This is a genomic window from Luteimonas sp. 9C (assembly GCF_902506295.1).
Lineage (GTDB): Bacteria > Pseudomonadota > Gammaproteobacteria > Xanthomonadales > Xanthomonadaceae > Luteimonas.
This window is the reverse complement of sequence record NZ_LR733312.1, coordinates 2,708,641-2,818,239: the sequence shown is the minus strand read 5'-3', so window position 1 is coordinate 2,818,239 and position 109,599 is coordinate 2,708,641. Positions and strand designations below refer to the sequence as shown.

Below are 109,599 nucleotides of genomic sequence, written 5' to 3'. Positions count from 1 at the left end.
CCTTGCCGCGACCCGATGCGTCCTTCTCGTCGCGGAAGTACTCGGCCATCGTCAGACCGGTCAGCGCGACGCGCAGGCGGTTGCCCGGCGGCTCGTTCATCTGGCCGTAGACCATCGCCACCTTGTCGAGGACGTTGGAGTCCTTCATCTCGTGGTAGAAGTCGTTGCCCTCGCGGGTACGCTCGCCCACGCCGGCGAACACCGACAGGCCTTCGTGCGCCTTGGCGATGTTGTTGATCAGTTCCATCATGTTGACGGTCTTGCCGACGCCGGCGCCGCCGAACAGGCCGACCTTGCCACCCTTGGCGAAGGGACACATCAGGTCGATGACCTTGATGCCGGTTTCCAGCAGCTCCGTGGACGACGACTGGTCTTCGTACGACGGTGCCGAACGATGGATTTCCCAGTGGTCGGTGGCTTCGACCGGACCGGCTTCGTCGATCGGGCGGCCCAGCACGTCCATGATGCGTCCGAGCGTGCCCGGGCCGACCGGCACCGAGATGCCGCGATCGGTGTTGATCGCGACCAGGTTGCGCTTCAGGCCATCGGTGGAACCGAGCGCGATCGCGCGCACGATGCCGTCACCGAGCTGCTGCTGCACTTCCAGCGTGATCTCCGTGCCTTCGACCTTCAGTGCGTCGTAGACCCTCGGTACTTCGTTGCGCGCGAACTCGATGTCGACGACCGCGCCGATGATCTGAACGATCTTGCCCTGACTCATTGCTGCATTCCTCTAGAAGAATTCTGGTGCGCGTACGGATCAGACCGCTGCGGCGCCGCCGACGATCTCGGAGATTTCCTGGGTGATCGCTGCCTGGCGGGCCTTGTTGTAGACCAGCTTGAGCGTATCGATCAGCTTGGTGGCGTTGTCGCTCGCGGACTTCATCGCGACCATGCGCGCGGCATGTTCGGAAGCCACGTTCTCCATCACCGCCTGGTAGACGAGCGATTCGATGTAACGCGTCAGCACGTGGCCGAGCACCGATTCGGCGTCCGGCTCGTAGATGTAGTCCCAGTCGTGCTTGACCACCTGCGTCTCGGCGGCCGGCAGCGGCAGCAGCTGATCGAAGCTGGCCTTCTGGGTCATCGTGTTGACGAAGTGGTTGTAGGCCAGGAACACACGGTCGACGCGGCCGTCGGTGTAGCCGTCGAGCATCACCTTAATGATGCCGACCAGCTGCTCGACTTCCGGCGTGTCGCCGATATGGGTGACGCTGCCGACCATGTCCACCTTCAGGCGGCGGAAGAACACCGTCGCCTTCGTGCCAATGGTCACCACGTCGACCTGCACGCCCTTGTCCTGCCAGGCGCGGATCTCGCCCAGCAGCTTGCGGAACATGTTGTTGTTCAGACCGCCGGCCAGGCCGCGATCCGAGGACGCGACGATGTAGCCGACACGCTTGACCTCACGCTCGACCAGGTACGGATGCTGGAACTCGGAGCTGGCCTGGGCGAGATGCCCGATCAGCTGCTTCATCGCGTTCGCATACGGGCGCGATGCCTTCATCCGATCCTGCGCCTTGCGGATCTTCGACGCGGAGACCATCTCGAGCGCGCGCGTCACCTTGCGGGTGTTCTGCACGCTCTTGATCTTCGTCTTGATTTCTCTGCCGCCGGCCATCTCTTATCCCTGCTTGGGGCGGGTGCGAACCCGCCTTGGCTTACCTGTGCTCACCGCATCGGGCGGACGACACGTCCGCCCCGATGGCTTACCAGCTGCCGGTGGTCTTGAAGTCGGAGATGCCCTGCTTGAAGGCGCCTTCGATCTCGTCGTTCCAGCCGCCGGTCTGGTTGATCTTGCCGACCAGGTCGCCCGCGGTGTTGTCGAAGTGCGCATGCAGGCCTTCTTCGAACGCGAGCAGCTTGGCGACCGGCACGTCGTCGAGATACCCCTCGTTGACGGCGTAGATCGTCAGCGCCTGGTGCGCGATCGACATCGGCTTGTACTGCTTCTGCTTCATCAGCTCGGTGACGCGCTGACCGCGCTCGAGCTGCTTGCGGGTCGCTTCGTCGAGGTCGGACGCGAACTGGGCGAATGCCGCCAGTTCACGGTACTGCGCCAGCGAGATGCGGATGCCGCCCGAGAGCTTCTTGATGATCTTGGTCTGGGCCGAACCACCGACGCGCGACACCGAGATACCGGCGTTCACGGCCGGGCGGATGCCGGCGTTGAACAGGTCGGTTTCCAGGAAGATCTGGCCGTCGGTGATCGAGATCACGTTGGTCGGCACGAACGCCGAGACGTCGCCGGCCTGGGTTTCGATGATCGGCAGCGCGGTCAGCGAACCGGTCTTGCCCTTCACTTCGCCGTTGGTGAACTGCTCGACGTACTCCTCGGACACGCGCGCGGCGCGCTCGAGCAGACGGGAATGCAGATAGAACACGTCGCCCGGATAGGCTTCGCGGCCCGGCGGGCGCTTGAGCAGCAGCGAGATCTGGCGGTAGGCGACGGCCTGCTTGGACAGATCGTCGTACACGATCAACGCGTCTTCGCCGCGGTCCATGAAGTACTCGCCCATGGTGCAACCAGCGTAGGCCGAGATGTACTGCATCGCGGCCGATTCGGACGCGGTGGCGGCGACCACGACGGTGTGGGCGAGCGCGCCGTTCTCTTCGAGCTTGCGCACGATGTTGGCGACGGTCGAGGCCTTCTGGCCGATCGCCACGTAGACGCACTTGATACCGGTGGTCTTCTGGTTGATCACGGCGTCGATCGCCATCGCGGTCTTGCCGGTCTGGCGGTCGCCGATGAGCAGCTCGCGCTGGCCGCGGCCGATCGGGATCATCGCGTCGACCGACTTGTAGCCGGTCTGCACCGGCTGGTCGACCGACTTGCGCCAGATCACGCCGGGTGCGACGCGCTCGACCGGCGCGCTGAGCTTGGCGTCGATCGGACCCTTGCCGTCGATCGGCTCGCCGAGCGCGTTGACCACGCGGCCGAGCATTTCCGGGCCGACCGGCACTTCGAGGATGCGGCCGGTGGTCTTGGCCACGTCGCCTTCGCGCAGGTGCTCGTAGTCACCCAGCACCACGGCGCCGACCGAATCGCGCTCGAGGTTGAGGGCGAGCGCGTACGTGGCGGAACCGTCCGCGGCGAGCGGCAGTTCGATCATTTCGCCCTGCATCACGTCGGCCAGGCCGTGCAGACGCACGATACCGTCGGCGACCGAGGTCACGGTGCCTTCGTTGCGCGATTCAGCGCTCAGCTTGACCTTCTCGATGCGGGACTTGATCAGCTCGCTGATCTCGGAAGGATTGAGTTGCGTGGTAGCCATCGGGGGTTCCCTTGAGCCGGCGTTGCCGCCGACGTTGCAATTGAAAATCGTGTCAGTGCGTCAGCGCGGACTGGAGGCGCGCCAGCTTGCCCTTGAGCGAGCCGTCGATCACCACGTCCCCGGCCGAGATCACCGCGCCGCCGATCAGCGACGCGTCCACGGCCGTCTCGACCTGGACCTCGCGACCGAAACGACGCTGGAGCGCGGCGCGGATCTGTGCCACTTCCGCTTCGGGCAGCGCGGCGGCCGAGGTCACCGTCGCCAGCACGATGTGCTCGGCATCGGCCCGCAGGGCCTCGTACTGGCCGGCGATCTCCGGCAGCTGTGCGAGCCGGCCGTTGCTGGCCAACAGCGTGAGGAAGTCCGCGAACTTCGCGTCGGCACCGTCCGGCGCCAGCAGCGCGACGGCATCGTCGTGCGACAGGGCCGGATGCGCGAGCAGCGCGGCTGCCTGCGGATCGGCGGCGACGCGGGCCGAGAACGCGAGCGCGTCCGACCACGGCGCGAACTGGCCGCCGTCACGCGCGATCGCGAACGCGGCGCGGGCATACGGACGGGCGATCGTCATGGCCTGGCTCATCGGACTCAGATCTCCGCGGCGAGTTCGTCGAGCAGCGCCTTGTGGGCGTTGGCGTCGATCTCACGCTTGAGCAGACGCTCGGCGCCGGTCACCGCCAGGGTGGACACCTGGCGACGCAGTTCTTCGCGCGCACGCGTGGCCGAAGCCTGCATTTCCGCGTCGAACATCGCCTTCTGGCGCAGGCCCTCGGTGACCGCTTCGGCCTTGGCGGCCTCGACGATCTGGGTGCCGCGCTGGTGGGCCTGCTCGATGATCTCGTTGGCCTTCGCACGCGCGGCCTTGAGTTCCTCGTTGGCGGTTTCCTGCGCCTGCGCCAGCGCACGCTGGCTGTTGTCGGCCGCGGCCAGACCTTCGGCGATCTTCTTCTGGCGCTCCTCGATGGCGCTGAGCAGCGGCGGCCAGATCTTGGTCGCGATGATCCAGATCAGACCGGCGAACGCCAGTGCCTGGGCAATTAGGGTCAGACCGATATTCATGGGCTTGTGACTGCCTGTCGTGAAGGGTTGGGCGCGCACGCGCGCCCCCTGTCATCCACCGGTGCGGTCATGCGCGAAGCACGCACCGCACCGGAACGCCGGGCGGCTGGATCAGCCCGCGAGCTGCGCGGCGACCGGACCGATGAACGGCGAAGCGAACGCGAACAGCAGGCCGACGGCGACCGAGATGATGAACGCGGCGTCGATCAGGCCGGCGGTGATGAACATGCGGACCTGCAGCACCGGGATCAGCTCCGGCTGGCGCGCGGCCGACTCGAGGAACTTGCCGGCCATGATGGCCAGGCCCAGACCCGCACCCAGTGCAGCCAGGCCGATCATGATGCCGATGGCCAGAACGGTCGAAGCCTGGATCTGGGCGAACGAGGTCAGTGCGATTTCCATTGTTTTCTCCGGAGCGGATTGCTTGGTAAGGGTGGAACCAGGGATTGGGGTGTTACGAAAGCGGTGTCACGTGATGCCGACGATCAGTGATCGTCCTCGGCCAGGCTGAGGTAGACGATCGACAGCATCATGAAAATGAAGGCCTGCAGCGGAATGACCAGCAGGTGGAACAGCATCCAGCCCAGGCCGAGCACGCCGCCGCCGAAGACGCCCAGCAGGCTCGCGCCGCCGAGGACCCAGATCAGCAGGAACACGATCTCGCCGCCGAACATGTTGCCGAACAGTCGCATCGCCAGCGAAATCGGCTTGCTCAGCCACTCGACGATGTTGAGGATCAGGTTGAACGGGACCATCCACTTGCCGAACGGCGCGAACAGGAATTCCTTGGTCAGCCCACCCAGGCCCTTGGCACGCAGGGCGAAGAAGACGGTCAGGAAGAACACGCTGATCGACAGGCCGAGCGTCGCGTTGACGTCGGCGGTGGGCACCGGCTTCCAGTACGCCACGCCCAGCAGCTCGAGTGGCTTGGCGATGAAGTCCGCCGGAATCATCTTCAGCAGATTCATCAGCAGGATCCAGAAGAACAGCGTGATCGCGATCGGCGTCACGAGCTTGCTGGTGCCGTGATAGGTGTCACGGGCCTGCTTGTCGACGAACTCCAGGCAGATCTCCACGAATGCCTGCCACTTGCCCGGCACGCCGGCAGTCGCCTTGCGGGTCGCCAGCCAGAACATGAAGACCATCAGGCCGCCCATCAGCAGGGCCGTGATCAGCGTGTCCACGTGCAACGTCCAGAACCCGCCCTCGCCGGTCGACGCGGTCAGGTTCTGCAGATGGTGCTGGATGTAGCTGGTTGGGGTCAGTTCCGCATCAGCTGCCATAAGATCGAAAACCCTGCCTGTGATTGGTTCAGTGCCTGGCCAAAGGCCGGGACATTGCGAGCAACTGCGCGAAGAGCGCGACGATGACCCCGGCGAGCATTGGAACCGGCGACAAACCCGCCATTCCCACGCCCAGCAGCAGAACCGCCACCACCACGACCCACTTCAACGCCACCCCTGCCAGCAGCCGCGCGAGCGCGCCTGTCGACGGATTCACCCCACCCCCCAGCGCGATCACCGCCGACAGCCAGCCCCCGAGCGCGATCGCCGCACCGCCGAGACCCGCCGCCAGCGCCCAGTCGGCTCCCTTTGCGAGGAAGGCGAGCGCTGTCACTGCGACGGCCACCGCCTGCCAGGCGATTGCGCGCTGTGCCAGCCGCCGACCTACTGCGACGGACGTCAACACTTCAAAGGATTCCACTGGCTGGAGGACACGGGGGCGTCGAAACGGCCCCGTCGAGCCGCAAAAGTATAGCAGCGCCGCCATTTCCCCCACAACCGGCGGAGGTCCTGTTTCGTCGGATGACGCCGACAGACACTACCCCGGCGCTCAAGATGCCACGCATTCACAATTTTGTTCGCGGGTCGCCGCGTTTTCGAGGAACTTCCCCGCGCGGCGGCAGTCCTACATGCCGTGTCCGATCTGCCGTCCTTCCTCGTCGGTCCCGTCTGCAGATCGTCACCCCGAGCCCCGGCCCGCCGCCGGGGCTCTTTTTTGGGTGCCCGTTTGCGCCGGCGCCCATCGCGCCGCAATGACGGCGGAAGGTGACGCGCCTCCGCACGACGACTTCACGTAGAAAAGACCGGGACTTAACGAACATCGCCCGCCTCCCCACGACGACGCCCCCACGATGTCCCGACCTGCTTCCCGCCTCGCCCTTGCCTTGCTGTCCACCGCCATCCTCGCCTCGCTCGCCACGGCTGCGCAGGCCCAGAGCCGCGACGACCGCTTCGTCCTGCGTCTGAGCGCATTCAACCCCGAAGCCGAACTCGGCTTCTCCGGCAATGGTGTCGTCACCGATGGCACCGACGACGCCACGTTCGGCTTCGACGAAAGTTTCGACACCGGCCGCGAATGGCGCCCGCGCGGCGCGATCGGCTTCCGCATGAGCGAGCGCCAGTCGCTGGTCGGCAACTTCTACGACTACCGTCGTGACGAAACCTGGACCTATGGCGGCAACGTCCTCGATACCGGCACGATCATCCCGGGCGGCGAAGCCATCGAGATTCCGTCGGCGCGCATCGATGGCCGCCTGTCGTTCCGCCTCGCCAACCTCAATTACGAGTACGCCGTCGTCAAGAACGACAGCTTCCAGTGGGGCCTCGGCCTGGGCGTGACCTACGCCAAGCTCGAAGCCACGGCCAACGGCAGCTCCACCGGCACCGATCTTGTCGATCCGCAGTTCGAAACCGTGGGCTGGGAGCGCGACGGTTTCTCGCCGGGCCTGCACACGCGGCTGGTGTGGACGCCGGCCGAGCGCTGGACCGTCGGCCTCGAGGCGCAGTATCTCGACACGACCTGGGGCGACATCGTCGATGAGGACGGTCACTTCGAACGCGGTGGCCTGCTGGTCGAGTACATGGTCAGCGAGCGCGTCGGCCTGCACGTCGGCTACGACTGGTTCCGCCTCAAGCTCAAGGACCAGTACCGCGGCACCGCGCGTGCGCCGTCGGGTATCGACGCGGGCCCGTTCCCGTACTCGGGCGAGGTCACCGGCGACCTGAAGGTCCATGGCCCGATGGCCGGCGTGACGTTCCGCTTCTGATCCACCGCACCGACCCGCGCGTCCGGACACGGGCGCGCGGACATGAAAAAGCCCCGGCATGCCGGGGCTTTTTCGTGGGCGCGGACGTGCTGTTTCGCGCCCTTACTTCTTCTTCGGGATGTACAGGTCGGTGATCGTGCCGTCGAACACTTCCGCCGCCATCGCCACCGATTCGCTGAGCGTGGGATGCGGATGGATGGTGTGGCCGATGTCGGCGACTTCGGCGCCCATCTCGATCGCCAGGCCCGCCTCCGCGATCAGATCGCCCGCATGCACGCCGACGATGCCGGCGCCGACAATGCGGTGCGTGGCCTCGTCGAAGATCAGCTTGGTGAAGCCCTCGGTGCGGCCGATGCCAATCGCGCGACCGCTGGCCGCCCACGGGAACTTTCCGACGCCGACCTTCAGGCCCTTGGCCTTGGCTTCGGTCTCGGTGATGCCGACCCACGCGATTTCCGGATCGGTGTAGGCGACCGACGGAATCACCCGCGCCACCCACTCCTTCTTCTCGCCGGCGGCGACTTCGGCCGCGAGCTTGCCCTCGTGCGTGGCCTTGTGCGCCAGCATCGGCTGACCGACCAGATCGCCGATCGCGAAGATGTGCGGCACGTTAGTGCGCATCTGCGCATCGACGGCGATGAAGCCGCGCTCGGACACGCGCACGCCGGCGTTGCCCGCCGCGATCTTGCCGCCGTTCGGCGTGCGGCCCACGGCCACCAGCACACGATCGAAGGTCTTCGTGTCGGGAATGCTCTCGCCTTCGAACGTCACGTCGATGCCGGACTTCGCGGCCTTCGCCTCGACGACCTTGGTCTTGAGATGCGCGGACACGCCCTGCTTCTTCAGGCGATCGGCGAGCGGCTTCACCAGATCCTTGTCGGCGCCGGGCATCAGCTGGTCGGCGAGCTCGACGACGGTCACCTCCGAGCCGAGCGCGTGGTACACCGTCGCCATCTCGAGCCCGATGATGCCGCCGCCGACGACGAGCAGCTTCTTCGGGGTTTCCGCGAGTTCCAGCGCGTCGGTCGAATCCATGACGCGCGGGTCGTCCCACGGGAACCCGGGCAGCTTCAGCGCCTGCGAACCGGCGGCGATGATGCACTGCTCGAAGCGCACGAGCTGGGTCTTGCCGTCGCTGCCGGTGACTTCGATTTCGTTCGGCGACACGAACAGCCCTTCGCCGGTGACCACGCGCACCTTGCGCTGCTTGGCCATTCCGGTCAGGCCCTTGGTCAGCTGGCCGACCACTTTTTCTTTGTAGCCGCGCAGCTTGTCGAGGGCGATCGTCGGCGCGCCGAAATCCACGCCGTAGTCGCTGGCGTGCTTGGCCTGGTCGATGACCTCGGCCGCGTGCAGCAGCGCCTTCGACGGAATGCAGCCGACGTTGAGGCAGACGCCGCCGAGCGTGTCGTAGCGCTCGATCAGCACGGTATCGAGACCGAGATCGGCAGCGCGGAACGCGGCGGTGTAACCACCAGGCCCGGAGCCGAGCACGACGACGCGACATTCGACATCGGCCTGGCGGCCCGACGACGGCGCGGCCTTGACCGATTCCGGTTCGGCCGGCGCCGCGTGCGAGCGCGCGACCGGCGGATTGCTGCCCGGCGCTTCGCTCTTCTTCGCCGGCGCGTCGGCGTTCTTCTCTGGCGCAGCAGGCTTGGCGTCGGCGGCAGGCGCGTCTGCGCCCTCGCCTTCGGATTCGATCACCGCGACCACGCTGCCTTCCGACAGCGTGTCACCGACCTTGACCTTCAGCTCCTTGATGACGCCAGCCGCGGACGCCGGCACTTCCATCGTCGCCTTGTCCGATTCCAGCGTGACCAGGCTCTGGTCCTTGGCGACGGTGTCGCCGACCGCAACCAGCACCTCGATCACCGGCACGTCGTCGTACCCGCCGATGTCGGGGACTGTCACTTCCAGGGTCTTGGCCATCAGGGATTCTCCAGTGCGTGCAATGTCGTGGGGGTCGCCGGTGCAGGGCGGATCGTGCGGATGCGGGGTTTCATCGGCTGGCGGACGGCGGCGTATCGGGGTCATCGCCGGACGCGGCTGCGTCGACTTCGATGTCCTGGGCGATCTCGCGCTCCGCGTCACCTTGAGCGTCGTTCTTGGCCAGCGCGGCGCGCTCGGCTGCGGACAGCACGACTTCCGGCGCGCTGACGGTGCCGGAGGCCGCCAACGCCGTCGCGGCCTCACCGCGCAGCGCGGCAAAGGCCTGCGCGCCGTCGAGCCCGAACAGGCTGCGGACATGCAGATCGCGCTGCGGGAACGGAATCTCGATGCCGTAGCGCTTGAGCGCCGAATCCAGTTCCCACAGATACGCGGCCTTGATCGCCGCGTTGCGGCGCGCCGCTTCCTCGGTCAGCCAGACCGCCAGCATGAACTCGACGGCGTTGTCGCCGAAGTTCACCAGCCAGACCTGCGGCTTGCGGGTGTCGTCGCCGGTCAGCGTAAAGGGGACATGCTCCGCTGCCTCCAGCGCCGCCTTCTTCACCAGTTCCTTGTCGACGCCGTAGGCCACGCCGAACGGCACGCGAATACGCCGGTTGACGGAGCGGTGCGTCCAGTTGACGACGCGGCCGCTGACGAACTCCGCGTTCGGCACGATCACATCGATGTTGTCGTTGGTGGTGATCAGGGTGGCGCGGATGTTGATGGCCCGCACCGTGCCGCGCAGGTCCGCACCCAGCTCGACGAAATCGCCCACTTTGAGCGACCGGTCGAACAGCAGGATCAGGCCGGACACGAAATTGCTGAAAATCGCCTGCAGGCCGAAGCCCAGGCCCACGCCGAGCGCCCCGGCGAACACCGCAAACTTGCCGACCGGAATTCCGGTCATGTCGAGCGCCAGCAGCACGCCGACGATCAGTACCGTGTAGTGCGCCAGACGCGAGACGGTGTAGAGCGACGCCTGGTTGGCGTTGGGATGCCGGTCGCCGTAGCGGCGGATCACACGTCGTACCAGCACCGACGCCAGCCACGCGAGCAGCAGGGCCACGACCGCCGACAGCACACCCGCCGGGGTGACCGTGACGCCGCTCACCTGGAACAGCGGGTACTGCACGAGGCGCGCCACATCAGCCCCATCGACCAGCGCGGCCGCACTCACGGGCAGGCCGCACGATCGAGGCGACACCAGCCGCACATCGCAGCGGGCATCGACCGTGGATCAGGCACCGGAGGTTCCGCCGGCGGGGCCGCGCGGGCCCGGGCGACGCGCCCAGGTCAGCGCATACAGATCGTGGCGACGATCGTTGAGGTTCTGCACGGTGCCGTCGTTGCGCGCGACGACGAGATCGTTGAGACGCAGATCGGCGAAGGCGACCTGCTCGACGTTCGGCGTGGTGTCGGCGGCAATGCCGTCGCGCGCGAACGGAAAATCGCAAGGTGTCAGGATGCAGCTCTGCGCGTACTGGATGTCGAAGTTGTTGACGCCCGGCAGATTGCCGACGTTGCCCGACAGCACGACGTAGCACTGGTTCTCCACCGCGCGCGCCTGCGAGCAGTAGCGCACGCGCAGATAGCCTTCGCGGGTGTCGGTGCAGAAGGGCACGAACAGGATCATCGCGCCCTGGTCGACCAGGTGCCGGCCGAGCTCCGGGAACTCGCTGTCGTAGCAGATCATGACGCCGATCGGACCGCAGTCGGTCATGATCGCCCGCGCGCTGTCGCCGCCGCCGATACCCCACCAGGTGCGCTCGTTGGGCGTGGGATGCAGCTTGTCGCGCGTGTGCAGCGAACCGTCGCGCAGCGCGACGTAGCAGATGTTACGCACGCGCGGATCGGCCTCGTCGCCGGTGCGCGTGGGATGCGAGCCGCCGATGATGTTGATGTTGTGACGCACCGCGAGCTCGCTGAGCAGCAGCGAGAAGCGTTCGGTGTAACCGGTCAGCGCCAGCAGCGAATCCTGCGGCGACAGGGGCTTGTTCTCGACCGACAGCAGCTGCAGCGTGAACAGTTCGGGGAAGACGACGAAATCGGCGCGGTAGTCGGCGGCGATGTCGACGAAGTATTCGACCTGGGTCGCGAACTCCTCGAACGAGGCCACGCGGCGCTGCTGGTACTGCACGGTCGCCACGCGCACCGAGTCCGGCAGCGGACGCGCCGTGCCGGTGGTGCGCACGTTCGGGTCGATCTTGGGATTGCGCCAGACCAGGTGGGCCGCATACCCGCGCGATTCGCGATCGGCCGGCTGGTAGTTGCGCAGCAGGCCGATGAACTCGAAGCCGTTGCTGAGCTGGAAGCTCAGCGCGCGGTCGCGGATCCGGCCCGCACGCACGTCGGCGACGTAGGCATGCGCATCGTTGCCGTAGGCCTTCGCGCGGCGCGAGAACCCCGGCAGGCGGCCGCCGAACACGATGCCCTTGAGGCCGAGTTCCTGGCACAGCCGTTTGCGCAGTTCGTACAGGCGGCGGCCGATGCGCAGCCCGCGGTACGCGGGGTCCACGCAGACTTCCATGCCGTAGAGCCAGTCGCCGGTGGTCAGGTGCCGCGCACCGTAGCCGCCGCCCGAAATCTCGGTCCAGCGGTGCGGCGCCATCGCGCTCGCCTCGTCGATGCGGAATGTCGCGCAGTAGCCGACTGCCACATCCTCGTAGCAGGCGACGAACACGCCTTGCGGAAACTGCGCAATCTGCCCGGTGAGCATTTCGGCCGTGTAGCCGCCCTCCTCGCCATAGACCGTGTCCGACAACGCGACGATCGCCGGGATGTCGGCGACCGTCGCATGGCGAACGGTCAGCCGCGCTTTCTCACGCGTGGTGTCGCTGGTCACCGGCACGCTTACAGCAGCACGCGACGCATGTCGCCGAGCAACTGCGCCAGCGTCGCGGTGAAGCGCGCGGCCGCGGCGCCGTCGATGACGCGGTGGTCATAGGACAGCGACAGCGGCAGGACCAGACGCGGCTGGAACGCCTTGCCGTCCCAGACCGGCTTCATCGCCGACTTCGACACGCCGAGGATGGCGACTTCCGGCGCATTGACGATCGGGGTAAAGCTGGTGCCGCCGATGCCGCCGAGCGAGCTGATCGAGAAGCAACCGCCCTGCATGTCGGCCGGGCCGAGCTTGCCGTCGCGCGCCTTCTTCGCCAGCGCGGACATCTCCTGCGAGATTTCCATGACGCCCTTCTTGTCGGCGTCGCGGATCACCGGGACGACCAGGCCGTTCGGCGTGTCGGCGGCGAAGCCGATATGGAAGTACTTCTTGAGGGTGAGGTTCTCGCCCGCCGCGTCGAGCGAGCTGTTGAAGCGCGGGTACTGCTTGAGCACCGCGACCGAGGCCTTGATCAGGAACGCGAGCATGGTCAGCTTGACGCCGGCCTTCTCGTTCTCCTTGTTGAGCTGCACGCGCAGCGCTTCGAGATCGGTGATGTCGGCATCGTCGTGCTGGGTGACGTGCGGAATCATCGCCCAGTTGCGCGCGAGGTTGGCCGCCGAGATCTTCTGGATGCGGCCCAGTTCCTGGACTTCGATCTCGCCGAACTTGGCGAAATCGACCTTCGGCCACGGCAGCAGGTTGAGACCGCCGCCCGCTGCCGCAGGCGCGCCGGACGCGGCCTTCGCACCGCCGCCCTGCAACGCACTCTTGACGAAGGACTGCACGTCCTCGCGGAGGATGCGGCCGCCCTTGGCGCTGCCCTTGAGCTGGTTCAGGTCGACACCCAGCTCGCGTGCGAACAGGCGCACCGCGGGGCTGGCATACGGCACCTTGTCGGGGAAGATCGCATCGGCATCGAACCGCACCGGCGGATTGCCGCCGCCGGCGGCACGATGCTCGATCGACGCTTCGGCGATCTTGTCGGGCTTGGCCTGGGTCGCGACCGGCTCGACCTTGTTGTCGTCGGTGCCCTTGGCCGGCGCGGCGGGCTGCTCGGACGCTGCGGCAGGTGCATCGCCCGCGGCCTCGATGATCGCGACCACGGCGCCTTCCGACAGCGTGTCGCCGACCTTGACCTTCAGTTCCTTGATGACGCCGGCGACCGCGGCCGGCACTTCCATCGTGGCCTTGTCCGATTCCAGCGTGATCAGGCCCTGGTCCTTCTCGACCGTGTCGCCGACCGCGACCAGCACTTCGATCACCGGCACGTCGTCGTAGCCGCCGATGTCGGGCACCTTCGATTCCTGCGTCCCGCCACCGCCGGACGGCGCCTTCGGCGTCTCGGTCTTCGTGGCCGGGGCGGCTTTCTCGGCGACCGGCGTGTCGGCGGCCTTCGGGGCTTCGGTCTTCGCGGGCGCTTCGGCCTTCGCGGGCGCCTCGGCCTCGGCGTCGCCGCTCTCGGTTTCGATGATCGCGACCACGCCGCCTTCCGACAGCGCGTCGCCGACCTTGACCTTCAGTTCCTTGATCACGCCCGCGAACGGCGCCGGCACTTCCATCGTGGCCTTGTCCGATTCGAGCGTGACCAGCCCCTGGTCGACCGACACCGTATCGCCGACGGCGACCAGCACCTCGATCACCGGGACATCGTCAAACCCGCCAATGTCGGGAACGCGTGCTTCTTTCAGGTCGGCCATGCGGCCCTCCGGGCATCTCGTGACCGGCTATTGTGCGGCCCAGCAGGGTTCGCGCCAACTGTTGCATCGCGTACGGACGCGCATGGGCGCGCGTGCACATGCGCAGCGCGCGTGCATGCCCGACACCGAATGCGGAACGCTGCGTCGCAGCCGTGACATTCGACGACGGCACATGGATTTTTTGGCGCTTGCGTTGCGTGGATGTCGCATCGGCACGCCCTTGCAGATGAACTGCGCGAACGGGTTCCCGAAGACACGGTGAAGCGTTGCGAACGCTTCAGCTGGCGCAAATCGTCTATTCAGCTTCCGATTGCGAGCATGGCGCCGCCTTCCCGCAGAGGAAGGTCGCAGCGCCGCCCCCGCACGCTGCGACATGTCGCAACGCTGGACCCGCGACACGGTCCGGCCTTCAAGAAGGAGCACACCCCATGCTGAAGTCCAACAAGCGCGTTCTTGCGCTCGCCACCCTGGCCAGCTTCGCTGTTTCGTCGGTTGCCTTCGCCCAGGATGCGGGCGACACCGCGTCCGGCAAGCGCTTTTCGGTCGTCGGCGGCGCCACTCTGCTCGAGCCGACCAACCGCAGCGCCAACGATGGCGTCGAAGTCGACGGTGGCCCCGCACCGACCGCATCGGTCTCCTACAACTTCACCGACAACATCAGCGCCGAACTGTGGGGCGCCCTCGACAAGTTCGACCACCGCGTCCGCAACGACGCCGGCAAGGTCGGCACCGTCGAGCAGCAGCCGATCGCGCTGAGCGGCCAGTATCACTTTGGTCAGGCAGACAACACCTTCCGCCCGTTCGTGGGTCTGGGTTACCACCACTCCAACATCAGTGGTGAAGACCTCAATCCGGGCGGCGAGCACGTCAGCCTGTCGTCGCCGAAGGGCGCGATCGGCACTGTCGGTGTCGACATGAACATCACCCCCACCTGGTTTGCCCGTGCCGATGCGCGTTACCTGCGCAGCCGCGCCGACGTGAACCAGGCCGGCGTCTCCACCGGTCAGGAGCTCAAGCTCGACCCGTGGACCGTGGGCGTTGGTATCGGCGCACGCTTCTGACCTCTCTCCCAGAGTCGTGTGCCATGGAAGACCCGCTTCGGCGGGTCTTTTTTTTTGCGCCCGCCTGGCGACGCTCCGGGCGGGCCCGGGCAATCAGATCAGAGCCAGCGCCCCAGCCGCCATTGCAGCAGCACTGCATACATGGCGTGGTAACCGATGACGAGACCGGCGACCGCGAACAGGCCCGCCGGCTCCCCGAGCGGGCCCCAGGCCGCGAGCGCGGCGTAATCGCCACGCATGCGTTCCCAGGCCTGCCAGATACCCGCGAACACGCGGGCCACGACGACGAGCGTCAGCGCCAGCACCAGCCAGCGGTTCGGCGTGTACCAGACCTGGCCAGGCAGATGTTCGACGCGCGTCACCAGCCAGCCCAGCGCACCGAGCGCCAGGCCGGCGAGCACACCGAGCGCGGCATACGGAAATGCGTGGGCGACGAACCACTGGGCGATGCCCATGCCGCCGAGGAACACCAGCGCCGATGCGGGGATCAGCCAGGCATTGAGGCGCGTCAACCAACGCGGCGGACGTCGGCGCGAGGTGCCGACGCGATAGCGGTTCCACAGCGCCAGCGGCCATAGCAGAAGCAGCAACGCGAAGATGGCGAGCAGGACCACGGCGAGCAGCAGAAGAGGCATGGCGGTGTGGCGGATTCCGGCGAGTCGGAGGCGGCATGATCGGCGAAACAGCGCGCGACCACGATGAAGGTGTGCCGTCGCTTACGGCGGCGGCGTGCCGTCGAGTCGCTTGACGTCGCCGTCGACCTCGCCCGTCCCGGCCAACACCTTTTCGCGGCGGAACATGTAGAGACCGCTGGCGACGATGATGCCGGCGCCCAGCCAGGTCATGCCGTCGGGCAACACCTGCCAGACGAACAGGTCCAGCAGCACGACCCACAGCAGCGCGGTGTACTCGAGCGGCGCGACCTGGCTGGCCTCGCCGAGCCGGAACGCGTGCGTCAACCCGACCTGACCCAGCGCGCCGGTCACGCCGATCAGTGCCAGCACCCACCAATGGTCGCGCCGCAGCGGCTGCCAGTCCGGCCACGCCAGGACGCCGGCGAAGACCGCCATCAGCACCAAAAACCAGAACACCAGCGCCTCGGGGCTGTCGCGCTGCGCGAGCTTGCGCACGGTGATCGAGGCGATCGCGTAGCACAGCGCACCACCGACGACCGCGAGCCCCGCCAGCGTGGCCATGCCCTCGCCGGTCGGCCGCAGCACGACCAGCACACCAACGACGCCGAGCGCGATTGCGGTCCACCGCCGGGGGCCCACCTTCTCGCCAAGCAACGGCACCGCCAGCGCGGTCACCATCAGCGGCGAGACGAACACGATCGCGTACGCGGTCGACAGCGGCATCCGCGCCAGGCCGTAGACGAAGCCGGCGATCATGCCCACGCCCAATACTCCGCGCAGCAGGTGCAGGGGCCAGTGGATGCGCAGCAGGCTGCCCACGCGCCCGCGCAGCAGCAGCCAGCCGACGATCAGCGGCAATGTGGCCAGGCTGCGGAAGGTGGCGACCTGGAACGCCGAATAATCGTTGGCGATCCACTTCATGCCCGCGTCCATGCCGGCGAACGCGAGCACGGCGAACAGCATCCACAGCGCCGCGGCGCGGGCGTCGGTCCGGGGTGCGGCGGCGGGGCGGGACATGGGCGACTCGTCGGACGGGCCGCGCATCGTCGCATGGACGCGCGCGCCGGGCATCCGGCGCGCGGGACGTCGATCAGGCGGCGAGCGTCGCCGTATCGATGACGAAGCGGTAGCGCACGTCGCCCTTGAGCATCCGCTCATAGGCGGCGTTGATGTCGGCGATGCCGATCCGCTCTATGTCGGACACGATGCCGTGCTCGGCGCAGAAGTCGAGCATCTCCTGGGTCTCGCGGATGCCGCCGATCAGCGAACCGGTGAGGCGACGGCGCTGCATGATCAGCGCGCCGGCAGCGACCGGGGCCGGCTGATCGGGCACGCCGAGCAGGATCATCGTGCCGTCGACCTTCAGCAGCGACAGGTAGGCGTTGTAGTCGTGCGGCGCGGACACGCTGTCGACGATGAAGTCGAACGTCTTGGCCAGGGTATTGAACGTCTTCTCGTCACGCGTCGCGGCGAAATCGTGCGCGCCGAGCTTCAGTGCGTCGTCGCGCTTGGAGTCCGACGTGCTCAGCACGGTCACGCGCGCGCCCATCGCCACCGCGAACTTCACCGCCATGTGCCCCAGGCCGCCGAGACCCACGACCGCGACCGCGTCGCCTGCCTTGACGCCGAAATGGCGCAGCGGCGAATACGTGGTGATGCCGGCGCACAGCAGCGGCGCCGCGGCGTCGAGCGGCAGCGACTCCGGCACACGCAGCACGTAGTCCTGGTCGACCGTGATGCGGGTCGAGTAGCCGCCGTAGGTCGGCGCGCTGCCGTCGCGCTCCATCGCGTTGTAGGTGCCGGTCATGCCCTGCTCGCAGAACTGCTCCTCGCCCGCCTCGCATTGCGCGCAGGTGCGGCAGGAGTCGACGAAACAGCCGACACCCACCGCGTCGCCGATCTTGAACCGGGTGACGCCGGCGCCGACCTCGGCGACATGGCCGACGATCTCGTGACCGGGGACCATCGGAAAGATCGAACCGCCCCACTCGTCGCGGACCTGGTGCAGGTCCGAATGGCAGACGCCGCAGAAGGCGATGTCGATCAGGACTTCATTCGCGCGCGGCGCGCGGCGTTGGATGGTGGTCGGTGCCAGCGGGGAACTGGCGTCGGCGGCCGCATAGGCGGGAGTGTCGAGCATGGCGGATGCCTCGTCTTGAGCGATTGGGGGCCGCTCATTCTGCGCCCTGCCGCGCCGCGCCAGCGTGGCAGTGGCGGAACAGCCCATACCGCCCGTGCGGTAATCTGCGCGCTTTCGTCCCACCTGCAGGTGCCCCATGCCTTCCTTCGATATCGTCTCCGAAGTCGACACCCACGAGCTGACCAACGCCGTCGACCAGGCCAACCGCGAGCTGACCACGCGCTTCGACTTCAAGGGCGTCGAGGCGTCCTACGAACTCGACGGATCGACCATCAAGCAGACGGCGCCGAGCGACTTCCAGGTCCAGCAGATGACCGAGATCCTGCGTCAGCGCCTGGCGGCGCGGAAGATCGACGTGAAGTGCCTGGAGTTCGGGGACATTGAGACCAATCTGGCCGGCGCGCGGCAGACGGTGACCGTCAAGCAGGGCATCGAGCGCGATCTGGCCAAGAAGATCCAGAGCACGCTGAAAGAGGCCAAGCTCAAGGTCGACAGCCAGATCAACGGCGACAAGCTGCGCGTCAACGGCAAGAAGCGCGACGACCTGCAGGCGGCGATGGCGTTGCTGCGCGGCGCCGACTTCGAGCTGCCGCTGCAGTTCGACAACTTCCGCGACTGAATCCCATGGTGCGCACCGACGACCCGATCGCCGACACCCGCCTGTGGCTGGAGCGCGCGGTGATCGGACTCAACCTGTGCCCGTTCGCCAAGGCGGTCGTGGTCAAGGATCAGGTGCGTTTCGTGCTGAGCGATGCGGGCACACCCGAAGCGCTGCTCGAAGCGCTCGGCGAGGAGCTGCTGCGTCTGCGCGACACGGCGGCCGGCGAGATCGACACGACGCTGATCGTGCACCCGCAGGTGCTCGGCGATTTCCTCGAGTACAACGATTTTCTCGACGAGGCCGATGGCCTGGTCGAGGCGCTGGAACTCGACGGCGTGCTGCAGGTCGCGAGTTTCCACCCCGACTACCAGTTCGCCGGCACCGCCCCCGACGACATCGGCAACTACACCAATCGCGCCCCGTATCCGACCCTGCACCTGCTGCGCGAAGACAGCGTGGCGCGCGCGGTGGATGCGTATCCCGAGCCGGATCGCATCATCGACCGCAATCTCGCCACGCTGGAAACGCTGGGGCACGCCGGCTGGGCGCGGTTGTTCACCGAAGCGAGCTGACGCTGCGACGCGCCGATGCGTTGCACGCCGGACGTTCGCAAGCGGATCACGTCGTCAGCGCTGCATCAGTGCGGCCTGCTCGTGGGGACACTGCAGGTCCAGCGTTTGCGGGGTCTGCTGGGCTGCCGGTCCGGGCGTCTGCGTGAGCGCGTGATCGCGCGTGGCGAGTCGTGCCTGTCCGTCGGCCAGCCACGCCTGCGCTCCGGACGTTTCCATCAGTGCGGAGGACGCCCGTTTCGCGGCATCGGGATCGCCCGAGCGGACCGCCGAGAACAGGCGCTCCAGCGCGGTGCCAGTGTCGCCTGACAGCAGTGCGGACCGATTCTCCAGCATCGGTGCTTCAACCCGCCGTTCCTGTTCGCGCAGCATCTGCCGCGCGGCTGCTTCCTGTTCGGCGACATGGCGTTCCAGACTCGGCAGCACGGCCGACGCCATGCCGTGGCGCGCCACCGCCTCTGACAGCGCCGGGCCTGCTTCACGCGTCAGTTCGATCGCGCCGGACCAGTGCTGGAGGCCGCGCGGCGTGCGCGGATCGAATGCCAGCGCGCCGCCGACGACCACCCCGTTCAGGGCGCCGAAGCCTGCGCCGACCGTGGGCGCATGCGACGTCATCCGGGTGATCCGCGCGCCGGTGACCTCGAGCCCTGCATCGAGACGTTCGCCGACGTAGACCAGCTGCGTGCGCGCTTGGGTGCCGACCATGCCGGTGCCAGCCTGGACGCCGTCCGCGATGGCACCGGCCGCGTCGCGTCGCCCCTGCGCGACCGCGCGCCCCTGCTCGATCGCGGCAGCCGCCTCGCCGCGGCTGCGTTCCCGTGCGGCATCACCCGCCGCCTCGATGCGGTCCGCGCGCGCGTGCAGACCCTCGCGCCATGTGTTGGAAAACACGCCCGCCGCCTCTCCCGCATTGCGCAGGAGACCGCCACGCGCGCGTGCAACACCCGCGTGTGCCCAGCCTTGCGCCTCATCGATGGCCGCCGCGCCGTGCGCGCCCACCATCCGCGCCTGCGCGGCGAACTCCCCCATCGCGTGTGTGCCCTGTGCCAGCGCGACGCCGGCGCCTTGCCAGGTCCGGTCGACATGGGCGGCGGCAAGCGCCGTTCCGTTGCGTGCCACGTCACCGGCGTGCGCGAGTCCGTCGCCCAGCGCGCGGCCGCCGCTGGCGACCACCTCGCCCGCCTGCGCGCCGGCGTTCGCACCGCGCGCACCCATCGCCAGTACGGTCAGGAGCGGTCCGCCCAGCTGATGCAGCTCGGCCATGGAGTCACGCTCTTCGCGCGCGACGAGGGTCTGTTCCTGTTGCGTCATCGCCGCCAGCGGTGGCATGCGCTTGCCGGCAGCTTCGGGCATGTCCTGGATCATGGACGCGGCTTCGCCGCGCTCGAGCGCTTCGAGCAGGGCGCGCACGGCGGGATGCGACGATTCGGGGATGCTTGGGAGCAGCCGGTGCTCGAGGTAGTCACGGCCCGCCGGCGTGCTTTGCACAGCGGCGACGCCATTGGTGAGGACCGTTGCGAACCGCTCGCGCTGCAGATCACTCATGCCACGCATGTCCTGCTGCACGCCGTCGTTGAGGATTTCGCCTTGCACCTGCCAGGCGGTGACGGTTTCGCTGGTGTCGAAGAGCGACAGCCCGTCCTTTCCTTTCAAGAAAGTGGGCGCCGTTTCGGGATGCAGCCCGGCGGCATTGAAGGTGACCGCTCGCATGCCCGTTACCGCGGACGCCGCGGACGCCATACCGCCGCCCAGACTGTGGCCCGTGATATCGAAATCGAGACCTGCGCGCTCGAGTATTTCTGCCACTGCCATGGATCGGGTGTAGTAATCGGTTTCCAGTCCGATCGACTGCGGGAGGTTGTTGCCGACGAAATCCTCAAGCGAGGTGTCTCGCAGTTCGCCGTTCTCGAGGACATGGCCTCTCGAACCTTTGAAGACGAGCGTCGGCTTGAAGCCGGGCCCGAGTACAGCAGGGCCTGGAACATAGATCTCTGCGCGGAATCCGGATTTATCGGGTTGCAGCAGGTCCAGGATCTGCACGTCGTCCAGATCAAGTCCAGGGAGCATTTCGCGCAGGAGGGCAGGCGTCGCACTAACGCGCATCCAGCCCGCCGGTGGCTCACCGGCACCTTTGGCCGCGTCATAGCCATCATGGGACAGGCCGGCCATCTCCTGCGCGTGGTAAGTCGCCTCGAGCCTGTCCGCTTCGTCAGCTGCGTCGTTCGATCCACTAGACCGCATCGCATCCAGCAGACGCTGCCTTTCCGCATGTTGCGTCGTCATCTCTCACCTCCGTCGTCATCCATGTCGGGAAGGGGAATCTGATCCTCGCTATCAGGAAACCCGAACGTCACCCGCATCTTCCGGAAGTGCTCCGGCATCGGCGGACGCTCAAAGCCATTCGCCATCAACCAGCGCTGGCATTTGCGTTGCCAATCCGGATCACCCGGATTTCCGGGATGCCAGAAGATCGCTTCGATCGCATGTGAGTCGGCACGCTGCACCGGCCTGCTGAAGGAAAACTGCAATGAAGGATCAGCGCCGTGCTCCAAGAGCCAATGCGCCATTCGAAACCCGCCGAGACCGGTATAGGTTGCGAGAATCGTGCTGCCAGGTGAAGCCTGCACATTAATGTCCGCGCCTCGCTCCACAAGCAGTTGCACGTTCTGCCACTGATTGCCTTGCACGAAAGCCTGGAACAGCAGCGCTTCGCGGTTGGAATTGCGCGTGTCCGGATCTCCGCCATGTTCCAGCAGGGTCTGCAGATAGATGGGGTCCTTCTGTCGGGCCGCCCAGACCATCGCGTTGTTGTGGTGCCGGGTGCCGCGATCCTTCGTCTCGTAGGTCTTGAAGGCATTCGGATCCGCGCCGTTTTCCAGCATTGCGCGCAGACCGTCGGGATTGCCGCGATAGATCGGCCACGCGAGCATCGGGGTGCCGCTGTCGCGGCCCCAGAAGACGCCATCGGGATCGACGCCTTCGTCCCGCATCAGTCGGCGGACCGCGGCAGCATCGCCGCTCCCGGCTGCGGCTGCCAGCGCCTGCAGTTTTGGATCGTCGAAGGCGCGCGCGGCCGCGGCACGCTCGCCCGAGGTGTCGGCAGGTGGAACGGCCAGCACGCAGCCGGACAAGGCGACGAGCGACGCCGCCAGGCATAGCGCGATCAGCCATTGCGTGGGCAGGTCGCGCCATGGCGACGTGCGGGCGTGACGACCTGAAGGATCTGTCGTGTCCATTTCGACCTCGGCGCTTCCATACGCGATCGCTTGGAGGGTAACGCAGCCGCGGCAACGGTTCCTGCCCGCGTCGGTACAGGGAATTCCTGACCCGAACGCTGCACCGGCTGGGCCACTGGCCGGCAGACTATCAACACATAAAAATATGTTTATACAATAGCGTTCCGCCCGGCTCGCCCCGCTCCCCATGTCGCACGACCACGATCACACCCACGACCATGGCCACAGCCATGCGCCGTCGGTCTCCGCCGCCAACGAACGCGTGGTGCTGACCGGCTTCGCGTTGACCGCGGGCTTCATGCTGGTCGAGGTCGTCGGGGGCGTGCTGTCGGGCTCGCTGGCGCTGATCGCCGATGCCGGCCACATGCTCACCGATGCCGCCGCGTTGCTGCTGGCCTGGGTGGGGTTCCGCATCGGGCGGCGCGCCTCCGATGCCCGGCGCACCTTCGGCTACATGCGCTTCGAAGTACTGGCCGGTCTGGTCAACGCGGTCACGCTGTTCGCGTTGGTGGTCTGGATCGTCTGGGAAGCGATCCAGCGGCTGCGCAGTCCGGGCGAGGTGCTGGCCGGGCCGATGCTCGCGGTCGCGGTGGTGGGCCTGCTGGTGAACTGCCTGGTGTTCTGGATCCTGCATCGCGGCGACCAGTCGCACGTCAACATCCGGGGCGCGACGGTGCACGTGCTCGGCGATCTGCTCGGCTCGGTCGCGGCGATCATCGCCGCGCTGGTGATCCACTTCACCGGCTGGATGCCGATCGATCCGATCCTGTCGGTGCTGGTGTGTCTGCTGATCCTGCGAAGCGCCTGGGCCCTGCTGCGCAGCGCGTTCGACATCCTGATGGAAGCCGTGCCGCCGGATATCGACATCACGGTGCTGCGGGATCACGTGCGCGGCAGCGTGCCGGGTGTGGCCGAGGTGGATCACGTCCATGTGTGGTCGATCACCTCGGGCAAGGTACTGGCGACGCTGGAACTCACGTTGACCGCGGGCGCGCAGCCGGCGCAGGTGGTGCCCGCGGTCAAGCGCGCCCTCGCGCAACGGTTCGCGATCGGCCATGCCACGGTCGAAGTCGTGCACGCGCCGCAAGCGCAGTGCGCGCTGGAGCAGCCGCGCAGCAGCGGCACGCATGTGCACAATCACGGGCATCACCACGATCACGCTCACGACGGCGCCTACGACCATCCGCACGACACGACACACGCACCGGGACCGGCGCGATGACCGCCGTCGACGATGCGCGGCTGGCGCGCCTGGCCGAGACCTTCAAGCTGCTCGGCGACCCCACACGGCTGCGCGTGCTGCTGACCTGTCTCGACGGACCGGTCGCCGTCGGCGAGATCGCACGCCGCACCGGCGCTTCACAGCCACTGGTGAGCCACCACCTGCGGCTGTTGCGCGGCGCGCGGCTGGTGCGTGGCGCGCGAGAGGCGCGACAGGTGTTGTACGAAGCAGACGACGCCCACGTGCAGGACATGCTGCGCGACATGCTCGACCACACCGGCGAGCACGCCTGACCGGCGAACGAGCGCCTCCGGGTAATCGCTCGGTGGGACGCGGGCATGTGGGGACGTGACAGGCGTTCGCTTCGCGACGCATCCTCCGGTCGGACCGGGTGCGTTTCGTGGGGTGAAGTGCCAGCGACACCCCTCGTGCTGGACCGGTCAGCCTGCCGGCGCTGTCGACAACCACGGGGCGATCAGCGCCTGCGCCGCATCGAGCGATCCCACGATGCGATGCCCGAGTGCACGCACGTCGTCGTCCGGCGCCAGCAGATCCGGCACCTGCACCACGGTCATGCCGGCGGCGAGTGCGGCGCGTACGCCGGTCGGCGAGTCCTCCAGCACCAGGCACCGCGCCGGCGGCACGCCAAGGCGTTCGGCAGCGAGCAGGTAGACATCCGGCGCGGGCTTGGGCTGCGCGACATCGCTGCTGGTGCAGACCTCGTCGAAATACGTGAGCAGACCCGCCGCTGCGAGCTTGCGCTGGGCCAGCGGCGACCGCGTCGAAGTCGCGACCGCACGGGGCATGTCGTGGGCGACGAGCAACTCCAGCAAGGCCACGACGCCCGGCCGGTGCGGCACGCCGGCTTCTGCGACGGCGACGTAGCGCGCGTGGCCATCGGCGAGCAATGCCCCAGCGGCAGCGTGCCCGATGTGCGCACCAAGACGCGCGCGGCAGACGGCTTCGGTGTGTCCGATCAGACACAGCCACCAGTCCGGGTCGATGTCCACGCGATGGTCGAGCGCGGCAGCGCGCAGCGATTCGAGAATCGCGCGCTCGCTGTCGAGCATCAGCCCGTCCATGTCGAAGAGTACCGCCGCGGGCCGGAACGGCAGCGGCGCGACCTCAACCATCGGCGGTCATCAGCCGTGCGATATCGGCGGCATCGAGCGCACGCCATGCGCCTTCCGGCAGCGTATCGAGTGACAGCCCGCCGACGCGGCTGCGATGCAGTGCGATGACGTGGTTGCCGACCGCGGCGAACATGCGCCGCACCTGGTGGTAGCGGCCTTCTGTGATCGTCAGGCGCGCCTGCGTCGGCGACAGCACGTCGAGCACGGCGGGTTTGAGCGGCGTGTTGTCCGCCTCCAGCAGCATCGCGCCGCTGGCGAACAGCACGGCCTCGTTGCCGCGCAACGGCTCGGCGAGCGTGGCCTCGTAGACCTTCGGCAGCGCGGCCTTGGGCGAGATGATCCGGTGCAGCAGCTGGCCGTCGTCGGTGAACAGCAGCAGGCCGCTGGTCTCGCGATCGAGCCGGCCAACGCTCGACAGCACCGGCGATCGCAGCCTGAAACGCGGCGGCAGCAGGTCGTAGACCAGACGCCCGGTGTCCTTGGTCGAACAGGTGTAACCGGACGGCTTGTGCAGCAGCAGGGTCAGGCCCTGCGGCGGATCCAGCGCTTCGCCGTCGACGCGCACATCGGCATGGCCGACCTGATCGTCGGCGTAGAGCACCTCGCCGGCCGCATCGGTGACCCGGCCCTCCCGGAACATCCAGGCGACCTGCTTGCGGCTGCCGTAGCCGAGGTTGGCGAGCAGTTTGACCAGCTTCATGCGCGGTGCCTCGCCGGCGTGGTCCGGGCGCGCACCGCATGGATCACCTTGAACGCACCGCTGGAGGCGACCTCGTCGACCGCGCTGAAACGCCCGTCGAGCACCTGCTCGTAGGGCAGATGCCGGTTGGCCACCAGCCACAGTGCACCACCCGGTTTGAGCGCATCCGCCGCCGCGCCGATGAACGCCCGACCGATGTCGGGCCGGCCCTCGCGGTTGTGCGCATGGAACGGCGGATTGCTGACGATGAAGTCGTAGCCCGCTGGCACGCCGGTGGTGACGTCGTGCCAGTGATAGGCCAGCGTCGCGCCCGCGCCGAGCGCGTCGAGGTTCCGGCGCGCCAGCGTCAGCGCGCGGCCTTCGGCCTCGTACACGTCCAGCGCGGTGATCCCCTTGCACCGCTGCAGCAGTTCGGCGGACAGATAGCCGTAGCCGGCGCCGAGATCGGCGCCGCGCCCGGTCAGCGTCGTGGGCAGGTGCGAGGCCAGCAACGCGGACGCGGGATCGATGCGGTCCCAGGCGAACACGCCGGGGCGACTCTGGAAACGGCCACCGAGCACGGCGCGCGGCCGGTCCAGCCTGGCCCAGGTCTCGACCAGCGCGGTGTCCACGGTGTCGCCGGCCTGCGCCCAGAACACGCGGCACTTGTGCTTCGACAGCGCGCCGATGTTGCCGGCGAGCTTTGCGAGATCGTCCTGCGCGGACTTCGCGCCCTCGTCGTTCGACACGCTCGCCAGCACCCAGCCGCCCGGTGTCACCGTCTGCAGCGCGCGCGCCAGCACCGCGCGCGACTCGTCACGCTGTCGCGGTGGCAGCACCAGCACCAGCGGCCTGGGCGGCAATGCCGCATCGCCGTCGTCGCCGGGCAGCACGTCGAGACCGGCACGCTGCAAGGCGGCGTGCAGCGGCTTGAGGCTCTGTTCGCAAACCAGCCCCGGCCAGCGTACGCCGGTCGTGGGCACACCGGGCCGCGCGCGCAGGAACAGCGCGCCCGCGTCGGGCCACGGGATCTGGCGGCTTTCGAGCGGCAGGAACAGGGCGTCGAGGGCGGGATCGGACATCGGCTGGGACAGGACGGGACGGCCGTGGATTCTACCGGCCCCTCGCGTCACCGACCCCGCGACGGTCGCACACGCGCTGCAAACGCCAGATTGATGAAACCCCAACATCCACATCTGCACGATGGCCGCGCCCCCCACCAAGGAGATGCCCATGCCCATCCACGCCCTGTTCGTCGGCGGCACCATCGACAACAGCGAACTCGATCTCGACGGCACGGAGCCGCCGCATCGCTATCCGCCCGATACCGGTGGCGGCCAGTCGCGGTATCGCCTGCACGCGATCGGCAAGCGCGACGACGAGGTCGTCTACGCGGTCTACGGCGGGCCGGACATCGCACACGACGACGTGCAGCGGGTCAGCGAGGAGCGTGACTACGCGCGGCGCTTCGAGGCGACCGAGACTGTCGTCGGCTGAGTCCGAAGCGCGCCCGGCATCCGCTGCCGGGCGTGCCTGGTCTTCATTCCTGCAGCGCGCGCAGCGTCACCGACGGCGGCGCATCCAGGACCTTGCGCGTCGCCCACAGGCCGGCCAGCAGCGTCATCAGCACGCCGATGCCGCCGCCGACCGCAGCCAGCGTCCAGTTCGGCGTCCACGGCAGGTCGAACACCTGTACCGCGACCACGCCGGCCAGAACCGAGGCCGCGATCGACGCCACCAGTCCCGCCAGCAGACCGATCGCCGCGAACTCGGACGCCTGGGCGAGGCGCAGCTGCGCCCGCTTGCCGCCGAGCACGCGCATCACGCCGCCTTCGAGCAGGCGCTCGTCCTGGCTCGCGCTGACCGCCGCCAGCAGCACCAGCACACCGGCTGCGAGCGAGAACCAGAACACCACCTGCACCACCGTCGACACCTGGTCGGCGGTGCCGCGCACCTGGGTCAGCACTGCGTCGATGTCGACCACCGACAGGTTCGGGAACTGTTGCACCAGATCGGCGGTGAAGCGCGGCTTGTCGCTCGGGACGCGGACCGCGGTGATGTGGCTCGCCGGATAGGCATCCAGTGCGCCGGGTGAGGCGACCACGAAGAAGTTCGGCCGGAAGCTCTCCCACTCGATGCTACGGAAGCTGGTGATCGGCGCCTCGAAGCGCTGGCCGGCGATGTCGAACACGATGCGGTCGCCGATCTGCCAGCCGAGATCCTTGGCGAAATTCTCTTCCACCGAGATTTCAGGCGTCGCCGGCGCGGTGTCGCCCCAGAACGTGCCGGCGGTGACCTGGTTGTCGTCGCGCAGGTCGCGTTGCATCGACAGGTTGAACTCGCGTTCCGCACGGCGTTGCGCCTGACGGTCCTGCGCCTCGTCGCCGCTGCGGCCGGCATAGTCGTCGCCGCGCACCGGTTCACCGTTCCGCTCGATCAGACGCGCGCGGATCATCGGGAACAACACCGGCGCATCCACACCCTGGTCGGCAATGAACGCGCGCACCGGATCGAGCTGGTCGGGCTGCACATTGATGATGAAACGGTTCGGCGCGTCCTGGCCGATGGCGAGCTGCCAGCGGTCGAGCAGATCGGTGCGCACGAAGGTCAGCAGCAGCAGCGCCATCAGGCCGAGTCCGAGCGCGGTGACCTGGGCGACGCTGGTGCCCGCGCGCCGGCTCACGTTCGCTAGGCCATAACGCAGGCTGCCGCGCAGCCGCGATCGCAGCGCACGCACCAGGAGGATCAGACCCCAGGCCAGCAGCGCGAGCACGGCGAAGGTCGCGGCGATGCCGGCGAGCATCGCGCCACCGAGCGTCGCCGAGCCGGCCTTCCACCACAGCAGTGCGGCCAGGCCGACGAACCCGGCACCCCCCACCAGCCACGCGCTCGGCTCGAACCCACCGAGATCGCGCCGCAGCACGCGCAGCGCCGGCACGCGCCGCAGTGCGAGCACTGGCGGCGCACCGAAGGCCATCAGCACGACGAGGCCGACACCGTAACCCTGCAGCGCCGGCATCAGCCCGGCCGACGGAATCGACAGGCCCAGCAGCGATTCCAGCCAGCGGCCGATGCCCCACTGCAGGCCAAAGGCGATGACCACGCCCAGCGTGCAGGCGATCACGCCGAGCAGCAGCAGTTCGCCGACATGGATGCCGACCAGCGTGCGCTGCTGCGCGCCCATGCAGCGCATCACCGCGACGGACGTCAGATGCCTCGCCGAATGCTGGCGCGCGGCCATCGCGACGGCGACCGCGGCGAGGATCACCGAGACCAGCGCGGCGAGGCCGAGGAAGCGGCCGGCGCGATCGAGCGAAGAACGCACTTCGGGTCGCGCATCGCCGATGGTTTCGACGCGCTGTCCACGGCCGAGATTCGCGCGTGCAGCCGTGGCGAAACCATCGACCGCGTTCGCATCGCCGGCGATCACCAGGCGATAGCGGATGCGGCTGCCCGGTTGGATCAGGCCCGTGCCCTCGAGATCGGACAGGTGCAGGAACATCTTCGGTGCGACGTTGAAGTAATCGATCGACGCATCCGGTTCCTGCAGCACCAGCGCGGTCAGACGGAAGCTGCGGTCGCCGAGGAACACGGTGTCGCCGACCTTCGCGCGCAGCGTGTCGGCACCGGCGCGGCTCATCCATGCGGTACCGGATTCGGGCACCGCGTCCGCATCGCGTTCGACGCCATCGGCACCGGCGATGCGGAAACTGCCGCGCAGCGGAAACCCGTCGCCGAGCGCACGCACGTCACCCAGTTGCAGCGTCGCGGTGTCGCCCGCGCCGACGCGGATCATGCTGTCGAGTTCGACCGTGTCGACCGATTCAAGTCCCGGTGCCCTCGATGCCTCGCGGATCGCACCTTCGATCGGCGCGTCGCCGCGCACCACCGCATCGCCGCCGAGCAGACGGTTGGCCTCGATCGCCAGCGCGCGCTCGGCGCGATCGGTCACGAAGCCGACCGCGGTGACTGCCACGACCGCGAGCACCAGCGCGGCGAACAGGATGCGGATGTCGCCGGCCTTGAAATCGCGGCGCAACTGCCGCCACGCGAGCGCGGCGGTCCTCATGCGGGCATCGCCTCGTCGGCGACCAGACGACCGCTGTCGATGCGCAGGCGGCGCTTGCAGCGCTGCGCCAGATGATCGTCGTGGGTGACCAGCACCAGCGTGGTGCCGGCATCGGCATTGAGCGCGAACAGCAGGTCGATGATCGACTGGCCGGTCGCGGTGTCGAGGTTGCCGGTGGGCTCGTCGGCGAACAGCAGCGACGGCCGGGTCACGAACGCGCGTGCCAGCGCCACGCGTTGCTGCTCGCCACCGGACAGCTGGCGCGGGTAGTGGCCGAGGCGCTCACCCAGGCCCACGCGCGCGAGCACGTCGCGCGCCGGGCCTTCGACCTCTCGGTCGCCGCGCAGTTCCAGCGGCAGCATCACGTTCTCCAGCGCGGTCAGCGACGGCAGCAACTGGAAGCTCTGGAACACGAAACCGACCTTCTCGCCGCGCACCTTCGCGCGGCCGTCCTCGTCGAGGGTCGAGATCGGCGCGCCGTCGAGCACGACGGTCCCGGTGCTGGGCGTATCGAGGCCGGCGAGCAGCGACAGCAGCGTGCTCTTGCCCGACCCCGATGCGCCGACGATCGCCACCGTGTCGCCGTGACCGATGGAGAAACCCACGTCCTGCAGGATCGTCAGCGTGCCGGACGGCAGGTCGACGCGCTTGCCCAGTCCGGTGACATCGAGGGCATGGCCGACGACGCGTGCCGTTTCATCTTGCGTGGGGGTGCCGTCGTGCATAGATATCCTTCGATGTTTCGAACCAGCGCCGCGCGCGTCGCCAAGCAGCGGCAGCGTCGGACCGACCGGAGATGTGGGAATGACTGAGGGAACTGCGGCCGCGCGCCGCCGGATGCAAGCGCGCTGTGCGCGCTGGATGTTGGCGTGCCTGCTGGCCCTGCCCGTTCTAGCACAGGCGCAGTCGGCGTCGCCTGCACCCGCGCCTGGGGGCGACGCGAAGACCGTTCTGGTCATGGGTGATTCACTCTCCGCCGGTTACGGCATGTCGGCCAGCGAAGGCTGGGTGTCCCTGCTGCAGCAGCGCCTGCAGCGCGACGCGCCCGGCTGGCGGGTGGTCAATGCGAGCATCTCCGGCGAGACGAGCGCGGGTGGGGCGTCGCGGATCGCCAAGGCCGTGGTCCGCGAACAACCCGACATCGTGATCATCGCGCTGGGCGCCAATGACGGCCTGCGGGGTCTGCCCCTGGCCGATGCGCGCCGCAACCTCGCCCGGATGATCGGCGCGTCCCAGCATGTCGGCGCGCGGGTGCTGCTGGTCGGCATGCGCATGCCGCCGAATCTCGGCGCCGATTACACGCGCGGCTTCGAGGACAACTACCGCCTGCTTGCCAAGACGTTCGAGACCGCGCTGCTGCCGTTCCTGCTGGAGCCGATCGCCAGCGACCGCGCGAACTTCCAGGACGACAACCTGCATCCGACGGCGGCGGTGCAACCGCAGTTGCTCGACCACGTCTGGCCTGCGTTGCAACCGCTGCTGCGTTGAATGCGGACGCCGTTGTAATTGTGAGCGTCGCGTGATGCATCCAGTCGGCCCTGACGCTGCGTAGTGCATGTCGATCCTGCCGCAGATGCGGCAGGTCTCATCCCCGTCTCCGGACGACATCAAGAGAATCCGACATGAAGCGCAATCTGCTCGCCACGATGCTGCTCACCTCGATCGCCGCCCTGACCGCCTGTCAGCAGGACGCCGCCACCGACACCACCGCGGCTGCGACCGCGCCGGTGGAGGCACCTGCCACCGCGCCGCAGGACACCACGGCCATGGATCCGGCGATGTCCGCCGAAGCCGACGCCTCCGCGCAGACCGAGAACCCGATGGTCGGCGGCGCGCCGATGTTCGCCGATCGCGACATCGTGACCAACGCGTCCACCTCGCAGGACCACACCACCCTGGTCGCCGCGGTCCAGGCCGCCGGCCTCGTCGACACCCTGAAGGGCCCGGGCCCGTTCACCGTGTTCGCGCCGACCAACGCCGCGTTCGAGAAGCTGCCGGCCGGCACCGTTGACGGTCTGCTGAAGCCGGAAATGAAGGACGACCTGACCAAGGTGCTGACCTATCACGTGGTGCCGGGCAACGTCGACGCGGCTGCGCTGACGCAGCAGATCCAGGCCGGCGGCGGCAGCGCGATGCTCAAGACCGTGCAGGGCGAAGAGCTGACCGCCAAGGCCGACGGCGGCAAGGTCACGCTGACCGATGCCAAGGGCAATGTCGCGACGGTCACCACCGCCGACGTCCGCCAGAGCAACGGCGTGATCCACGTCATCGACACCGTGCTGATGCCGTAACGCGTCTGCTGGCAGCGCCCTCGCGGCGGTGCCGGCGTTCTGTGTCATCGACGCGGACTCCTCGTCTGGTCCGCGTGCACCAGGAAGGAGGCGGCCATCCGGTCGCCTCCTTTTTTTGTGCCTGCAGGGAGATAACCCGGGCTCGGCGGCCTGCGATCGGGATCGCCGATCAGCGGCGTACCGCATGCGCCGCGCGCTCAGCGCGCGGCGGGCGCCTCGGCGGCATTGCGCAGCAGCGGGTACGGATTGACCGGTGTGCCGGTCCACCACTGGCGCTCCGGCGTCAGCCGGAAGATCGCGAAATGCAGGTGCGGCGCTGCCGGATCCGCATTGCCGGTGCTGCCGACCGTGCCCAGCACGTCGCCGCGCCGGATCGTCGCGCCTTCGACCAGACCCGGCGCGTAGGCCTGCAGATGGGCGTAGTAGTACGCGAACTGCCCGCCCGGTTCGAACTGGTAGATCGTCAACCCGCCGCGGTCGCTGGTGAACAGCTTTTCGATCGTGCCATCCGCCACGGCGAGCACCGGCGTGCCGGTGGGCGCCATGATGTCCAGCGCCTCGTGCTGGCGCTCGCTGCCGCGGGCGTCGCCGAAGGTGTCCTGGAGCGCGCTGGCCGCGACGCCCTGCACCGGCACCAGCAGACCCGCGGGCGATGCCGCACCTGGCGCGGGTGCGGCGGCCGGCCGCGGGGGCGATGGTGCCGGCGCCGTCACGGGGGGCGCCGTAACGGGGGACCCGGCCGGCGCGGGACGTGAACTGGTGGAGGCCGCTGCGTCCGGCGTGGACGGTACAGGCGCGCCGCGTGTCGTGCGCGCCGCCTGGCTCGCGCCCCGCTCGAACAGCGGTCCGCCCTGCCAGAGAAACCACGCGACATTGGCCAGCAGCAGCACCGCAATCAACGCGATCCAGGTTCCCGGCCGTTTCATCGGCTAGTCCTCGAGCAGCGCGACGGTACCCGGCTTGACCACCTCGGCCACGCGGCGCGCGCTCCAGTTGGTCATGCGGATGCAGCCGTGCGACTGGGTCTTGCCGATGTTCTGCGGCTCGGGCGTGCCGTGGATGCCGTAATGCGGCTTCGACAGATCGATCCACACCGTGCCCACCGGATTGTTCGGACCGGCCGGCAGCGCGGCCTTCGCATGCGACGGGTCGGCATCCCAGAACAGGTCCGGGTTGTAGTGGAAGGTGGGATCCATCGCGACGCCTTCGATCTTCCATTCACCGATCGGGAGCGGGTCGCGCTCGGTCCCGGTCGAGGCCGGGAACTGCGCGTAGACCTTGCCCTGCGCATCGACCAGACGCACGACCTGGTCCGACTTGCTGACCACCACGCGCGCAGGCTCGGCGAGCGGCGCGGCCTCGGCGACGTTCGGCACGACGATGCGCGCCCCGGCCTCGAACGCGCTGCCCGGATTGAGCCGGCGCAGCAGCGCGGGCGAGGCATGGAAGCGTTCGCCGAGTGCTTCGACGACGGTCTCGAACCCCAGGGCGTCCTGCTTCGACTGCGCCATCATGTCGTCGGGCACCGCGTCGAACGGGCCGGCGACATCCTCGGCCGTCAGCGTATGGGTGCCCAGCGCCGGCGCGCCCTCCCCGGTCAGCGCGTCCCAGGTACGGACATCGAGTTCGCCGCTCGCCTCGATGCCGCGAAAGCGCTGGAACGCGGCGATCGCACGCGTGGTGTTGGTCCCGCCGCGCGCGTCGATTTCGCCCGGCGAGAAATGCATGCGGTCGAGCAGCACCTGCGTGCGCAGCATGGCCGCATCGCCGGCGTCCATCTCGGCCGCATTGACCGAGTCGGCGGTCAGCGTCGACGACGCATCGGCGCTGTGCGCGGCGGTCTCACCGCCGGGCGCGTCCTTCGCGAACGCGGGCGCGGCGACCAGCAGCATGGCGAATGCGCAGACGGGCGCGCGGGCGGTGCGGATCCAGTGGGCGGGCATGGCGTCGTTCCTTGGGCTTGAGACGCCGCATGCTCCCGGCGCGGGCGCGCCGGCCGCGTGAAGCCGCGCGTGTGACGTTCAGCGCGCCGGACAGCGCAGCAGCGTCGAGTCGCGGCGCCATGCCGGATCGTCGGCGTAGGCGAACAGCAGCTGGCCACCCTTGAGCGCGTCGATCACCACGCGCGCCACCTCGTCGCGAACCGCAGGACATCCCCAGCTGCGCCCGAGCCGTCCCTGTCGTTGCGCCTGCTCCGGGTCCACGTAGTCGGCGCCGTGCATGACGATCAGCCGTTCGCGCGCGCGCCCGTTGATCCCCGGCTCGAGGCCGTCCATGCGCAGCGAGTAGCCGTTCTGCCCGGTGTAGGTTTCCGCCGTCGCGAACAGGCCCAGGCTCGACTGGTAACTGCCTTCGACGTCGGAGAACACGGTGGGCAGGTTGCCGCCGCTGCCGCGTCCGTGCGCGACGTGTTCGGCGTGCAGCAGGCGCCCGGTCTGCAGATCGAAGATCCACATGCGGACTTCGGTCGACGGCACCGAGTAGTCGATGACTGCCAGCCGGTGTCCCACCTTTCGCGTGCGCGCCACGCAGCTGCGGGCGTCGAGTGCGAGCGACAGCACCTCGCGGTCGAGCGATGGTGCGGCGGCGGCGAGACTGTCGAGCGTGGCCTCGGCAGCGTGCAGGAGCGACGAGGCGGCGAGCAGCCCCAGGGCCAGACATGGACGGAGAACGGAGATGCGCATGCGGCCAAGCTTAGCGGCGCGCGCCCCTGCGCTTGGGGGTAAAGCGAACACCCGACTTGACAGTCCGCCATGTGTATTGTTGTATTGATACACATGGACGCAAGCCTGCTCTCGATCCAGCCCCATGCCGCCGAGCCGCTGTACCGGCAGATCACCGGTCAGATCCGGCGGCTGGTCGCGGGCGGCGTGCTGCGGCCCGGCGAAGCCCTGCCCTCGGTGCGCGATGTGGCCGGACTGCACGCGATCAATCCGATGACCGTGTCCAAGGCCTACAGCCAGCTCGAAGCCGAGGGCGTGCTGCTGCGGCTGCGCGGCAAGGGCATGGTCGTCGCCGATCTCGTCGCGCCGCCCGATCCCGCCGCGCGCTGGGCATTGATCGACCCTGCCCTCGACGCCCTGAAGCGGCAGGCGCGCGAACTCGAACTGCCGGCCGACGCGCTGCTCGACCGTCTCAAGACCCGACTCATGGAGGAACCGACATGAACGCGATGCTCGACCGCGACGTCTTCACCGTGTCCAGTCCCGCGACCGGCGCCCCTGCGCCGCTGTCCGTCGCCGGCCTGATCAAGCAGTACGACCATCAGAGTGTGCTCAAGGGTGTGTCGCTGGCCGTCGAGCCGGGCACCGTGCTCGGCCTCATCGGGCGCAACGGCGCCGGCAAGAGCACGCTGATCCGGGCGATGCTCGGACTGATCGAACCCGACGCCGGTCAGGCCCACGTCTGGGGCACGCCCGCGCTGCACCTGACCGATGCCATCAAGCAGCGACTGGGCTACGTGCCGCAGCAGCCCGAGGCGATGGCGTGGCTGGAGATCGGCGAGATGCTGGATTTCATCGGGCGCTTCTATCCCGGCTGGGATGCCGCCTACGTCGACGCGACGCTGGAACGCTGGCAGCTGCCACGCAACCGCGTGCTGGCCAGGCTGTCTCCGGGCGAACGGCAGCGCGTCGCGATCGTGCGTGCGCTCGCGCCGCGGCCGGACCTGCTGGTGCTCGACGAGCCCGCCTCGGCGCTCGACCCGGTCGGCCGCCGCGAACTGCTGCGCGAGATCGCGTCGCGCGCCGGCGAGTCCGGCACCACGGTGCTGTTCTCGACCCACATCGTCTCCGACCTCGAGCGCGTCGCCTCGCACGTCGCGTTCCTGCACGAGGGCCGCCTGCTGCTGCACAGCGAGCTCGACAGCCTCAAGGAACGCAACCTGCGCCTGCACGTGCCCGCGACCGTCGCCACGCAGTTGCGCGAGGACGTCCCCGGCGAAGTCTCGCGTCGACCGCACCCCTACGGCGGCCTGTCGATCACGGTATTGCGCGGCGAAGACGCGCCCTGGCCCGATCTGCTGCAGGTGCCCGGCGTCCGCGGCGAAGCGCTGCCGCTGGAGGATCTCTTCATCGAGGTGTCGGCATGAATGCTCTGACGATGTCTTCATCGCGCGGCCCGCTCGACCGCGCGGGCGCTGCACTTGGCGCCTCCACGGTGCGCCGGCAGCGGTTCTTCCTCACGGCGATCTACGCGTGCCTGATGCTTGCGGCAGTACTGCTGGGGGTGTTCGTGTCGGACACATCGGACGCCCGCCCGACAGGGTTGGGCTTCTTCGCTCTGATGGCCAACTTCTCGATCTGGGGCGGCTGGTTCGCACGCGTGCTGCTGCTGCAGGCGGCCTCCATGCGTCTTCGCATGCCGGACATGACGGGCACGACCGTGCGCGCCCTGTCGCTGGCAGCCCTGATCACGATCCCGCTGCCGGCCCTGGTTCTCTCCGGCCTCGGGGTCGAGGCACCGGTCGCGATCGGCGCGCCGCTGCTCGGCGCCCTGGCGGGCATCCTGTTCTCGGTCATGCCGTGGCCCGCCGCGTGCGCGCTTCTGGCGCTGCCCGGACTGGTCCAGATGCTTCCGTTCCGGATTTCGGACATGGGGGCGGTCCCGATTGTCGTGGCGTCCAGTGCGGTGCTTGCGCTCATGTACGTCGGCGTTCGCATGGTGGTGCGAACCGGCGATCCTGCCGGGGTTCCGACCTGGCGGCGTCCGGTCATGCTGTACGCGCCCAGCGGCATGGCCGCGTGGACCCAACCGGACGGGCGCGCCACGCCCGACGCGTCGCGCGAACGCGAGGGCTGGCTGTTCGCGATGCCGCGCCCGGCGCACGCCGGCCCGCACGCGCCGGGCGCGGCCATCGATACGCTGTTGGCCGGCGTGATGGGCTACGTGTCCCGCCGCGACGCTGTCAGGCAATGGGTCGCGCTGCTGCTGGCCGCGGCCGTCATCGCGGTGGTGCCGTTCCGGGGCGACACGCCGTTGATCCGCGACGCGCTGATGGTCGGCGCCTCCATCGGCCTGCTTGCAGGCGGCTGGACGCTGGCCATGCGACTGGAGCGACAGCGTCAACGCCCATCCGCGGAAGTCCCCGAGCTGGCCTTGCTGCCCGGCCTCGGCGCACCTCCACAGATGATCTCGGTGCTGCTGCACAGCGCAATGCGCCGGCTGGTGCACCTGATGCTCGCAGCCCTTGCAGCGCTGCTGTTCCTGGCTTGGCTCCGCGCGTCCGGGTGGGCCTATGCCGCATTGCTCGTCGGTGTGACGGTCGCGACTGCCGCAGCGAGCGCCTGGATGTGCACCCGCGCGCTCGGCCCCAGTCGCGTGCAGTCCTGGCACACGTTCGTCGCAATGCTGCCGCTGATCGTGACCGCGACCTGGGCGATGCTGGTGGTGATGATCGAACTGCCGGTGACCCCGCACGCCATCCTCTGGGCAGTGACGCTGATCGTGTTGATCCTCGGCTATCTGGCAGCGGCTCGACTGGAACGACGTCGCATGCGCGACCGGTCGCACGCGTTTCTGCTGGACTGAACCGCCGGGATACCTTGATGGCGGGTTAAGCCCGCCCGGCGCATGATCGGTGGCGTCATACGCGCCATGCCCGGCGCCTGCGCACCCTGGAGCAACCGCAATGCATCGCAGTTCCCTGTCCCTGCTGCTCGCCGCCGCGCTGAGCGCCCTCGCGATGCCGGCCCTTGCCGGCAAAGACGTCACCGATCCCGAGCTGCCGCGCAGCCTCACCGGCGACAGCCCGGTCGCGGTCGCGTGGACCGATCCCGAGGCGTTCTCCGACATCCGCCTCAGCGGCAACCGCTGGGAAGCGCGCCGGGGCGACTGGGTCGAGCAGATCGCCCGTTACGTGCGCCAGCGTGCGGAGCGCGAACTGCCCGCAGGCAGCACGCTGGACGTGACCATCCGCGACATCCGCCGCGCCGGCATGTACGAACCTTGGAACGGGCCGCGGTTCGACCACGTGCGCATCATCAAGGACCACTACCCGCCGCGGATCGATCTCGACTTCGTGCTGCGCGACCCCAACGGCGCCGTCATCGCCGAAGGCCCGCGCGAGCTGCGCGATCTGGGTTTCATGAGCCGCGCGGGCACCGCCACGGGCAGTGATGCGCTGCGCTACGAAAAGCAATTGATCGACGACTGGTTGCGACGCGACCTGCGGCCTGTGATCGCGCAGCGCTGACCGGCCGACCCGTCAAAGAAGCCGCGCGATTGCGCGGCTTTTTTTTGTGGCATTCGCGAAAGCGGGCCGGTTTGCTGCGGACGCAGACCACGTCCGTGCTTATGTGGCCGTCGCCCGCGACGCAGCGCCCACGACGCGCGCACGAAAAAGGCCACGTGCGGACACGTGGCCTTTCCGATCCGATCAGGCGACGCGTGATGTCACCGCGTCGCGTCTGCCCGCCGGCGCACTGCACCGGCGGGCGCGTCCATTCAACGCACGACGTTGAGGAAGTGCATGTGGCGCTGGTACTGGTCGAGCACGTCGTGGATCAGCTCGTCCTTGCGCCAGCCCATCACGTCGTAGTCCTGACCGCCTTCGCGCAGGTGCACTTCGGCGCGGTAGAACTTGTCGTCGTCGCTGCGCTTGCGGCGCGGGTCCTGCAGCACGAACGTCGGCGGCTCATAGGGAATCGGGCGCACCGAGTAGAAGAAATCCATTTCCACGCCGTGGCCCACTTCGACCCAGACGCGGCCGTCTTCGCCCGATTCGACGCGGACCTCGAGGTTCTGCTTGCGCAGTTCGGCGGCCACATCCTCGAGCGCCGGCTTCACCTGGCCCGACAGGAAGGCGAGCACTTCCTTGCGCGGCGGATTGTGCGACAGCGCGCGCAGGCGCACCTTCCAGTCGCCACCACCGCCGATGCCCACCGGTGCGATCCGCGCGTCGCGCATGCTGTTGCGCTTCACGACCTCGAGCCGCATCGCCCGCACCATGCCCCAGCACATCAGGATCATGACCACGGTGAACGGCAGGGCCGAGGCGATCGTGCCAGCCTGCAAGGCACTCAGTCCGCCTGCGATAAGCAACGCGATCGCGATCGCGCCGACCAGCAGGGCCCAGAAGATCCGCTGCCACACCGGCGATTCTTCCTCGCCCTTCGACGACAGCATGTCGATGACCAGCGCGCCGGAATCGGCGGAAGTCACGAAGAAGATCACCACCAGCAACGTCGCGACGCCCGAGGTCAGCGTGGACAGCGGGTAGTCCTCGAGGAACTGGAAGATCGCCACCGAACTGTCGGCCGACACCGCCGCGACCAGTTCGGTCGAGCCTTCGACCATGACCTGGTAGAGCGCGCTGTTGCCGTAGATGGTCATCCACAGGAACGTGAAGCCCAGCGGCACCAGCAGCACGCCGACGACGAACTCGCGGATCGTGCGGCCACGCGAGATGCGGGCGATGAACATGCCCACGAACGGCGACCAGGCGATCCACCAGCCCCAGTAGAACAGCGTCCAGCCGCCCAGCCAGGTCGGCTGCTGGTCGTAGGCATAGAGGTTGAACGTCATCGAGAACACGTTCGAGATGTACATGCCGGTGTTCTGCACGAACGCCTGCAGCAGGTAGACCGTCGGCCCCATGACCAGCACGAAGGCCAGCAGGCCGACCGCCATGATCATGTTGAATTCGGACAGCCGGCGCACGCCGCGGTCCAGCCCGGTGAACACCGAACCGGTGGCCACCAGCGTGATCACCGCGATCAGGATCACCTGCGTGGTCGTGCTGACGGTGACATCGAACAGGTAGTTCAGACCCGAGTTGATCTGGATCACGCCGAGGCCCAGCGAGGTCGCCAGACCGAAGATCGTGCCCAGCACCGCGAACGTGTCGACGGCATGGCCGATCGGTCCGTGGATGCGCTCGCCGATCAGCGGATACAGCGACGACCGGATGCGCAGCGGCAGGCCGTGGCGGTACGCGAAGTACGCCAGCGAGAGCGCGACGACCGCATAGATCGCCCAAGCGTGGATGCCCCAATGGAAGAAGGTGATGCGCATCGCCTGACGCGCCGCCATCACGGTTTCCGCATCGCCGACCGGCGGATCGGCGTAGTGCATGATCGGCTCGGCCACGCCGAAGAACATCAGGCCGATGCCCATGCCTGCGGCGAACAGCATCGCGAACCAGGTCACGTAGCTGTAATCGGGCGTGCTGTGGTCGGGACCCAGTTTCAGCCGGCCGAAGCTGCTGATCGCCATGCCGACGATGAAGACCAGGAAGCCGGCGACGGCGAGGATCGTGAACCAGCCGGCATCGATCGCCACCCAGGTCTTGGCCGCATTGAACGCCGATTCCGACGCTTCGGGCGCAATGAACGACAGGGCCACCAGCGCCAGGATGATCAGCGCGGAGGGATAGAAGACGGGGCCGAGAATGCGCGAGTGCCAGGACGCGGGCGCTCCCGGTTCGGGCGTTGCGCCTGCGCGCGGGTTGGGTTCGTTCATGCCTTTATCCTTGTAAAGGGGACGGGCGACGCCGCCCTGCAGACTGCCGCAGCGCGGTGGACATCCGGTGAAACGCGCCAGGGCCGGAGCGGTGGCGCGCGATACGCCGGGCACGGGGCCCGGCGGCCGTGGATCAGAAATAGAAGCCGACGTTGACGTTGAGTCGCGAATGCCAGCCGTCGTTGGACGGATCGCGCACGCCGATACCGGGACCACCGGCGAACCACATGTTCTTGCCCGCGATCCAGTCGACGTAGGTCAGCATCACGCCCTTGCCGAAACTGCAGCCGGTGACGTTCTGGATCGAATCACGCAGGCCGGGATCGCCGCCCACCGGCAGCGTCGCGCTGGCGTTGTTGTAGCAGGTGATGCTGTCGAACCAGCCGGTGCGCTGCACGTCATACGCGACGTTGAACGTCGGCACGTCGGCTTCGGAGGCGATCTCGAACGGAAACATGAAGGCCGACATCGCGATCCGCGGTTCCGGATTGTCGTAGCGGTAGCGCGCCCACTGGGCCTGCAACGTCAGTGGACCGCGGACCCATTGCCCGTGCACCGCGGCGCCGGTGTGGTCGTGCTTGTCGCCGTCGATGCGGTTCTCGATGCGCCCGACGAACGCCGATGCGCCCCAGGTCGTCTCCCAGCCGTCGGCTTCACTCGTGTGCTCGTAGCGCACGATGCCGCGTTCGCGCTCGCGATACGGCAGATCCTCGGTCGTCGCGACGTCGAACGAATAGCGGTCGAAATTCGCACCGGTGCCGTACTCGTCGCCGGCGAACACGCCCGCATGCCACTGGTGCGCACCGGACTGGCGCTGCCAGACCACACCGAGATCGTAGTCGTCCTCGAGACCCAGGTAATACCCCGAGCCGAACCAGAAACTATGCGAAGCGGTGGGCAGCAGTCCGAACGGCACCTGCTGGATACCGGCGCGGATGTCGGAGGTCGCGCCCTCGCTGCCGTCTTCGAGCTTCCAGCCCGCGTACGCGTGATGCACGGCATCGAATCCATCGTACCAGCGGTACTGCAGCGAGAAGAATGCCGGACCGGCATTGCCGCGCGCGTCGATGCGGGCGAGCTCGGGCTCGAACCCGCTGCTGGGCCCATAGTCGAGCCAGCCGTAATTGAAGCGGACCGCGCCGCCCAGTTCGAAACCGGGTGCGTCGTCGGCACTCTCCTGGGCCGACACGACGGGCGCCGAAGCGACGAACACACCACACAACAACCATTTGAAACCACGCGACATCACGACGGCTCGGCCCTCCTCGATTCACTCGTTAAATACAATGCAGACCGACCATCTTAACGATTTTTGCACGAACACCCAAACCCACGGAGTTTCAGACCTGCAGAAAACGCCTCGAAAACAGGGGTTTTCATGCACTCCTGAAAATGCAACGCGCACGCGCCGAGAATCTCCCGGGGGAAAACCTCGCGTTGGATACCAACGCGGAAATGCGTACGAAGCGGGCATGCCGGCGGTTGTGCGTGCGCGGCTGCAGACGGCCGCTATGATTCATGAACGGCGATGACGCCGATGTGCAGGCCTGTTCATGACCGTCTATGTCGACGACGCGGTGCATCCCTGGCGCGGCGAACGCTGGGCGCATCTGCTGGCCGACACGCTCGACGAGCTGCATGGATTCGCCGCCCGGCTCGGCATCCCACGGCGGGCCTTCCAGAACCGCACCAGCGGCGCGCATTACGACGTGACCGCAGCCCTGCGCGAGCGCGCGATCGCGCTGGGTGCGATGCCGATCTCGCGCCATCACGACCGGGCGCTCGTGCGTGCGGTCATCGCCCATGCGCGGCGGCAGGGACGCGGCGAAGCGCCGTAGGTGAAGCCTGCACGTGCGGGCGGTATCCTGCGCGCCATCTCCACACGCCACCTGACGCCATGACCGACGCCCCGCCCGACCACCTGTCCAATGATCCGCGCAGCCCGCACTACGACGAGGCGGCCATGAATCGCGGCATCGGCATCCGCTTCAACGGCAACGAGCGTCGCGACGTCGAGGAATACTGCGTGAGCGAAGGCTGGATCCGCGTGGCCGCCGGCCGTGCGCTCGATCGTCGCGGCCAGCCGCTCACGGTCAAGTTGCGCGGCAACGTTGAACCCTATTTCCATCTCGACGCCTGACCCGCCCATCCGAGGACGCGCCCGATGCAGTACCTGCTGCTGATCTACACCGACGACACCCTGCTCGACGGTCTGGCCGACGGCGAGTACGACACGATGATGCGGGGCTGCCTGCAGCACGCCGATGCGTTGCAGGCCGACGGCACGCTGCTCGGGTTCCAGCAACTCGAACATGCCAGCACCGCGAAGACCGTGCGCACGCGCGGCGGCCGCACGCAGGTCTTCGACGGCCCGTTCTCCGAGACCAAGGAAATGCTGGCCGGCTTCAACCTGATCGAAGCGGACAGCCCGGAAGAAGCCCTGCGTATCGCGGGCGAATTCCCGTGGGCACGCACCGGCAGCATCGAAGTGCGTCCGGTACGCGATGTCGGCATGGTGCGCACGCGCGTCGGCGCCTGAGCCGCCGACCTTGTGACCGTCTAGCCGCCGCGCGCCTCGGCGACGATCTGGTCGGTGATCGCCTGCACCTGCTTGACCGTCATCGGCGCGAAGATGCCCTGCCACGCACTCGACGTGGTGTCGTAGGTCCGGGTCGCCGCGACCCGGCCGCCCGGCACCTCGACGAACTGTGCGCTGGCCTTGATGTGCGCATTGCCGGTCATCACGCCGAGACCGTAACGCGCGCCCGTGGAGACGTAGCGGTAGTTGTCCACGCGTACGACCACGACCACGCCGGGCGGATCGAGCGCGGAGGGGCGGCTGTCGCGCACGCTGCCCTGAAGTTTGGCGGCGGTGGCCGAGGTGCGGATCGCATCGTTCCACAGCGCGCGGAATTCGGCCCAGTCGTCCTGCGCACGCGCGGTGTCGCTGCCCTCGACGACCAGCACGACCTGGCGCACGTCGCCATTGAGCGCAACCGGATCGACGGGCGCGGCAGTGGGCCGTTGCACCGTCGCCGCGCATGCGGACAGCAGCGCGGCGGCACCGAGCAGGACGAGCGAACGCAAGCGGCGCGGCAGACGCGCCGCGGACGGAGTCACAGGGGTGTGGATGTGCATGGCGGGGCCTCGTCGGATGGCTGGCATCGCGCACTCCCCGGATCACACCCCCTGCGCTGCGCCCGGTGCGCGCAGCCCGTTTCTAACGGGCATTCCATTCAGTGCGGGTGAAACACCCCGCGATACACGCCGCGATCGGGGACGACGCAGCCCCCCGGCACGATCGACTCACGGACGTGGGCTACAGCAATCCATCCCGCTTCACGGCGAGGTAGCGCTCCACCAGCGCCGACGGCAGCTCCGCGCCGGTGACGTCGAGCACGGTGATGCGATGGTTGCGCAGGGCATCGTGCGCGGCCTTGCGCTGGGCGAGATACCGGGCGGTGGCACCGGCGCGGACGGCGGCGTCGTGGTCGTGCACGTCCGTCGACAGCACCTCGTCAAGCGCGCGCTCGCGCAGGGACGCAACGACCACCAGGTGCCGCTTCTGCAGCATGCGCACCGCCGCCAGCACATCCTCGATGTCCTCGTCGCGCAGGTTGGTCACCAGCATCAGCAGGCCGCGACGGCGCTGCCGCAGCGACAGTTCCGTCGCCGCGGCGAGATAGTCGGTGGCGACCGCCTGCGGCTGCAGGTCGTGGCTGACGCGCAGCAGCGTGTCGACCGCGCCCATGCCGCGCTGCGGCGCCATCCACCGGCTTTCCCCGCCGGTCGCGAACAGCCCGACCGCGTCGCCCTGGCGCAGCGCGAGATAGGACACGACCAGCGCGGCATCGAGGGCGTGGTCGAAATGCGACAGCGCGCCGTCCTGCGCGAGCATGCGGCGACCGGTGTCGAGCACCACCACGAGCTGCTGGTTCTTCTCGTCCTGGTACTCGCGCGAGATCAGCTTGCGTGCGCGCGAACTCGCCTTCCAGTCGATCTGGCGCAGGCTGTCTCCGACGCGGTATTCGCGCATCTGGTGGAAATCGGTGCCTTCGCCGCGCCGGCGCTTGATGTGGGCGCCGACCAGTCGCGAGGCGCGGTCCGCGCTGAGCAGGGCGAACCGCGTCAGCGGTGCGAAATTCGGGAACACGCGCACCTGGTGCCGCGTGCCGGCATCGCGCCGTTGCCGCCACAGCGCGAGCGGCGAACGCAGCCGCAGCTGCACGCCCTCGAACACGGCCGCGCCGCGCATGTCGGGCTGCAGGGTGTAGTCGACGCGCGACACGGTGCCCGGCGCCAGCCGCAGGCGTCGCGGCAGGCCGTCGACGCGCCAGCCCGGCGGATGCAGATCGAAGACCTCGAGATGCTGGACCTGCGGACCGCCCTCGAGCTGCAGCGACACCGGCCGCGCGATGCCGATGGGCCACGCCTCGGCCATCGTGCGCACCACATCGGGCGTGGGGCGGCGCGCCAGCAGGGCGAGATCGAGGATCGACAGCAGCAGCAGCGCGGTGCCGAACATGTTCCAGGGCAGCACCGCCGCGGGCCACAGCGAGGCGGCGACGCCGCCCAGGCCCCAGACGACCAGCAGCGCGACGAGGGCCAGCGTCGGCCTCATGCGCGGCGGCTCGCGTGCGGGCGTCGCCACGGGCGTCGAACCTGCTCAAGGTCCGTTGCGAGCGCCGACAGATGGCGCGCGGTGGAGCGCAGAAAGCGCAGCGTACGCGTGGTACGTGAGCAGTTCGAGCACCGCACGCGCGCCAGCTGGTAAGCGCAGCAGGACATTGAGCAGGTGCTCACTTGCGCGGCGCTTCCACGCGCGCGAGCAGGGCCTGCAGCACCTGGTCGGCGTCCTGGCCTTCGATCTGCAGTTCCGGTGCCAGCGCGATGCGGTGGCGCAGCGCCGGCGTCGCGATCTCGCGGATGTCGTCGGGGGTGACGAAGTCGCGGCCCGAGAGCACGGCCTGCGCCCGCGCCGCGCGCACCAGCGCGAGGCTGCCGCGTGGGCCGGCGCCGAGGGCGATGCCCGGCCAGGTGCGGGTCGCCGCGGCAATCCGCACCGCGTAGTCGATCACCGCCGCATCGACCACCGTCGCCGCGGTGCCCTGCTGCAGCGCGACGATCTCGCCCGGCTGCAACACCGTCGCGAGTTGCGACAGATCGAAATCGGCGGCGACCTTGCCGCTGCTGATCGCGGTCACCATCGCGACCTCGTCGGCATGTTCGGGATAGTCGATCAGCACCTTGAGCAGGAAGCGGTCGAGCTGCGCTTCGGGCAGCGGATACGTCCCTTCCTGTTCGACCGGATTCTGCGTCGCCAGCGTCATGAACGGCGGCGGCAGCTCAAAGCTGTGGCCCTCGATCGTGACCTGCTGCTCCTGCATCGCCTCGAGCAGCGCGGACTGGGTCTTGGCGGGCGCGCGGTTGATCTCGTCGGCCAGCAGCAGATTGGTGAAGATCGCACCGCGGCGGACCACGAAGGTCTCGCTCTTGGTGTCCCACACCGCGTGGCCGCTGACGTCGCTGGGCATCAGGTCGGGCGTGAACTGCACGCGCGCGAAGTTGCAGCCGAGCACCGCCGACAGCGCGCGCACCAGCAGCGTCTTGCCGAGGCCGGGCAGGCCTTCGATCAGCACATGGCCACCGGCGAGCAGCGCGACCAGGATCTGGTCGAGCACCTCGGGCTGGCCGATGAAGGCCTTGGAGACCTCATCGCGCACTGCGGCGACGCGTGCGGCGAGGGCGTCGCCGGTGATCGGCGCGGACGGAGACGTGGGCAGCTCGGTCATAGTCGGTTTCTCATGTGGATCAGTCGGGCGATGCGCTGGCGGAACGCCGTCGCATCATCGGGGCGGGGCGGCTGCAGCGCGTCGCGGACGTCGCGTGGCGACAGGCCGGTGCGCGCGGCGATGGCTTCGATGCCGGCGTCGCCGTCGAGCGCGGCGGCCAGCGGATCGCGCCGGCGCAGGCGATCGCGGAATGCCGCGCGCACGGCGTCGTGGAGCAGCGGCGCGCGGCCGTAGCGCATCAGGTGTTCACCGCTCGCGGTGACGTGTTCGAGCAGGGCGCGGCGCGCGACCGGCGGCGCGGGCAGCACCGGGCCGAGCCGCTGCGTGCGCATCCACAACCACGCGAGCAGCGCCAGCAGCAGCGGTCCCCACGCCATCCAGCCGCGGGTGAGGATCTGGTACCACAGCGGCGGCACGCTGGCGGCATAGACCAGGTGCACGGTGCCCACGCCCCAGTTCGGCGCCAGTAGTTGGCGGGTCAGCAGCGCATGCGGCACCTCGCGCAGATCGCCGTTGCGCATGAAATCGAAGTCCGCCAGCACGTCGACGGTGCCCGCGCCGTGCGCCAGACGTGCGAACACCAGCCCGTCCTCGTCGCGGTCGCCCCATTCGAGCAGCGGTTCGGCGTCGACCATGAATCGCCGCCCGTTGCAGAACTCGACATGGCCGGCCTGTCCGTCCACCAGCAGCGGCGTGCAACGCGTGGCGTCGTCGCCGGTGCGCACGCCGAGCCGCTCGAGCAGGTCCCAGGCGCGCGCGGCATCGGCGCGGCGGCGCGGCAGTGGCGTGCGTACCAGCAGATGGCCGCCACCGTCGACCCAGCCGAGCAGCGCTTCGACCTCGGACGGCAGCAGCGTGCGGGGCTCGCTGTAGAGCAGCACGGTGTCGCGCGGGCCCAGCGGCACGCTGGCGAGTTGCAGGCGCTGGCGCGAACGCGCGTCCACACCATCGGCGCGCAGCGTCTCGCGCAATGCATAGAGCGGGTTGTAGGCGGCTTCGCCGCGCGGCGGCAGATCGACGGTGTCGGACACGCGTTCGTGCGTGTGCAGGAACCAGGCGACGCCAAGCGCGATGAGCAGCGCGCCGAGTGCGGCGATGCCGATGCGGGTGGACCAGCGCATCAGGCCGACCATCCGAAACGCGGTGCGAGACGCGCCAGCAGCGCGTCGAGATCGGCGTCGTCCGGCAGCCGCTGGCCGTAGGCGGCGCGCTGCCAGATGCGCACCATCTGCGCGAATGCATCGCGGTCCTCGGCCTCGGGCAGGCGCCGCGAGGCGCGCAGCACCTGCACTTCGGTCGCGCCCGGCACCAGGGTCACGCCGGCGCGCACGGTCATGGCGTCCACGCTGCCGCGATACAGCAGCGCGAGCGCACGCCGGTGCCGGCCCTCGGCCCACAGGCGACGCACCGCCGACACCAGATCCGCGGGCAGCGCCTCGGGCAATGGAGGCGCGGCCTCGACGACGATCTCGCTCGGTTCGCGCACCGGGCGCAGCGTGTCGCGCATCCACGGCCACCAGTGGCGCGCGGTCCAGGCCAGCAGGCCGACCAGGATCGCGAGCACGATCCACATGCCGTACTCGGCGATCAGCGCGAAGACCTGCGCGATCGCGGCCAGCAGACCGGTGTCCGGTGTCGGCCGCGTCTTCTCGTCTTCCTTCTTGTCGTCGGCGTCCTTGCGCTGCCAGCGCACGACCTCGCGGGTGTTGTCGAGCAGTGGATCGGCATAGACACGTTCAATCGCGCGACCGAACGACGCGCCATCCTCGACCTCGCCGAACACCTGCGGCAGCGTCGGCACCTGCGGCGCGTCGGGGTCGGTTGCGTCCTGCTTGTGCTCGCCGGGCCGCCAGGTCTTGGTCGGACTGATTTCGCGCGCGGCATCGTCGCCGGCGGTCGCCGGATCCTGCGCATGTCCGGACATGGGCGCCAGCATCAGGCCTGCCAGCAACAGCCCGACCACCAGCGTCGCCGCCGGCGCCAGGCGTGCGCGCAGACGCCGGAATGCGATCTCCAGATCCCAGGCTTCCAGCTGCGTGCGGCGGTTGAGGTACAGCCCGAAGCCGGCGCCGATGTAGAACGGCTCGACCAGCCCGATCGCCATCCAGAACGCGAGATTGCCCAGCACCTGCACCCAGCGCGGCGGCTGCTCGGAGACCAGCGCCCACATCGCGCGTGCCGATTCGGACAGCAGTTCGGTCGGCACGAACATCAGCACCAGCGTGCTCAGCGACAGCAACAGCGCGGTGACGAACAACTGGCAGATCACGGTCAGCAGCAGCGCGTGGCCGCCGATGCCGTCGGCGAGCAGACGGCGCCGCTGGGCGAGCGGCGCGCCGGACAGACCTTCGAGCAGATCCACCGGCAGCGTCGCCGCGCGCCAGGGACTGAAGCGGCGCCAGGTCAGATGGCCGAGCAGCGGCCGCCAGCCCCAGCGCCATTGCGCGTCGAGCGTGGCCCGCATGCCGGGCGCGGCGCCGAACACCGCGCGCGAGAGCACGAACAACGGCACGCGATCGAACACCGGCTTGAGCCACCACAGCGCGAGCGCGGCGAGCCACAGCTGGTCGATCGCCCAGCCCAGCGCGTTGAGCACGACGAACACCGGCAGGCCCAGCAGCAGCGACGGTCCCCAGATCGCGCGCGCGTGCCGGCGCACCAGCGCGTTGCCGAGCTCCATCGCCTCCCACGCGGTGCGCGGGCGCAGTTCCACCTGCACGGTCTCAACGCGCATCGGTCACCCCGCGTCCGCCGCGCCACAGCCACAGGCCGGTGAGCAGCCACAGGCCGCCACCGACACCGAACCGGACCGCATCGGGGATCGCACCCGTCGACGACCAGAACGCTTCGACGAACGCCGCGAACACCAGCATGACGAGAATGCCCAGACACAGCCGGCCGCCATCGCGCCCGGCCTGCACCAGCGCATCCACGCGCCGCAACTGGCCCGGCGCGATCAGCGCGAGGCCGAGCCGCAGACCGCCGGCGCCGGCGATGACGATCGCGGTGAGTTCCGGCGCCGAGTGGCCGACGACGAAACGCCAGAACGGGCCGCCGTGGCCGATCGCCTGCAGATGGCCCGCCACCGTGCCGATGAACACGCCGTTGAAGATCAGCACGAAGATCGTGCCGACGCCGGCGAGCAGGCCGCTGGCGAACGTGCGGAAGCCGATGCTGACGTTGTTCCAGATGTAGTAGCCGAACATCTCCATGTCGGTCTGGCGTGTCCGGGCGAAGCGCTCGGCCGCGCGCGCCGGGTCGTACATGCCTTCCATCTGCGCCAGCTGCTCGGGCGACATCACGCCGTAGGCGAGTTCCGGCCACTGCTGGATCAGCGCGAACATCAGCACCAGCGGCACCGCGAACAGCGCCAGTGACGCCCACAGGCAGCCGCGTTGCGCGCGCACCAGGCGCGGGAAATCCGCGAGCAGGAACCGCAGCGCGCGTCGCCACGGCGGCGGCGGCGGGCGATAGAGCACGTTGTGGCCGCGCTGCATCAGGGCCTGCAGCCGCGCGGTGACCTGCGGGCTGTAGCCGCGCCGGCGCGCGAGCGCCTGCTGCTGGCACAGGCGGCGGTAGCGCGAGGGCACGTCCTCGTCGACGAGCCCGTCCCAGTCGCGGCGGGTGCGGCGCGCGCGGCGCGGACTGCCTTCTCGCGCGTCGAGCCAGCGTTCGAAGGCGTCCCACTCGGACTGGTGTCGGGCGACGAAGGCGTCCTGCCTCATGCGCGCCGCCCCAGCAGCCAGTTGGCCACGCCCAGCAGCCGCAGCACGCCGGTCTCCCCGCGCGCACCGGTGACCGGCGTGGCGATGTCGGCCAGCTCCTGCTGGCGCTCGCCGGTCAGTGCGTGCGCGCGTTCGGCGAACGCGATCACCGCGCTCTGTTCGTGCGCCTGCAGCGGTGCCGCCGGCGCCTGCGGCGCGATCTGCAACGCGTCGATCTGCGTGCGCTCGCGCGGCGCGTGGATCACCAGCGTGCCGGCGACCATGTCACCCAGCCGGCGGCTCCAGGGATCGGCCAGGCTCGCGACCAGCCCCGCGCCGTAGCCGAACGGCAGCATGTCGACGGTGCGCATCAGGTTGCGCACGAAACTCGCCATCCAGCCGATCGGCGCGCCGTCGGCGGAGACCACCCGCAGCCCGAGTGCGCGCTTGCCCGGCGTCTGTCCGCCGTACAGCGCCTCGAACACCACCGGGTACCCCCAGAACACGACGAACAGCACGATCATGTAGAGGCCGGAGCCGAACTTGCCCAGCATGCCGAGCACGATCGAAAGCGCCATCAGCAGTGCGCCGCGGATGGCCAGGTCGATCAGCCACGCCACCGCGCGCGGCACCGGGCCGGCGGCCGGCAGGCGCAGCGCGACGCCCTCGGGCGTGTGGACCTCGCGGACCGTGTCGAGCATCAGGTGCCGCGGCTCCGTGCGGTCATGCGCGCGTGCGCGTCGTCCCTGTCGGTCATGTGGCGTCTGCGTCCCTGCCGTGCTCAGGCCGCCAGCGCGGCGAGGTATTCGTCCTTGAGCCGCACGTAATGCGCGGCGCTGTAATACAGGCCTTCGATCTGCGCGTCGTCGAGCCTGCGCACGCAGCGCGCCGGATTGCCGACCCACAGCTCGCACTCGCCGACGACCTTGCCCGGCGACACCACCGCGCCGGCCGCGACGAACGCGTGCCGCTTCACCACCGCGCCGTCGAGCACCAGCGCGCCCATGCCGATCAGCGCCGCGTCCTCGATCGTGCAGGCGTGGATCACCGCCTTGTGGCCGATGGTCACGTCGCTGCCGATCAGGGTCGGAAACCCGCCGCGCTTCGCGTGCGGGCCGGCGTGGCTGACATGGATCACGGTGCCGTCCTGCACGCTGGTGCGCGCGCCGATACGCACGTGGTTGACGTCGCCGCGGATCACCGTCGCCGGCCACACCGACACGTCGTCGCCCAGTTCGACGTCACCGATCACGGTCGCCGCAGGGTCCACGTAGACGCGTGCGCCGAGCGTCGGCGCGATGTTCCGGTACGGTCTCAAGTCCATCGCCGGAGTCTACCTCCGGCTCCGGCGGATTGCCGCGATGCCGGCGCTACACTGCGACGATGGACGCCGCCCAGCCCGACCCGCCACCCGCCGCGACTCCGGTCGCCGACCTGCAGCCGACGCTCGACGCGTTGCGCGCCGCCTGGCGCAGCCGGCGCCCCGATGCCGCGCAGCGCCGCGACGACCTCGCCCGGCTGCGCGCCGCGTTCGCGCGTCGTCTGCCGGAAATGGCCGACGCGATCTCGGCCGACTTCGGCCATCGCGCGCGCGCCGAATCGCTGATCGCCGACGGCATGACCGTGCTGTCGGAGATCGATGCGCTGCGCCGCCACCTGCGCGGCTGGATGCGCCCGCGCCGCGTCGGCGCCGGCTGGCGGCTGTGGCCGGCGCGCGCCGAAGTGCGGCCGGTGCCGCTGGGCGTGGTCGGTGTCATCGCGCCGTGGAACTACCCGGTGAATCTGGCACTGATTCCGCTGGCGACCGCGATCGCCGCCGGCAACCACGTCTATCTCAAGCCGTCCGAACACACGCCGCGCAGCAGCGCGTTCCTGCGCTCGCTGCTGGCCGAAGTATTTCCTGCCGACCGCGTCGCCGTCGCGCTGGGCGATGCCGACATCGGCGGCGCGTTCGCCGGCCTGCCGTTCGACCATCTGGTGTTCACCGGCTCCACTGCCGTGGGCCGCAAGGTCATGGCCGCCGCCGCGCCGAACCTCACCCCGCTGACGCTGGAACTGGGCGGCAAGTCGCCGGCGATCGTCTGCCCGGGCTATCCGCTCGACAAGGCCGCGTCCCGCCTGGTCACCGGCAAGCTGTTCAACGCCGGCCAGACCTGCATCGCGCCGGACTACGTGCTGATCGATGCCGCGCGTCGCGACGCGCTGCTCGAGGCGCTGCGGTTCGAGGTGCAGGCACGCTACGCCGATGCGGGTGCGCGGGCGGCGGATTACACCCACATCGTCAGCGACGCGCAGCACGCGCGACTGGCCGGTCTGCTCGACGATGCACGTGCCCGTGGCCTGACCGTGCTGCCGCTGCTCGACGTCGACGGCGCGCGTGCGCTCGCACCCACACTCGTCGTCGAGCCCGGCGACGACAGCGACGTGATGCGCGAGGAAATTTTCGGGCCGATCCTGCCGGTGATTTCCTACGACTCGCTCGACGACGCCATCGCCTTCGTCGAGACGCGCGACCGGCCGCTGGCGCTGTATCCCTTCGGCGATCGCGCACAGGCCGAAGCGATCCTCGCCCGCACCATCGCCGGTGGCGTCACCGTCAACGACACGCTGCTGCACTTCGCCGCGAACCGGTTGCCGTTCGGCGGCGTCGGTCCCAGCGGCATGGGCGCGTATCACGGCCGCGCGGGCTTCGACGCGATGACCAAGGCGCTGCCGGTGCTGTGGCAGTCGCGTGTCGCAGTGACCGACTGGTTGCGGCCACCGTATGCGCGCATCGCCAGGCTCGTGGAATTTCTGGCGCGCTGAGGCGCTTCGGCTCAGTCCGCTGCGGGAGGTTGCCAGAGTTCGACCGGATTGCCCTCCGGATCGTGGATGCGCGCGAAACGACCGGTCTGCGGCGTGTCCCAGTCGGCGTTGGTGATGACGTCGACTCCCGCTCCGCGCAGCCTGGACAGCAGCGCGTCGAGATCATCGACGCGCAGGTTCAGCATCCACTGCCGGTCGGCCGGGAAGTAGTCGCTGTCCTGGGGGAACGGCGCGAAGACGGTCGGGCCGGCCTGCTGCGGCCACAGCCAGGTCGTCCCGGTCGGCCCCACGCCGAGGTGCTCCGCGTACCACGCCGACAGCGCATCGGGATCGCGCGCGCGAAAGAACACACCGCCGATTCCGGTCACGCCCATCTGCCGACTCCTGGCCTGCGCCCGAGCATCGGGCCCGGGCCGCGGCCTACACTAGCGCCTTGTCCGTACCCGTGTCCGCCATGCGCATCGCCAGCTGGAACGTCAACTCGCTCAATGTCCGCCTGCCGCACCTCGAACAGTGGTTGCGCGACACGCAGCCCGACGTTGTCGGCATCCAGGAAACCAAGCTCGAGGACGCGCGGTTTCCCGACAGCGCCCTCGCCGCGCTCGGCTACCGCAGCGTGTTCGCCGGGCAGAAGACCTACAACGGCGTCGCGCTGCTCGCCCGCGCGCGCGCGCTCGACGACGTGCAGATCGGCATTCCCGGCTTCGAGGACGAGCAGAAGCGGGTGATCGCCGCCACCATCGACGGCGTGCGCGTGATCAACCTCTACGTGGTCAACGGTCAGGACGTGGGCACCGACAAGTACGCCTACAAGCTGCGCTGGCTCGAAGCGGTGCACGCCTGGGTGCAGCGCGAGCGCGCCGCGCATCCGAAACTCGTCGTCCTCGGCGATTTCAACATCGCCCCCGACGACCGCGACGTGCACGATCCCGCGGTCTGGAACGACAGCCACATCCTGACCTCGACCGCCGAGCGCGACGCCCTGCGCGGCCTGCTCGGCCTCGGGCTGCACGACGCGTTCCGGCTGCACAACGACGCGGGCGGCATCTTCAGCTGGTGGGACTACCGGCAGGCCGGTTTCCGGCGGGATCTGGGCCTGCGGATCGATCTGACGCTGGTGTCGGACGCCTTGCGCGATGCCGCCGTCGCCTCGGGCATCGATCGCGAACCCAGGACGTGGGAGCGGCCCAGCGATCATGCGCCGGCATGGGTGACGCTCTCGCTGTAGGACCCTTCGCGACCTGCGCCCGCGCGGGCAAGAAAAAGGCCCGGCAATGCCGGGCCTTCTGGTGCAGCGGTGCAGCCTGCGCGGTCAGCGCGCGCTGCCGCGGCGGATCAGGTTGACGATCGCCAGCAGGATGATCGCGCCGATCAGCGCGGTCAGCAGGAAGCCGATCCAGCCTGCACCGAACGAGACGCCCAGCATCGGCAGCAGCCAGCCACCGATGAAGCCACCGATGATGCCGACGACGATGTTCAGCAGGATGCCCTGCTGGCCGTTGGTGCGCATCAGGATGCTGGCCAGCCAGCCGGCGATGCCGCCGACGATGATGTAGATGAGGAAGTTCATACGAAATGCTCCAGTGCGAAACGCGGGACATCGGAATGTAGGGGCATGCAGGCCCGAACGCCGGCGCCAGCATCCGGCCGGGTCCGTGACGGAGACGTCAGTATTCAGGTAGCAGCGCCGCCGAACAGATCGTCGAGCGCGGCGCGCGTGAGCTTGCCGGTCTCGTTGCGCGGCAGCGCGTCGACGCGGCGGATGCGTCGCGGCAGGAAGACCGGATCCATGCCGGCCCGCAATGCGTCCAGCAGCGCGGCATCGTCGAGCGCAGGGCCCGCCACGACGGCGGCCATGATCCGGCGCACGCCGGTGGCATCGGGCGTCGCGCTCTGGCAGATCACGCCGTCGCGCACGCCCTCGATGGCGAGCAGGCGCCGGGTGAGATCGGCGAGCGAGGCCCGCTTGCCGGCGATCTCGATCATGTCGGCCTGACGGCCGCGCAGTTCGAAGCGGCCGTCCGCGTCGAGTTCGACGATGTCGGCGAGCAGGCGCGGCTCCGGCAGGTGCGGCGCATGCACGAAGGTGCCGTCGGGCACGGGCTGCAGGTGCACGCCGTCGAACGGCGTCCAGGCCTGTTCGTGCGCGGTGCGGCGCCGGGCGAAGATGCAGGTCTCGGTGGAACCGAACAGTTCGCGCACTTCGCAGCCGAAACGCGCTTCGGCGTCGGCGGCCAGCGCCTGCGACAGGGGCGCGGTGGCGGTGGCGATCGCGGCGAGCGGCGGCAGCGCGACACCGGATTCGACCAGCGAGCGCAGGTGTACCGGCGTGGTGACCAGCAGCGGCGGTCGCGGCGCATCGCGCAGTGCGGCGGCGATGTCCTCGGGGAAGAACGGACGCGCGCCATGCACGGCCACGTTGCCGAGCAGCGGCAGCAGCACCGACAGCTCCATGCCGTACATGTGCTGCGGCGGCACGGTGGCGACGACGGGCAGCGTGGCGTCGCCGTGCAGGTCGGCCAGCGCGGCGAGGTTCTGCATGGTGCACGTGTGGAACGTGCCCCAGGTCTTGGGATTGGCGCCGGGCACGCCGGTGCTGCCCGAGGTGAAGCCGATCGCGACCAGCGCATCGAGGGCGAGCGTGGGCACGTCGCCGTCGCGCATGGGCAACGTGTCCGGCAGGCGCACGTAATGCGGCGGCGCAGGCGTGTCCACGGCATCGCAGCCGCAGTCGTCGCGATCGCCGATGCAGTAGCTGTGCGGATGGCGGGCGCGGACATCGTCGATCGCACCGCGCGTGCGCGCCGGCGGCAGCAGCGTGGTCTGGCCGCGCAACGCGACCGCGCAGAATGCGACGAGAAAGCGGTAGCGGTCTTCGCAGAGATTCAGCGCGAACGGCGCGTCGGGCAGCAGCGCCGCGACGCCGCGCACATGGGCCAGAAAGGTCTGCGCCGTGACTGCGCCGTCGGCGCCGAAGGCGACCGCGCGTGACGGCACGCCTTCGACCATCGGTCGACGTCCGCCTGCGTCCTGCAGGTCCTCAATGCGCATCGCGCCCGGTTCCACACTCACTGCCGACATCGTGTTGCCACTCCGAAAAGTTGTTCCGTACGCCGTGTCCGGCCCGCGGAACAGCGGTTTTAGCTTACGCTGGACGCCCTGCGGGATGCCAAAACCGGATGTTCAGCAAGGGATGTTCAGCAAAACCTTGAGCCTGGCCGACGCGCCGGTGCGCTATGCCTGGCGCGAGTACCGCCGCGGCCAGTCCGCCGAACTCCTGGTGCGCCCTTGGCTGGCCGACGCCCTCGATCGCCCCGCATCCGATATCGGCCTCGCACGCGACGGCCGTGGCCGGCCACAGCTGCAGGTGCCCGGCCACCCGGGTCTGGACGCGAACTGGAGCCACAGCGGCGACGCGCTGCTGGTCGCGCTGGGCGACGGCGTGGCCGTGGGCGTGGACATCGAGTGGCAGCGTCCGCGTCCACAGGCGATGGCGCTGGCGCAGCGCTTCTTCACTGCGGGCGAAGCGACGGCGCTGGCGAAGCGCGCACCCGACGATGCGGAAGCCGCGTTCGTGCAGTTGTGGTGTGCGAAGGAAGCGGTTCTAAAGGCGCATGGACATGGGCTGTCGTTCGGGCTCGATCGCCTGGAGTTCGCCGCACGCGACGATGGCTGGGCGCTGGTCGCCTGCGATCCTGCGCTGGGGACACCGGCGGACTGGCATCTGCATGCGTTCGCGCCGTTGCCGGGCTATCTGGCGACGGTGGCCTGGCGACAGGAGGAGTGAGCGGGCGTTCGGGCGGTTGAGTCGCGCGAGTGGGGATTCGGTGGGCTGAGGCTGTGCCCCCACCCAACCCTCCACCCGTAAAGGGCGCAATGCCCCGCAAGCGGGGGAGGGCTTTGGAAAAGCCGAGGCCCAAGGCAGATCGCGAGAGACATAGCCCTCCCCGGCTAGCGGGGGAGGGTTGGGTGGGGGCGATCCATCCGATCCAGCTGCGCCACGGACCCTGCGCCGCGCCAGCTTCTACAATGCGCCCCATGGAACTCACCGACGACACCGCGCTGCGCGCCGAACTCGAAGCCGGATTGCGCACGCTGGGCCTCGCGCCGACGCTGGCCGATCCGCTGCTCGCCTATCTCGCGCTCCTTGTGCGCTGGAACAAGACCTACAACCTCACGGCCGTGCGCGATCCGCGCGAGATGGTCGTGCGGCATCTGCTCGACTCGCTGGCGATGGTGCCGCACGTCGATGGCCTCGCCACGCTCGCCGATCTCGGCACCGGCCCCGGCCTGCCGGGCATTCCGCTGGCGATCGCCCTGCCCGGTCTCCACGTCACCCTGGTGGAGTCGAACGGTAAGAAGGCGCGCTTCCTGCGCGAGGCCGTGCGCCAGCTGAAACTGCGCAATGCGGACGTCGCCGAGTCGCGCATCGAAGCCGTCGACCGGCCCGGCGCCTTCGATGCCATCACCGCGCGTGCGCTGGCCACGCTGCCCGACATCCTCGCCGTCGGTGGCCATCTGCCGAAGACCGGCGGCGGTCGCCTGCTGGCGATGAAGGGCGTACACCCGGTCGACGAGATCGCCGCGCTGCCGGCTGGCTGGCGGCTCGACACGGTGACGCCGCTCAAGGTGCCCGGTCTCGACGCCGAACGGCATCTGGTCGTCGTCGCCCGTACCTGAGCCGCTGTCCCGCGGCCCGCGCGCATCGCCGGTTCAGCTGCAGCCGCGCCGCGCCCGCCCTGTGGACGCCGGGTCGGTGCGGTGTCCCCAAGCGACGCTTGGGGGGCATAATCCCCGGTCCGGCCGCCGCCCGCGGTGGCCGGCTCCCTTCCTGAACCTCGCACGGAGCCCATGGCCCGCATCATCGCCATCGCCAACCAGAAAGGCGGCGTCGGAAAGACGACGACGGCCGTGAACCTGGCCGCGGCGCTCGCGCGCACCCCGCTGCGCGTACTGCTGGTCGACCTCGATTCGCAGGGCAACGCGACGATGGGCTGCGGCATCGACAAGGGCGCGGTGCCGGTCTCGACCTGCGACGTGCTGCTGGGCGAAGTGGAGGCCGGCGACGCGATCGTGCAGACCGAGGAAGAGGTCGACCTGATTCCCGGCAACACCGATCTTACCGCCGCCGAACTCGAACTGATGGGCGCCGACGCGCGCGAGCAGCGCCTCAAACGCGCGCTCGAACCGCTGCGCGCGCGCTACGACTACATCCTGATCGACTGCCCGCCGGCACTGTCGCTGCTGACGCTCAATGCGTTGACCGCCGCCGACTCGGTGCTGGTGCCGATGCAGTGCGAGTACTACGCACTCGAAGGTCTGACCGCACTGCTGCAGACGATCGAGGCGATCCGGCAGAACCTCAATCCCGACCTCGAGGTCGAGGGCGTGCTGCGCACGATGTTCGACGTGCGCAACAACCTCGCCAACGCGGTGTCGGGCGAGCTGACGAACCATTTCGGCGACAAGGTGTTCCGCACCATCGTGCCGCGCAACGTGCGCGTGGCGGAAGCACCGAGCCACGGCCAGAGCATCGTCGGTTACGACAAGGGATCGCGCGGCGCGATCGCCTATCTCGGTCTCGCCGGCGAAGTGATCCGCCGTCAGCGCGAACGCGACGCCAAGCGCAATCAGGACGCCACTGCCATGGAGACGCCGGCATGACCGCTGCGAAGACGCCCGCCAAGAAACGTGGCCTGGGCCGCGGCCTCGAAGCCCTGCTCGGCCCCAAGGCCGCGGCCGAGGCGCCGAGCCTGGAGGCGACCGAACTCGACACGCTGCGCGTGCTGCCGATCGATGCGCTGAGCGCCGGCAAGTACCAGCCGCGCAAGCACTGGGACGCCGACAAGCTCAGCGAGCTGGCCGAGTCGATCAAGGCGCAGGGCGTGATCCAGCCGCTGGTCGTGCGCGAGCGGCCCGACCGCACCTTCGAGATCATCGCCGGCGAACGCCGCTGGCGTGCGTCCAAGCAGGCCGGCCTGAGCGAAGTGCCGGCGGTCGTGCGCAACGTCGAGGACCGCACGGTCGTCGCGATGGCGCTGATCGAGAACATCCAGCGCGAAGACCTCAACCCGCTGGAAGAAGCGCAGGCGCTGCAGCGACTGATCGACGAATTCGATCTCACGCACGCACAGGCCGCCGAGGCCGTGGGCCGTTCGCGCGCCGCGGTGTCCAACCTGCTGCGCCTGCTGGAACTGCCGCCGGCGATCCGCATCCTGGTCGAATCCAAGCAGCTGGAAATGGGCCATGCCCGCGCGCTGCTGACGCTGTCGCCGGAGCTCGCCAGCAAGCTGGCCAGCGACGCCGTGGAACACGGCTGGTCCGTGCGCGAAGTCGAACACCGCGCGCAGCAGTTCGCCGCCGGCCGCGTGCCGGGTGGCGACACGCGCACCGTCGCGCGCAACAAGGCGCGGCCCCAGGCGGACATCGTCTCGCTGGAGAACGAACTGTCGGAAACCCTGGGCACGCGCGTGTCGATCGCCAACGGCCGCGGCAACAAGGGCCGGCTGGTGATCCACTACGGCAATCTCGAGGCCCTCGACGGCGTGCTGGAGCGGCTGCGCGCGGAACGCGGCTGAGCGACGGCACGCGCATGGGGCCTGAGCACCGGCGTCCTGTGCGATCCCCGTCCGCTGGAATTGTGTAACGCGCGGCGGAGCCACTACCCTGCCCGGATGTTCCGTCGCCACGTCCCCTCGTTCTGGTCGCGCCCGCTGATGCTGGCGCTGCTGGTGCTGGGCCTGGTCGTGGCGCCGGTGCTGGTCGCGATGGGCAATACCTACGAAGTCGCGCACGGTGAAACCGCCGAGCAGCACGACCACGCGCCCGAGGCGCACGAAGATGGCGGCGATCTGCTGCACGCCGTCGCACATTGCGCCACGTGCGGCGCGCACACGCCCGCGTTGCCGCCGGTGTCGTCCCTGTTGACGCCGCCGGCGCTAGTCCACCCCGCATTGCCCGCGTTCGATGCCGTGCCCGCGCGCGTGCCCGATTCCCTGTTGCGACCGCCGATTTCCGCATGACGCCCGCGCTGGCCTGAGGCCGGCTTTTCGTCATCCCGGAATTGGAGCGTTCCCATGTTGTTGCGATTGGCGGCCCTGGCCGCCCTCGCCGCTGCGCCGTGCCTTGCGGCCGCGCAGTCGGCGCCCATGTTCGTGCGCGCAAGTGCGCAGACCCTGACCCTCGATGACGCGTTCGCGCGCGTCGCCGATGCCCATCCCGATCTGCGCATGTTCGACGGCCAGCGCGCGGTGTTCGATGCCGAACGCGAGGTTGCTGCGCTGCGACCGCCGCTTGAGGCCGGCATCGGGATCGAGAATCTCGGTCCCGATGCACCCGCACGCACGCTCGAAACCACGCTGACGCTGGCCGGCGTGTTCGAACGCGGCGGCAAGCCGGATGCGCGCCGCGCGCTCGCGCAGACGCGCATCGATGCGCTCGCCCTGCAGCGGGAAACCGCGCGCGTCGATCTGCTGGCCGAAACCGCGCGCCGCCATCTCGCCATCGTCGTCGCGACGCGGCGCCTCGAAATCGCGCAGGCCGATGTCGCACATCGCACGCGCTTTGTGGCCGCAGCGCGTCAGCGTTTCGCCGCCGGCGCCTCGCCCGAAGCGGTCGTGCTCACCGCGCAGGCGGCGCAGGCGCAGGCCGAGCTGCAGGTGGCCAGCGCCCGGCTGGAGATCGACACCGCGCAGCGCAGCCTGTCGATGCTGTGGGGCGATCCGGAGGCCGGCTTCGCCATCGCCGACAGTGATCCGCTGGCGCTGCCCGACATCGCCGACTTCGACACGTTGCGCACCCTGCTTGCGCGATCGCCGGAACTGCTGCAGTTCAACGACAAGGCGCGCATCGCCGAGGCGCGACTGCAACTCGCGCGCAGTGATGCGACGCCCGACATCGGCTGGCAGGCCGGCATCCGCCATCAACGCGAGACCGGCGACACCTCGCTGGTCGGCGGCTTCGTCGTGCCGCTGGGCAGTCGCGCACGTGCGCAGCCCGCGATCCGCGCCGCCTCGGCGGAACTGGCCCTCGTCTCGATCGAACGCGACGCCGGCGATCGTGCGCTGCAGGCCACGCTGGCTGAAGCGCATGGCCGCTATCGCGTCGCGCAGTCAACCGTGTCGCTGCTCGCGCGCGACGTGCTGCCGCGGCTGGGCCGCGCTGCCGGCGCGATCGAGCGCGCATGGCGCGCAGGCGCGGTGTCGTATCTCGAATGGTCGCAACTGCAGGACGCACGCAGTGATGCGCTGCGCCAGCAACTCGACGCCGCCGAAGCCGCCCAGATCGCATTGATCGAACTGCAGCGCCTGACCGGCCAGCCCCTCGTCGTCGCGCACGCGACGCCAGCGCCGTTCGAAGGAGACGCCCGATGAGGACGTACCCCCGTGTCACTTCCGCATCGCTCGCGCTTGCCCTGCTGCTGACACTGTCCGCCTGCGGCGACGCATCGACCGACGCTGCAGATGGCGGCACCGCCGCTGCACCACACGACGACAATGCCGACCCCGATCATGCAGATGGCGAACACGCAGACGACGAACACGCCGACGACGCCGCGACCATCGCAGCCGATATCGCCGACGATGTCGGCATCCGCGTTGCGCCCGTCGCCGCCGGCACCATCGCCGACCAGCACGAGGTGCAGGGCCTGCTGACCACGCTGGAAACCGGCAACGCCCGCGTGACCGCACGTTTCCCCGGCCCGATCCGCCGCCTGCACGCCGAAGTCGGCGATCGCGTGCGCGCCGGCCAGGCGCTGGCGACGATCGAGAGCAACCTCAGCCTGTCGACATATACAGTCGCAGCCCCGATCAGCGGCACGGTGCTGGCGCGCAACGCGTCCGTCGGCCAGAGCGCCGGCGAGGGCGCGGTGCTGTACGAGATCGCCGACCTGTCGACGCTGTGGGTCGACCTGCATGTCTTCGGCCGCGATGCCGAGCATCTCGCCGCCGGTTCGCCGGTGACGATCCGCCGCCTCGGCGACGGCGCCACCGCCGACACACGCATCGATCGCGTGCTGCCCGGCACCGCCACCGCGAGCCAGAGCACGATCGCCCGCGCGACGCTCGACAACGCCGACGGCCAATGGCGCCCGGGTTCGGCCGTACGCGCGATGGTCACCGTGTCGACGCAGCCCGCGGATCTGGTGGTGCCGCTGACGGCCCTGCAACAGATGGACGGCCGCGACGTGGTGTTCGTGCGCGAGGGCGATCGCTATGAGAAACGTGTGGTCACGCTCGGTCGGCGCGATGCGCGGCAGGTGGAGATCGTCGACGGCGTGACCGTGGGCGAAGACGTGGTCATCGAGCAGAGCTACACGATCAAGGCCGATCTGGAGAAGGCGGGAGCGGGTCATGCGCATTGAGGAGAAAGCGCGCCTATCGCGCGGGCACCTGACAGATTCCGCGCCAACCAAGGCCCTTCATTCCCGCGATTTTCAACAGCCGGCTGACTGGTCAGGCGGGGCTCTCAACAGCCGAACGGCTGGTCATCCAGGGACTTCGCTCTATGCACTTCTTTCCGATCGTCCATCGTCACGCAAGCCACTGGATTTCCGCCTTCGCGGGAATAACGGTGAGGGACGTGCGGGCTATACGTCGGAATCGAACGCAACAGAACACGGTTTCGGGCATGCGTTGAATCGCGACGCGCGTATCACGCGTGCATACGCACGTGCAGAAGCGTTGAAGCACCACTCAGGCTTCCCAGGCATCGGAGCCCCCCATGCTTGAGTCCCTCATCCACGCCTCCATCCGCCATCGCTGGCTGGTCCTCGCAGCGACGTTGCTGCTGATTGCCGTCGGCGGCTGGAGCTTCACCAGACTCCCGATCGACGCCACACCCGACATCACCAACGTGCAGGTGCAGATCAACACGTCGGCGCCGGGCTACTCGCCGCTGGAGACCGAACAGCGGGTCACGTTTCTTGTCGAGACCGCGCTCGCCGGTCTGCCGCAGCTCGACCACACCCGCTCGCTGTCGGCCTACGGCTTGTCGCAGGTCACCGTGGTGTTCGAGGACGGCACCGATCTGTACTTCGCGCGACAGCAGGTTGCCGAGCGTGTGCAGCAGATCCGCGGCCAGCTGCCGGACGATGTCGATGCCTCGCTGGGGCCGGCTGCGACCGGCCTCGGCGAGATCTTCATGTACACCGTCGAAGCCGACGCGGACGCGCGCAAAGCCGATGGCACGGCGTATACCGCGACCGATCTGCGCACGCTGCAGGACTGGGTGCTGCGGCCGCAGCTGCGCAACGTGCCTGGCGTCACCGAGGTCAACACGGTCGGGGGCTTCGCGCGGCAGATCCACATCACGCCGGAACCGGCGCTGCTGGTCGCACTCGATTTCAAGTTCGAGGATGTCGTCACCGCCGTCGCCAACAACAACCGCAACGTCGGCGCCGGCTACATCGAACGCAACGGCCAGCAGTTGCTGGTGCGGGTGCCGGGCCAAGTCGCCGATATCGAGGCGATCGGCAACATCGTCCTCGCGCGGCGCGATGGCGTGCCGATCCACGTGCACGACGTGGCGAGCGTCGGCGAAGGGCGCGAACTGCGCACCGGCGCGGCCACCCAGGATGGCGAGGAAGTCGTGCTCGGCACGGTGTTCATGCTGGTCGGCGAGAACAGCCGCACGGTGGCGCAGGCCGCGGCTGCGCGCCTCGAGACCGCGAATGCAAGCCTGCCCGATGGTGTGCGCGCGGTCGCGGTCTACGACCGCACGGCGCTGGTCGACCGCACCGTCCGCACCGTGGCGAAGAACCTGATCGAGGGCGCGTTGCTGGTGATCGTGGTGTTGTTCCTGCTGCTGGGCAACGTGCGCGCGGCGTTGCTGACCGCGCTGGTGATTCCACTGACGATGCTGTTCACCATCATCGGCATGCGCCAGGGCGGCGTGTCCGGCAATCTGATGAGCATGGGCGCGCTGGATTTCGGGTTGATCGTCGACGGCGCGGTGATCATCGTCGAGAACTGCCTGCGCCGGTTCGGCGAGGCGCAGCGACGGCTCGGTCGCCTGCTCGACACGACCGAGCGTCATGCGCTGGCGGCTTCGGCCAGTGCCGAGGTGATCCGGCCCAGCCTGTTCGGCCTGGGCATCATCGCCGCGGTCTACCTGCCGGTGTTCGCGCTCGAGGGGGTGGAAGGCAAGATGTTCCACCCGATGGCGATCACCGTGGTGCTGGCATTGACCGGCGCGATGCTGCTGTCGCTGACGTTCGTGCCGGCAACCATCGCGCTGCTGCTGCGCGGCCGCGTCGCCGAGCACGACAACCGGGTCATGCGCGCCGCACGTCGCGGCTATGCGCCCGCGCTCGACTGGGCGCTGCGGCATGGGCGCTGGCTGGTCGGCGGTGCACTGGTGCTGGTGCTGGCCTGCGGCTGGCTGGCGACGCGGCTGGGCAGCGAGTTCATCCCCAGCCTCGACGAGGGCGACATCGCGCTGCATGCGATGCGCATTCCCGGCACCGGCATCGAACAGTCAGTGGCGATGCAACGCGTGCTGGAACGCCGCCTGCTGCAGGCGCCCGAGGTCGCCCACGTGTTCTCGCGCATCGGCACGCCCGAGGTCGCCAACGATCCGATGCCGCCCTCGGTCGCCGACACCTTCGTGATCCTGCATCCGCGTGCCGACTGGCCCGATCCGCGCAAGCCGCGTGCCGCACTGGTCGCCGAACTCGAAGCCATCGCCGCGGCACTGCCCGGCAACAACTACGAGTTCACCCAGCCCATCCAGATGCGTTTCAACGAGCTGATTTCCGGCGTGCGCAGCGACGTGGCGGTGAAGGTCAACGGCGACGATCTGGAACAGCTGCAGGCGGTCGCCGCCGAGGTTGAACGCGTGCTGCAGGGCATCGACGGCGCCGCCGACGTGCGGATCGAAGCCGTCGACGGCCTGCCGTTGCTGGAGATCGCCCCCGACTCGCGGGCGATGGCGCGTTACGGCCTCAATCCCGGTGATGTGCAGCGCGTGGTCGCCGCTGCAATCGGTGGCGAAACGGCGGGGCAACTGTTCGATGGCGACCGCCGGTTCGACATTGTGGTGCGCCTGCCCGAATCGCTGCGCGGCGATCCAGCCGCGCTCGCCGACCTGCCGATTCCGATCGCGGGCACGGCAGGCGACAGCGCCGACGAGTCCGACCGCACGGGCACCTGGGCCAGTGGCACGCCACGCACGGTGCCGCTGCGCGAGGTGGCGACCATCGGCACCCAGCTCGCGCCGAACCAGATCAACCGCGAGAACGGCAAGCGCCGCATCGTTGTCACCGCCAACGTGCGCGGGCGCGATCTCGGCAGCTTCGTCGGCGAACTGGAAGCCGCGGTGGCCGAAGACGTCACGCTGCCAACCGGCTACTGGATCGACTACGGCGGCACGTTCGAACAGCTGCAATCGGCCAGCCAGCGGTTGTCGCTCGTAGTGCCGCTGACACTGCTGCTGATCCTCGCGCTGTTGTTCATGGCGTTCGGCTCGCTGCGCGACGCACTGGTGGTCTTCAGCGGCGTGCCGCTGGCACTGACCGGAGGCGTACTGGCCTTGGCGGCGCGCGGCATTCCACTGTCGATCTCGGCCGGCGTCGGCTTCATCGCACTGTCGGGCGTCGCCGTGCTCAACGGCCTGGTCATGCTGACCTTCATCCGCAAACTGCGCGAGGACGGCATGGACCTGCACACCGCCATCGTCGACGGCGCGCTCGGGCGTTTGCGTCCCGTGTTGATGACCGCACTGGTCGCCTCGCTCGGCTTCGTGCCGATGGCGTTCAACGTCGGCGCGGGTGCGGAAGTGCAGCGGCCACTGGCGACGGTCGTCGTCGGCGGGATCATCTCGTCGACGCTGCTGACGCTGCTGGTGTTGCCGGTGTTGTACCGCTGGGTGCATCGCAAGCACGCGACTTGACCGAGCACTGGAACGGGGCCGCTTCGGCAGCGGCTCTCACTCCGACGTTCCGTCGTGAGACCGGATTGGAACCGTGTCTCAGCTGAGGCTTGAGTGCGCGAGGGCCCGCTCCTTCCCCCGCATGCGGGGCATTGCACCCTTTACGGGTGGAAGGCTGGGATGGGGGCGATCATCCAGTTCGCTGGGCCCGGGGACGCAGACAAAGCTGTCGATAGCGCCATCTCACCTTTGCGTGCCGCTGATCGATTGCCCCCACCCAACCCTCCCCCGCTTCGCGGGGGAGGGCTACAGNCAGAACTCGAACTACTCACCAGCATTTGCATGCTTTTGAATCTTTCTTGCTCTTTCTAGAACGTCTGCTAATGGACTAACACCACCAGCCAGACGTCCGCATAAGTATCCTGCGCACACTGTCAAAGATCTGCGGAAGCGGCCTCAGCGCCTGCTTCCCACTGCTTCGTCGTTTCCTCCGAAGCGAGCCGCCCATCTTAGCGCGGTTTTGGCTTTCGTCAACACCTCGTTGAGGGCTGGTTTCCGCCGTCTTCAGCGTCCGGCCCGAAGGCGTTTCGTTGAAGCGAGCCGCACATCTTACCGCGACTTTCGAGGCTGTCAACACCGCGTGAAGGCTGTTGTCGTTCTCGTCCCGCCTTGCCTGCTGCGCCGAAGTGCAGTCCGCCAAGCGGGGCGCGAATTATGCATAGATGAAATCGGTTTGGGAACCCTGCACGCGAGATTTTTTTCTTGACGCTCGGACGGCGCTTGCCGAAGGTGGATGCAGTCCATCCAGCCGGTACTTCCATGCGCGCTCTCCGTCTTCTTCTGCTCTCCCTGCTTGCGTCCTTTCTGCTGCCCGCGTGTGCGAGTGGCGGAGACTGGGTGGAACTCGCAGGCAACCGCTACACCGTCGAGATCGCGGCAACGGACGACGCGCGCGCACGCGGGCTGATGTTCCGCGACACCCTGGAAAACGGGCACGGCATGCTCTTCATCCATGACAGCGAAGCGCCGCAGGCCTACTGGATGAAGAACACGCGCATCGCGCTCGACATTCTCTATTTCGATGACGCCCGCAGGCTGGTCTCGCAGCAGCGCGACGTGCCGCCGTGCTCCGGCGGCAATCGCTGTCCGTCGTATCCCAGTGAGGGCGCCGCGCGCTATGTGCTCGAACTCAATGCCGGCGAAGCCCAGCGGATCGGCCTGAAGGACGGCGAGACACTGACACTCTCGCCGTCGATTCCGTCCCCCTGACCCATGACCGCGCGCCCGCACGTCGCCCGATCGCGCCGGACACCATGAAGACTGCATTGCAGTTGCCCGAGTGGTCGACGCTGGCGGGGACCCCGGACACGTCGATGCCGCTGTTCGCCTGCGCGCTGTTGATCGCGCGTGACGATTATCCCGCACTGGACATCGCACGTTGCGACGCAGCGCTGCAGACCCATGCGCATCACCTGCGGATCGAAGTCGATGCCATCGGCCCGACGCCGCTGAAGATGCAGGCGATCAACCGGCATCTCTTCGAGGAGATCGGCTACGCCGGCAACCACGACGCCTACTACGACCCCCGCAACAGCTACCTCAACCGGGTGATCGAGCGCCGGCTCGGCAATCCGATCATGCTCGCCGTGGTGCAGATGGAGGTCGCGCGCCGGTTGGGCGTGGCGCTGGACGGGATTTCCTTCCCGGGACACTTCCTGGTCCGGCTGCCCGTGGATGACGGCATGCTGGTGATGGACCCGTTCAACGGCGGCTTGCCGCTGGACCTCGAGGCGTTGCGGGCCCGCGCCGCGCCGCACGTCGAAGGCGGGCCGCCGGACGACGACACTCTGGCCCGTCTGCTGTACCCGGCAACGACGCGGACGATGCTGATGCGCATGCTGCGCAACCTGCACGGGAGCTACGCCCAGGCGGACGACTGGGTCCGCGCAGTGCGCTGCGCCGATCGGCTGCTGTCGCTGTCGCCCGATGCGCCCGATGCGCTGCGCGACCGCGGCCTCGGCTATCTGGCGCTGGGCCATGTGACCGGCGCCCGCGAAGACCTGGGACAGTACGTTGTGCGGTACCCGGATGCCGCCGACGCGGACGCGGTGCGGGAGCAGCTGGTCCGGATCGGACGCGCGCGCGATCGCGCGCATTAGCCGGTGCCCGTCGTGACACGGGACACGGATGCGGGGTCGACAGGCGACCCTGCGCTGCGCGTCAGAGCGCCATCATCTCGAAATCGTCCTTGGTGACGCCGCAGTCGGGGCAGGTCCAGGTCTCGGGCACGTCGGCCCAGCGCGTGCCCGCGGCAATGCCCTCGTCCGGAATGCCGACAGCCTCGTCGTAGATGAAACCGCAGACCACGCACATCCACGTCTGGTAGGCGCCCTGCGTCGTCGGTTCGTTCATCGGATAATGACCATATGCGGCATTGGAATCGGAGCCGCATTGTCCCATCGCGCTCCCCCCACCGGAACCCACGTCGATGAACGCCTCCCCGCCCGTGCCACGCGGCCTGTATCTGCTCACGCCCGACGGAGTCGAGACCGCGCAGCTGCTGGCCCAGGTCGCCTCGGTCCTGCCGCATGCCACGTGGCTGCAGTACCGCAACAAGCGCGCCGACGCCGCCCTACGCCGGGCGCAGGTGCAGGCCCTGCTGCCGCTGTGCCGGGCGACCGGTGTGCCGCTGATCGTCAACGACGACTGGCGGCTCGCCGCCGATCTCGGCGCCGACGGTGCGCATCTGGGCGAGGACGACGGCGCATTGATCGACGCACGTGCGGCGCTGGGCGACGAGGCGATCCTCGGCGCCTCCTGCTACGACGACATCATGCTGGCGCAGCGCGCGGTCGACGCCGGCGCGAGTTACGTCGCGTTCGGTGCGTTCTTCCCCTCGCCCACCAAGCCCGATGCCCGCGTCGCGCGCAAGTCCTTGCTGCGCGATGCGGAGCCGCTCGGCGTACCCCGGGTGGCGATCGGCGGCATCACGCCGGAGAATGCGCGCCAGCTCGCCGCCGCCGGCGCCGATCTCGTCGCCGTCATCAGCGGTGTCTTCGCCGCACGCCATCCGGCCGCCGCCGCACACGCCTACCGGGCCGCTTTCGGCCTGTGACCTTTCTGTCTTCTGGAGTTCCCATGGATACGTCCCGCTCGCATGCCCTGTTCGAACGCGCCCGGACGCTGTTGCCCGGCGGCGTCAATTCGCCGGTGCGCGCGTTCAAGTCGGTCGGCGGCGAACCCTTCTTCGTGCAGCGCGCGGACGGTCCCTACCTGTTCGACGTCGACGGCAACCGCTACATCGATTACGTGGGCTCGTGGGGCCCGATGATCGCCGGACACAATCACGCGGCCGTGCGCCAGGCGGTCAAGCGCGCGATCGGCGACGGCCTGTCCTTCGGCGCACCGTGCGAGGCCGAGGTCACGATGGCCGAGCGCATCACCGCGCTGGTGCCATCGATGGAGATGGTGCGCATGGTGAACTCCGGCACCGAGGCCACGCTGTCGGCGATCCGCCTGGCGCGCGGCGCGACCGGGCGCACCCGCATCGTCAAGTTCGAGGGCTGCTACCACGGCCACGGCGACTCGTTCCTGGTCAAGGCCGGCAGCGGCGCGCTCACCCTGGGCGTTCCGACCTCGCCGGGCGTGCCGAAGGCGCTGGCCGATCTGACGCTGACCCTGCCCTACAACGATTTCGACGCGGCGACCGCACTGTTCAACGATGTCGGCGCGGACATCGCCGGCCTGATCATCGAGCCTGTCGTCGGCAACGCCAACTGCCTGCCGCCGCGCGACGGGTATCTGCAGCACCTGCGCGATCTGTGCACGCGGCACGGCGCGCTGCTGATCTTCGACGAGGTGATGACCGGCTTCCGCGTCGCGCTGGGCGGCGCGCAGGCGCGCTATGGCGTGACGCCGGATCTCAGCACCTTCGGCAAGATCATCGGCGGCGGCATGCCGGTCGGCGCCTATGGCGGACGCCGCGCCCTGATGGAACAGATCGCGCCGGCCGGGCCGATCTACCAGGCCGGTACGCTGAGCGGCAATCCGGTGGCGATGGCCGCGGGTCTGGCGATGCTGGACCTGGTGTCCGAGCCGGGATTCCACGATGCGCTGGAAGCGGCGTCGAACGCGTTGTGCGACGGGCTCGAAGCCGCCGCGCGGGACGCGGGCGTGCCCTTCACCACCACGCGTGTCGGAGGCATGTTCGGCATGTTCTTCACCGATCAGACGTCCGTGGATACCTACGCGCAGGCGGTCGCCTGCGACAGCGGTGCGTTCAACCGCTTCTTCCACGCGATGCTGGCGCGCGGCGTCTATCTCGCGCCGTCGGCATTCGAGGCCGGCTTCATGTCGTCGGCGCATGATGCACCGGTGATCGAGGCGACCATCGCCGCAGCCCGCGGCGCGTTCGCGGAGGTCGCCGGCGCATGAACCGGCCCGGCGCCCGTCCGGAGGAGTTCGATCCGCAGGCCAGCGTGTTCGAACGCGATTTCCTGCCGGCGCGCCCGACCGGATTGCGCAACCGGTTCTATCGCCTGCTGTTCCACCACGAGACCGCCAGCGAACGCAATTTCGATCTGGCACTGATCGCGACGATCCTCGTCAGCGTGGTCGTCGTGTTGCTCGACAGCGAGCCGTCGATCAAGGCCCGCTGGCATCACGCGCTGCTGGTCGCGGAATGGGCGTTCACCATCCTGTTCACGATCGAATACGGCCTCCGGCTGTGGGCCGTGCGCCGGCCGCTGCGCTATGCCACCAGCTTCTTCGGCGTCATCGACCTGATGGCCATCCTGCCGAGCTACCTGTCGTTGATCTTCGCCGGCAGCCAGTACCTGTTGGTGATCCGCGTGCTGCGCCTGCTGCGCGTGTTCCGCGTGCTCAAGCTGGTGCAGTACTCCAGCGAGGCGGGCGTGCTGATCACCGCCCTGTCGCGGAGCCGGCGCAAGATCGCCGTCTTCGTCTGCACGCTGGTCACCATCGTGATCATCTTCGGCGCGCTGATGTACGTCATCGAGGGGCCCGAACACGGCTTCACCAGCATTCCCACCGGCATGTACTGGGCCGTGGTCACGATGGGCACGGTCGGCTTCGGGGACATCTCGCCGGGCACGCCGGTGGGGCGCTTCATCACCTCGATCCTGATCCTCATCGGCTACAGCATCATCGCCGTGCCCACCGGCATCTATACCGCCGAGCTCGCCAGCACGCTGCGCCCGAAGCGTCGCCACGTGCGCTGCCGCGAATGCGGCCTGCAGGACCACGAGCAGGAAGCCTGGCATTGCCGCCGCTGCGGCGCCGGCCTGCCCGCGGAAGACCCATCGCAGTGAGCACGACGCCGCCGGTGTTGCGGCTGGTGCTGTTCGACTTCGACGGCGTGCTGGCGCGCTATTCGCACCACGCACGGCTTGCGTCACTCGCGCGGGTGGCCGGCTGCACGCCGGCGCGCGTGTCGGCGGTGCTGTTCGAGTCGGGGCTGGAGCGCGCGTACGACAGCGGCGCGCTCGATACGGCGGCCTATCTGCAGCAGCTGGGTGCAGGCCTCGGGTGCACGATCGACGCGGACACGTGGCTCGATGCGCGCATTGCCGGCACCCGGGCGGAGCCGATCGCGCTGGACCTCGTCGCAGCGGTCGCGTCCAAGGTGCAGGTCGGCGTGCTGACCAACAACGGCGCGCTGATGCTGGATGCGATTGTCCGCATCGTCGCGCCGTTGTTTCCGATGCTCGACGGACGCGTGCTGTGCAGCGGTTCGCTGGGGGTGCGCAAGCCGGACCGCGCGATCTTCGAGCACGCGCTCGCGCATTTCGACGTCAGCGCGCGGGAGGCCCTGTTCGTCGACGACCTCTTCGTCAACGTCCAGGGCGCACGCGCCGCCGGCCTGCACGCCGACACGGTGGTCGACGCGCGATCGCTGCGGACGGTGCTGCGGCGTTACGGGCTGGTCTGAGCGCGCGCCACTGCGGCATGCAGGCCGGCGACTACCGGGCCGTCGTCGTTGGCGATGCGGAACGTGCGGGGGTCCGCGGCGACTCAGCCGGCAGCGAGGGCATCGGCGATCGCCGCACGCAGGCGCGCCAGGCCGTCGGCGATGTCGGCGTCGGTAATGTTCAGCGCGGGCACGAACCGCAGCACGTCGGGGCCGGCCTGCAGCATCAGCAGGCCGTGGCGCGCGGCGTGGTCGAGGATCGTCGCGGCTTTGCCGGCATGCTCGGGACGCAGCACAGCGCCGAGCATCAGGCCGCGGCCGCGGACTTCCGAGAACAGGCCGAACTCGGCATCGAGCGCGGCGAGGCCGTCGCGCAGTGCGCGTGACTGGCGTTGCACGTTCGCGGCGATCCCGGGCGACGCGAGCTTGCGCAGCGCGACCCGCGCGACCGCGGCGGCCAGCGGATTGCCGCCGAAGGTGGTGCCGTGATCGCCGAACTGCATCGCCTCGGCGACCTTCGGGCCGGCCAGCAACGCGCCGATCGGGAAGCCGCCGCCAAGCGCCTTGGCCAGGGTGACGATGTCGGGCACGACGCCATCCTGGGGATGCGCGAACAGCGTGCCGGTGCGGCCCATGCCGCACTGGATCTCGTCGAGCGCCAGCAGCGCGTCATGGCGATCGCACAGCGCGCGCACCGCGGCCAGATACCCATCGGCAGCGGGCATGACGCCGCCCTCGCCCTGCACCGGCTCGAGCATCACCGCCGCGACGTCGCCACTCGACATCGCGGCCTCTAGCTGGGCGATGTCGTTGAAATCGACGTAGCGGAAGCCGCCGGGCAGCGGCTCGTAGCCGGCCTGGTATTTCGGCTGCGCGGTCGCGGTGACCGCGGCCAGCGTGCGGCCGTGGAAGCTGCCGCGGGCGGTCACGATGACGCGGCAGTCCGGGCTGCGGCCCTGGGCAGTGGCCCACTTGCGCACGAGCTTGATCGCCGCCTCGTTGGCTTCGGCGCCCGAGTTGCACAGGAAGGCGCGCGTGGCGAAACCGCTGGCCTCGACCAGTTCGGCCGCCAGCCGCAGCGGCGGTTCGCTGAAGAAGACGTTGCTGGTGTGCCACAGCTTGCCGGCCTGGTCGACCAACGCGGCCACGAGATCGGGATCGTTGTGGCCGAGCCCGCAGACGGCGATGCCCGCCGACAGATCGACGTACTCGCGGCCTTCGCTGTCCCAGACGCGCGCGCCGTCGCCGCGCTCGAGCACCAGTTCGCGCGGACGGTAGACCGGCAGCACGTGACGCTGGGCAAGGGCGATGAGATCGGCGGCAGTGCCGGGCGGCGGCGGGGAAGCGGTCATGGGTGCAGGGGGTTCCATCGGAAAGCGCAGGCGGTCGCCGGCGCGGCCATTATCGGGCCGGGCAAGCGACACCGCCAACGCAGGCGCGCGCGCGGCGAACCCGCGCCCCTAGAATCGGCGCTCCCCCCGCATCACGCCCGGAGCGCTGCATGCCCCGCATCGAGACCCTCGCCGCCCGCGCCGGCAGCCGGCCCGACCCCACCAGCGGCGCCCTGTCGGTGCCGCTGCAGCTGGCCACAACCTTCGAACACACGCCCGACGGCCAGCTGCCGCAGGGCTGGCTGTACCAGCGCTACGACAATCCCACCCAGCACGAGACCGAGGTGGCGCTGGCCGCGCTCGACGGCGCCGCGCGGGCGTTGCTGTTTCCCACCGGCATGGCCGCCGGCGCGACGGCGCTGCAGGCCCTGCCGGCGGGCAGCCATGTCGTGCTGTGCGACGACAGCTACTTCTCGTTCCGGGCGCTGGCCGCGCAGCAGTTCCCGCGCTGGGGGCTGACCTGGAGCCTGGCGGATTTCAGCGATGCGGATGCGGTGCGCGCCGCGCTGCGCCCGGAGACCCGCCTGCTGTGGGCCGAGACGCCCTCCAACCCGTTGCTCAAGGTCTGTGACATCGCCGCGCTCGCCGACGTGGCGCATGCCGCCGGCGCGCAGCTGCTGGTCGACGGCACCTTCGCCCCGCCGGTGCTGCAGCAGCCGCTGGCGCTGGGCGCCGACATCGTCCTGCACTCGGCCACCAAATACCTCGGCGGCCATGGCGACGTGATGGGCGGCGTGCTGGCGTTCCGCGAAGACGGCGCGCACGCGGCCGACTGCCACGGCCTGCGCCTGCTGGCCGGCGCCACCGCGTCGCCGTTCGCGGCCTGGATGATCCTGCGCGGCGTGCGCACGCTGCCCGCGCGGATGGCCTGGCACTGCGCCAACGCGAAGCAACTCGCGACGGCCCTGCAGGCACATCCGCGCGTCGCCCGGGTGCACTACCCCGGCCTTGCCGACCATCCGCAGCACGCGGTGGCCGCGGCGCAGATGCGCGACTTCGGCGGCATGCTGTCGTTCGAGGTGGACGGCGGCGAAACGGCGGCCCTGGCCGTGGCCGGTCGACTGCAGCTGTTCACCAATGCGACCTCGCTGGGCTCGACCGAATCGCTGGTCGAGCACCGGGCCTCGATCGAAGGCCCGGCGTCGACGACCCCGCGCGGCCTGCTGCGGCTGTCGGTGGGCCTGGAACATGCGCAGGACCTGCTCGACGATCTGGCACAGGCGCTCGACGCCGCCTGATGCGGGTCGGACGGGCCGGCCGCTCAGTCGAGGAACAGATCCGGCAACAGCGGTTGCGACGGGTCGATCGCGTAGCGGTCGAGGTCGGTGATGCCGGCCTCCGCCAGGACTTCATCGTCGATCAGGAAGCGGCCGTGGAAACCCGCGGCCTCGCGGATCAGCACCGCGTGCGCGGCGTCGCCCATGATCGTCGAGTTGCGGCCGTTGCCGCGCTCGACGCCGGGAATCATGTTCAGCGCGTCGGTGCCGATCAGCGTGCGCGGCCACAGCGCGTTGACCGCGACGCCTTGCGGCCCGAACTCGGCGGCGAGCCCCAGGGTGACGAAGCTCATGCCCATCTTCGCCAGCGTGTAACCGGTATGCGGCGCCCACCACTTGGGATCGAGCGACGGCGGCGGACACAGGGTGAGGATGTGCGGGTTCGACGCCTTCAACAGGTGCGGCAGGCAGATCTGCGCGCACAGGAAGCTGCCGCGGGAATTGACCTGCTGCATCAGGTCGAAGCGCTTCATCGGCGTGTCCAGCGTGCCGCGCAACCAGATCGCGCTGGCGTTGTTGACCAGGATGTCGATGCCGCCGAAGGCCTCGACGGTCGCCGCGACCGCGGCGCGCACCTGGTCTTCCTCGCGGATGTCGCACTTCAGCGCCAGCGCACGGCCGCCAGCCGCCTCGACGCTGCGCGCGGCGCTGTGGATGGTGCCGGGCAGCTTGGGATTGGCGACTTCCGACTTGGCGGCGATCGCCACGTTCGCGCCATCGCGCGCGGCGCGTTCGGCGATCGCCAGGCCGATACCGCGCGAGGCGCCGGTGATGAAAAGGGTCTTGCCGGCGAGCGTCGACATGCGGCGGGCCTGTCCTGCGATGGAGTCGTCGCCATTATGCGCGCGGGGTCTCCAACCCGTTCAGCGCGCAGGGCGATACTGGCGGCTCTCCCCCGCAGGATCCGCCGATGCGCCACGTTGCCGCCCTCGCGTTGTTCTCGCTCACGCTCGCCGCATGCGATGCCGCGCCGACGGCCGCCGCGCCCGTCGCGCCCGTGCCGGCCGTCGACACCCGGGCGCCTGCACCCGCCGAGACGCCGCCTTCTGCGGCGGCCGCCCACGATCTCGCGGCCGCGGCCGACGGCGACGTGGTGGTCTCCGCGCAGTCGGTGTGGCAGGGCGATCCCGCGGCGTGCCGGACGGGCACTGCGGCCGTCGACGACTGCCTGCTGTCGGCCATGCGCGCCGGCGGGGCTTCGCCCGATGCACTGGCGGCGAGTTCGCGGCTGATCGCGCTGGGCAATCCCGGTTACGTCAGCGCCTGGCGCGAGATCGAGGGCGTGGGCCACGCCGAAATCACCTATCCGTTCCGCGCCAATACCAACCAGGGGTTGTGGCTGGTCGATGGCGACGGGCGCGCGGTGGACGTGGACGAGAACGTGCTGCCCGCGGGCGCGGTGCGACTGCGGGGCGAGCTCAAGCCGTTTCTCGATGCGCATCCCGATGCGATGCCGTTCGCGCCGGCGCAGGCGGTCGGCAGCGAAGCATTGCCCGAGGGCGGCGTGCGCCTGCGCTTCGACGTGCCGATGCGCACCTGCCATGCCTGCGCCGACGTCGGCGTGCTCGAACTCGGTTACGACTTCAGCGCGGACCGCCGCTTCGAGGGCCGCAGCGTGATCGCGCTGCGCGAGGCCGACTGAGGCGTAGAACCTGTTCAAGGTCCGTCGCGAGCGCCGCCAGATGGCGCGTGGTGGAGCGCGGGAAGCGCAGCGTACGTGTGGTACGTGAGCATTCCGAGCACCGCACGCGCGCCAGCTGACAAGCGCAGCAGGACATTGAACAGGTTCTCAGGGCTTCGGCCCCTGCCCCTCGTTGTCTTCCCATTTGAGGATCTTCCGCGTCACCACGCGGTAGACCGGCTTGCCGGTGCGGAACCAGACATCGCGCAGCCATGACGTGCGCTTGAGCACCCGCTTCTCCACCGGCGTCAGCGACGCGCGACAGTACATGCGCTTGTGCTTGAGCAGATGCCGCAGGTCCTCGCGCGCCAGCAGGCGCATCCACCGCGAGCGCGGATCGCCGCGCACCGCGAGCTGGAAATCGATGATCGCCGGACGTCCGTCGTCGAGCACCAGCCAGTTGGCTTCCTTCGCCAGATCGTTATGGGCGAGGCCGCGGCGATGCAGGCCCTGCAACAGCCGGCGCGCGCGGCGGAAGTAGATCAGATCGCCATGCGGCGGGCGCTGGTACATCGCATCGCCGGGCATGTAACTGCGATCGAGCTGACGCCCGTTCCACTGGATCAGCTGCGGCACATCCTGCATGCCGGCCACGGCCGCCAGACCGCGTGCCTCGCGCCGCGCCAGCCACCACGCCGGCAGGCGCAGCCACAGCGGCACGTGACACAGGTCGCGCCGCACGAACAGCCCGCCGTCGCCGCCCCGCATCAGCGAGATGCGGCCGAAACTGTCGGACTTCAGCGCTTTCGTTTCGGTGGCCCCGGAGGCCTTGGCGTCGGATGCGGACATCGCGCCATTGTACGGAGCGATCCGTCCGCCAGCGGGTCTACCGCGCGCGGTCATCCCGTCGCCCCGGGGCCTGCACGAGCACGCGCCCACCTGCGCGCGATGGCGGCAATGCGGCCCCGCACATCGTTGCCGGACGGCGGCAACGCAAGCCCCGGCGCGGCGGGCCGGTCCGGAGACGGTCATCGGCGACTGTCATAATCGATCGATGCTCACTGATTTCTTCAACAGCCTGGTGACGTGGGTGGGCAACCACCCGGTCGCAGCCGGCCTCGTGATCTTCCTCATCGCATTCTGCGACTCGGTGATCATCCTCGGCGCGATCGTCCCGGCGCTGCCGATCCTGTTCGCGATCGGCGTGTTGATCGGTCTGGGCGAGATCTCCGGCCCCTATGCCGTGGCCTGCGCCGCGCTCGGCGCGCTGGCCGGCGACGGGGTGAGTTACTGGGTGGGACGTCGCTGGGGCCACGGCCTGCGCACGGTGTGGCCGTTCAGCAAGTACCCGCAGCTGCTCGACCGCAGCGAGCTGGTGTTCCGGCGCAATGCGATCAAGAGCATCCTGGTCGCACGCTACGTCGGGCCGATCCGCCCGTTCGTGCCGGCCATCGCCGGCATCGCGCACATGCCGATGCGCCAGTACCTGCCGATCAGCTTCGCGGCCTGCGTGTCCTGGGGCGTGCTGTTCCTCGCGCCGGGCTGGCTGTTCGGCGCGTCCTACGACGCGGTGGCCGCAGTGGCCGATCGCCTGGCGCTGGTGCTCGGTGCGCTGCTGGCGGTCCTGGCCCTGGCCTGGGCCATCGTCATCTACAGCTACCGCTGGTTCGACGCGCATGCCAACTCGCTGCTCGCGCGGCTGCTGGCGTGGTCGCGGGCGCATCCGTGGTTCGGCCGCTACGCGATCGCGCTGGTCGATCCCAAACGGCCGGAATCGGCGTCGCTGGCGATTCTCGCGGCCTGCCTGCTGGCGATCGGCTGGGCCTGCTTCGCGCTGCTGGCGACGGTGATCATGCGCGGCGAGCCGTTGCTGATCGACCAGACCGTCTTCCAGTTCATGTACGAACTGCGCAACCCGCTGGCCGATCGCCTGATGGCCGCGCTGGCGTCGATCGGCGACGTCCACGTGCTGGGCCCCGCGGTCGCCCTGACCCTGGCGTGGCTGATCTGGCGGCGCCGCTGGCTGGGCGCTGCGCACTGGCTGGCCGCGCTGGCCTTCGGCATGGCGCTGACCGCGCTGCTGGGCGCGGTGATCGACATGCCCAAGCCGCCCACCGTGCACGGCGGCTTCGGCTTCCCGGCGGTCGAGATCACCCTGTGCACGATCGTGTTCGGCTTCTTCGCCGTGCTGATCGCCCGCGAGCTGCCGGGGCGCACCCGGGTCTGGCCGTATCTGGTGTCGGGCGTGGTGGTGGCGGTGCTGGGTTTCGCGCGGCTGTATCTCGGCGCCCACTGGCTCAGCGACATCGTCGGCGGGATGCTGCTGGGCATCGTCTGGCTGCTGGTGCTGGGCATCGCCTACCGCCGCCACGTCGAGCGTTCGTTCTGGATGCGTCCGGTCGCGGCGATCTTCTACATCACCTTCGCCGTCGCCGCGCTGTGGCATGCGCCGCGCGCGGTGGATCCGCTGCTCGCGAAGTTCGCACCGAAAACGTCCACGGTCACGCTGTCGGCGCAGGCATGGTGGTCGTCGGACTGGGTGCAGTTGCCCGGCCAGTTGCGCGAGCGCGATCCGGCCCATCGCTGGCCGCTGGATCTGCAGATCGCCGGCCCGCTGGCGCCGCTGCAATCACAGCTCGAAGCGGAGGGCTGGCGGGTGCAGCCGCAGGCCGGCTGGATGCGCGTGATCAACCTGCTCGACGAAAGCGTGCCGCAGGCCGAGCAGCCGGTGCTGCCGGCGACGCTGGACACGCTTGCAGAAACGCTGCTGATGCGCCGCGACAGCGACGCCGACCGGACCGAGGTGCTGCGTTTGTGGCGTGCGCCGGCGGTGCTCGATGACGGCACCGACCTGTGGCTCGGCACCAGCCAGTCGATGCTCTACACCCGGCCGTTCGGCGCGTTCGGACTGTGGCAGCCGCAGGCCGATGCGCACGGCGTGCACCGGGGCCTGCGCGACGTGCTGGAGGCGTTCCCGTCGCGCGAGGCGGTCCATCCGCAGTCGGGCGTGCCGACGTTGCGCGTGCGCACCGCCGAGGCGTCAGTCGTCGTCGACGACGTCGACCAGCCGTAGCAGCGTTTCCAGCCGCTCGTCCGGATCGTCGAGCTGCAACAGCTGCTGGCGATGCGGCTGTTCGAGCGGCAGCAGTTCGGCCAGCCGCCAGCCCACCCACGCCGCATCGTCGAAGTGCGGCTCCGGGAACGCCTGGTCGGCGCCGTCGATGTGTTCGAGGATCTTGCGCAGCACGACGCCGAGCAGCGCGTGTTCGGGTTGCAGATCGATCACCGGATCGGCGGCGCACCAGTCGACGTCGGCGATGATCAGGCCGCTGTCGCGCACCCGGGTCCGGCGCACGTGGAAGCGGCGCGCGCCGCGCACGCGCAGCGTCAGCAGGCCATCGGCGCCGGTGTCGAAGTCCTCGATGCGCGCTTCGGTTCCGATGCCGGCGGGTGTCGCGGGCGCGCCGGCCTCGTCGCCGTCGAGGATCAGGCAGATGCCGAATCCGCTGCCCCGCCGGCCGCATTCGCGGACGAGATCGAGGTAGCGCGGCTCGAACACGCGCAGGCCCAGCGCGGCGCCGGGCACCAGCACGGTGCGCAGCGGAAACAGCGGAATCGAAGTGTCGTCTGCCATGCGCCCAGTGTACGCAGGCCGATGCGAAACCTCAGTCGTGGAGGCTCAGCGCAAAGCGCCGCGGCGCCCCGTCGAAACCGCCATTGGACATGAAGACCACATGGTCGCCCGGCCGCACGCGGGCGGCGAGTTCGGCCAGCAGCGCGTCGACATCGGCCACCGCGTGCGCCTCGCCGCGCACGGCGCTCACCACCGCGCCGGCATCCCAGGCCAGTTCCGGGCGATGCAGGAATACGACGGCATCGGCGAGATCGAGCGACGGCGCCAGCGCATCGGCATGTGCGCCCAGGCGCATCGAATTGCTGCGTGGCTCCATCGCCACGACGATGCGCGCATCGCCGACCCTCGCCCGCAGGCCGGCGAGGGTGGTGGCGATCGCGGTCGGGTGGTGGGCGAAGTCGTCGTAGACGGTGATGTCGCGCGCGGTGCCCAGCACTTCCATGCGCCGCTTGACGCTGCGGAACGCCGCGAGCGCAGGCAGCAGCGACCCGATGTCGACACCGACCGCGGCGCAGGCCGCCAGCGCGGCGAGCGCGTTGAGCACGTTGTGGTCGCCGAGCAGCGGCCATTCGACCGTGCCGATCGACGCGCCGTTGCGCAAAACCTCGAACAGGCTGCCGTCGTCGCTGCGCTTCACCGCGCACCACTCGAACGCGGCATCGAAGCCGAAGCGCTCGACCGGCGTCCAGCAGCCCATCGCCAGGACTTCGGCCAGACGCGCGTCATGCCCGTTGACGATCAAGCGCCCACGCGCCGGCACCGTGCGCACCAGATGGTGGAACTGGCGCTGGATCGCAGCGACATCAGGAAAGATGTCGGCGTGGTCGAATTCGAGGTTGTTGAGGATCGCGACCGTCGGGCGGTAGTGGACGAACTTGCTGCGCTTGTCGAAGAACGCGGTGTCGTACTCGTCCGCCTCGACGACGAATTCGCGTCCGCTGCCGATACGTGCCGACACACCGAAATCCTCGGCGACGCCGCCGATCAGGAAGCCCGGCGCGCGGCCCGCGGCCTCGAGCAGATACGACAGGATCGTCGTGGTCGTGGTCTTGCCGTGGGTGCCGGCCACGGCGAGCACTTCGCGGCCCGGCAGCACGTGGTCGCGCAGCCATTCGGCGCCGGAGGTGTAGGCGCGTCCGGCATCGAGCACCGCTTCCACCGCGGGATTGCCTCGCGAGAGCGCGTTGCCGACCACCACCTGGTCGACGTCGTCGCCGATGTGCGCGGGGTCGTAGCCCTGGTGCAGGGTGATGCCCAGCGTCTCGAGCTGGGTCGACATCGGCGGATACACCGCCTGGTCGCTGCCTTCGACCGCGTGGCCGAGTTCGCGCGCGAGCGCGGCGACGCCGCCCATGAAGGTGCCGGCGATACCCAGGATATGAAGTTTCACGAAGCCGATTCCTAGACGATCAGAAGACAGGCGGTGAAGTCGTGCATGCCCGGCACCTTCGCCCCGCTCCCCCAGGAAGCGGAGATGGGGTGAGGGACGCGGTCGGCTCGCTCGCAGGGCCAGCCTGGGCCATGCCGCCGATGCGCGGCGATCAGGCGGCCGCCTGCTCCCGACCGATCGCCTTGACGATGCGGTCGAACACCGCGTCGAGCGAGCCGACGCCATCGACGACGGTCAGCTGGTCGTGCTCGCGGTAGAACGCGATCACCGGCGCGGTCTGCTGGTCGTAGACGTTGAGGCGGTGGCGCACCGATTCCGGGCTGTCGTCGGCGCGGCCTTCGGCCTGCGCGCGGCCGGCGAGGCGCGCGATGATCTGTTCGTTGTCCACTTCCAGCTGCACGGCGGCATCGAACGGCGTGCCGAGCTTCACCAGCAGCGCATCGAGCGCGGCCGCCTGGGCGAGGTTGCGCGGATAGCCGTCGAGGATGAAGCCCGAGGCAGTGTCGGCGCGCGAGAAGCGGTCTTCCAGCATGCCGAGCAGGATCTCGTCGGAGACCAGGTCGCCACGCGCCATGACCGCCTTGGCCTCGAGGCCCAGCGGCGTGCCGGCCGCCACTTCGGCGCGCAGCAGGTCACCGGTGGAGATGTGCGGCACCCGCAGATGGTCCTTCAACCGCGCCGCCTGCGTGCCCTTGCCCGAACCGGGCGCACCGAGAAGAACCAAACGCATCGAACGCTCCTGCAACTGTGGGGAATCGCGCCACCGCACCGACGTACACTCGGACCACACGGCGGCAGACGGCCGCGCCAGCTTACCGTATCCCGCCACGGCCCATCGAAAGGACACGTGCAATGACGTCCGGAACCCTGCTCTACGCCCAGTCCGGCGGTGTCACCGCCGTCATCAACGCCACCGCGTCGGCGGTGCTGCAGGAAGCGCGCAGCCGGCGCGTCAAGGTGCTCGCCGCGCGCAACGGCATTCTCGGCGCGCTGCGCGAGGATCTGGTCGATGCGTCGAAGATTCCGCTCCCGACCGTGCGCGCACTCGCGCACACGCCGGGCGGCGCGTTCGGGTCCTGCCGCTACAAGCTGAAATCCATCGAGGCCGACCGCGCGAAGTACGAACGCCTGATCGAGGTGCTGCGTGCGCACGACGTGCGCTGGTTCCTCTACAACGGCGGCAACGATTCGGCCGATACCGCGCTCAAGGTCTCGCAGCTCGCCGCGCAGTTCGACTACCCGCTAACCTGCATCGGCGTGCCGAAGACGATCGACAACGATCTGGCCGTCACCGACTGCTGCCCGGGGTTCGGCTCGGCGGCGAAATACACCGCGGTCTCGGTGCGCGAGGCCGCGCTCGACGTCGCGGCGATGGCCGATACCTCGACCAAGGTCTTCGTCTACGAGGCCATGGGCCGGCATGCGGGCTGGCTGGCCGCGGCCGCCGGCCTGGCCGGGCAAGGCCCCGACGATGCGCCGCAGATCATCCTGTTCCCGGAACGCGACTACGACGAGGCCGCCTTCCTCGCCCAGGTGCAGCGCGTCGTCGAGCGCGTGGGCTGGTGCGTCGTCGTGGCCAGCGAAGGCATCCGCGACAAGGACGGGCGTTTCGTCGCCGATGCCGGCGGCGGCCGGGACGCGTTCGGCCACACCCAGCTCGGTGGCGTGGCCTCGCATCTGGCCGGCCGGGTCAAGGACATGTTGGGCTACAAGGTGCACTGGACGCTGCCCGATTACCTGCAGCGCTCGGCGCGGCACGTCGCGTCGAAAACCGATGTCGAGCAGGCGATGGCGGTCGGTCGCGCGGCCGTGCAGTTCGCACTCGCCGGCCGCAACGCGACGATGCCGTCGATCAGGCGCACGTCGGAATCGCCGTACCGGTGGACCATCGAGGCCGCGCCGCTGGAGAAGGTCGCCAACCACGAGAAGATCATGCCGGCCGGCTTCATCCGCCGCGACGGTTATGGCATCACCGCGGCCGCACGCCGCTATCTCGAACCGCTGATCCGCGGCGAGGCGCCGCCGCCGTACGGCCGCGACGGGCTGCCGAAGTACGTGACGGTCGATGCGCCCGCCGTGCCCCGTCGCCTGCCGGCGTGGACCGGCTGACGCCTTTGCGCACGGCGTTCAGCCCGGTGCATTGAAACCGGCCGCGCGCACCCGATACAGACGCTTCCCCGCACGCCGCCGGTCCCGATGCCCGAACTGCCCGAAGTCGAAACCACCCGCGCCGGCCTCTCGCCGCACGTGCTCGGTCGCACCATCGAACGCATCGTGCTGCGGCGGCCGGACCTGCGCTGGCCGATTGCCGGCGAGGTCTCGACCCTGCTGCCGGGTCAGCGCGTCGAGGCGATCCGCCGGCGCGCGAAATATCTGCTGCTCGACACCGCGGCCGGCAGCGCACTGCTGCATCTGGGCATGTCCGGCAGTCTGCGCGTGCTCGACCCGGACGTGCCGGTGCGCACGCACGACCACGTCGACATGGCCCTCGATTCCGGCCAGGTGCTGCGCTTCAACGATCCGCGCCGGTTCGGCTGCCTGCTGTGGCAGCCGCCCGGCGACACGCATGATCTTCTGCGCGATCTCGGACCGGAACCGCTCGACGACGCGTTCGACGGCGACCATCTGTTCTTCGCCAGCCGCGGCCGCCGCGCGCCGGTGAAGACCTTCCTGATGGACCAGCGCATCGTGGTCGGCGTGGGCAACATCTACGCGGCCGAAGCGTTGTTCGCCGCCGGCATCTCGCCGCTGCGCGACGCGGGGCGCATCTCGCGCGAACGCTACGCGCGCCTGGCTGACGAAGTGAAGCGGATCCTGGCGTACGCGATCGCGCGTGGCGGCACCACGCTGCGCGATTTCATCAGCCCCGACGGCGCGCCCGGCTACTTCGAACAGGAGCTCTCCGCCTACGGTCGCGGTGGGCTGCCGTGCCCCGCATGCGGCACCCCGCTCCGGCAGGCCCTGGTGGGCCAGCGCGCGACCGTCTGGTGCCCGCGCTGCCAGCGCTGAGGCGCCGCGTCGCCCCTGGCGGATAAGCGCTATAGTCGCGACGCGGGACGAGGGCGGGGATCATGCGCGAGGCTCAGGTTGCCGAGATCACCCAGTGGCTGGATGCCGCGCGTGGCGGAGATCGCGACGCGCTCGATCGCGTGCTCGCCACGCTCTACCAGGAACTGCACCAGATGGCCCGGCGCCAGCTCGTCGGCCAGCACGGGCACACGCTCGATGCCACCGCGCTGGTGCACGAGGCCTACCTCAAGCTGATCGGTCGCCACGAGGCCCGCTTCGACGATCGCGCGCATTTCTTCGCCTACGCCGCCTCCGCGATGCGCAGCGTCGTCGTCGACTACGCCCGCCAACGGCTGGCGCAGAAGCGCGGCGGCGACCTGCACCGCGTGACCGAGCTGCCGGACAACATCGAGAGCGGCCTGCGGCTGGACGAGGACACGCTGGCGCTCGACATCGCGCTCACCCGCCTGGCCGCGGTCGACAAGCGCCTGGCCCAGGTGGTGGAACTGCGGTATTTCGCGGGGTTGTCGGAACTGGAGATCGCCGCGCTGCTGGAGCGGTCGGAGCGCAGCATCCGGCGCGACTGGCAGAAGGCGCGGATGTACCTGCTGGCGTCGTTGCGGGAAGACTGAGGCACGGGTATGGACGGCGCGCGCTGGCAGCGGCTGTCCCCGGCCCTCGACGCGCTGCTCGAACTCGAGCCCGATGCGCGTGCGACGGCACTGGCGGCGTATCGCGACGACGATCCGGATTTCGCGGACGAACTCCACGCATTGCTCGCACTCGATGCCGAACGTGCGGATTTCCTCGCCGAGCCGATCGTGGCCGGGCTGTCGAACATGCTGCCCGGCCGCCACATCGGGCCTTACGAACTCGAACGCCTGCTCGGCGAGGGCGGCATGGGCCAGGTGTGGCTTGCGCGCCGGGCGGACGGCCTCTACGAGCGCCGCGTCGCACTGAAACTGCTGCGTCCCGGCCTCGCCGATCCCGACCTGCGCCTGCGTTTCACCCGCGAGCGACAGATTCTCGCGCGGCTGGAACATCCGCACATCGCACGCCTGCTCGACGCCGGCATCAGCGCCGACCAGCAGCCCTATCTGGCACTGGACTACATCGACGGCGAGCCCGTCACCGACTGGTGCCGGCGGCACCAGCCGGGCGTCGCGGACCGGATCCGCCTGTTCCTGCAGGTCTGCGAAGCGGTCAGTCACGCGCACACCAACCTGATCGTCCATCGCGACCTCAAGCCCTCGAACATCCTCGTCACCGCGCTCGACGACGTGCGGCTGCTGGACTTCGGCATCGCCAAACTGCTCGACACGGCCGGCCAGGCGCCCGAGCACACGCGTACCGGCCTGCGGGCGTTCACGCTGCACTACGCGGCGCCCGAACAGATCCGCGGCGAGCCGGTCACGACGATGACCGACGTGTATTCGCTCGGGGTCGTGCTCTACGAACTGCTGTCGGGTCGCAAGCCCTACCAGCCCACGCTCGCCAGCGACGCGCAGTGGGAGCAGGCGATCCTGGAGGTCGATCCCCCCCGACCGTCGCAGGCGTTGCTGCGCAGCGCGGACGACGGGGTGGAGCCGCTGCAGCGTCGCCGCATGGCCCGCGCGATCGCCGGCGACCTGGACACCATCGTGCTGCGGTCGCTGGAGAAGGCGCCCACGGACCGCTACGCCTCGGTCGAAGCGTTCGCGCTCGATCTGCGCCGGTGGAGCGAAGGCAGGCCGATCCTCGCGCGCCCGCAACGGCTCAGCTACCGGGCGGGCAAGTACCTGCGGCGGCATCGCTGGGCGATCTCGAGCGCGGCGCTGGTGGCGCTCACCCTCGTCGCCTCGATGGTGGCGGTGACCTGGCAGGCGAACCAGGCCATCGAGGAGTCCGCGCGCGCGCAGGCGATGCAGGACTTCGTCGTCGGCCTGTTCGAGCAGGCGGGCGCGTCGGCAGGCGGCGCACCGCTCGACATCCGCCAGCTGCTCGAGGTCGGCGTGCAGCGCGGTGATGCGGAGCTGGCCCACCAGCCGGTCGCCCGCGCCGAACTCTACGGCGTGATCGCGCGCCTGCGCCTGGGTCTGGGTGATTACGACCGGGCGCTGGCGCTGCTCGAACGCCAGTCGACCGTGGTGGGTGGCATGGCCGACGCGCCGCCGAGCCTGCGCCTGCAGTCGGCCAGCGATCACGGCCGCACGCTGCGCCTGCTGGGCCGGCCGCGCGACGCGATCGCCTGGATGCAGCCGCTGCAATCGCTGGCGCTGCAGCGCGAACAGGTGCTGCCGCGACAGGCGGCCGAGTTCTACACCCACCTGGGCCGCAGCCGCCGTGACATCGGCGAACTCGACAGCGCGCGCCTGCTGTTCCGGCGCGCCCTCGCCCTGCGCCGCGACAGCGCCGTCCCCGACGAAGCCGGCACCATCGAAAGCCTCGCCGATCTCGCCTCGCTGCACAGCGCCGCCGGCGAACTCAGACAGGCGCTGACCGGCACCGATGCGGCGCTCGCGCGGTTGCGCCAGCGCCTCGATCCGCGCCACCCGCTGGCGATCGAACTGCTGCGCAGCCGCTGCGCCCTGTTGCGTGCGAACGGTCGTACGCGCCCGGCCGAAGCGAGCTGCCGCGAGGCGCTGGCGCTGGCGCTGGACCTGCACGGCGCGCGCCATCCGGCCACACTCGACGCCCGCCGGCAACTGGCCGCCCTGCATGTCGACCAGGGCCGTTTCGCCGAAGCGGATGCGGAATTCCGCGACGCCCTGGTCTGGACCGTCGCCCGCCTCGGCGCGCGCCATGCCGACGTCGCGCGCATCCACAACAGCCTGGGGATCGTGGCCTGGGAGCGAGGCGACACCGACGCGGCGCTCGACGCGCTGGCGCGCACCGTCGACATCTGGCGCCAGACCAGTCCCAACGCGATGCTCGCCGACGGCCTGTTCAACCACGCGATGGTGCTGCACGACGCAGGTCGGAATGCGGAGGCGCGCGCACTGCTGCGCGAAGCGCTCGCGCTCCGGCAGGCCCGCTTCGGGGCCCGTCACGGACTGGTCGGCGATACGCTGCGCCTGCTCGGCGAGGTGGAATCGGCACTCGAACCCAGTGCCGGCACGCGGCACCTCGAGGAGGCGGCGACCATCACCGCGGTGGCCTACGGCCCCGACCATCCCAACGCGCTGCGCGCGGCGCTGTCGCGCGACCGGGCCGCGGCCGCTGCGGGCGATGCCGAGGCGATCGCCGGCCTCGACCGTCTGGCGCGCACGCCGGCAGACGACAGTGAACTGCGCAAGATCGCCTGGATCGCCCGCGCCGCCGCCGCCGCCCTGCGCTGTGCCGCGCCCGGCGCCATGAACGCGCGCCACGACCTCGCCGTGCTCATCACCCAGGTCCGCGCGGCGCAGCCGGAGGGCGGCGCGGTCAGCCGTGAGATCGACGATGCCCGGCGCCGCTGCGGCGCGCTGATCGCGCGGCGCTGACCCGCAGCCGGCTCAGACCAGCGGCAACTGCGGCTGCACCGGCTCGATCCGGCCCTCGCCCCGCACGATGCGCTTGAACTCCGCGCGGCTCACCGAGACGTAACGCTCGTTGCCGCCGATCTCCACCTGCGGCCCGTCCTGCACCGCATAGCCCTGTTCGTCGACGCGCACGGTCATCGTGGCCTTCTTGCCGGTGTGGCAGATGGTCTTGATCTCCGTCAGCTCGTCGGCCCAGGCCAGCAGGTAACGGCTGCCTTCGAACAGCTCACCGCGGAAGTCCGTGCGCAGGCCATAGCACAGCACCGGAATCCGCAGCGCGTCGACGACCTCCGACAGCTGCCACACCTGCGCCTGCGACAGGAACTGCGCTTCGTCGACCAGCACGCAGTGCAGGCTGCCATCGCCATCGACCAGCGCGCGGATCCGGCCGAGCAGATCGTCATTGCGGTCGAACGCGATCGCGTCCGACGACAGGCCGATTCGCGACGCCACCCGGCCCACGCCCGCGCGGTGGTCGAGCCGCGGCGTCAGCAGCGCCACGCGCATGCCGCGCTCGCGGTAGTTGTGCGCGCTCTGCAGCAGCGTGGTGGTCTTTCCGGCGTTCATCGCCGAGTAGTAGAAGTACAGCTTGGCCATGGCGGCATTCTACCGGCGCGCTTCAGGCCCGGCGGAGGCCCGACCGCTACAATGCGCGTCGCTGACTCGCGTGGTGCCGATGCACGGTCTCAACCCCCAACAAGCCCAGGCGCTCGGCCATGTCGAGGGTCCGTTGCTGGTGCTCGCCGGCGCGGGCAGCGGCAAGACGCGCGTGATCGTGGAGAAGATCGCGCATCTGATCCAGTCGGGCCGCTACCCGGCCAAGCGCATCGCGGCGATCACGTTCACCAACAAGTCCGCCAAGGAGATGCGCGAGCGCATCGCCAAGCGCATCCGCGGCGATGCGGCGGACGGCCTGACGATCTGCACCTTCCATGCGCTCGGCCTGAAGATGCTGCAGATCGACCACGCCAAGCTGGGTCTGCGGCGCGGCTTCTCGATCTTCGACGCCGACGACAGCGCCTCGCAGATCAAGGACCTGCTGCCGGGCGTCAAGCCGGACATGATCCAGCTGCTGCAGGGCCTGGTATCGAAGGCCAAAAATGCCGGCCTGTCGCCGGAGCAGGCGCACGCCGTCGCGATCAGCGCGCGCGAGTTCGAAGCGGCCGCGCTGTATGCGCGCTACCAGGAACGCCTGACCGCGTTCAACGCGGTCGACTTCGACGATCTGATCCGTCTGCCGGTGCAGTTGCTCGAATCCGACGACGACGCGCGCGACGCGTGGCGCGAGCGGATCGGCTATCTGCTGGTCGACGAGTGCCAGGACACCAACGACGCGCAGTACCGCCTGCTCAAGGCGATCGCCGGGCCGAAGGGCAACTTCACCTGCGTGGGTGACGACGACCAGAGCATCTATGCCTGGCGCGGCGCGAATCCGGAGAACCTGACCGCGCTGGGCACGGATTATCCGACCCTGCGCATCGTCAAGCTCGAACAGAACTACCGCTGCAGCAATCGCGTGCTGCGCGCGGCGAATGCGCTCATCGCCAACAATCCGCACGAGCACCCCAAGACGCTGTGGAGCGCGCAGGCCGACGGCGAGCGCATCCGCATCTGGGAGTGCCGCGACAGCGCGCACGAAGCCGAGAAGGTGGCTGGCGAGATCCAGTTCCTGCAGTCCTCGCGCCAGTTGGAATGGAGCGAGTTCTGCATCCTGTTCCGCAGCAACCATCTCTCGCGCCCGCTGGAAAAAGCGCTGCAGCTGCTGCGCGTGCCGTATCACCTGAGCGGCGGCACGGCGTTCCTGGATCGCGGCGAGGTCAAGGACGCGATGTCCTGGCTGCGCATGCTGGCCAATCCCGACGACGATTCGGCCTTCCTGCGCGCGGTGCAGTCACCGGCGCGCGGCGTCGGCCAGACCTCGCTGGCGCGGCTGTCGGAACTGGCGCGCGCGGCCGACATGCCGATGTCGCGCGCGATCGAATCGATGGGCCTGCTCAAGCAGTTGCCGCCGCGCGCGGCGAATGCGCTCAGCGAGTTCGGCGACATCCTGCGCGGACTGCGCGAGGACGCCCGCCGCTTGCCGGCCGGCGAACTGGTGCGCGAACTCAACGAACGCTCCGGGCTGATCGCGATGGTCAGGGCCCAGTGCAAGACCGACGAGCTGTTCCGGATCCGCTCGGGCAACCTCAACGAACTGGCCGACTGGTTCGAAGGCGCGCGCGGGGCCGGGCCCGGCGAACTGGCTTCGCAACTCGCGTTGCTGAGTCATGCGGACAAGGGCGACGCCGGCAACCAGGTGCGACTGATGAGCATGCACGCCGCCAAGGGACTGGAGTTCCGCTACGTCTTCATCATCGGCATGGACGACAACACGCTGCCGCACGAGTCGAGCATCGACGAGGGTCGCATCGACGAGGAGCGGCGCCTGCTCTACGTGGGCATCACCCGCGCGAAGGAACAGCTGTGGCTGAGCCATCCGCGCGAGACCCAGCGTTGGGGGCAGAAGCTGCGGCTCACGCCGAGCCGGTTCTTCGAGGAACTGCCGGCCGCCGAGGTGCAGCGCGACGGCGCGGATCCGGTGGCCGATGCGGCCCGCAAGCGCGAGCGTGCCGATCACGGATTCGCGGCGATCCGGGCGTTGCTCGACAGCTGACCTCCAGGCGCGGCCTTGGCAGCGCCTGGAGGAATCCAGCAGTCAAACCGGCACGCGTGCCGTCAGCGCGTCCAGCGCTTCTCGCAGCGCAAGGACCTCGGCCTCCAGGGCTTCGACCCGGGCTGCCAGGCCCGCATCTCCGGCCGATTCACGCGCGGGGCCTGCTGCGGCAATGGCGGCCACATCGACCGGCCCGCACAGCAGATGCGCATAGCGGTCCTCGCGGCGGCCCGCCAACGGCGGAATGCGCACCGCCAGCCCTTTGCCGGCCAGACGCTCGAGATGATGGCGCGCGTCGTCGGCATCGGCGAAGGGATGCATGCGTTCGCTGCGCGTCACCAGCTCGGCGAGCGTCTGCGCGCCGCGCAGCATCAGCAGCGCGAGCAGCACGACCTGCGGCTGCGGGACATCCAGCGCCGTGCCCAGCACATGCTCATGGCGCTCGGCGCGCGAGGAGAACGACTGCCGTGCGAACCGGTGGCCTTCCAGTTGTCGCAGCGCGTGCTGCACGTCGCCGAACGAGGCCGACATCACCGGCTCGCGCGCGGTCTTCTGGTTGGCCGCCGACTGCGCCGCGTTGACGGTCAGCGGATACACGTCCGGCGTGGTCGCCTGCTTCTCCACCAGACAGCCGAGCACGCGTGCCTCGATCGGGGTGAGCCGGGGCCAGCGGTCCTGGTCCTGCGTCTGCGCGTCCATGGAAATTCCAGCCTCGAAAGGGGCGACAGGATGCGCCCCGCATGCCGGGCTGTCATGTTCGGGGCGATCGCGGCCGTTAAACTCGCGTGTTCACACGATGACGACGGACCCGCCCATGCGCCTGACCGCACCCGCCCTCACCCTGCTCGCCGGCGCCCTGCTGCTGGCCGCCTGCAAGCCGACGACGCCGGACACCGCGCCCACCGACGCTGCTGCCGACACGGCGCCTGCCGCATCCGCGTCGCCGGCGCCGGCTGCGACCGATCCCAGCGACAACCTCAACGCGGTGCTGTGGATCCAGCGATCGGAGGAGTACCGCGCCAACAGCCTGTCGATCTTCCGCGCCGCGGCCGATCACCTCGACGACGCGCTGGCCGAGACGAACTGGGATGCGCTGGTGCCCGAGGAACGCGAGCTGATCGGCGATGCGACCGCGTTGCCGCCGGCGGTGATCATGGACATCGACGAAACCGTGCTCGACAACTCGCCCTACCAGGCGCGTTTGATCCAGAACGGCCTGGAATACGACGAGGTCACCTGGGCGCAGTGGGTCGCCGAGAAGAAGGCCAAGCCGGTGCCGGGCGTGCTCGAGTTCGCCAAGGCGGCCGAGGCCAAGGGCGTGACCATCCTGTACCTGTCCAACCGCGCCCAGCATCTGCAGGAGGCGACGCTGGCGAATCTCCGTGCCGAAGGGCTGCCGGTGAAGGACGAAAGTGTGTTTCTCGGCCTGGGCACGTTCGTCGAGAACTGCGAGCAGCACGGTACCGAGAAGACCTGCCGGCGGCGTCTGGCGGGTCGCGACTACCGCGTGCTGATGCAGTTCGGTGATCAGCTGGGCGACTTCGTCGACATCGTCGCCAACACGTCCGACGCCCGCGGGGAACTGCTCGACACCTACGGCGATTGGTTCGGCGAGCGCTGGTGGATGCTGGCCAATCCGAGCTACGGCGGCTGGGAGCCGGCCCAGTTCAACAACGCCTGGGACCAGCCTGCGGGCGACCGTCGCGCGTCGAAGCGCAATGCCCTGGAACTGGCCGACTAATCGAATCAGTCACTTGCAACGCCTTATCTCAAGTGTTGCATCAGGTATCCGGACGCGGTAGCCTGCGTCCGCCACACCATAGTCCTCCGGCTTTGCCGGCTTGAAGGGAGACGAAAGTCTCCCTTTTTTTATGCTGCGACCGCGGTCGCAGAACGACGCACGCTAGGGTCGACCCCAGGGTGTGGCGGTGCCTTAGGGCGCCTACCCTCGGGGCAAGCCGCCGTCGAGTGGCCCCCGCGCGCCCCTTCTGCCTGCCATCCAGCCCCCGGAGGCAACGGTGTCCCTACAGCCACCAGGCCTTCCCGGCTTGCCGAAGCTGCCGCCTCTGCCCGGACTCGGACGTGGCGGCGGCGCTGGGGGCATGTCGCTGTCACAGCAGTTCGGCGGCTTCATGCAGGCGCTGCCGGGGCGTCTGCTCCCGAACATCTTTCCGGGCACGGGCGCAGGCGGCGCTCCGGCATCGACTGCGGCGCCGCAATCCACTGCGAGCATGCCCACTGCGAATGCGACGCCCACGCCGTCGGCGCCGACCGGGCTACCGACGTTCAACCTCCCGGGTGGCGTGTCGCTTCCGCCGCCGCCGATGCCCTTCAGCGCGCCGCCCGCGAATACGCCCGTCGCGAACGGCATGGCGACCGCGCCGCAGATGGGAGGCGGGCTGATCAACACGGCCGGAAATCTGGTCAATTCCGTCACCACGACACTCCGCAACATTCTGGTTCCGCCGGGTCCCGCGCCCAGCCTGTCGACACCCGTGTCCCCCGGTGGCGGCCCTGTAACGGCACCGGTGCCCGGCAATGTCCCCGGGGCCGCACAGGGTCTCGGCAATCTGCCCGGCAATGTCGTGCAGACCGCTGCGAACGTGGTGCGCACGGTCGCCAATGCGCTGCCCGGCGCCCCAGCGTCGATTCCACAGGCGGCGAATCCGGTACCGACCCAGCCTCTGTCGGCCCAGCAAGCGAGTGGGCCGATGCAGGCCGCGCCCGCGCAGACGCCGATGCAGACCCAAGCGGTTCCCGCACAGTCGGCCGCGACCTCGGCGCAGGCCATGGGGCAAGCGCCACCGGCGCAACCCACGCAGGTGCAGCCGCAGGCCACGAACACGTTGGCGCAGCAGGCGACCTCAGCGCCGGTTCCGCAGCAGATGCAGCCCGCGCGCACGGACGCCCCCTTTGCAGCTGCCGGCAATCCCGCTGCCGATCGTGCGGCGGTTCCGCAGCAGGCACAGCCGCCTGTGCAGCCCAATCTCTCCAGCGCACTGCAGGGCGCGGCACTGCTCGCTGCCGTGCCCCTCGCCACGACCGTGGCGCAGGCACCGGTCGCACAACAGCTTGCCGGCAACCCGCAAGCGCAGGCGTCCGGCAATCCGATTGCCGGTACGGCCTCGCTCGACGCCGGTGGCCCGGTCCGCGCCGAGCTGACCGGCGCCGGCACCTACACCCTGGATGGACCCGGCCTGCGTCGACGCGGTCGCCTGAAGGTCGGCGCGCAGGAACTGGGCCAGTGGATGCTCGCCGCCGCGCAGGGCCGCTTGCACGTGATGCGGCCCCACGACGACGACACACCGCGCCAGATCGCCAAGGTCTTCCAGCAGATGTTCTGGGTGCTGGCGATCGTGGCGTATGGATGCCTGGGCCTCGTCCTCGTCAGCTTCCTGTTGAGCCTCGGCGAACTTCCTGCCGCGCCGACGCTGCGGCGCTGGACGGGCGAGTTCGCGTGGGCGGGTCTGCTGGCCGCCCTCGGCGCATGGTGGCTCGGGCGCCAGCTCATGCGCGCGCAGCGACCACCGCCTGATCCGATGCGTCGCTAACGCTTGCCCCAAACGAACGGGCGCCGCATGCGGCGCCCCTTCTCTGTCTCGACCTGGTGCTTCTCAGCGCGTGACCAGACCGCCATCGCCGAGCGAGACACGCTGCAGATCCACACCATTGCCCTGCAGACCCTGACGCACGCTCGCCGACAGCGCGCGCAAAGCTTCCCGATTGCCCTGCTGCTTCAGCAACTGGTAGGTCAGCGCCGAGACCATCGTCAGATAGGCGGTCCGCTCGGCCTGCGCCTGTTTCGCCGCGTCCGACATCGCCGCCACCTCCGGCACCGCCGCAAGCGGCCCGATCAACTGCCGTCGCACCGCGCGCTGACCGTCCGGCGACTGGCGCGAATCGCGATCGTTGACGACCTCCCACGAGATCAGCAGATGCGCGGCCAGCACATCGCCGAGATTGGTCGGGTCGTAGCCGTAGCGACGCAGGATCTTGTCGAACTCGCGCAGCATATCGCCTGAGCCTATGACTTCTTCCAGTTCCGCGATCTGCCCAGGGTTTCGACCCAGCGCCTGGATCGTCTCCTGCTCAACGCGTGCGCTGACTGCAGCATCTCGGCGGAAGGACAGCGTATCTACCGCGCGCGCATCCACCTCTACAGGCGCGGGCTGCGAAACGGCCTGCAGGAGCGCGCGCTGAACAGCTGCATCACCATCCGCGCCCCATGCACTGGGCACTGCCAGCGCCAGTACACACGCGAGCAAACCATCGAGTACCAAACCGAGCGGCGCCGCTTGCTTTTTCGATGTACGCAGATTCATGCGCTCTCCTGATATCAATATCGAACCGCACAAATGGAAAAGGCGAGCCGAAGCCCGCCTCTCCCCAAACCGCCGAGGGCGATCCTTTACTGCTTACGCGCCATACCGGCGTTGGCTTCACCAAGCGACTTGATCACGGTGCTAGCGTTGTTCATGAACATCTGGAACATCTGGCTCATGCCGCTGAGCTCGGTGGTCTCGGCGGCGGTCGGCTTATCGCCAAGCTTTTCGGCGAACTTCTGCAGATCCTTGGCCATTTCGTCGAGCTTCTCACCGAGAACCTGTGCAATCTGCATCAGGAAGCCGCCGTACTTGTTCGCCAGCGTGCCGGCCTGACCACCGGCACGGGCTTCATGCGTACCTTGCGAGGAATCCAGGATTCCACGCAGCGTGTCGGCCGAGAACTGGGCGGAAAAATTGATATCGGTCATCTTATTGATCTCCGTACTTGGGTGAGGAATTTGCCGTTGAATTCTTCGAGAAGCGCCGCTGGGCCATGCGTCGGAACCCGGTCCAGCTATTTCGTGATGGCTCTTCTGCTTACGGGATGATTCTCTCGAGCGCACAGGCCGTGCGTAAGCTAGGGCGTACCCTAAGGGCTATTCAAATTCAACCCGCGTTACGTTCTGGACTCTTCGACTGGCTGGCCCACCATTCCTGAGCCTTCTCTGGACCATAGGTCTCGACGTAGCGCGAAAACTCAAGCGCCTTCTGGACAGCCGGATTCATGAGCGGCTTCTCGAGTACCCCGCGCAGACGTCCGGAGTCCGCATCAGACAGCCCGAACTGGACCTGGAGTTGCCCCACGAGTTCCTGCCACTGCTGCATCAGTTCCGGTGCAGTTGCGGCAGTCGGATCCAGCTTGGCGTCGTTGAGACCTTCTTCGAACTTGGCCATCATTGTTTCTCGCCCGGCAGCATCTATCTCCGGCTGCTCAAACAGGAACTTCTCATACTGCTGGATCATCGCGGCACGATCTTCAGCACTCAGTAGCGATTTCGTATTTTGCGACATGACTGCACCTGGTGAATGACGCACTGGCGCCGGAGGGAACACGGCCGAAACGGCGTGCTCTAAATATGGGTATAGGAACAGGTTCAATTGCGACGGGCAAACCCGCGATCAGTGAGGACAACGGCTTGTAGATCGACACCACTCATCCGTTTCGCCAGCATCAATGTACCCAGCCGCAGCGCTTCGCGCTCATCCGGTTCGCGGGTATTCCGCCAAGCCGCGAGTGTCAACATGTTGATGATCCCGAACATCTCCGCAACCTGCTGACGCGACGCTTCGGGCGCAACGATTTCAGAATTCCGCATCGCGCGTTGAAGCCCCCGGTACGATCCGTCGTGCGCGTTCTGGCGATCATCGTGGACGACGCGCCAAGCCGTGACCAGATAGGCATTGAGCACTTCTACCGGATCGTTTGCCGCGTAATCGCGCTTGTCTAGAAGTTCCGAAAGCCGTGACTGCAAGATGCCCCGGTCGAGATTGCGTTCGATGTCCTCTGCATCCTGCCCGATCTGCCGGGCAAGCATCGTGCGGTAGCCCGGATGCTGGTCAAACACTGCCTGGACGTTCGCGGATTCCGCGATATCGTTGCGCGGTGTTTTGCCTGCGAGCAACTGCGACAGCGTGCGGTTGAGTTCGCGCGACACTTGCGCGGATGCTTCGTACTTCCGCTTGGTCTTCTCTTCGCCGCGCGCGTCGTCTTCATCGCCACGATACCGGTGCAGCTGATGATGGGCGTAGGGCGTCACCGCATCGATGTAATTACCGTCCTGCGCGGCGACCGGGGCGCTTGTGAGGAAAACGCTTGCCGACAGCACCACCAGAAGGCTGGACACTGCAACGCGGGATCGGGTGTTCATTCGCTGAAGCCTCCGTTCATCATCGATCGGTTCCAACGCAGCCGAGGGTAGTCCGCCTGCATGTAGCGATGATGCGAACAGGGATGAATCCAGGAAAAGAAGCTGCCCGCGGGTGCACAGGCAACCACGGGCAGCATCTGACAGTACGACACACTCAGGCAGCGGCGTCTTTCACGGATGACAACGACTCCACCATGCGACGGGCGTCGGCGCCTTCGCGCTCTCCCATTTCCCTTGCCCGCTGGCCGATCCACACATCCGCAGCCTCCTGACCGTCCGACTCGACCCGTTCGTTATACTCGGGCACGAGTCCAGTCAGTTCCTGCTGCACGGCATCCAGTCGCTCGTCCATATGCCGGATCAGCGTGGTCTCATCGTCGACTGTAATGGCGCCCTGCTCACGCAGCTGGGCCAATCCCTCGATCCACGCTTGCCGCTGCGACTGCTGGTCGTACTGCATCGGTCACTTGCCGCCGACGTTGAAGTTGAAGTTAAAGCCTGAAGAGAAACCCTCGCTGATCGCGTCTTGGGCACCCTGGGGCAGACCCAGCGAAGAGAAAAGGCCGTCGAACGCCGAGGTGAACACATTCCCGATCAGATCACCCAGAAAGTTGCCGATGATGCCTCCGAGGGGGCCACCGATGGCGCTGCCGATCAGAGAACCGATGCCGGAGAAGACGTCGCTGGACATGATGAAACTCCTGTTGGATAGATACGGATAACAAACTTCTTGAACCTTTCGAACCTTTGCGCGCTGGCACCCGAACTGACTGCACCGGCGTGACTACAGGATTAGTGTCTTCCCAATCGACTGCCTTAACAGCTAGGTCGTGCCCCATCTAGGGTCCGCCCTAGCTCCATTGTTTTCGACGCGATCGCAATCGGCCGCGCTATAACGGCACGATGCAGGAAAAGTCGCCCTTGTCCGCTCGCGCAGCAGATTCCACGCCGCCAAAATTTTCTCGTGACGACCTTCCCGCGGAAGGCCGTGACTATCCAACGGACGAACAGCTGCGTTCACGACGTCTACGCCTGCACGGGTTCGCGTTCCGGCACGCGCTCGACCTGCTGCAACTGGGTCGCGAGGAGCGCGTGACCCGGATGCTGCTCGATGATCCGATTGCCACGCTCGACGATGCGATGGGCCTGGTCGTCTGGGCCAACAAGCTCTATCGCGAACGGCCGGGCCTGGGGCTGTGGCATACACGCGATCGCGCGGGTCGCTTCATCGGACTGTTCTCCCTGACGCCCAGCGGCACAGCAGACGACGTCGCGATCGGCGTGCGGTTGCTGCCGTCGGCCTGGGGCCGCGGCTACGCGATCGAAGGCGGTGCGGCCCTGTGCACGCATGCGTTCGAGACGCTGCAACTGCCTGCGCTGATCGCGCAATGCGTGCCGGAGAATCGGTCGGTGCCGCCGCTGTTGCAGCGTCTGGGCTTCGACGAGATCGAAGCGGGCGAGCAGTTCGGCAATCCGGCGCGCCGGTTCCGCCTGGCGCGGAAAGATTGGCACGGCCTGCGGCCGCGACGGGCCGGGCCGCGCGATGCGGGACCCGCGCACGACTGAGGCGTATCGGACCCACTGCGGACCCGCCCGCATGGAGGCGAAGCAGAGGCCGATACGTCAGCCGTGGTAGTGCGGATCGATCGTCAGCGTGCCGAGATTCTGCTCGGCGAAACGCTTCGCCAGCTGCGGGCCCGCCTCGCGGATCGCATCGAAGCTCTCGCGCGAGCGGCTGTCGGCGCGCAGCACCCAGCCATCGGCGCTCTTGCTCAGCAGCAGATCGGTGCCGGGCAACGTGGCGTCGGACATGCGCAGCAGCACCTGTCCATCGCCGCCCGGATCGCGGGCATCGTGCACCGCCATCTGGCGCACGTGCTTTTCCATCATGTCGAACAGCTGTCCGGCATTCGAGGCCGCAGCGGCCGGTGCGGCCGCGGGCGCGCCGTCGCGCAGCGCCATCTGCGCCTGGAGCATCGCGGCCGATTCCATGCCCTGCGACTGCATGCCGAAGCCGGTGTCGTGCTGCTGACGGAAGGTGCGCGCATCGACGACATCCGACAGCGACTGCCGCGATTTAAATGCTTCCTGCTGGCTGGCCAGCTCCGCCATCTCGCCTTCCTGCAGCTCGCCGTCGCCCTGCAGCAGGCCGCCGCCCGCGAGTTCGGACTCACCCTGCAGACCCTGCATGTCGCCGCGGGCCTGCTGCATCATCGAGCGGAACTGGTCGACACGCTCACGCGGCGGCGTGTCCTTGGCGTCGGCCTTGGCTTCGCGGTCGACCTGCCGGTTGCGCGCGGCCTGGTCCGGCGGCCGGGATGCGGAATCGTTGCGCTGCACGCTCATCGTCGTCTCCTCGTATCCGTGCCTACTGCTGCCGCGCGGCCATGTAGCGCGCCTGCAGCAAATCTTCGTTAGTCGCCTCTTCCTGTCGCTCGAACAGCCCACGCTGTTCGCGCTTCCACAGATCGCGGCGCTTCTCCAATGCGTCCTGTCGGCCCTTGGCGCGGAAGAACGCATCGCGCGCTTCCTGCAGCGCGGCTTCGGCCTGTCGCACGGTCTCTTGTGCCTTCGACAGGCGCTGCTGCGCGCCGACGATCTGCTCGCCGAGGAGATCGATGTGCGCCTCGCGCTGCGTCAGCGCGGCCGGCCAGGGCACGCCGGGCGGCGGTGGATCGAGCAGACGCGTGCGGTGTCCGCTGCGGTCGCGCTCCAGCCTCGTCAGTTCGCCCTGCACTCGCGTGCAGGCCTCGATGCACTGCTGCAGCGCGCGCTGCTTCTCCAGCACCACCAGACGCGCCGCTTCGGTGCGGTGTTCGCGCAACTGCAGCAGGGTCTGGAGCGGATAGCGTTTCATCCGAACAGCTTCCGCAGCGCGCCGGACGAGGTGTCGAACGGCACGAGTTCGTGTTCGGACTGCTGCAGCAGGTTGCGGATCGGCCCGATCTTCTCGATCGCGATGTCGGCATCGGGATCGGTGCCGCGCTTGTACTCACCCAGCTGCAGCAACAGCTCGATGTCCTGGTGCTTGGCCAGATACTTGCGCAGCTGCCCGGCCGCGCGCAGATGTGGCGTGTCGACCACACGCGGCATCGTGCGGCTGAGACTCGTCAGCACGTCGATCGCCGGGTAGTGATAGGCGGCGGCGAGCTTGCGCGACAGCACGATGTGGCCATCGAGGATCGAGCGCACTTCCTCGACGATCGGATCGCCGCCATCCTCGTCTTCGGCCAGCACGGTGTAGAACGCGGTGATCGAGCCCTTGTCATTGTTGCCGGCGCGTTCGAACAGCTTCGGCATTTCGCTGAAGACCGACGGCGGGAACCCGCGCCGCGCCGGTGGCTCGCCGATCGCCAAGCCCACGTCGCGCAGCGCGCGCGCGAAACGTGTGACCGAGTCGACCAGCAGCAGCACGCGCTTGCCCTGGTCGCGGAAATGCTCGGCGATCGCGGTGCCCACCCAGGCCGCGCGGCTGCGCTCGAGCGCGGGCCGGTCGGAGGTGGCGACGACGACGACCGACTTCGCCAGGCCTTCGGCGCCGAGGTTGTCGCTGATAAATTCATTGACCTCGCGGCCACGTTCGCCGACCAGCACGATGACGTTGACGTCGGCATCGCCGCCGCGGGCCAGCATGCCCAGCAGGGTGCTCTTGCCGCCGCCGGCAACGGCGAAGATGCCGATGCGCTGGCCTTCGCCGGCGGTCATCACCGCATCGATCGCGCGCACGCCGGTCGAGAACGGACGGTCGATCAGCTTGCGCGACAGCGGATTGGGCGACGCTGCGTAGATCGGCGCATCGACAGTGGCGCCCAACGCACCCTTGCCGTCGATCGGCGCGCCATGTGCATCGAGCACACGCCCGAGCAGTCCGTCGCCGACCGGGACCGACGCCTGCTTGCCGGTCGCATAGACCTCGGTGGTCGAGGCGATGCCGTCGAGCGGGCCGAGCGGCGTCAGCAGCGTGTGCTGCCGCGCGACGCCGACCACTTCGGCCGCCAGTTCGAAATGGGTATCGCCGGGATTGCGCAGGTAGCAGAGCTCGCCGATGGCTGCGCGCAGACCGGTCGCCTTGATCAGGGTGCCGTAGGCCTCGCTGACGCGGCCCACGCGCTCGATCGCCTGGACCTGACCCAGCGCGTGCAGCAACGGATCACTGGCGACGGCGCTGGCGCCAAGGCCATCGAGCAGCGACAGGGCCGGTTCCGGCGTCATGCGCTCGCCACCGCACTCGCCTGCGCCAGTGCTGCGCGGATCGCTTCGATCTGCTGGCTGACGCCGGCGCGCACTTCACCCGCTTCGGAGACCACCACGCAGCTCAACGGGTCGAGACTCTCGTCATCGACGAGTTCGATGACGCCCACACCCGGATGGGCCTGGCGCACGGCGCCCAGCCCGTGTTCGACACCCTCGCGTGCATCGGGGTGCACACGGATCATCAGGAACTGTTCGGCTTGCGCCGATTCCACCGCGCGCATCACCAGCGCCGGCACGACCTTCGCAGCGTCGAAATCGGGCGCGATGCGCGCGACGATCGCGCACGCGAGATCGCCGATCCGGCCGACCGCGTCACCCAGCACGCGCGCACGGCGCTCGTTGAGTGATGCGAGCTGCTCGGTCATCTGCTGCTTCACGCGCTCCAGGCCTTCGGCGAATCCGTCCGCATACCCCTGCTCACGCGCTTTCTGCACGTCGGACTGTGCCTCATCGTATAGGGCGTTGACCCGCGCCAGCAGGGTGTCGAGTTCGGCCAGCGACTGCCACTCCGCCGCGCGGACGATCGGTGCCGAGACGCCGCGACGGAACTCGCGCCGTTCAAAGACGACGGCGGCACCGGGTGGCCGGCGAACGGGAGAAGCGGATGCGGCGTCAGGGGTCGGCATGCGGGCTCCGGAACAGAGGGGGATCAGGCCGCGACGGCGCGATTCTGGTGATGCGTGTGGACGACAAGCAGGGGCTTCTCGGGCAGGTGCGCCGGTGGCAGCGCACCCGGCGGATACACCAGCCGCGCCCAGTCCGCGAGCGCGGGCTCTCGCTGGCAGGCCCAGGCCTGCAGTTCGGCGCGTCCCTGGTGTTCCAGGACGTCGGACAGTTGCGTCGCGAACGCATCGCCTGCGGCCAAAGTGGTGGCCAGCGTCGAGGACAGCCGACCCTGCAGGGTGGGATCGACCTTGGCATCCCAGACACTGCGGTCGAGGGCGAGCAGATAGCTGCTGGCCAGCGCCGCCTTGAGGCGCTTCACGGCGTCACGCCCGACTTCCGCCCGGATGGCCGGTGCATAGGCCAGCACGCCGAGATCGCGATGCAACGCCGCAAGACGCGTGCGGCTCCAGCGCGCGACCAGCGCGGCGGGGCCGTCGGGAGACGGTGCCAACAGATGCGACGCCGGACCGTCGGCAAGGGCGCCGACCAGCAATCTGCGACCAAGGCGGCTGCGACGGGCGCGATGCAGCAGCGCCTCGTCCAGGCCCTCGCCGTCGGCCGCGTGCCAACGGGGGTCCACCTCGGCGAGCAGCGCATCCAGCGACATGGATCAACCCTGCCAGCGTGCCGGCGGTGCCTTCTCCGCAGTCGCGGGCTTGCGTGCCTTCAGGCGCCCGGCGAACGCGAATGCGACCGCGAGCAGCGCGACGACCAACGCCGCGATGACGATCGCCATCGGGCTCACGGCCGACAGCGCCATCGCGGTGCCGCCCGACGCGGACGCCTCGGGCGGCGCCGGCATGGCGACGAACTTCACCGATACTTGGTTGATGTCCGTCAGGCCTTCGACGCCGTCCTTGACCACGATCTTGATGTCCGCCTCGCGGTCGCGGACGTTGGCGCCGGGTTGTTCGAAGATCCACACCGCCGCCGAGGTCTTGCCGTTCGAGCCCCCGAGCGGATCGCGCTCGGGCAACGCGAGATGCACGCGCGCCTGGGCCACGCCGGGCAGCATCGACAGCGTCTGGGTGATCTCCTGCTGCAGCGCATGCAGGTAGCGGCCACGCTCGTCGGTGGCCGACGAGGCGAAGCCTTCCTTCTTGAAGATGTCGCCGAGGTTCTGGTAGTTCTGCCTCGGCAGGCCGCGCGAACCGAGCACGGCCATCGCCTGCGGGATGTCGCCCTCGGAGACGAAGACATCCCAACCCACCTTGGTCGCGGACGGCTTCTTCTGCGCCTGGATACCGGAGCCGATGAGCGCGCCCATCATCTCGTTGGCTTGCCGCTCGTCCACCGAACTGTAGAGCGCGGTGCCGCCGCACCCGGCGAGCAGCAGGCAGGCGAGCAGCATGCCCATCCACGCGGACCATCGCTTGGTGACGCAGGGTTGTGAATCGCGCATGCCGATCACCTCTCGATCAGGACTGCTGACGGAACAGCTGCGAGATGCCGTCGGACGTCCGGTTCGCGACGTTCGAGGTCATTTCGCACTGGAACAGGAAGTGATGCGACTTCATCGTCATTTCGATGACCTGCCCCGGCGTAAGCTCACCGGTGTTCTGGGTCATCGTCTTGGCGAGGTCCTGGATGCTCGATGCCCCCCCGTTGAGATTGTCCATCGCGGACATCAGCATGCGGACGCCATCGGACGGCTCCGACGCCCCCACGCTGGCCACGCCCTCGGGCGCATTGGCAGCCGCCGACGAGCTGGTGCCCGCGCGGTCCATTGCCTGGGCGAACTGCCCGACCTCGTACGCGGAGGCCACCGGCTGGTTGGCGCCTGCCCCCGATGCTCCCTGTGCCGCGGCTTCGAGCCCAACGGCCTGGATCGCGTCGACCATGATCTTCTCCTTGCTGCTGTGGTCTGCGGGCGTCGCTTACTGCTTGCGGCCCAGCGTTTCGAGCGCCTGGCCGACGCTGTTCTGCGAGGTCGAGGCGTTGTTGGACAGGAACTGCATCTTCAGGCTTTCGGCAGTCAGCTTGACCACATTCGACGGCTGGTCGCCGCCCTGCCCGATGACAGCGGACAGGTCCGTGATGCGGGTCGCCTGCTGGTCGAGCGTCTGGCCCCATGCGCGTGACATCGCTTCGTACCAGCTCGACGAACTGGCGCTGCCGCCTGCCTTGCGCACGCCGGTGTCACCCTGCATCGAAGCGCGGCCGATGAAGCTGCCGATCTGATCGTTGGAAATCGTGGTCATGGAAGTACTCCTTGCGACGGTTTGAAAGTGGATACGACGTTGGATGCGAACTGCGAACTGCGAAGAGCGACCTCAGTGGTTCGTCGATGCGGATGCGCGCGCCGGAACGGTCACCGGCGCCTGCACCACCGCGGTGCCGGCCTTGACGTTGGCCACCACTGCGGCGAAACGGGGATCACCCGACGCTGCGCCCTGGGCGCCCGCCTGGGCGGTCGCCGTGCCCGGCGCATCGTCGGGGGTCGGCGCGGGGCCGGGAATGATCTTGATCGTCGTGCCGTCGGGCGCCAGCACGTGCGCCGATTCACCGATGGCCACGAGCGTGCCCTTGCCCGGAATCTCCTCACCGGTCACGAAGCGCCGGCCGTCGGACGACAGCAAATGCGGATTCTCGCCACGCACGATCTGCACGATGTGGGCCGTCGGCGGCGCCTGCGGCTGTTCGGCCTCGCCGGGCGACAGCAGACCGGACGGCGTCCGCGGCAGGATGCGCTGCACGCCGGGGATGTCGGAGACCGCACGCGACTGCGCGAGGCGTTCGATCTCGGCGCCGTCCTTGAATTCGCCGACGACTTCGACATCACCATTACCGACGTAACGCGCCTGCACGGGAATCGACTGGCCGCGGAACATCTCCGCGACGTCGCTGGCGATGTGTTCGCCCGTGCGGATCTGCAAGGTCGCGTCGAGATTCTCCGCGCGCACCTGGTTGCGCAGCCGCTCGAGCGTGGCGCTGTCGTCGACTGCGCCGGTGACAGTCGCGCCACCCTTCACGCCGTCGGTGATCTGCACGTTCGCGACGCGATGCTCCGCCAGCAATGCGGTCAGGCGTTCGCGCTGGTCCGGCCCCTGGTCGGGCGCGGGCAGCACGGCGGCGAAGATCGCCAGCGAGGCCAGCGAGAGCGCCGCAATACCACCGATCCACGGCAGTTTGCGCACGAAGCCGCTGCGCGGCGCCTGCGCCTCGTCATTCGGGGCGAAGACGGTGACGAACTCGTCCCACGCGGGATCGTTCTCGCGGCCGAATGCGATCACGGCCTCGCCGATCCGCACCTGTTGCACCGCGGAGAGTTCGACCGGATCGCCGGGATGGATGTCCTGGGCGCCGACCTTCACCGGCGCGTCGAGTGCGCGGACGAGGAAGCGCCCGCCCACGAGGCTGATCAGCGCGTGGTGCGCGGCGACGGCGTCGTCGGCCAGCACGATGTCGCAGTCTTCGCCGCTGCCGACGAGGATCATCTCCTCATCCGCCAGCACGCGACTGGCGCCTGCATGCAGGCCGTCGACGATGCGCAGCACGTTGTGCGCCTGGATGTGCGTGTGTTCGGTCATGTCAGTCCTCCCATCGTCTGCGCGCCGATTCCCGCCGGAATGCCGGCGACGACGGCACGCATGCCCCGTAATGATGCGACCCGGTCATGCATTGATCTGTCCCGCCTGCACGATGCGCAGATCCGGCGCCAGTTCCTGGTACGACAGCACCGGCAGGTCGAAGAAATCGACCTCCATCAGCTTGCGCAGATGCCGGCGTACGTCGAGCGAGCACAGCAGCACCGGCTTGACGCCCGGCCCCTGGCGGCCCAGATGTGCCCGCACCTCGTTGCCCAGACGTCCCGCCAGTTCGGGCGAGATGGCGAGCTGGCTGGCGCCGCCCGCAACGCGCACCGACTGCCGCAGCTTGTCCTCGAGTTCCGGGTGGATCAACAGCACGTGCAGTGTGCGTTCGTCGTCCGAATAGCGGTCGGCGATCTCGCGCTTGAGTGCCACGCGCACGTATTCGGTCAGCAGCACGACATCCTTTTCGCGGCCGCCGACGTCGGTGATCGCCTCGAACGCATCACGCAGGTTGCGCACCGGCACACCTTCTTCCGACAGGCGCCGCAGGACGTCGGCCACGCGCTGCGGTGCGACGACGCGCAGCATCTCCTTGACCAGGTCCGGGTAGTCGCGCTGCATCTTCGCGAACAGGTTCGACGTTTCCTGGATGCCGAGGAACCCGCCCATGCGGCGACGGATCGCCGCCGTCATATGACCGCCGAGCACCTCGAGCGGCGCCTGCGTACCTTCGCCGCCCTGCACCCATTCGCCCGCGACGACCGCAGGATAGAAGCCCGGCAGCTTGTTCGCATTCGCGGCCGTCGCAGGCTGCGGCTGCAACACCGCATCGCTGCGCAGGCGACCGGTCGCGATACGCGCACCGAATGCGGTCAGGCGGTATTCGTCCTCGGCGAACGTCGACACGATGCGCAGCGACGGCACCGGCACCGGCACGCCGTATTCCTCGCGCAGGCGCTGCGCGATGTCGACCGCGCGCGCTTCGAGATTGTGTGCGCCCAGCGTCTGCGCGAGCAGAGGCGAGACCTGCAACTGCAGCGGCGCGGGCGGCGCGAGATCGTCATGGTCGACCGAGGCATGGACGTCGGCCAGCACCTGCTCGTCGGTCACCCGGAATGCGCGACGCAGCAGTTCGAACTGGTAGCGGTAGTGGTAGGCGCTGAAAGTCAGCAGGCCCAGGCCCAGCACCAGGAACACCAGCCATGGGAAGCCCGGCACCAAGGTCATCAACAACGCCAGGATGCCGGTGATGAGCACCACGCGCGGCTGGTTCGAGACCTGGCGCGTGATCGCGTCGCCCAGATGGCGGTCGTCGATTTCGCCGGTCGTGCGCGTGACCACGAGACCGGCGGCGATCGTCGCCAGGATGGCCGGGATCTGCGACACCAAGCCGTCGCCGATGGTCAGGATGCTGTAGACATGCGTCGCTTCGGCCAGCGGCATGCCGCGCTGGAGCACGCCGATCGCCAGACCGCCGAGCAGGTTGATCAGGATGATGACGATGCCGGCGATGGCGTCGCCCTTGACGAACTTCATCGCGCCGTCGAGCGAGCCGTGCAGCTGGCTTTCAGTCTCGAGCAGGCGACGCTTGCGGCGCGCCTCGTCCTTGTCGATCAGCCCGGCGCGCAGGTCGGAGTCGATCGACAACTGCTTGCCGGGCATCGCGTCCAGGGTGAAGCGGGCGGCGACCTCGGCCACGCGCTCCGCGCCCTTGGCGATCACGATGAACTGGACGACGGTGATGATCAGGAACACCACCATGCCGACGACCAGATTGCCGCCGGCCACGAGCGTGCCGAAGGTCTCGACGATGTGGCCGCCCTCGGCGTGCAACAGGATCGAACGCGTGATCGCGATCGAGATCGCAAGCCGGAACAGGGTGGTCAGCAGCAGCACGCTGGGGAAACTGGAGAACGCCACGGGCGTGGGTATATAGATGCCCAGCAGCAGCAGACCGAAGCCGATCGAGATGTTCACCGCCACCAGCGTGTCGATGATCACCAGCGGCAGCGGCAGGATCATCACGCTGATGATCGTGACCGCGGCGAACGCCAAAATGATGTCGCTGTAGCCCAGCTTGGCGCGGGGCGCAGCGCCAGCAGGCGCGTCGGTCAACGTGGCGAGGAACGCCCTCATCGGGTCACCGCCACCGGGCTACCGAACAGACCCGCGCCGCGTTGCGGACGGACGCCGGGGCGCACGCCGGAAACGGCGGATCCACACACTCTGGTGTCCATTCGGCGCATAAGCCCCTGCCCTCGTGCGTCACATTGTGCCCTTGTACGATAGTCTGCCTATGTTATGTGCAGGTCAAATCGATGTTGCAGGGAGGTTCCAGTCCGCGCGTGGACCGCGCGTGAAATCGGTTACGCAGGCGCCGCGCCGGAGAAAAACCCAAGCGTCACAGTGACTTAACGATCCTCGACGATATTGGCCGGTGAATGGGACGGCCCGGTATCGGCGTCCGTCGCTGATGAATGGAGATCTTCAGTGTCGAGATCTGTAATGAACGTCACAGATTGGGCGCCCACCCCGATCGCGAACACCCGACCGGCGCGAGACTTGACCAGTACCAGACGCTCGCGAGGCCCCACCGGCAGGATCTGCACCACCGACAGCGGGGCGTCACTGCCCGACAACCCGTAACGCCGCCGCACCACCCTGAGCAGGAACACCAGGCCCGCGATGATCAGAACCAGCGGAATCATGATGGCGAGCAGTTCCCCGACGAACGAGTCGCTGGGCGCCGGTGCCGGCGTGGTGGCATGTACGGTCGCAGCCGCGATGGACAGGATGGCGGGAACGATGCGGGCGGAACGGAGGCGGGCAGCGCGGATCATGGGGTCTCGCGGAATGGGCACCCTGCTGGTGCGCGGCCACGGTAGCAGTCAACCGATGTCGCGCATCGCATGACGCCGCGGACCGGAACCCCAGGCGGCGGAGTCCCGCGCGCGCGCCATACGGGCGGCGACGCAGACGCGGACGCATTGGCCGGAGTGCTCGATGCAGTGCCTTTCGCCTGCGCGGCCTTCGACCGCGACACCGGCGTCCGCATCGCTGCCAACTGCCGGTTCGAAGGCGACCTGGGCACCCTGCCGGGCCATGCGCAGCGCGATGCGCTGCTGGCCACGCTCTACGGCGACGTCACCGGCGAGGCGCGCGGCGAGGAAGTCCGTGCGCCCGACAGCGGACGCTGGTACGCGCTGCACTGGCGCGACCTCGACTGCGGTGGACGGGCCCTGTCGCTGCTGACCGCGGTCGACATCAGCGAACGCATCGAGACGCTCGATTCGCACAAGTCCCAGCAGGAAAAACTGCTGTTCACCTCGCGGATGATGTCGGTGGGGGAGATGGCGGCCACGCTGGCGCACGAACTCAACCAGCCGCTCGCCGCGATCGTGAACTACCTCAACGGCAGCCTGCGTCTGGTCGACCAGGCCGGCGGCCCGGTCCAGGTCGAGCGCGCCCTGCAGGCCGCGCGCACCCAGGCCGAGCACGCCAGCGCGGTGATCGCGCGCGTCCGCGAGTTCGTCCGGGCTCGCGAGCCGCGGCGCGACGCGCAGGATCTGCCGCTGATCGTCGATACCGTGCTCGAGTTGCTGCGGCTGGAAGCCGAACGCCTGCAGTTGCGTGTCGAGCTGGCACTGGCGCCCCGGCTGCCGCAGGTCTACGCCGACCGGGTGATGGTCGAGCAGGTGCTGCTGAATCTGGTCAAGAACGCGATCGAAGCGATGCGCGAAATGCCCGCCGCGCAACGCGGCCTGCGTATCGAAGCCCGGGTGAATCTGGACGGCGACGTCGAGGTCCGCGTCTGTGACCGCGGACCGGGCCTGAGCCAGGCGGAAAGCGAACAGCTCTTTTCGCCCTTCTACACCACCAAGTCGGACGGGCTGGGCATCGGCCTGGCCATCTGCCGTTCGATCATCGAATACCACGAGGGCCGTCTGTTTTTCGAGGCCAGGGATGGCGGCGGCAGCGTGTTCGGATTCACGCTGCCGACCCCGGACAGGAGGATCTGACGCGTGACCGGCATCTGTGTCTATCTCGTCGACGACAACGACGGCTTCCGCGACTCGACCGCCTGGCTGCTGGAGACCGCGGGATTCGAGGTGCGGGCGTTCGCCTCCGGTGCGGCCTTCCTGACCGTCTTCGACAGTACCCGCCACGGCGACGGCGAGGTCCTGGTCTCGGACATCCGCATGCCCGGGATGAGCGGCCTGCAGTTGCAGGACGAACTGCTGCGTCGCGGGTCGACGCTGCCGCTGGTGTTCGTGACCGCGCACGGCGACGTGCCGCTGGCGGTCGAGGCGATGCGCAAGGGCGCATCGAACTTCCTGGAAAAACCGTTCAGCGACGCGGCGATTGTCGAAGCCATCCATACCGCGCTCACGCGCGAACGCACCCAGGCCGGCTCGCCGCAGGGCGCCGCACTCGCCAAACTGAGTCCGCGCGAGCGGCAGGTCCTGGACCTCGTGGTCGCCAGCAAACCCAACAAGATCATTGCCGACATCCTCGGCATCAGCATCAAGACCGTCGAACTGCATCGGGCCAACATGATGAGCAAACTCGGAGTGCGTTCCCTCCCCGAACTGATGAAGGTGGCGCTGGGCCATGGCTGACGCGACCGCTGTCCCCGCAGCGCGCGCGGCATCGCCGGTGTCGCTGCGCGAGCGCCTGCCGCGGCTGTCGCCCGTCCAGGCCGAGACGCTGCGCGGCCTGCATGCGCGCGCCCGGCACTGGACGACGCCGGCCGGCGTGCTGCGGCTGCGCGGCGGCCGCGCGCCCGAGGTCGCGACGATCGACGGCGGTGTCTTCGAACTCGATGCCGACGGCACGCGTCTCGCGCTGCAGCTCGCATCGCCGCCACGCGTGGACGACGACGGCCTGCACTGGCAGGACCGGCGTGGCCGCGCCCGGGTCCTTGCATGGAGCCTGGCGCACGAATCCACGCTGGTCCAGATCAGCGAAGCGCTCGGCACCTCGCTGTTGCCCTTGCCCGACGCGCCGCTGGTCGCACCTGCGAGCGATGCGGTCTGGCTGGCGCTCGATTACGTGCCCGCCGACGGCAGCGCTGCGGCCAGTGGTGTGCTGCGCGCGCCGGCGACATGGCTGCAGGCGCTGCTCGCGCGCACGGACGCTGCGCCGCGTCCGCCGATGGATCCCGGCCACTGGCGCCAGTGGCCGACCCTCGCGACGATCGCCATCCCGGCACCGCCGCTGACGCGCGACGACGTCCGCAGCCTGCGACCCGGTGACGTGATCGTCGTCGGCCACGTCAAGATGCCGCCGCTGCATGCCAGCGCCGCCGGCCTGCGCTGGCCGGTCCGGTCGGGACCGGACGGCTGGCGCATCGACGGCCCCCCCACCCCACGCCCCCGCCACCAGGAGA

At 68.9% G+C, this 109,599-nt stretch carries 110 protein-coding genes (1 of these 110 only partly in view); 46 read left to right on the top strand and 64 right to left on the bottom strand.

The features are described 5' to 3' along the window. From atpD to CURTO8I2_RS12900, 8 genes are all read right to left on the bottom strand, one after another. Nucleotides 1–721 carry the 5' portion of a F0F1 ATP synthase subunit beta gene (gene atpD, locus CURTO8I2_RS12935; protein ID WP_159681460.1) on the bottom strand. It extends 680 nt beyond the left edge of the window, so only the first 721 of its 1,401 coding nucleotides appear in the window; it begins with the start codon at nt 719–721; its stop codon lies beyond the left edge, outside the window. 39 nt (nt 722–760) lie between these two features. Beyond that, nucleotides 761–1,621, bottom strand: coding sequence for a F0F1 ATP synthase subunit gamma (gene atpG, locus CURTO8I2_RS12930; protein ID WP_159681459.1), 861 nt, complete (start codon nt 1,619–1,621; stop codon nt 761–763). 88 nt (nt 1,622–1,709) lie between these two features. Beyond that, complete coding sequence (gene atpA, locus CURTO8I2_RS12925) at nt 1,710–3,275, bottom strand: F0F1 ATP synthase subunit alpha (protein WP_159681458.1); 1,566 nt, start codon at nt 3,273–3,275, stop codon at nt 1,710–1,712. A gap of 52 nt (nt 3,276–3,327) precedes the next feature. Then, nucleotides 3,328–3,855 (bottom strand): F0F1 ATP synthase subunit delta, encoded by a 528-nt coding sequence (locus CURTO8I2_RS12920; protein ID WP_159681457.1) that lies wholly within the window; start codon nt 3,853–3,855, stop codon nt 3,328–3,330. A gap of 5 nt (nt 3,856–3,860) precedes the next feature. Continuing rightward, complete coding sequence (locus CURTO8I2_RS12915) at nt 3,861–4,331, bottom strand: F0F1 ATP synthase subunit B (RefSeq protein WP_159681456.1); 471 nt, start codon at nt 4,329–4,331, stop codon at nt 3,861–3,863. 111 nt (nt 4,332–4,442) lie between these two features. Then, the gene (gene atpE / locus CURTO8I2_RS12910) at nt 4,443–4,733 is read right to left on the bottom strand and encodes a F0F1 ATP synthase subunit C (protein WP_159681455.1); all 291 of its coding nucleotides are present in this window, start codon (nt 4,731–4,733) and stop codon (nt 4,443–4,445) included. 83 nt (nt 4,734–4,816) lie between these two features. Beyond that, nucleotides 4,817–5,614, bottom strand: a complete 798-nt coding sequence (atpB, locus tag CURTO8I2_RS12905; RefSeq protein ID WP_159681454.1) for a F0F1 ATP synthase subunit A — start codon at nt 5,612–5,614, stop codon at nt 4,817–4,819. A 28-nt stretch (nt 5,615–5,642) separates the two neighbouring features. Beyond that, nucleotides 5,643–6,020, bottom strand: a complete 378-nt coding sequence (locus CURTO8I2_RS12900; RefSeq protein WP_159681453.1) for an ATP synthase subunit I — start codon at nt 6,018–6,020, stop codon at nt 5,643–5,645. 445 nt (nt 6,021–6,465) lie between these two features. On the opposite strand from CURTO8I2_RS12900, the gene CURTO8I2_RS12895 reads away from it, so the two are divergent. After that, nucleotides 6,466–7,380, top strand: a complete 915-nt coding sequence (locus tag CURTO8I2_RS12895) for a hypothetical protein (protein WP_159681452.1) — start codon at nt 6,466–6,468, stop codon at nt 7,378–7,380. Nucleotides 7,381–7,482: 102 nt separating this feature from the next. Here the strand turns inward: CURTO8I2_RS12895 and lpdA are convergent, their stop codons facing one another. From lpdA to aceF, 4 genes are all read right to left on the bottom strand, one after another. Further along, nucleotides 7,483–9,312: a dihydrolipoyl dehydrogenase gene (lpdA, locus tag CURTO8I2_RS12890; protein WP_159681451.1), complete on the bottom strand. Its 1,830-nt coding sequence runs from the start codon at nt 9,310–9,312 to the stop codon at nt 7,483–7,485. Between the two features lie 70 nt (nt 9,313–9,382). Next, complete coding sequence (locus CURTO8I2_RS12885; RefSeq protein ID WP_236551102.1) at nt 9,383–10,489, bottom strand: mechanosensitive ion channel domain-containing protein; 1,107 nt, start codon at nt 10,487–10,489, stop codon at nt 9,383–9,385. A gap of 60 nt (nt 10,490–10,549) precedes the next feature. Then, nucleotides 10,550–12,154, bottom strand: a complete 1,605-nt coding sequence (locus CURTO8I2_RS12880; protein WP_159681449.1) for a bifunctional GNAT family N-acetyltransferase/carbon-nitrogen hydrolase family protein — start codon at nt 12,152–12,154, stop codon at nt 10,550–10,552. Between the two features lie 8 nt (nt 12,155–12,162). Further along, entirely contained in the window at nt 12,163–13,893 is a 1,731-nt protein-coding gene (gene aceF, locus CURTO8I2_RS12875; protein ID WP_159681448.1) for a dihydrolipoyllysine-residue acetyltransferase, read from the bottom strand. Nucleotides 13,894–14,321: 428 nt separating this feature from the next. On the opposite strand from aceF, the gene CURTO8I2_RS12870 reads away from it, so the two are divergent. Beyond that, nucleotides 14,322–14,954: an OmpW family outer membrane protein gene (locus CURTO8I2_RS12870; protein WP_159681447.1), complete on the top strand. Its 633-nt coding sequence runs from the start codon at nt 14,322–14,324 to the stop codon at nt 14,952–14,954. Nucleotides 14,955–15,052: 98 nt separating this feature from the next. On the opposite strand, the gene CURTO8I2_RS12865 is transcribed toward CURTO8I2_RS12870, so the two are convergent. From CURTO8I2_RS12865 to CURTO8I2_RS12855, 3 genes are all read right to left on the bottom strand, one after another. Beyond that, nucleotides 15,053–15,589 (bottom strand): DUF1453 domain-containing protein, encoded by a 537-nt coding sequence (locus tag CURTO8I2_RS12865; RefSeq protein WP_159681446.1) that lies wholly within the window; start codon nt 15,587–15,589, stop codon nt 15,053–15,055. Between the two features lie 81 nt (nt 15,590–15,670). Then, entirely contained in the window at nt 15,671–16,606 is a 936-nt protein-coding gene (locus CURTO8I2_RS12860; protein ID WP_159681445.1) for a DMT family transporter, read from the bottom strand. A gap of 73 nt (nt 16,607–16,679) precedes the next feature. Continuing rightward, the gene (locus CURTO8I2_RS12855; protein WP_159681444.1) at nt 16,680–17,729 is read right to left on the bottom strand and encodes an NAD(P)-dependent alcohol dehydrogenase; all 1,050 of its coding nucleotides are present in this window, start codon (nt 17,727–17,729) and stop codon (nt 16,680–16,682) included. Nucleotides 17,730–17,865: 136 nt separating this feature from the next. On the opposite strand from CURTO8I2_RS12855, the gene CURTO8I2_RS12850 reads away from it, so the two are divergent. Further along, nucleotides 17,866–18,348, top strand: coding sequence for a YajQ family cyclic di-GMP-binding protein (locus tag CURTO8I2_RS12850; RefSeq protein ID WP_159681443.1), 483 nt, complete (start codon nt 17,866–17,868; stop codon nt 18,346–18,348). A 5-nt stretch (nt 18,349–18,353) separates the two neighbouring features. Continuing rightward, nucleotides 18,354–18,902, top strand: coding sequence for a DUF1415 domain-containing protein (locus tag CURTO8I2_RS12845; protein ID WP_159681442.1), 549 nt, complete (start codon nt 18,354–18,356; stop codon nt 18,900–18,902). A gap of 54 nt (nt 18,903–18,956) precedes the next feature. Here the strand turns inward: CURTO8I2_RS12845 and CURTO8I2_RS12840 are convergent, their stop codons facing one another. Then, nucleotides 18,957–21,182 (bottom strand): hypothetical protein, encoded by a 2,226-nt coding sequence (locus CURTO8I2_RS12840; RefSeq protein WP_159681441.1) that lies wholly within the window; start codon nt 21,180–21,182, stop codon nt 18,957–18,959. Continuing rightward, nucleotides 21,179–22,135, bottom strand: coding sequence for an ankyrin repeat domain-containing protein (locus CURTO8I2_RS12835; protein WP_236551101.1), 957 nt, complete (start codon nt 22,133–22,135; stop codon nt 21,179–21,181). Before CURTO8I2_RS12835 ends, CURTO8I2_RS12840 begins: the two co-directional genes overlap by 4 nt. A gap of 187 nt (nt 22,136–22,322) precedes the next feature. On the opposite strand from CURTO8I2_RS12835, the gene CURTO8I2_RS12830 reads away from it, so the two are divergent. Together CURTO8I2_RS12830 and CURTO8I2_RS12825 are read left to right on the top strand one after the other, a co-directional pair. Next, nucleotides 22,323–23,357, top strand: a complete 1,035-nt coding sequence (locus CURTO8I2_RS12830) for a cation diffusion facilitator family transporter (RefSeq protein WP_159681440.1) — start codon at nt 22,323–22,325, stop codon at nt 23,355–23,357. Beyond that, nucleotides 23,354–23,650, top strand: coding sequence for a metalloregulator ArsR/SmtB family transcription factor (locus tag CURTO8I2_RS12825; RefSeq protein WP_159681439.1), 297 nt, complete (start codon nt 23,354–23,356; stop codon nt 23,648–23,650). The genes CURTO8I2_RS12830 and CURTO8I2_RS12825 overlap by 4 nt, the downstream gene beginning before the upstream one ends. A 147-nt stretch (nt 23,651–23,797) precedes the next feature. On the opposite strand, the gene CURTO8I2_RS12820 is transcribed toward CURTO8I2_RS12825, so the two are convergent. The 3 genes from CURTO8I2_RS12820 to CURTO8I2_RS12810 are packed head-to-tail and all read right to left on the bottom strand — an operon-like array spanning nt 23,798 to nt 26,251. Then, entirely contained in the window at nt 23,798–24,490 is a 693-nt protein-coding gene (locus CURTO8I2_RS12820) for an HAD family phosphatase (RefSeq protein ID WP_159681438.1), read from the bottom strand. Then, a complete protein-coding gene (locus tag CURTO8I2_RS12815) occupies nt 24,483–25,190 on the bottom strand; it encodes a pseudouridine synthase (RefSeq protein ID WP_159681437.1) in 708 nt (235 codons plus the stop codon). Before CURTO8I2_RS12815 ends, CURTO8I2_RS12820 begins: the two co-directional genes overlap by 8 nt. Further along, nucleotides 25,187–26,251, bottom strand: coding sequence for a class I SAM-dependent methyltransferase (locus tag CURTO8I2_RS12810; protein WP_159681436.1), 1,065 nt, complete (start codon nt 26,249–26,251; stop codon nt 25,187–25,189). The genes CURTO8I2_RS12815 and CURTO8I2_RS12810 overlap by 4 nt, the downstream gene beginning before the upstream one ends. Before the next feature lie 157 nt (nt 26,252–26,408). On the opposite strand from CURTO8I2_RS12810, the gene CURTO8I2_RS12805 reads away from it, so the two are divergent. Further along, nucleotides 26,409–26,666 carry a hypothetical protein gene (locus tag CURTO8I2_RS12805; protein ID WP_159681698.1) on the top strand — a complete coding sequence of 86 codons (258 nt, stop codon included), beginning with the start codon at nt 26,409–26,411 and terminating at the stop codon, nt 26,664–26,666. Nucleotides 26,667–26,709: 43 nt separating this feature from the next. Here the strand turns inward: CURTO8I2_RS12805 and CURTO8I2_RS12800 are convergent, their stop codons facing one another. Both CURTO8I2_RS12800 and CURTO8I2_RS12795 read right to left on the bottom strand, forming a co-directional pair. Then, the gene (locus CURTO8I2_RS12800) at nt 26,710–29,238 is read right to left on the bottom strand and encodes an FtsX-like permease family protein (RefSeq protein ID WP_159681435.1); all 2,529 of its coding nucleotides are present in this window, start codon (nt 29,236–29,238) and stop codon (nt 26,710–26,712) included. After that, nucleotides 29,235–29,963 carry an ABC transporter ATP-binding protein gene (locus CURTO8I2_RS12795; protein ID WP_159681434.1) on the bottom strand — a complete coding sequence of 243 codons (729 nt, stop codon included), beginning with the start codon at nt 29,961–29,963 and terminating at the stop codon, nt 29,235–29,237. Before CURTO8I2_RS12795 ends, CURTO8I2_RS12800 begins: the two co-directional genes overlap by 4 nt. Before the next feature lie 232 nt (nt 29,964–30,195). On the opposite strand from CURTO8I2_RS12795, the gene CURTO8I2_RS12790 reads away from it, so the two are divergent. Both CURTO8I2_RS12790 and CURTO8I2_RS12785 read left to right on the top strand, forming a co-directional pair. Continuing rightward, entirely contained in the window at nt 30,196–30,726 is a 531-nt protein-coding gene (locus CURTO8I2_RS12790; RefSeq protein ID WP_343161353.1) for an arylesterase, read from the top strand. A 278-nt stretch (nt 30,727–31,004) separates the two neighbouring features. Next, complete coding sequence (locus tag CURTO8I2_RS12785) at nt 31,005–31,529, top strand: fasciclin domain-containing protein (RefSeq protein WP_236551149.1); 525 nt, start codon at nt 31,005–31,007, stop codon at nt 31,527–31,529. Between the two features lie 197 nt (nt 31,530–31,726). Here CURTO8I2_RS12785 and CURTO8I2_RS12780 read toward each other — a convergent pair whose 3' ends face one another. The 3 genes from CURTO8I2_RS12780 to CURTO8I2_RS12770 form a co-directional block, all read right to left on the bottom strand. Continuing rightward, nucleotides 31,727–32,455, bottom strand: coding sequence for a M23 family metallopeptidase (locus CURTO8I2_RS12780; RefSeq protein ID WP_159681433.1), 729 nt, complete (start codon nt 32,453–32,455; stop codon nt 31,727–31,729). A 3-nt stretch (nt 32,456–32,458) separates the two neighbouring features. Further along, nucleotides 32,459–33,472: a L,D-transpeptidase family protein gene (locus tag CURTO8I2_RS12775; RefSeq protein WP_236551100.1), complete on the bottom strand. Its 1,014-nt coding sequence runs from the start codon at nt 33,470–33,472 to the stop codon at nt 32,459–32,461. A 78-nt stretch (nt 33,473–33,550) separates the two neighbouring features. After that, nucleotides 33,551–34,213 carry a murein L,D-transpeptidase catalytic domain family protein gene (locus CURTO8I2_RS12770; RefSeq protein ID WP_159681432.1) on the bottom strand — a complete coding sequence of 221 codons (663 nt, stop codon included), beginning with the start codon at nt 34,211–34,213 and terminating at the stop codon, nt 33,551–33,553. 93 nt (nt 34,214–34,306) lie between these two features. Here CURTO8I2_RS12770 and CURTO8I2_RS12765 point away from each other — a divergent pair, with 93 nt between their 5' ends. From CURTO8I2_RS12765 to CURTO8I2_RS12750, 4 genes are all read left to right on the top strand, one after another. Continuing rightward, complete coding sequence (locus CURTO8I2_RS12765) at nt 34,307–34,696, top strand: GntR family transcriptional regulator (protein ID WP_159681431.1); 390 nt, start codon at nt 34,307–34,309, stop codon at nt 34,694–34,696. Beyond that, the gene (locus CURTO8I2_RS12760; protein WP_343161352.1) at nt 34,693–35,619 is read left to right on the top strand and encodes an ABC transporter ATP-binding protein; all 927 of its coding nucleotides are present in this window, start codon (nt 34,693–34,695) and stop codon (nt 35,617–35,619) included. Before CURTO8I2_RS12765 ends, CURTO8I2_RS12760 begins: the two co-directional genes overlap by 4 nt. After that, the gene (locus CURTO8I2_RS12755; RefSeq protein WP_159681430.1) at nt 35,616–37,058 is read left to right on the top strand and encodes a hypothetical protein; all 1,443 of its coding nucleotides are present in this window, start codon (nt 35,616–35,618) and stop codon (nt 37,056–37,058) included. The genes CURTO8I2_RS12760 and CURTO8I2_RS12755 overlap by 4 nt, the downstream gene beginning before the upstream one ends. A gap of 100 nt (nt 37,059–37,158) precedes the next feature. After that, nucleotides 37,159–37,722, top strand: coding sequence for a DUF3016 domain-containing protein (locus tag CURTO8I2_RS12750; RefSeq protein WP_159681429.1), 564 nt, complete (start codon nt 37,159–37,161; stop codon nt 37,720–37,722). Between the two features lie 251 nt (nt 37,723–37,973). Here CURTO8I2_RS12750 and betT read toward each other — a convergent pair whose 3' ends face one another. Together betT and CURTO8I2_RS12740 are read right to left on the bottom strand one after the other, a co-directional pair. After that, entirely contained in the window at nt 37,974–39,989 is a 2,016-nt protein-coding gene (gene betT / locus CURTO8I2_RS12745) for a choline BCCT transporter BetT (protein ID WP_159681428.1), read from the bottom strand. Nucleotides 39,990–40,122: 133 nt separating this feature from the next. Further along, nucleotides 40,123–41,235, bottom strand: a complete 1,113-nt coding sequence (locus CURTO8I2_RS12740; RefSeq protein WP_159681427.1) for a hypothetical protein — start codon at nt 41,233–41,235, stop codon at nt 40,123–40,125. A 307-nt stretch (nt 41,236–41,542) separates the two neighbouring features. Here CURTO8I2_RS12740 and CURTO8I2_RS12735 point away from each other — a divergent pair, with 307 nt between their 5' ends. The 3 genes from CURTO8I2_RS12735 to CURTO8I2_RS12725 are packed head-to-tail and all read left to right on the top strand — an operon-like array spanning nt 41,543 to nt 42,528. Further along, the gene (locus CURTO8I2_RS12735; protein WP_159681426.1) at nt 41,543–41,827 is read left to right on the top strand and encodes a DUF4031 domain-containing protein; all 285 of its coding nucleotides are present in this window, start codon (nt 41,543–41,545) and stop codon (nt 41,825–41,827) included. A 59-nt stretch (nt 41,828–41,886) separates the two neighbouring features. Then, nucleotides 41,887–42,129, top strand: a complete 243-nt coding sequence (locus tag CURTO8I2_RS12730) for a DUF3297 family protein (RefSeq protein ID WP_159681425.1) — start codon at nt 41,887–41,889, stop codon at nt 42,127–42,129. Nucleotides 42,130–42,153: 24 nt separating this feature from the next. Further along, nucleotides 42,154–42,528 (top strand): YciI family protein, encoded by a 375-nt coding sequence (locus CURTO8I2_RS12725; protein WP_159681424.1) that lies wholly within the window; start codon nt 42,154–42,156, stop codon nt 42,526–42,528. A 20-nt stretch (nt 42,529–42,548) separates the two neighbouring features. Here CURTO8I2_RS12725 and CURTO8I2_RS12720 read toward each other — a convergent pair whose 3' ends face one another. The 8 genes from CURTO8I2_RS12720 to CURTO8I2_RS12685 all read right to left on the bottom strand — a co-directional run bounded on the left by CURTO8I2_RS12720 (nt 42,549) and on the right by CURTO8I2_RS12685 (nt 50,809). Then, nucleotides 42,549–43,127 carry a DUF4410 domain-containing protein gene (locus tag CURTO8I2_RS12720; RefSeq protein WP_159681423.1) on the bottom strand — a complete coding sequence of 193 codons (579 nt, stop codon included), beginning with the start codon at nt 43,125–43,127 and terminating at the stop codon, nt 42,549–42,551. A 181-nt stretch (nt 43,128–43,308) separates the two neighbouring features. Further along, on the bottom strand, nt 43,309–44,610 hold the full coding sequence (locus CURTO8I2_RS12715; RefSeq protein ID WP_159681422.1) for a DUF58 domain-containing protein: 1,302 nt from the start codon (nt 44,608–44,610) through the stop codon (nt 43,309–43,311). A 178-nt stretch (nt 44,611–44,788) separates the two neighbouring features. Then, complete coding sequence (locus tag CURTO8I2_RS12710; protein WP_159681421.1) at nt 44,789–45,781, bottom strand: MoxR family ATPase; 993 nt, start codon at nt 45,779–45,781, stop codon at nt 44,789–44,791. After that, nucleotides 45,778–46,902: a DUF4350 domain-containing protein gene (locus CURTO8I2_RS12705; RefSeq protein WP_159681420.1), complete on the bottom strand. Its 1,125-nt coding sequence runs from the start codon at nt 46,900–46,902 to the stop codon at nt 45,778–45,780. Before CURTO8I2_RS12705 ends, CURTO8I2_RS12710 begins: the two co-directional genes overlap by 4 nt. Further along, entirely contained in the window at nt 46,902–48,515 is a 1,614-nt protein-coding gene (locus CURTO8I2_RS12700; protein WP_159681419.1) for a DUF4129 domain-containing protein, read from the bottom strand. Before CURTO8I2_RS12700 ends, CURTO8I2_RS12705 begins: the two co-directional genes overlap by 1 nt. After that, the gene (locus CURTO8I2_RS12695; RefSeq protein WP_159681418.1) at nt 48,505–49,506 is read right to left on the bottom strand and encodes a stage II sporulation protein M; all 1,002 of its coding nucleotides are present in this window, start codon (nt 49,504–49,506) and stop codon (nt 48,505–48,507) included. Before CURTO8I2_RS12695 ends, CURTO8I2_RS12700 begins: the two co-directional genes overlap by 11 nt. Then, complete coding sequence (locus CURTO8I2_RS12690) at nt 49,503–50,186, bottom strand: RDD family protein (RefSeq protein WP_159681417.1); 684 nt, start codon at nt 50,184–50,186, stop codon at nt 49,503–49,505. Before CURTO8I2_RS12690 ends, CURTO8I2_RS12695 begins: the two co-directional genes overlap by 4 nt. Before the next feature lie 80 nt (nt 50,187–50,266). Further along, nucleotides 50,267–50,809: a gamma carbonic anhydrase family protein gene (locus tag CURTO8I2_RS12685; RefSeq protein WP_159681416.1), complete on the bottom strand. Its 543-nt coding sequence runs from the start codon at nt 50,807–50,809 to the stop codon at nt 50,267–50,269. Nucleotides 50,810–50,868: 59 nt separating this feature from the next. Between CURTO8I2_RS12685 and CURTO8I2_RS12680 the strand changes: the two genes are divergently transcribed. Next, the gene (locus CURTO8I2_RS12680) at nt 50,869–52,290 is read left to right on the top strand and encodes a coniferyl aldehyde dehydrogenase (RefSeq protein WP_159681415.1); all 1,422 of its coding nucleotides are present in this window, start codon (nt 50,869–50,871) and stop codon (nt 52,288–52,290) included. A gap of 11 nt (nt 52,291–52,301) precedes the next feature. On the opposite strand, the gene CURTO8I2_RS12675 is transcribed toward CURTO8I2_RS12680, so the two are convergent. After that, on the bottom strand, nt 52,302–52,664 hold the full coding sequence (locus CURTO8I2_RS12675) for a VOC family protein (protein WP_159681414.1): 363 nt from the start codon (nt 52,662–52,664) through the stop codon (nt 52,302–52,304). Between the two features lie 80 nt (nt 52,665–52,744). Here CURTO8I2_RS12675 and xth point away from each other — a divergent pair, with 80 nt between their 5' ends. Further along, nucleotides 52,745–53,518, top strand: a complete 774-nt coding sequence (gene xth / locus CURTO8I2_RS12670; protein ID WP_159681693.1) for an exodeoxyribonuclease III — start codon at nt 52,745–52,747, stop codon at nt 53,516–53,518. A gap of 84 nt (nt 53,519–53,602) precedes the next feature. On the opposite strand, the gene CURTO8I2_RS12665 is transcribed toward xth, so the two are convergent. Together CURTO8I2_RS12665 and CURTO8I2_RS12660 are read right to left on the bottom strand one after the other, a co-directional pair. Beyond that, complete coding sequence (locus tag CURTO8I2_RS12665) at nt 53,603–53,860, bottom strand: GlsB/YeaQ/YmgE family stress response membrane protein (RefSeq protein WP_159681413.1); 258 nt, start codon at nt 53,858–53,860, stop codon at nt 53,603–53,605. Between the two features lie 104 nt (nt 53,861–53,964). Beyond that, entirely contained in the window at nt 53,965–55,299 is a 1,335-nt protein-coding gene (locus CURTO8I2_RS12660) for an AMP-binding protein (protein WP_236551148.1), read from the bottom strand. A 184-nt stretch (nt 55,300–55,483) separates the two neighbouring features. On the opposite strand from CURTO8I2_RS12660, the gene CURTO8I2_RS12655 reads away from it, so the two are divergent. The 10 genes from CURTO8I2_RS12655 to CURTO8I2_RS12610 all read left to right on the top strand — a co-directional run bounded on the left by CURTO8I2_RS12655 (nt 55,484) and on the right by CURTO8I2_RS12610 (nt 67,319). Then, nucleotides 55,484–56,077 (top strand): 4'-phosphopantetheinyl transferase superfamily protein, encoded by a 594-nt coding sequence (locus tag CURTO8I2_RS12655; RefSeq protein WP_159681412.1) that lies wholly within the window; start codon nt 55,484–55,486, stop codon nt 56,075–56,077. Between the two features lie 251 nt (nt 56,078–56,328). Continuing rightward, complete coding sequence (gene rsmG, locus CURTO8I2_RS12650) at nt 56,329–56,970, top strand: 16S rRNA (guanine(527)-N(7))-methyltransferase RsmG (RefSeq protein WP_159681411.1); 642 nt, start codon at nt 56,329–56,331, stop codon at nt 56,968–56,970. Nucleotides 56,971–57,141: 171 nt separating this feature from the next. Beyond that, a complete protein-coding gene (locus tag CURTO8I2_RS12645) occupies nt 57,142–57,954 on the top strand; it encodes an AAA family ATPase (RefSeq protein ID WP_159681410.1) in 813 nt (270 codons plus the stop codon). Then, the gene (locus CURTO8I2_RS12640) at nt 57,951–58,868 is read left to right on the top strand and encodes a ParB/RepB/Spo0J family partition protein (protein WP_159681409.1); all 918 of its coding nucleotides are present in this window, start codon (nt 57,951–57,953) and stop codon (nt 58,866–58,868) included. The genes CURTO8I2_RS12645 and CURTO8I2_RS12640 overlap by 4 nt, the downstream gene beginning before the upstream one ends. Before the next feature lie 96 nt (nt 58,869–58,964). Continuing rightward, complete coding sequence (locus tag CURTO8I2_RS12635) at nt 58,965–59,312, top strand: DUF2946 family protein (RefSeq protein WP_159681408.1); 348 nt, start codon at nt 58,965–58,967, stop codon at nt 59,310–59,312. Nucleotides 59,313–59,366: 54 nt separating this feature from the next. Further along, nucleotides 59,367–60,662 carry a TolC family protein gene (locus tag CURTO8I2_RS12630; protein ID WP_159681407.1) on the top strand — a complete coding sequence of 432 codons (1,296 nt, stop codon included), beginning with the start codon at nt 59,367–59,369 and terminating at the stop codon, nt 60,660–60,662. Next, nucleotides 60,659–61,654, top strand: coding sequence for an efflux RND transporter periplasmic adaptor subunit (locus tag CURTO8I2_RS12625; RefSeq protein WP_159681406.1), 996 nt, complete (start codon nt 60,659–60,661; stop codon nt 61,652–61,654). The genes CURTO8I2_RS12630 and CURTO8I2_RS12625 overlap by 4 nt, the downstream gene beginning before the upstream one ends. Nucleotides 61,655–62,013: 359 nt before the next feature. Further along, nucleotides 62,014–65,181 (top strand): CusA/CzcA family heavy metal efflux RND transporter, encoded by a 3,168-nt coding sequence (locus CURTO8I2_RS12620; RefSeq protein WP_159681405.1) that lies wholly within the window; start codon nt 62,014–62,016, stop codon nt 65,179–65,181. Nucleotides 65,182–65,979: 798 nt separating this feature from the next. Further along, complete coding sequence (locus CURTO8I2_RS12615) at nt 65,980–66,429, top strand: DUF192 domain-containing protein (RefSeq protein ID WP_159681691.1); 450 nt, start codon at nt 65,980–65,982, stop codon at nt 66,427–66,429. 44 nt (nt 66,430–66,473) lie between these two features. Continuing rightward, complete coding sequence (locus CURTO8I2_RS12610; RefSeq protein WP_159681404.1) at nt 66,474–67,319, top strand: tetratricopeptide repeat protein; 846 nt, start codon at nt 66,474–66,476, stop codon at nt 67,317–67,319. Nucleotides 67,320–67,380: 61 nt separating this feature from the next. Here CURTO8I2_RS12610 and CURTO8I2_RS12605 read toward each other — a convergent pair whose 3' ends face one another. Next, nucleotides 67,381–67,620: a rubredoxin gene (locus tag CURTO8I2_RS12605; RefSeq protein ID WP_159681403.1), complete on the bottom strand. Its 240-nt coding sequence runs from the start codon at nt 67,618–67,620 to the stop codon at nt 67,381–67,383. A 28-nt stretch (nt 67,621–67,648) separates the two neighbouring features. Here CURTO8I2_RS12605 and thiE point away from each other — a divergent pair, with 28 nt between their 5' ends. From thiE to CURTO8I2_RS12585, 4 genes are read left to right on the top strand one after another with little or no spacing between them, the layout of a single operon-like run. Beyond that, entirely contained in the window at nt 67,649–68,275 is a 627-nt protein-coding gene (gene thiE, locus CURTO8I2_RS12600; protein ID WP_159681402.1) for a thiamine phosphate synthase, read from the top strand. A gap of 23 nt (nt 68,276–68,298) precedes the next feature. Continuing rightward, nucleotides 68,299–69,594, top strand: a complete 1,296-nt coding sequence (gene hemL, locus CURTO8I2_RS12595; RefSeq protein WP_159681401.1) for a glutamate-1-semialdehyde 2,1-aminomutase — start codon at nt 68,299–68,301, stop codon at nt 69,592–69,594. Continuing rightward, nucleotides 69,591–70,490, top strand: a complete 900-nt coding sequence (locus tag CURTO8I2_RS12590; RefSeq protein WP_159681400.1) for an ion transporter — start codon at nt 69,591–69,593, stop codon at nt 70,488–70,490. The genes hemL and CURTO8I2_RS12590 overlap by 4 nt, the downstream gene beginning before the upstream one ends. Further along, nucleotides 70,487–71,110, top strand: a complete 624-nt coding sequence (locus CURTO8I2_RS12585; RefSeq protein WP_236551099.1) for an HAD family phosphatase — start codon at nt 70,487–70,489, stop codon at nt 71,108–71,110. The genes CURTO8I2_RS12590 and CURTO8I2_RS12585 overlap by 4 nt, the downstream gene beginning before the upstream one ends. An 83-nt stretch (nt 71,111–71,193) precedes the next feature. Here CURTO8I2_RS12585 and CURTO8I2_RS12580 read toward each other — a convergent pair whose 3' ends face one another. After that, nucleotides 71,194–72,441: an acetylornithine transaminase gene (locus tag CURTO8I2_RS12580; RefSeq protein WP_159681398.1), complete on the bottom strand. Its 1,248-nt coding sequence runs from the start codon at nt 72,439–72,441 to the stop codon at nt 71,194–71,196. 149 nt (nt 72,442–72,590) lie between these two features. On the opposite strand from CURTO8I2_RS12580, the gene CURTO8I2_RS12575 reads away from it, so the two are divergent. Further along, nucleotides 72,591–73,718 carry a PLP-dependent aspartate aminotransferase family protein gene (locus tag CURTO8I2_RS12575; protein ID WP_159681397.1) on the top strand — a complete coding sequence of 376 codons (1,128 nt, stop codon included), beginning with the start codon at nt 72,591–72,593 and terminating at the stop codon, nt 73,716–73,718. Nucleotides 73,719–73,741: 23 nt separating this feature from the next. Here CURTO8I2_RS12575 and CURTO8I2_RS12570 read toward each other — a convergent pair whose 3' ends face one another. Next, complete coding sequence (locus CURTO8I2_RS12570) at nt 73,742–74,560, bottom strand: NAD(P)-dependent oxidoreductase (protein WP_159681396.1); 819 nt, start codon at nt 74,558–74,560, stop codon at nt 73,742–73,744. Between the two features lie 107 nt (nt 74,561–74,667). On the opposite strand from CURTO8I2_RS12570, the gene CURTO8I2_RS12565 reads away from it, so the two are divergent. Then, nucleotides 74,668–75,399 (top strand): hypothetical protein, encoded by a 732-nt coding sequence (locus tag CURTO8I2_RS12565; protein WP_159681395.1) that lies wholly within the window; start codon nt 74,668–74,670, stop codon nt 75,397–75,399. A gap of 147 nt (nt 75,400–75,546) precedes the next feature. Here the strand turns inward: CURTO8I2_RS12565 and CURTO8I2_RS12560 are convergent, their stop codons facing one another. Then, nucleotides 75,547–76,227: a phosphotransferase gene (locus CURTO8I2_RS12560; RefSeq protein ID WP_159681394.1), complete on the bottom strand. Its 681-nt coding sequence runs from the start codon at nt 76,225–76,227 to the stop codon at nt 75,547–75,549. Between the two features lie 205 nt (nt 76,228–76,432). Here CURTO8I2_RS12560 and CURTO8I2_RS12555 point away from each other — a divergent pair, with 205 nt between their 5' ends. Further along, nucleotides 76,433–78,451, top strand: coding sequence for a bifunctional DedA family/phosphatase PAP2 family protein (locus tag CURTO8I2_RS12555; protein ID WP_159681393.1), 2,019 nt, complete (start codon nt 76,433–76,435; stop codon nt 78,449–78,451). Here CURTO8I2_RS12555 and CURTO8I2_RS12550 read toward each other — a convergent pair. From CURTO8I2_RS12550 to CURTO8I2_RS12540, 3 genes are all read right to left on the bottom strand, one after another. Further along, on the bottom strand, nt 78,419–79,012 hold the full coding sequence (locus tag CURTO8I2_RS12550; protein WP_159681392.1) for an LON peptidase substrate-binding domain-containing protein: 594 nt from the start codon (nt 79,010–79,012) through the stop codon (nt 78,419–78,421). The genes CURTO8I2_RS12555 and CURTO8I2_RS12550 overlap by 33 nt on opposite strands. Before the next feature lie 31 nt (nt 79,013–79,043). Then, the gene (mpl, locus tag CURTO8I2_RS12545) at nt 79,044–80,432 is read right to left on the bottom strand and encodes a UDP-N-acetylmuramate:L-alanyl-gamma-D-glutamyl-meso-diaminopimelate ligase (RefSeq protein WP_255475815.1); all 1,389 of its coding nucleotides are present in this window, start codon (nt 80,430–80,432) and stop codon (nt 79,044–79,046) included. Between the two features lie 121 nt (nt 80,433–80,553). Continuing rightward, nucleotides 80,554–81,132: an adenylate kinase gene (locus CURTO8I2_RS12540; protein WP_159681391.1), complete on the bottom strand. Its 579-nt coding sequence runs from the start codon at nt 81,130–81,132 to the stop codon at nt 80,554–80,556. A gap of 122 nt (nt 81,133–81,254) precedes the next feature. Between CURTO8I2_RS12540 and CURTO8I2_RS12535 the strand changes: the two genes are divergently transcribed. From CURTO8I2_RS12535 to CURTO8I2_RS12520, 4 genes are all read left to right on the top strand, one after another. Continuing rightward, nucleotides 81,255–82,511: a 6-phosphofructokinase gene (locus tag CURTO8I2_RS12535; RefSeq protein ID WP_159681390.1), complete on the top strand. Its 1,257-nt coding sequence runs from the start codon at nt 81,255–81,257 to the stop codon at nt 82,509–82,511. 87 nt (nt 82,512–82,598) lie between these two features. Continuing rightward, the gene (gene mutM / locus CURTO8I2_RS12530) at nt 82,599–83,411 is read left to right on the top strand and encodes a bifunctional DNA-formamidopyrimidine glycosylase/DNA-(apurinic or apyrimidinic site) lyase (protein WP_159681389.1); all 813 of its coding nucleotides are present in this window, start codon (nt 82,599–82,601) and stop codon (nt 83,409–83,411) included. Between the two features lie 62 nt (nt 83,412–83,473). Further along, nucleotides 83,474–84,043 carry an ECF-type sigma factor gene (locus tag CURTO8I2_RS12525; RefSeq protein ID WP_159681388.1) on the top strand — a complete coding sequence of 190 codons (570 nt, stop codon included), beginning with the start codon at nt 83,474–83,476 and terminating at the stop codon, nt 84,041–84,043. 9 nt (nt 84,044–84,052) lie between these two features. Beyond that, nucleotides 84,053–86,872, top strand: coding sequence for a serine/threonine-protein kinase (locus CURTO8I2_RS12520; protein ID WP_159681387.1), 2,820 nt, complete (start codon nt 84,053–84,055; stop codon nt 86,870–86,872). Nucleotides 86,873–86,884: 12 nt separating this feature from the next. On the opposite strand, the gene CURTO8I2_RS12515 is transcribed toward CURTO8I2_RS12520, so the two are convergent. Then, nucleotides 86,885–87,508, bottom strand: a complete 624-nt coding sequence (locus CURTO8I2_RS12515) for a thymidine kinase (RefSeq protein ID WP_159681386.1) — start codon at nt 87,506–87,508, stop codon at nt 86,885–86,887. A 79-nt stretch (nt 87,509–87,587) separates the two neighbouring features. On the opposite strand from CURTO8I2_RS12515, the gene CURTO8I2_RS12510 reads away from it, so the two are divergent. Then, complete coding sequence (locus tag CURTO8I2_RS12510; RefSeq protein ID WP_159681385.1) at nt 87,588–89,564, top strand: UvrD-helicase domain-containing protein; 1,977 nt, start codon at nt 87,588–87,590, stop codon at nt 89,562–89,564. 42 nt (nt 89,565–89,606) lie between these two features. Here the strand turns inward: CURTO8I2_RS12510 and CURTO8I2_RS12505 are convergent, their stop codons facing one another. Then, nucleotides 89,607–90,263, bottom strand: coding sequence for a DUF480 domain-containing protein (locus tag CURTO8I2_RS12505; protein WP_159681384.1), 657 nt, complete (start codon nt 90,261–90,263; stop codon nt 89,607–89,609). Between the two features lie 115 nt (nt 90,264–90,378). Between CURTO8I2_RS12505 and CURTO8I2_RS12500 the strand changes: the two genes are divergently transcribed. Both CURTO8I2_RS12500 and CURTO8I2_RS12495 read left to right on the top strand, forming a co-directional pair. After that, a complete protein-coding gene (locus CURTO8I2_RS12500) occupies nt 90,379–91,305 on the top strand; it encodes a 5'-nucleotidase, lipoprotein e(P4) family (RefSeq protein WP_159681383.1) in 927 nt (308 codons plus the stop codon). Nucleotides 91,306–91,666: 361 nt separating this feature from the next. Continuing rightward, complete coding sequence (locus CURTO8I2_RS12495) at nt 91,667–93,115, top strand: hypothetical protein (RefSeq protein WP_159681382.1); 1,449 nt, start codon at nt 91,667–91,669, stop codon at nt 93,113–93,115. Between the two features lie 63 nt (nt 93,116–93,178). Here CURTO8I2_RS12495 and CURTO8I2_RS12490 read toward each other — a convergent pair whose 3' ends face one another. The 6 genes from CURTO8I2_RS12490 to CURTO8I2_RS12465 all read right to left on the bottom strand — a co-directional run bounded on the left by CURTO8I2_RS12490 (nt 93,179) and on the right by CURTO8I2_RS12465 (nt 96,448). Then, the gene (locus CURTO8I2_RS12490) at nt 93,179–93,886 is read right to left on the bottom strand and encodes a DUF6683 family protein (RefSeq protein WP_159681381.1); all 708 of its coding nucleotides are present in this window, start codon (nt 93,884–93,886) and stop codon (nt 93,179–93,181) included. Between the two features lie 86 nt (nt 93,887–93,972). Continuing rightward, entirely contained in the window at nt 93,973–94,317 is a 345-nt protein-coding gene (locus CURTO8I2_RS12485; protein ID WP_159681380.1) for a hypothetical protein, read from the bottom strand. A gap of 178 nt (nt 94,318–94,495) precedes the next feature. After that, nucleotides 94,496–94,900 (bottom strand): hypothetical protein, encoded by a 405-nt coding sequence (locus CURTO8I2_RS12480; RefSeq protein ID WP_236551098.1) that lies wholly within the window; start codon nt 94,898–94,900, stop codon nt 94,496–94,498. 83 nt (nt 94,901–94,983) lie between these two features. Further along, nucleotides 94,984–95,757 carry a hypothetical protein gene (locus CURTO8I2_RS12475; protein ID WP_159681378.1) on the bottom strand — a complete coding sequence of 258 codons (774 nt, stop codon included), beginning with the start codon at nt 95,755–95,757 and terminating at the stop codon, nt 94,984–94,986. A gap of 154 nt (nt 95,758–95,911) precedes the next feature. Beyond that, on the bottom strand, nt 95,912–96,217 hold the full coding sequence (locus tag CURTO8I2_RS12470) for a hypothetical protein (RefSeq protein ID WP_159681377.1): 306 nt from the start codon (nt 96,215–96,217) through the stop codon (nt 95,912–95,914). 3 nt (nt 96,218–96,220) lie between these two features. Beyond that, nucleotides 96,221–96,448 (bottom strand): hypothetical protein, encoded by a 228-nt coding sequence (locus tag CURTO8I2_RS12465; protein WP_159681376.1) that lies wholly within the window; start codon nt 96,446–96,448, stop codon nt 96,221–96,223. Nucleotides 96,449–96,678: 230 nt separating this feature from the next. Here CURTO8I2_RS12465 and CURTO8I2_RS12460 point away from each other — a divergent pair, with 230 nt between their 5' ends. Then, the gene (locus CURTO8I2_RS12460; protein ID WP_159681375.1) at nt 96,679–97,323 is read left to right on the top strand and encodes a GNAT family N-acetyltransferase; all 645 of its coding nucleotides are present in this window, start codon (nt 96,679–96,681) and stop codon (nt 97,321–97,323) included. 57 nt (nt 97,324–97,380) lie between these two features. Here CURTO8I2_RS12460 and CURTO8I2_RS12455 read toward each other — a convergent pair whose 3' ends face one another. The 11 genes from CURTO8I2_RS12455 to CURTO8I2_RS12405 form a co-directional block, all read right to left on the bottom strand. Then, a complete protein-coding gene (locus CURTO8I2_RS12455) occupies nt 97,381–98,103 on the bottom strand; it encodes a hypothetical protein (RefSeq protein ID WP_159681374.1) in 723 nt (240 codons plus the stop codon). Nucleotides 98,104–98,125: 22 nt separating this feature from the next. Continuing rightward, complete coding sequence (locus CURTO8I2_RS12450; protein ID WP_159681373.1) at nt 98,126–98,614, bottom strand: hypothetical protein; 489 nt, start codon at nt 98,612–98,614, stop codon at nt 98,126–98,128. Beyond that, nucleotides 98,611–99,969, bottom strand: a complete 1,359-nt coding sequence (locus CURTO8I2_RS12445) for a FliI/YscN family ATPase (RefSeq protein ID WP_159681372.1) — start codon at nt 99,967–99,969, stop codon at nt 98,611–98,613. Before CURTO8I2_RS12445 ends, CURTO8I2_RS12450 begins: the two co-directional genes overlap by 4 nt. Then, nucleotides 99,966–100,637: a FliH/SctL family protein gene (locus CURTO8I2_RS12440; RefSeq protein WP_159681371.1), complete on the bottom strand. Its 672-nt coding sequence runs from the start codon at nt 100,635–100,637 to the stop codon at nt 99,966–99,968. Before CURTO8I2_RS12440 ends, CURTO8I2_RS12445 begins: the two co-directional genes overlap by 4 nt. A gap of 23 nt (nt 100,638–100,660) precedes the next feature. Next, a complete protein-coding gene (locus tag CURTO8I2_RS12435) occupies nt 100,661–101,284 on the bottom strand; it encodes a hypothetical protein (RefSeq protein ID WP_159681370.1) in 624 nt (207 codons plus the stop codon). A gap of 3 nt (nt 101,285–101,287) precedes the next feature. Next, nucleotides 101,288–102,079 (bottom strand): EscJ/YscJ/HrcJ family type III secretion inner membrane ring protein, encoded by a 792-nt coding sequence (locus tag CURTO8I2_RS12430; RefSeq protein WP_159681369.1) that lies wholly within the window; start codon nt 102,077–102,079, stop codon nt 101,288–101,290. 16 nt (nt 102,080–102,095) lie between these two features. After that, nucleotides 102,096–102,518 carry a hypothetical protein gene (locus CURTO8I2_RS12425; protein WP_159681368.1) on the bottom strand — a complete coding sequence of 141 codons (423 nt, stop codon included), beginning with the start codon at nt 102,516–102,518 and terminating at the stop codon, nt 102,096–102,098. A 36-nt stretch (nt 102,519–102,554) separates the two neighbouring features. Then, complete coding sequence (locus tag CURTO8I2_RS12420; RefSeq protein WP_201295513.1) at nt 102,555–102,878, bottom strand: hypothetical protein; 324 nt, start codon at nt 102,876–102,878, stop codon at nt 102,555–102,557. 72 nt (nt 102,879–102,950) lie between these two features. Then, a complete protein-coding gene (locus tag CURTO8I2_RS12415; protein WP_159681367.1) occupies nt 102,951–104,207 on the bottom strand; it encodes an FHA domain-containing protein in 1,257 nt (418 codons plus the stop codon). An 84-nt stretch (nt 104,208–104,291) separates the two neighbouring features. Then, the gene (gene sctV, locus CURTO8I2_RS12410) at nt 104,292–106,346 is read right to left on the bottom strand and encodes a type III secretion system export apparatus subunit SctV (RefSeq protein ID WP_159681366.1); all 2,055 of its coding nucleotides are present in this window, start codon (nt 106,344–106,346) and stop codon (nt 104,292–104,294) included. 275 nt (nt 106,347–106,621) lie between these two features. Beyond that, nucleotides 106,622–107,050 (bottom strand): flagellar biosynthetic protein FliO, encoded by a 429-nt coding sequence (locus CURTO8I2_RS12405; protein WP_159681365.1) that lies wholly within the window; start codon nt 107,048–107,050, stop codon nt 106,622–106,624. A gap of 168 nt (nt 107,051–107,218) precedes the next feature. Between CURTO8I2_RS12405 and CURTO8I2_RS12400 the strand changes: the two genes are divergently transcribed. From CURTO8I2_RS12400 to CURTO8I2_RS12390, 3 genes are all read left to right on the top strand, one after another. Then, nucleotides 107,219–108,229, top strand: a complete 1,011-nt coding sequence (locus CURTO8I2_RS12400; RefSeq protein ID WP_159681364.1) for an ATP-binding protein — start codon at nt 107,219–107,221, stop codon at nt 108,227–108,229. Nucleotides 108,230–108,232: 3 nt separating this feature from the next. Next, on the top strand, nt 108,233–108,829 hold the full coding sequence (locus CURTO8I2_RS15545) for a response regulator (protein ID WP_159681363.1): 597 nt from the start codon (nt 108,233–108,235) through the stop codon (nt 108,827–108,829). Next, nucleotides 108,822–109,599, top strand: a 778-nt coding sequence (locus CURTO8I2_RS12390; RefSeq protein ID WP_159681362.1) for a hypothetical protein, incomplete at its 3' end; no start/stop codon positions are given. The genes CURTO8I2_RS15545 and CURTO8I2_RS12390, both read left to right, overlap by 8 nt.

What these genes read in the sequence shown, in the direction of transcription:
- CURTO8I2_RS12645 (WP_159681410.1), top strand. Translation starts at nt 57,142, where the DNA reads ATGGCCCGCATCATCGCCATCGCCAACCAGAAAGGCGGCGTCGGAAAG.
- thiE (WP_159681402.1), top strand. Translation starts at nt 67,649, where the DNA reads ATGAACGCCTCCCCGCCCGTGCCACGCGGCCTGTATCTGCTCACGCCC.
- atpE (WP_159681455.1), bottom strand. Translation starts at nt 4,733, where the DNA reads ATGGAAATCGCACTGACCTCGTTCGCCCAGATCCAGGCTTCGACCGTT.
- CURTO8I2_RS12840 (WP_159681441.1), bottom strand. Translation starts at nt 21,182, where the DNA reads ATGACGACGCAACATGCGGAAAGGCAGCGTCTGCTGGATGCGATGCGG.
- betT (WP_159681428.1), bottom strand. Translation starts at nt 39,989, where the DNA reads ATGAACGAACCCAACCCGCGCGCAGGCGCAACGCCCGAACCGGGAGCG.
- CURTO8I2_RS12480 (WP_236551098.1), bottom strand. Translation starts at nt 94,900, where the DNA reads ATGTCGCAAAATACGAAATCGCTACTGAGTGCTGAAGATCGTGCCGCG.
- CURTO8I2_RS12825 (WP_159681439.1), top strand. Translation starts at nt 23,354, where the DNA reads ATGACCGCCGTCGACGATGCGCGGCTGGCGCGCCTGGCCGAGACCTTC.
- CURTO8I2_RS12565 (WP_159681395.1), top strand. Translation starts at nt 74,668, where the DNA reads ATGCGCCACGTTGCCGCCCTCGCGTTGTTCTCGCTCACGCTCGCCGCA.
- CURTO8I2_RS12615 (WP_159681691.1), top strand. Translation starts at nt 65,980, where the DNA reads ATGCGCGCTCTCCGTCTTCTTCTGCTCTCCCTGCTTGCGTCCTTTCTG.
- CURTO8I2_RS12470 (WP_159681377.1), bottom strand. Translation starts at nt 96,217, where the DNA reads ATGCAGTACGACCAGCAGTCGCAGCGGCAAGCGTGGATCGAGGGATTG.
- CURTO8I2_RS12485 (WP_159681380.1), bottom strand. Translation starts at nt 94,317, where the DNA reads ATGACCGATATCAATTTTTCCGCCCAGTTCTCGGCCGACACGCTGCGT.
- CURTO8I2_RS12780 (WP_159681433.1), bottom strand. Translation starts at nt 32,455, where the DNA reads ATGAAACGGCCGGGAACCTGGATCGCGTTGATTGCGGTGCTGCTGCTG.
- CURTO8I2_RS12700 (WP_159681419.1), bottom strand. Translation starts at nt 48,515, where the DNA reads ATGCGCGTTGAGACCGTGCAGGTGGAACTGCGCCCGCGCACCGCGTGG.
- CURTO8I2_RS12750 (WP_159681429.1), top strand. Translation starts at nt 37,159, where the DNA reads ATGCATCGCAGTTCCCTGTCCCTGCTGCTCGCCGCCGCGCTGAGCGCC.
- CURTO8I2_RS12405 (WP_159681365.1), bottom strand. Translation starts at nt 107,050, where the DNA reads ATGATCCGCGCTGCCCGCCTCCGTTCCGCCCGCATCGTTCCCGCCATC.
- CURTO8I2_RS12760 (WP_343161352.1), top strand. Translation starts at nt 34,693, where the DNA reads ATGAACGCGATGCTCGACCGCGACGTCTTCACCGTGTCCAGTCCCGCG.
- CURTO8I2_RS12590 (WP_159681400.1), top strand. Translation starts at nt 69,591, where the DNA reads ATGAACCGGCCCGGCGCCCGTCCGGAGGAGTTCGATCCGCAGGCCAGC.
- CURTO8I2_RS12770 (WP_159681432.1), bottom strand. Translation starts at nt 34,213, where the DNA reads ATGCGCATCTCCGTTCTCCGTCCATGTCTGGCCCTGGGGCTGCTCGCC.
- CURTO8I2_RS12695 (WP_159681418.1), bottom strand. Translation starts at nt 49,506, where the DNA reads ATGAGGCAGGACGCCTTCGTCGCCCGACACCAGTCCGAGTGGGACGCC.
- CURTO8I2_RS12550 (WP_159681392.1), bottom strand. Translation starts at nt 79,012, where the DNA reads ATGGCAGACGACACTTCGATTCCGCTGTTTCCGCTGCGCACCGTGCTG.
- CURTO8I2_RS12860 (WP_159681445.1), bottom strand. Translation starts at nt 16,606, where the DNA reads ATGTCCCGCCCCGCCGCCGCACCCCGGACCGACGCCCGCGCCGCGGCG.
- aceF (WP_159681448.1), bottom strand. Translation starts at nt 13,893, where the DNA reads ATGGCCGACCTGAAAGAAGCACGCGTTCCCGACATTGGCGGGTTTGAC.
- CURTO8I2_RS12575 (WP_159681397.1), top strand. Translation starts at nt 72,591, where the DNA reads ATGCCCCGCATCGAGACCCTCGCCGCCCGCGCCGGCAGCCGGCCCGAC.
- CURTO8I2_RS12755 (WP_159681430.1), top strand. Translation starts at nt 35,616, where the DNA reads ATGAATGCTCTGACGATGTCTTCATCGCGCGGCCCGCTCGACCGCGCG.
- CURTO8I2_RS12815 (WP_159681437.1), bottom strand. Translation starts at nt 25,190, where the DNA reads ATGAAGCTGGTCAAACTGCTCGCCAACCTCGGCTACGGCAGCCGCAAG.
- atpG (WP_159681459.1), bottom strand. Translation starts at nt 1,621, where the DNA reads ATGGCCGGCGGCAGAGAAATCAAGACGAAGATCAAGAGCGTGCAGAAC.
- CURTO8I2_RS12715 (WP_159681422.1), bottom strand. Translation starts at nt 44,610, where the DNA reads ATGAGGCCGACGCTGGCCCTCGTCGCGCTGCTGGTCGTCTGGGGCCTG.
- CURTO8I2_RS12690 (WP_159681417.1), bottom strand. Translation starts at nt 50,186, where the DNA reads ATGCTCGACACGGTCCGCGAGGTCCACACGCCCGAGGGCGTCGCGCTG.
- CURTO8I2_RS12560 (WP_159681394.1), bottom strand. Translation starts at nt 76,227, where the DNA reads ATGTCCGCATCCGACGCCAAGGCCTCCGGGGCCACCGAAACGAAAGCG.
- CURTO8I2_RS12795 (WP_159681434.1), bottom strand. Translation starts at nt 29,963, where the DNA reads ATGCACGACGGCACCCCCACGCAAGATGAAACGGCACGCGTCGTCGGC.
- CURTO8I2_RS12540 (WP_159681391.1), bottom strand. Translation starts at nt 81,132, where the DNA reads ATGCGTTTGGTTCTTCTCGGTGCGCCCGGTTCGGGCAAGGGCACGCAG.
- CURTO8I2_RS12425 (WP_159681368.1), bottom strand. Translation starts at nt 102,518, where the DNA reads ATGGTCGACGCGATCCAGGCCGTTGGGCTCGAAGCCGCGGCACAGGGA.
- CURTO8I2_RS12455 (WP_159681374.1), bottom strand. Translation starts at nt 98,103, where the DNA reads ATGAGCGTGCAGCGCAACGATTCCGCATCCCGGCCGCCGGACCAGGCC.
- CURTO8I2_RS12845 (WP_159681442.1), top strand. Translation starts at nt 18,354, where the DNA reads ATGGTGCGCACCGACGACCCGATCGCCGACACCCGCCTGTGGCTGGAG.
- CURTO8I2_RS12835 (WP_236551101.1), bottom strand. Translation starts at nt 22,135, where the DNA reads ATGGACACGACAGATCCTTCAGGTCGTCACGCCCGCACGTCGCCATGG.
- CURTO8I2_RS12465 (WP_159681376.1), bottom strand. Translation starts at nt 96,448, where the DNA reads ATGTCCAGCGACGTCTTCTCCGGCATCGGTTCTCTGATCGGCAGCGCC.
- CURTO8I2_RS12635 (WP_159681408.1), top strand. Translation starts at nt 58,965, where the DNA reads ATGTTCCGTCGCCACGTCCCCTCGTTCTGGTCGCGCCCGCTGATGCTG.
- CURTO8I2_RS12520 (WP_159681387.1), top strand. Translation starts at nt 84,053, where the DNA reads ATGGACGGCGCGCGCTGGCAGCGGCTGTCCCCGGCCCTCGACGCGCTG.
- CURTO8I2_RS12865 (WP_159681446.1), bottom strand. Translation starts at nt 15,589, where the DNA reads ATGCCTCTTCTGCTGCTCGCCGTGGTCCTGCTCGCCATCTTCGCGTTG.
- CURTO8I2_RS12850 (WP_159681443.1), top strand. Translation starts at nt 17,866, where the DNA reads ATGCCTTCCTTCGATATCGTCTCCGAAGTCGACACCCACGAGCTGACC.
- CURTO8I2_RS12785 (WP_236551149.1), top strand. Translation starts at nt 31,005, where the DNA reads ATGGATCCGGCGATGTCCGCCGAAGCCGACGCCTCCGCGCAGACCGAG.
- CURTO8I2_RS12915 (WP_159681456.1), bottom strand. Translation starts at nt 4,331, where the DNA reads ATGAATATCGGTCTGACCCTAATTGCCCAGGCACTGGCGTTCGCCGGT.
- CURTO8I2_RS12720 (WP_159681423.1), bottom strand. Translation starts at nt 43,127, where the DNA reads ATGCACATCCACACCCCTGTGACTCCGTCCGCGGCGCGTCTGCCGCGC.
- CURTO8I2_RS12525 (WP_159681388.1), top strand. Translation starts at nt 83,474, where the DNA reads ATGCGCGAGGCTCAGGTTGCCGAGATCACCCAGTGGCTGGATGCCGCG.
- CURTO8I2_RS12725 (WP_159681424.1), top strand. Translation starts at nt 42,154, where the DNA reads ATGCAGTACCTGCTGCTGATCTACACCGACGACACCCTGCTCGACGGT.
- hemL (WP_159681401.1), top strand. Translation starts at nt 68,299, where the DNA reads ATGGATACGTCCCGCTCGCATGCCCTGTTCGAACGCGCCCGGACGCTG.
- CURTO8I2_RS12920 (WP_159681457.1), bottom strand. Translation starts at nt 3,855, where the DNA reads ATGAGCCAGGCCATGACGATCGCCCGTCCGTATGCCCGCGCCGCGTTC.
- lpdA (WP_159681451.1), bottom strand. Translation starts at nt 9,312, where the DNA reads ATGGCCAAGACCCTGGAAGTGACAGTCCCCGACATCGGCGGGTACGAC.
- CURTO8I2_RS12830 (WP_159681440.1), top strand. Translation starts at nt 22,323, where the DNA reads ATGTCGCACGACCACGATCACACCCACGACCATGGCCACAGCCATGCG.
- CURTO8I2_RS12855 (WP_159681444.1), bottom strand. Translation starts at nt 17,729, where the DNA reads ATGCTCGACACTCCCGCCTATGCGGCCGCCGACGCCAGTTCCCCGCTG.
- CURTO8I2_RS12420 (WP_201295513.1), bottom strand. Translation starts at nt 102,878, where the DNA reads ATGACCACGATTTCCAACGATCAGATCGGCAGCTTCATCGGCCGCGCT.
- CURTO8I2_RS12710 (WP_159681421.1), bottom strand. Translation starts at nt 45,781, where the DNA reads ATGACCGAGCTGCCCACGTCTCCGTCCGCGCCGATCACCGGCGACGCC.
- CURTO8I2_RS12535 (WP_159681390.1), top strand. Translation starts at nt 81,255, where the DNA reads ATGACGTCCGGAACCCTGCTCTACGCCCAGTCCGGCGGTGTCACCGCC.
- CURTO8I2_RS12705 (WP_159681420.1), bottom strand. Translation starts at nt 46,902, where the DNA reads ATGCGCTGGTCCACCCGCATCGGCATCGCCGCACTCGGCGCGCTGCTC.
- rsmG (WP_159681411.1), top strand. Translation starts at nt 56,329, where the DNA reads ATGGAACTCACCGACGACACCGCGCTGCGCGCCGAACTCGAAGCCGGA.
- CURTO8I2_RS12675 (WP_159681414.1), bottom strand. Translation starts at nt 52,664, where the DNA reads ATGGGCGTGACCGGAATCGGCGGTGTGTTCTTTCGCGCGCGCGATCCC.
- CURTO8I2_RS12740 (WP_159681427.1), bottom strand. Translation starts at nt 41,235, where the DNA reads ATGTCGCGTGGTTTCAAATGGTTGTTGTGTGGTGTGTTCGTCGCTTCG.
- CURTO8I2_RS12450 (WP_159681373.1), bottom strand. Translation starts at nt 98,614, where the DNA reads ATGAAACGCTATCCGCTCCAGACCCTGCTGCAGTTGCGCGAACACCGC.
- CURTO8I2_RS12810 (WP_159681436.1), bottom strand. Translation starts at nt 26,251, where the DNA reads ATGTCCGATCCCGCCCTCGACGCCCTGTTCCTGCCGCTCGAAAGCCGC.
- CURTO8I2_RS12415 (WP_159681367.1), bottom strand. Translation starts at nt 104,207, where the DNA reads ATGACCGAACACACGCACATCCAGGCGCACAACGTGCTGCGCATCGTC.
- CURTO8I2_RS12790 (WP_343161353.1), top strand. Translation starts at nt 30,196, where the DNA reads ATGGGTGATTCACTCTCCGCCGGTTACGGCATGTCGGCCAGCGAAGGC.
- CURTO8I2_RS12555 (WP_159681393.1), top strand. Translation starts at nt 76,433, where the DNA reads ATGCTCACTGATTTCTTCAACAGCCTGGTGACGTGGGTGGGCAACCAC.
- CURTO8I2_RS12665 (WP_159681413.1), bottom strand. Translation starts at nt 53,860, where the DNA reads ATGAACTTCCTCATCTACATCATCGTCGGCGGCATCGCCGGCTGGCTG.
- CURTO8I2_RS12440 (WP_159681371.1), bottom strand. Translation starts at nt 100,637, where the DNA reads ATGCCGACCCCTGACGCCGCATCCGCTTCTCCCGTTCGCCGGCCACCC.
- CURTO8I2_RS12730 (WP_159681425.1), top strand. Translation starts at nt 41,887, where the DNA reads ATGACCGACGCCCCGCCCGACCACCTGTCCAATGATCCGCGCAGCCCG.
- CURTO8I2_RS12495 (WP_159681382.1), top strand. Translation starts at nt 91,667, where the DNA reads ATGTCGCTGTCACAGCAGTTCGGCGGCTTCATGCAGGCGCTGCCGGGG.
- CURTO8I2_RS12430 (WP_159681369.1), bottom strand. Translation starts at nt 102,079, where the DNA reads ATGCGCGATTCACAACCCTGCGTCACCAAGCGATGGTCCGCGTGGATG.
- CURTO8I2_RS12765 (WP_159681431.1), top strand. Translation starts at nt 34,307, where the DNA reads ATGGACGCAAGCCTGCTCTCGATCCAGCCCCATGCCGCCGAGCCGCTG.
- CURTO8I2_RS12445 (WP_159681372.1), bottom strand. Translation starts at nt 99,969, where the DNA reads ATGACGCCGGAACCGGCCCTGTCGCTGCTCGATGGCCTTGGCGCCAGC.
- CURTO8I2_RS12625 (WP_159681406.1), top strand. Translation starts at nt 60,659, where the DNA reads ATGAGGACGTACCCCCGTGTCACTTCCGCATCGCTCGCGCTTGCCCTG.
- CURTO8I2_RS12435 (WP_159681370.1), bottom strand. Translation starts at nt 101,284, where the DNA reads ATGTCGCTGGATGCGCTGCTCGCCGAGGTGGACCCCCGTTGGCACGCG.
- CURTO8I2_RS12500 (WP_159681383.1), top strand. Translation starts at nt 90,379, where the DNA reads ATGCGCCTGACCGCACCCGCCCTCACCCTGCTCGCCGGCGCCCTGCTG.
- CURTO8I2_RS12685 (WP_159681416.1), bottom strand. Translation starts at nt 50,809, where the DNA reads ATGGACTTGAGACCGTACCGGAACATCGCGCCGACGCTCGGCGCACGC.
- CURTO8I2_RS12610 (WP_159681404.1), top strand. Translation starts at nt 66,474, where the DNA reads ATGAAGACTGCATTGCAGTTGCCCGAGTGGTCGACGCTGGCGGGGACC.
- xth (WP_159681693.1), top strand. Translation starts at nt 52,745, where the DNA reads ATGCGCATCGCCAGCTGGAACGTCAACTCGCTCAATGTCCGCCTGCCG.
- mutM (WP_159681389.1), top strand. Translation starts at nt 82,599, where the DNA reads ATGCCCGAACTGCCCGAAGTCGAAACCACCCGCGCCGGCCTCTCGCCG.
- CURTO8I2_RS12580 (WP_159681398.1), bottom strand. Translation starts at nt 72,441, where the DNA reads ATGACCGCTTCCCCGCCGCCGCCCGGCACTGCCGCCGATCTCATCGCC.
- CURTO8I2_RS12735 (WP_159681426.1), top strand. Translation starts at nt 41,543, where the DNA reads ATGACCGTCTATGTCGACGACGCGGTGCATCCCTGGCGCGGCGAACGC.
- CURTO8I2_RS12510 (WP_159681385.1), top strand. Translation starts at nt 87,588, where the DNA reads ATGCACGGTCTCAACCCCCAACAAGCCCAGGCGCTCGGCCATGTCGAG.
- CURTO8I2_RS12630 (WP_159681407.1), top strand. Translation starts at nt 59,367, where the DNA reads ATGTTGTTGCGATTGGCGGCCCTGGCCGCCCTCGCCGCTGCGCCGTGC.
- CURTO8I2_RS12515 (WP_159681386.1), bottom strand. Translation starts at nt 87,508, where the DNA reads ATGGCCAAGCTGTACTTCTACTACTCGGCGATGAACGCCGGAAAGACC.
- CURTO8I2_RS12870 (WP_159681447.1), top strand. Translation starts at nt 14,322, where the DNA reads ATGCTGAAGTCCAACAAGCGCGTTCTTGCGCTCGCCACCCTGGCCAGC.
- CURTO8I2_RS12895 (WP_159681452.1), top strand. Translation starts at nt 6,466, where the DNA reads ATGTCCCGACCTGCTTCCCGCCTCGCCCTTGCCTTGCTGTCCACCGCC.
- CURTO8I2_RS12820 (WP_159681438.1), bottom strand. Translation starts at nt 24,490, where the DNA reads ATGGTTGAGGTCGCGCCGCTGCCGTTCCGGCCCGCGGCGGTACTCTTC.
- atpB (WP_159681454.1), bottom strand. Translation starts at nt 5,614, where the DNA reads ATGGCAGCTGATGCGGAACTGACCCCAACCAGCTACATCCAGCACCAT.
- CURTO8I2_RS12640 (WP_159681409.1), top strand. Translation starts at nt 57,951, where the DNA reads ATGACCGCTGCGAAGACGCCCGCCAAGAAACGTGGCCTGGGCCGCGGC.
- CURTO8I2_RS12680 (WP_159681415.1), top strand. Translation starts at nt 50,869, where the DNA reads ATGGACGCCGCCCAGCCCGACCCGCCACCCGCCGCGACTCCGGTCGCC.
- CURTO8I2_RS12475 (WP_159681378.1), bottom strand. Translation starts at nt 95,757, where the DNA reads ATGAACACCCGATCCCGCGTTGCAGTGTCCAGCCTTCTGGTGGTGCTG.
- CURTO8I2_RS12660 (WP_236551148.1), bottom strand. Translation starts at nt 55,299, where the DNA reads ATGGTCGAAGGCGTGCCGTCACGCGCGGTCGCCTTCGGCGCCGACGGC.
- CURTO8I2_RS12505 (WP_159681384.1), bottom strand. Translation starts at nt 90,263, where the DNA reads ATGGACGCGCAGACGCAGGACCAGGACCGCTGGCCCCGGCTCACCCCG.
- CURTO8I2_RS12605 (WP_159681403.1), bottom strand. Translation starts at nt 67,620, where the DNA reads ATGGGACAATGCGGCTCCGATTCCAATGCCGCATATGGTCATTATCCG.
- CURTO8I2_RS12620 (WP_159681405.1), top strand. Translation starts at nt 62,014, where the DNA reads ATGCTTGAGTCCCTCATCCACGCCTCCATCCGCCATCGCTGGCTGGTC.
- CURTO8I2_RS12490 (WP_159681381.1), bottom strand. Translation starts at nt 93,886, where the DNA reads ATGAATCTGCGTACATCGAAAAAGCAAGCGGCGCCGCTCGGTTTGGTA.
- CURTO8I2_RS12800 (WP_159681435.1), bottom strand. Translation starts at nt 29,238, where the DNA reads ATGAGGACCGCCGCGCTCGCGTGGCGGCAGTTGCGCCGCGATTTCAAG.
- sctV (WP_159681366.1), bottom strand. Translation starts at nt 106,346, where the DNA reads ATGAGGGCGTTCCTCGCCACGTTGACCGACGCGCCTGCTGGCGCTGCG.
- atpA (WP_159681458.1), bottom strand. Translation starts at nt 3,275, where the DNA reads ATGGCTACCACGCAACTCAATCCTTCCGAGATCAGCGAGCTGATCAAG.
- CURTO8I2_RS12775 (WP_236551100.1), bottom strand. Translation starts at nt 33,472, where the DNA reads ATGCCCGCCCACTGGATCCGCACCGCCCGCGCGCCCGTCTGCGCATTC.
- CURTO8I2_RS12570 (WP_159681396.1), bottom strand. Translation starts at nt 74,560, where the DNA reads ATGTCGACGCTCGCCGGCAAGACCCTTTTCATCACCGGCGCCTCGCGC.
- CURTO8I2_RS12655 (WP_159681412.1), top strand. Translation starts at nt 55,484, where the DNA reads ATGTTCAGCAAAACCTTGAGCCTGGCCGACGCGCCGGTGCGCTATGCC.